This is a genomic window from Cupriavidus sp. FW216-B1 (assembly GCF_058789195.1).
Genome location: NZ_JBYTEL010000014.1, coordinates 1 through 111,892, shown reverse-complemented (window position 1 = coordinate 111,892; position 111,892 = coordinate 1). Strand labels below are relative to the sequence as shown.

Genomic DNA, 111,892 nt, shown 5'->3' with positions numbered 1-111,892 from the left:
CACGTCCAGTCTAAATGTACTGCTCGAAGGCGTGCCCGATGACGTGGACCTGGCGAAGGTCGAAGCCAAGATCCTCACCACGCGCGGCGTCAAGAGCTTCCATGATCTTCATATCTGGGCACTGACTAGCGGCAAAGCCAGTTTGACGGTTCATGTCGTCAACGATACCGCTGTCAATCCCGAGATGGAGGTTTTGCCTGAACTGAAGCAGATGCTGGCCAAGGAGTTCGATATCACCCATGTGACCATCCAGTTCGAGCTTTCGTCCTGCGAACTAGCGGATGTTGCACAGCACTTCAACGCGTCACCGGCATTGGTCGGATCAAAATCGCACGTTACAGGAGGAGACTAACGGTGCGTGTACTAGTTATAGAAGATGAGCCGCGAACCGCGGAGTATTTACAGAAGGGGCTGACAGAGTCGGGATTTGTCGTCGACATTGCGGATAACGGAAGCGATGGCATTCACATGGCGGAAGAGACGGAATACGACGCTATCATTCTCGACGTCATGCTGCCGGGTACGGACGGTTGGACAGTGATCAAGTCGATACGCTCGAAATCCGAGACGCCAGTGCTGTTTTTGACGGCATTGGATGATGTCGCGGATCGTGTCCGGGGGTTCGAACTCGGGGCGGATGATTATCTCGTCAAGCCATTCGCCTTTGCTGAGTTGCTCGCGCGCATCCGGCGCTGCCTCCGGCAAAGCACATCTAAGGAGTCCGAGCGGCTACGCATCGCGGATCTGGACGTCGACGTCCTTGGTCGTCGGGTCTTCCGAGGTGCGATCCGGATCGAGTTGACCAACCAGGAGTTTTCGTTGCTGCATCTGCTCATGCGGCGACGAGGCGAGGTGTTATCGCGGACCACCATCGCGTCCCAGGTCTGGGACGTGAACTTCGACACGGACACCAACGTCGTCGACGTTGCCATCCGGCGCCTACGCTCTAAGCTTGATGACCCGTTCGACCAGAAGCTGATCCACACGGTAAGGGGTATGGGGTATGTTCTCGACCCAGAACGCGGTCGATGAAGGGTTGCGCCGCAGGAAATCCGTGACACCGCTATCACTTACGAGCCGCCTCGGACTGTTCTTTGCACTAGTGCTGTCCATCGCACTGGCCAGCATGGGTGCATTTGCTTATTATTCGCTGGCCGCACAACTTGAGGCCAGGGACGGGGCGGTCGTAAAGGGAAAACTGGAGCAGGTCGAGCATTTTTTACGCGAGGTCGATGGGGTGCAAGGTGTCCCTGCAGCGCAGCACCGATTCGATGACCTGATACGTGGCTACACGGACCTCATCGTCCGTGTAGCCGCACAAGACGGCCGGATATTGTTTCGAACCGGTAATGATGCACTGCTTCAACTGGATTCTAGCGATGCCACGACCGCACAGAAGTCGTCGTTGATGATCCAGTCCGCTGATGCGGTGCTGGGTAAGGATGGGACGCAGGTGATTGTGGTAGTCGGAAAATCCGGCGATGACAGGAAGCAGGTTACGGCGAGATTCCGCACCACGCTCATACTTGGTACCACCGTTGGCGTAATATTGACGGCAATGGTGGGCGCCGCCATTACGCGCCGCGAGCTGGAGCCGGCTCACGCGCTGATCAAGCAGATTAACAGGATCAGTGTGGAGCGGCTCAGCTATCGGGTGGACACGCCACCGGCACCGACAGAGGTGCAGGATATTGCCATGGCGTTCAATGCCATGCTGCAGCGTCTTGAGGATGGATATCAGAAGCTGTCGCGATTCTCGGCGGACCTCGCGCATGATTTGCGTACACCGCTCAACAACCTTATCGGACATGCGGAGGTCGCGCTGTCACGCGAGCGTTCAGGCCCCGAGTATGTCGTCTTGGTTGAGGAAAGCCTGCTCGAGTATCAGCGGCTTGCCAGGATGATCGATGCAATGTTGTTCCTCGCGCGGGCCGACAGTGCCAAGGTGGCGCTCGAGTTAACGGTAATTCAATTGAATGCAGAGCTACGCAAGTTGTCAGCCTATTTCTCGGTACTCGCAGAGGAGCGAAGTGTCGAGATCAGGGTGAGTGGTGATGCAACCTTGGTCGCTGATGCGATTCTCTTCCAGCGCGCTATCAACAACGTGCTGTCGAATGCGGTGCGACATGCACGACCTGGTTCTCCAATCAATTTGATCGTGCGCCGCGAAGCTGAGTATTGCTGCATCGATGTAATCAACATCGGAAATTCGATTCCAGAGCCGGAACTATCGCTCATCTTTGATCGATTCTTCCGAGGAGACAGGGCAAGATCCAACTCATCGCAGTCCACGGGATTGGGACTTGCCATCGTCCGGTCCATCATGGAGCTTCATGGCGGAGATGCCCAAGTCGTAAGCGGCCCGGATGGAAAGACGCGTTTTACATTGCGCTTCCCCATCGACGGAGCTCAGGCATCGGCACGGTCGGCCGGTGGCCGGCTCAGCCAAGGCCGCTCAGTCGTTGGGTAGGGACCAGATTGAGCGCCATTACCTATCTGTAATCCCTGGGCAAGACTGTAGACGGAGTGCAGCTCGTACACTCGTTTTCATAGATCAACGACATTTCTATGAAGGAGATGATCATGAAGGCGAAGAGATCTGCCTTGCTGTTTGTGGCGATTATGTTGGGCGGGATGTCGGCGTTGTACGCAATGGAAGAGCACGGCTCGAAGGCTAGTGTGTCTGCTTCGGCCGAGCAAGCGGCGTCGAAGCGTCACGCCGCCTTGTTCGGTGATCAAGCCGATCCTTCCGGCGTGACTCGCATTGTCGACGTGAAGTCAGGGCTGCGGTACGTCAACGTTGACTCTGGCGAGACGGTCGCATTTCGGGCCGGAGAGCAGGTCTCCGCTTGGACCTTCGCACAGATGATCAAGGACACGAGCGTCGACCTTGGCTTGTTGTTGCCAGACCTGCCAGGTAGCGCTGGCGTGCGCGTCTACATTGATAGGAGCGACCTCTTCACAGGTGGTTGAGCGTCGTTGGGAAGATGAACTGCAAGTCCCGCCAAATGCGGGGCTTTCTCCATGTTGTATAAGTGCCATTTCCGCGACCTGGCGATGCACAGTAAAGCGTGGAATCGACGGGTTGGACAAAAAAAATTGTCTACTTTGCGGAGACAAGCTTCGAAATCTTTCGCTGTCGGGCCGGAGCGAAACGGCACCAGGAGCCAAGCAACTGACCGATTCTCCCCTCACAGGGTCGGTCTGTACTCAGTGTGTGGCCGTGCGTCAAATCCCGTGTGCACCGTCGGTGAACACGTCACGCGTGTCGAGGCGTGCACCATCGGAGTAGATGTTGCTGACTGCTGCACGTCCCCCGTCGGTGTACGGGTCGCGCGGGCGGTGGATCTGTCCTTCAGGCGTTGCAGCAATGGCCGAACCGGCGGCAGCAATCATGAGGGCAGTAGCGACCAGGGCAGTGTGGATCGTCTTCATGGAATCTCTCCGGAGTCAATATTCGTGAGTCTTTAATCGCTCACAGTTTTCATAGTCTAGCGATCGGATCTGATCCACTGGATTACTTGCGTATTACGATCTTGTCATAAAAAAATGCCTCCCGGTGGGAGGCAAAAACTCTCTTGAATTAACAAGAAAGTGTCGATCCTATTAAGGCGGTTCAGAACTTGTGGCGTACGCCTACGATAACGCCGGTTTGGTCCTTGCCAGGAACAACATTATTCGGGCTTCCCGTCGCCGAGTTGAAGCCGTTCATGCCAAGTTGGGAGTTTCCGCGGTTCAACGCGTAGCCAACGTTCATATATACATCGGTGCGCTTCGAGAACGCATAGTCTCCCGAGGCAACGAAGAGGAGCGGGTCTGCGCCCGAGTTGCGGCTGTCGGTGTAATAGGCCGCCCCCGTCAGCGTCAACGCCGGCGTCAGCCCGTAGCGCAGACCGGCCCAATACAGGTTCGAACCGTTCGTGGGAAGCGTGCCGACATTGCCGTTGTACCATCGATAGCCGATGAACGCCTTCGCCGGGCCAAACGCGTAGGAAGCACCAACGAGTGCGCGGCGATCTTTGCGATCTGCCGTTGCGACGGAAGTGCCTTGGAATTCGTCATACACCGCGCCAACCGCCAGCGCACCGGTTTCGTACATGAGCGACACGCCCATGTTGCGGTCAACTTTGTAGTTGCCCGGCACTTCACCACCGCCGGTGCGGCTGAAGCTGTAGAGACCGCTGACTGTCAGGCCGCTGAACGTGCCACGGTATTTGACAGCGTTATCCGCGCGGCCTGCCAAGACGTCATCCATCTTGTAGAGCGAGTAGCGCGGCGCGAAACCCATCGGATCGAGTTGCAGCGTGGTGTCATATAGAGGCGTGGTCTGGCGGCCAAGTGTCAGCGCGCCGTACTTGCTGCTCAGGCCAACGAAAGCGCCGCGATCGAACAGGCGCGTGCTGTTGTTCTGTGCGCCGGTATCGAACGAAATGCCGCTTTCCAGCTCGAAGATGGCCTTCAGGCCGCCGCCGAGATCTTCAACGCCACGCATGCCCCAGCGCGACGTCGACATGTTGCCGGAGCTCATGCGAACCTGGCTTGAACCACCAGACGAAGCAGACGGAACGTTGCTCAGATACTCGATGCCTGCGTCGGCGACACCGTACAGCGTCACGCTGGATTGGGCGAAGGCTGTTGTGGCAAACAGACCGAGCGTTGCGACGGTAATGCGACCAATCTTCATGGATTCTCCTCAGTAGGGCTCGAAAGAATTTTCGTAGGGCGAGTATAGAAATCCGCAGATGACGCTCAGATTGCATTGCAATTACACTGAGTCACTTCGTGGTCAAAAGGCGACATAAGGCGCGCACCATGGAAGGCCATCATTGAAAATACTTCAAGGAAATGGAAGCTTCGTTTTTTTACCTCGATACCAACATTGCGAATTGGTAATGGGAAACTCGTGAAAAGGGGGCGTTGCTCTAGCGATAGAGTCAAATGTTGCTGGAATACGCTGCATGCTCCGAACTAGTTGGATATTCGAGATGGGCATCCCTTACATCGCCAAGTTGACCCGTAGTCAAGACAGCGTTCACGAGCAGGCGCTGAGACTCCGGACGCGGAAGTTTGAACTGTTATCTGCAAACATCGCGAATGCGGACACACCGAATTACAAGGCGCGTGACATCGACTTCAGTGCCGAGTTGGAGCGGGTGATGGGAAGTGGACAGAATTTTTCCGGGATGACGATGACCTCGTCGCGGCATATTGAAGCCAGCAAACCGACGCTGCAGGAGGATCTCCTGTATCGGGTGCCGCTTCAGTCGAGCATAGACGGCAACACCGTGGAGATAGACGTCGAGCGCGTGGCGTTTGCGGAGAATACGCTTCGCATGCGGTTCTCCATTCAGAGGACTGCAGACGAGTACAAGGACATCCTCAAGCTCTACCAGAACATGCGGCCGTAGTGGTTGCTCGTACTATCGGCCAGTTGGCATAGGTCTGCTTGAAGCGCTGGAGGTGTCTTTGGGAGGGTCTTTGGGAGTCGGCTCGGGTGTACTGGCTGGTGATTGCTGCTTCGACGGGTGCTTGGCGGTGCGATGTCTGGGATTGGCTGCCCGAGCCAGCAGATACCTATATGGCGCACATCCGTATGCTCGCTGCTCGGTGGTGGCATCCCACGTTGGGTGCTGCCGGCAGAAATTGCTATCCGCGCCAGCAGGAACAGGCGACACGTAGATTAGCAGGGCGGAGTAGGCAACGGCGCAGATCATGTAAGGGGTTCCGGAACGCGTTGCGCGCAGACCGTGTCATCCACACGATAGTACGCCCAGATGGCCGCCAGATTACCGATGTATTACGGACCTGCAATGTGATGGTGAGAAGTTGGCCGGACGGAAGAAATGCGAGGCACACTGATTGCTAATAGTGCACGCAATAACTGCCATTTCAGACTAACTGGAGCCCGCGACAATGACCAAAAAGCTGCGATTGGATATCCCGATACTGCTTCCCGACGTTCCCGATTCCTCGGACCCCTGTGTCGAGCGGTTGCTAGCCGAGTTGCGAGCAAAGGAAGGCGTCGAAGCAGCGCACCTGAAGGTTGGAAACGTCGGTCACGGACCACAGATATGTGTCCACTACGATCCGGCCGTCATTTCCCTTTCCCGAATCCGTGAACTGATGACCAGTACCGGCGCGACGATCTCTTCGCGCTTCGGACATGCACTCTGGAAGGTAAAAGGCATTACGCATGCACGGCGCGCAAGGACCATCGCAAGCCAGTTACGTTCTTTGCCAGGTGTCATTGAGGCAGAAGTCAGTCCGGCCGGCCTAGCGCGCGTCGAGTTTGATAGCGAACAGACCTCGGCGGCAAGGGTTCAGGAGGCCTTAGGCCGGCGGGATTTGGTTCCGGTTGACAGTGGAGCACCGAAAGGCGGCGGCCATGCTGATCATGATCACGACGAAGGCGCTGAAGATCATGCGCATGGGAATGGGAAGGAGCATGTGGAGCACGGGCATGGCGGGATGTTTGGGCAGAACACTGAGCTGGTCTTCTCTGTCGTTTGCGGGGCCTTGCTCGGCACTGGATTCGCGATTGAGAAGCTGGCTGACAATGCGGCCGGCTGGATCCCGACCGTTCTCTTTGTCGGTGCATACTTCTTTGGTGGTTTCTATACCGTGCGGGAGGCCATTGAGAACCTTCGATTGAGAAAGTTCGAGATCGATACGCTGATGCTGGTTGCCGCTACCGGCGCGGCTTCCCTCGGGGCGTGGGCCGAGGGCGCACTACTTCTGTTCCTGTTCAGTCTCGGTCATGGACTCGAGCACTACGCGATGGGTCGGGCAAAGCGGGCCATCGAAGCGCTTGCCGCGCTCGCGCCTGCGACGGCCAGGGTGCGTCGCGACAGCGATGTGCGGGAGGTTCCAGTAGAGGAGTTGCGTGTCGGCGATGTGGTTGTTGTCCGGCCAAACGAACGTTTGCCGGTCGATGGGTTCTTGGTGAAAGGAACGTCCTCGGTCAATCAGGCGCCTGTAACTGGCGAGAGCATTCCGGTTGACAAGCAGCCGGTGGATGACGCCCGCACAGCAAGAAAGAAGCCAGACGCCGTCGAGGCCACCTCGCGCGTGTTCGCCGGAACCATCAATGGAGCCGGGGCCATTGAGGTAGAAGTGACACGCCTTTCCAGTGAGAGCGCATTGGCTAAAGTCGTCAAGATGGTCAATGAGGCCGAGGCGCAGAAATCGCCTAGTCAACGATTTACCGAGAAGTTCGAGCGGATTTTTGTCCCAGCGGTACTCGTGCTGGTGGCGTTGTTGCTGTTTGCGGGGATGGTCGTTGATGAGCCGTTCAGCGCCACCTTCTACCGCGCCATGGCGGTGTTGGTTGCTGCTAGCCCATGCGCGCTGGCCATCGCTACACCTAGCGCGGTCCTCTCAGGGGTGGCACGGGCGGCCCGTGGAGGGGTACTCATTAAGGGCGGTGCTCCGCTCGAGAATCTTGGTTCACTCAAGGCAATCGCATTCGATAAGACGGGAACGCTCACCGAAGGGCGTCCTCACATCACCGATGTTATTGCTGCTGACGGCATTTCCGAAAAGGAATTGCTGACGGTAGCGGTGGCCGTGGAGTCTCTTAGTGACCACCCTCTGGCCGCTGCGATAGCGCGCGATGGCCGCAAGCTCCTGAACGGCAGCGTCGTTCAAGAAGCATCGCATCTCCAGAGTCTGACCGGGCGCGGCGTAACTGCGACGTTGGACAACGAAACCGTGTGGATTGGCAAACCGGACATGTTTGGAGCCGAAGCCATTGCACCGCTGGGCGACGCGATGATGAAGGCTGCGCAGATGCTGCGCAGCAGCGGTCGCACGACCATGATCGTGAGGCACGGAGACCGGGATCTTGGCGCCATTGGTCTCATGGATACGCCTCGGGCTTCGGCACAGGCCGCTCTTCAGGCACTGCGCGATCTTGGTATTATGCGGATGATCATGATTTCGGGCGATCACCAGCGCGCTGCAGAAGCGGTTGCCAAGGAGGTGGGCATCGACGAAGCCTGGGGCGATCTGATGCCCGAGGACAAGGTCGAAGCGATTCAGAAATTGCGCGAGGAAGCCAAGGTGGCGATGGTGGGGGACGGCGTCAACGATGCCCCCGCCATGGCAAATGCTACCGTGGGCATTGCAATGGGCGCTGCAGGTTCGGACGTGGCACTCGAAACAGCCGATGTTGCACTGATGGCCGACGATCTCAAGCACCTGCCGTTTGTGGTCGGGCTCAGCCGTCACACGCGGGCCATCATCCTTCAGAACGTGTATATCAGTCTCGGCGTCGTGGCCTTCCTTCTGCCTGCGACGATTCTTGGTCTCGGTATTGGCACCGCCGTCGCGATGCACGAGGGTTCGACCCTCATTGTCGTGTTCAACGCGCTTCGGCTGCTCGCTTATCGCGAGAAGTCCAGATGATGACGTGCCGCGTCCTGGCAAAAAGATGCCGGACGCGCCGTCTCACAGTGCCTTTACTTCGCGGCCTTGCCGCAACTGCCGCAGAACTTCGCATTCTGCGAAAGAGCGGTGCCACATTGCGTGCACGGAGCGGGGACCAGCGAACTACCGCATTGCTGGCAGAAGCGTGCACCCTGGGCGCTCACGACACCACAGATTGGACAGGTAAGCCCGGCATAATTTTGCGGCGGGGCTGGCGGATTGTCGTACCGGTGGCCGGAATCACCATACCCGCTACCGTGATTGCCCCCGCCATGACCGCGCCGCATTCCCTTGCCGTGGTGGCCACTGCCGTGACCGCTAAAAAGCCGTTCTAGGAAACCCATCTTTTTCTCCTTAATGGATATGTGTCATCGCGTTCGCCGCGCCTTGGGTGGCTCTGGTTTCGCCGTCTCGTAGCGCATCGCGTTGCCAATGACTGTAGTGGATAGCCTGTAGTAGCTACAGGGTCAATGAATGGAAATGGGGGGCGGCGGTGAAAGTTGATTGCAATTCACTTTCTGTCGAAAACGTCATGATGTCGACGCTTGCTCGCCATCTTGGGGGGCGCACCTCTCTATCCGGTTAGCGAAGCGGCGCCGGCTTCTCCGTCAGAACTGAGGTCTGCTGGCGGCGGTCCCGAAGACACAGCTCTTCCCTGGGAGATCTGCCCGGTGCGTGGAAGATGGTCGCAGGCGCCATTGGGCACCTTGCCGGCGGCCGTGCCTCCTGACCCATGGCAGTAACGTTAGGCTCGGAGCCCGCAGGGGCCGTATAGCTCGCAACGAGATAAACAGGCCGCCGCTTGACCTCGTTGAACAGCCGCCCGACGTACTCCCCGAGTACCCCCAGAAAGACGAGCTGCAGGCCGCCGAGCATCAGTAAGACCGTCATCATCGATGGATAGCCGTGTACGGGATCACCATAGATGAGCGTCTTGCCAACGATGAAGGTGGCCATGCAAAAGGCAGGAATCGCCACAAGCAGGCCAATCGACGTGGCGAACTTCAGCGGTACGGTGGAAAAGGCAGTAATGCCATCCACGGCAAAGCGCAGCAGCTTGCGGTAGTTGAACTTGGTCGTTCCCGATGCCCGCGCGTCGCGGCGATACATGACAGCGGTCTGGCGGAATCCGATCCAGGAATAAAGCCCCTTCATGAACCTGTGCTGCTCTCGAAGCTGTCCCAGCGCGGCAACGGCACGTCGGCTCATGACGCGAAAGTCGCCGGTGTCGGCCGGGATTTCCGTATCGCTGAGCTTGCCCATCAATCGGTAGAACCAGTGCGCGGTGAACTTCTTGAGCAACGACTCGCCGTCACGAGAGGTACGCGTGGCATAAACCACGTCGAAACCCTCGCGCCATTTATCGATCAAGGCAGGAATCAACTCGGGCGGGTCTTGCAGGTCGGCATCGATAATCACCACAGCGTCGCCGCCCGCCATATCGAGGCCCGCAGTCAATGCAGCTTCTTTGCCGAAGTTGCGACTGAGCTCGACAATTCCGACGCGTGCTTCGTTGGCCTTCAGCTGGTGCGCCAGTTCTAGCGATCGGTCTCGGCTGCCATCGTCGACATAGATAATCTCGTAGTCAGATGCCAGTCTCTCCATGACGCGGAGAAGCCGAAAGTGAAACTGGGGCAAGACGGCTTCTTCATTGAAGAGCGGCACGACAACCGAAATCTTTTCGGTTGGCAGGGTGGAAGCATTCATCGCATCGCTCCATTCATGAACGTCCAGTTCGCATGGAGTACGTAGTTGACTAACATGACTAAAAGGGTCGAGACGATCTGGGCAATCAGATAGTGCAGGCCGACCGCCAGTCCTGCCAACATCAGAAGTGAGTTGAGCAGGAACGCCAGGGCCGAGACCAGGAAGAACCTGACGAAGGCGATACGCTCGGGGTGAACGTGTACGAACACCCAACGGCTGCTGATGAAGTAGTGGGTCAGCAGTCCAACGACGCTACCGGCTGCCGACGCCGGGAGCGCAGGCGCACCAGAGCTGACGAGCGCGATCAGCGTGACATAGTGCAACGCAGTAGCTGTCGCGCCAGCGCCAAGAAACCGCACGAATCGCGCTGTGATGTTCATGGCTTTTGCACCAGAACGTTGACCCCATGCTGGCTGAGCACGGTCGTATCCGTTCCGAGCAAAGTCTTCAGGCGCTCGAAGGTGTCCTTGCGCATGACGGCGAGCTTGTGTCCGGAGGCCTTCCATCGCTGTACAAACGCTGCTTCATCGGCGATCCACTTGTTTGGTTCGACAGAGAAGCCAAGATCCAGCTCGGATCTGGCGGCCACAATGATGGGCTCCCGCTCGGCATAGAACGCCAGGCCTCGGTCAATCTGCCCGACGTTGAACAGTTCCGTGTCGATGCGGGCCGCTGCCTTGACTTCCATGCCGATCGGCTTGATGGAGAGCGATTCAAATGCCCGGGACGCCAGCAATCCCGCCTGCAGGCCGGCAAGCGTGGTCAGGGACGCAACGGCGACCGCGCGAAGACTGCGGCCCCGAATTGCGATGCCAAAGGCCAGGAAGCCGCCAAGCACCAGGATCGCCATGGCGATGAAGCCCCATATTTGAAGCGATGCGGGGTCGCTCACGTCGCGCTTGAGCATCGCGCTCGAAAGTGTCGGGTGCCACAGCAGGAACGCGATGGCTACGCCGAGCACTGGCAAGGAAAGGAAGCTTGCGGCAAGGGTGGTGCGAGTCACGCCCATCGCGCGATGGGCAAGCAGTACGGCCGCCGGCGGAAAGGCCGGGAGGATATAGAGCGGCAGCTTAGAGCGGGAAATCGAGAAAAAGCCAATGACAACGATCACCCATATCGACAGAAATAGCTGGGAATCGAAGCTCCGCGTTGTCCGGGCCATCCCCGGCCGAGGTACGATGGCGCCGGGAATCAGAGCGATGAATGGCAGAACACCGGCGGCGCCCACTGCAAAGAAGAACCAGAAGGGCTTGTCTCGCTCGTGCACCGAGGATGAGAACCTTGCAAAATGTTCGTGGATGAAGAAGTAGTTCAGAAACTCCGGGTTGCGCATCGAGACCACGATGATCCACGGCACTGCTATCGCTACGGCGAGCAGACTCCAGCGCCAGAATTTCGTGTTCAGGAAGCCGAAGAGCTGTCCCGTAAGGAGCGCATATAGCAGTAACGTCATCGCAGGAAGCACGATGGCGATCAAGCCTTTGGCCAGGAACGCCAGTCCAACCAGCAGCCAGACGACAGGAAACAAACGCTGGTTCTGGGTCTGGTACGCCACAGTGAATACCAAGGCTGCGCTTCCGAGAAGCGCGCCTACGCCAATGTCCGTCGTTGTTAGGTTCGAGCCGAGAATCCAGAGTGGGGCGCCGATAAGTGCCAGCGCCGCGGCCAGGCCAATCAGGCTTCCGTAGAGCAATCGGGCTGCCCACCATGCGGCAGCTACCCCTAAGAGTCCCGCGAGCGCACTCCAGATCCGAGCAGTCCATTCTGACGGGCCGAAGATCATGTAGGCGCTGGCTGTGGCCCAGTACTGCAGAGGCGGTTTGTCGAAAAACTTGACGCCGTTCAGTCGCGGCGTAACCCAGTCGCCTGAGACGTACATTTCGCGCGGAACTTCGGCATATCGCCCCTCATCGGGCTCATACAACGGGCGCACAGCTAGCGTGAAAATCCAGAGGACCGCCAAGATCGCGATGGTCAAGGCCAAGAGAATCTTTCGCTTCAAGAGACTGTCCATCAAGGTTTTCGGCGACAGTTGCCACCAATGTTTCTCAAATACGGCCAGCCGCAGTGAAGGGCCAGGGCCTCGGAGGTATTGCGTTGCTTTCGTGACGTTGTGCGTGTGGCAGAACACGCGGCGCATTCTTGAGCTCCACGAGGAGCAGATGTGTTTCACTGGGAGCCGATTAGACGGCGGGCCGTCGGAGTGCGTTTGCCGAGCTTGGGGGCCCCTCGCTCCCCGGGAACGAACATCGGGATTCTAGGGGGCGTACCTGTCGGGGGGATTGCGAGATGATGACGGCGTGGCCACTAGTGAGTGTCCAGCGAGAGCAGCCGGAATGTTGTAGCGTCGCCCCCGCGGCCGGAAGGATGGCTAGTAACTGTTTTGCAATGTGTGCGCAATCTTCCTCATGGTAGACTTGTGCCGCTCACGCGTTGGCGTCGGACACGCCAACGCGCCGAAGTCGACAGACCGGTCGCAAAGTTAGGTGAGGGGCCGTCGCGGGCCGCAGTGCTGGGAGGATCCCTTCACGCAGTGGAATGCGTGGAAGACCTCGCGTCACGCGGTCAATATTAGCGTCCGCTTTGTTGATGATCTCAGCCTTTCAGGCATGGGATTTCCTCCATTTCACTACCAAATCCTCCGATTCCCATGCACTTGCGGAGGCAGGTGTCGGCACGTTAAGGGCAGCGGTAATGGCCCGGCTCGTGATTCGTGAGGGGTGGCGTCGCACCATGTATAAACTGGGCGTCGTTGCTACCAGTCTGAAGGCTCGACAGCGGGCGATGATCTGGCAAGACGAAGCAGCCGTCTAGCTCATGCGGAATTTCCTGCTGTTGATGCAAATTCAGTTCGAACGGTGGAACTTGACTCCATCGGAGATGGACGTGGTAACGCTTCTCATGAACAGACTTCTTCAAGCTATACACGATAACCATTCCGCAATGGATGGCAGATTGGTTCGATATCCTGATTCCGGCAGTTGAGGTGGTTCTGATAGGCGCGGTTGCACGGCTAGCGATGCGAATCGCAAGTCGGTCACTTCGCAAGCTGACTAACACGTACTCACTATCGGCCAAGGTTACCGCGCTTTCATTGCGTGTTGTCGCGACTATCGTCTATGTGGCGGTCACCCTCTGGGCCCTGGAGCGTTTGGGCGTATCTGGGGCCGTGCTATGGACGGCATTCACGGGCTTCGCGACCGTGGGTGCGGTCGCGTTCTTCGCTGCATGGAGCGTGCTGACGAACTTGTTCTGTGCGCTGCTTATCTACTTTACCCGGGCTTTCCGCATCGGGGAAACAGTTGAGCTGCTGGAGAATGGGGAAAAGCCGGGGATAAAAGGACGGGTAGTGAATATCAACCTAGTTTATACGACGTTGCTGGAAGCGACGTACGACGGCCAAGAGATCGTGCTACGGCTACCGAATAGCCTTGTCTTTCAGCATGTTCTTCGCCGATGGAAGTAGCGTCGGACGATCACTCCACTCTGCCCACTAGCGTTTGAGTTCCTCCTGCAATGTCCCTGCGCACCGCATCCCCAGCACTACTAGCGGCACTCCTCTTCGGTGCCAGTACACCCGTCGCCAAAGCCCTGACAGGAGCAATTTCACCGCTCCTACTTGCAGGCTTTTTGTACCTTGGTAGTGGCGTTGGCCTGGCGCTGGTGGTCGTAGCTCGACGGCTGTGGCGTTCGTCTAGTTCGCCGAGTGAAAAGATCGGCATACCCAAGGCTGATTGGGGCTGGCTATTGGGCACCATTCTGGCCGGTGGCATCGCCGGCCCAGCGCTTTTGATGACGGGGCTCGTTTCAACCGCTGCCGCCTCGGCGTCGCTCCTCCTGAACATGGAGGGGGTTTTGACGGCGTTGATTGCCTGGGTCGTGTTCAAGGAAAACGCTAACCGGCAGATCGTGCTCGGCATGATCGCCATTGTCGCGGGCAGCTTGATGCTCTCATGGCAGTCGGGAAGCCTGCAGTTGTTGATGGGCGCATTACTTCTCGTCGGGGCCTGCTTGTGCCGGGCGGTGGACAACAACCTGACGCGCAAGGTGTCGAGCAACGATGCGCACTTGCTGGCTTGCATCAAAGGTGGGCGCCGGACTTTGCAATACTGCGTTGGCCTTGGGGCAGGACGCGATGTTGCCCCCGCCCACTGTCCTAGCCGGTGCGATGTTGGTCGGATTCGCTGGCTATGGTATTAGTCTTGCGCTCTTCGTAGTGGGGTTGCGTGCTCTTGATTCCGCTCGAACTGGAGCATACTTTTCCGTTGCCCCATTGTTCGGGGTGCTGATCTCGTTCTTGATTTGGCCGGAGGCTCCAAGCGTAACGTTCGGGTCTGCCGCAGTCTTGATGGCACTCGGGATCTGGCTGCATTTGCGGGAGCGGCACGAACACGAGCACGTGCATGTGACGCTTGATCATAGCCATTCGCACCGGCATGACGAGCATCACCACCACACGCACGATTTTCCGTGGGACGGCAGAGATCCGCATCGGCATAGGCATTATCACAAGCCAATGGTGCATAAACATCTCCACTATCCTGACGTTCACCACCGGCATTCGCACTAGTGGATCGCGGACGACACTTCACATTCCGGCGGAATGTCTGCTCAGGGCTTGACCCTGCGCGCTATCCTTCTTCGCCCTGAAGGACGAGGCTTGCCGCGCCCAAGGGGCATCGTATTGTCGTTCCGTTGGGCTCACCCCGCTCAACCGCTTCGATACAGCAACTCACCGCAGTGATTGCAGAAGTGTCGTTGGTGGATTGCATATCCCGACTCGTCGCGCCACAAGCGAATACTTCGCGAGCCGCAGAATTTGCACGCAATGCCGGTGGGCGTTTTGCAGGTCGGGTTCGCTGCCAGGTATTCGGCTAGCGTGGGCGTGCTGGAAGACCGCATTAGTGCCAGAATCCCGACGACAAACCATGAACCGAAAATGCCAGCGATGAACCAGAACATTTCGCTCCGGCCCTTGCGGCGAGCCATTCGTCGAGCCATATATGCAGGCAGCCCGTTGATCAATATGAACATCGCGATGGCAGTGAGCATTAAACCTCCAAGGTATGCCGATTGGCGGTGAGGGGCATGATTCTAACGTCCGCTAGACACGCTTCAACCGCGGCCGTCCGCGAAGGCGTTTTCGATTAGGTGCATTTGGTGAGGACAGGACCCCGGTGCAGCAGGGGCATTGGAACGAGTTGCTCAGTTCGATGCGTGCGGCGGCATTCGAGGCAAGGTATGGCGTTCCGCAACTCCGGCATGTCTTGATGGCGAGCTCGTTGTTGCTGGCGAATGAACGCAGTAGGTGGAGCGCGCGTTCTGTTGGAAGCCTATCTTCTCTGAACATCCGGTTGCTGACATCCATCGCAGCTAGAAAGGCTGAGGGGATATTCAAATCGGATGCCAAGGCGCATCGGAAGAGCCAGACTTGGAACGTCGACTGGACTCGCCTGGAGCCAGAATCGAGGTACCAAATCGCGGAATCAGGTTGCTTCCCGGATGGCGAAGACTCGCCGTGCAGTAGGGTGTAGAGGTCCCGCGTGCGCTTGGGCGTAACGTTGAACAACGTGGCCACACTCATGGCTCGACACCCGAGCTTGATGAAGGCTTCGCAATACCCATCGACGGCCAATCTCGGAAGTTGAAAGTGACCCCATACGCCCGAATGCGGCATTCGATCCGCGCGAGTTGGGGACGTATCCATCAGGTAGTGTGCAACGAGTTCCGGCGTCAACGTTCCAGCAACAGCCTCGTACCAAAAGAGTCGGTTCTGGATACGCCACTGAAATAGAGGCACCCGTCTTTCCGAGATCGCGAGATCAATCTCATGTTGCGGCACCGAGCGAAGGTACGCCGCCAGGTCGTTGGAGATGCCTAGTAACGGAGCCGCGAGCGCTGACATGTTGAGCACGTCGTACATGGCGCCGACGTACGAGCGGTTTGCCTGTTCAAGAAGCATCGAATCGACGATGGACAGTTCAGGCATCTTCTTGCGCAGATCGACGAGTGTCTTGGTGGGCGTCCGGCCGTCGATGAAAGATCGCCAATCCTCAGGCGTGGATAGTGTGGGGGCGTAGGCGAGAAACGGACTATTGAAGATGAGCGCCGATATGGACAAGTCGTCTCGAAGCTGGGCAAGTTGCGACTGGTCTACCTCGAACGCCGATGCGAGCCCTGTATTGACCGTCATCGCGTTCAGCAGATACGACGAGAGACGAAAATTGGCAGAGAAGACCCGGTCCAAGACCCACGTGGGAACACTCTGTTGGGGGTTGTTGGGTGCGGCAGGTTTCAAGATCAATCTCCGAATGCTGTCTGCACGGCATCCGACAGCGCGCGCATGCTGTCGCGGATGGACGCGATGTGAGGCTGGTGTTCTCGGCTGAAGGTGCCAAGACCGGTCGCCGAGCGAACCTTCATGGTGGCCTCGTCGATGTCTGCTTTCAGCCCGGCCAGCCGAATTTCGATGCGCCCCTTTTCGGCAGCAGTTGTTTCGCGGTCAAGAAGCTCCGACGCTATCGAATTGAGCTGCTGCTTTTTCACGTTGAGCTGGTTCTCGGTTTCGGCGAGTTCACGCCTCGCGGTGTCGATCGCGTCAGATACGCTCTTGTACCCCGATGGAACCACCTCGACTTTGACCTCGCGTACCACTTCGCGTACTCGCATCTCGGCTATCGCCTTCTCGGCACCTTCCTTTTCCAGCCTCAGTCGATCGATAGAAACGCGTTGGGACTGGACCGTGTGACTTTGAGAGTCGAGCGCTGCCTGTGCCGCGGCGAGTGCTTCGCGGTGCTCGGACTCTTTGGTGTCGGCGCTGGTCGCCCGCTCGCGCAAATACTTGATCTCCAGTTCGAGTTCAGTTTTCTGTGCCAATCCGTTGGAGAGTTGTTCCTTCGCGCTCTCCAAGGCCGCCATCAACGTGTTGACCTCATCAGAGGCTGCGCGATACCTCTCGATGAACGGGAGGATCTCGTCGCGAGAGAAGGATTCGTGGCGCTTCTTCGCATTGACCAGTAGCTGGACCTCCTCCTCCGAGATGTCGGATCGTTTCAGGATCGTGAGTTCGCCCAGGTTCAGAAACTCGATCGCCTCGTTGCTGTTCACGAATCGCTGGTACACCTGGAGATATTGAATCGCGGTGTGTTTGCTGATCTGCAGGCTTCGGGAGGCGTAATCGTTCAGCAGGCGACTCGCCTGCGCCCGCGCTTTGGTCGGGTTATCGAGGCGTTTGTTTATGGCGATGTAGAGCGTCTGGTGGATGTCGGCCAGGTGAGACCCGATAATCATGTACTCGGTACGGATTCGATCTCGCGCCTGGGAAATCTGCTCGGCAGCATGAACGATGCGGCCGATTGATGCGGAGTCCACCTCGGAACCAAGCAGAAGCCGCGTGAGTTCGAGGATCGAGATTTCTCGGCGAGGCTCCGACTGTGCGAGGATATGGCTGTTGCTCATCGGGATGCGCGGGAAACCCCGTCCTTCAGGACGGGGATGGATAGCGCGGCGTGCTTAGCACGCCCTTCTCCCGTCTCTCCTTGTGAATAGCTATCTTTAGTTTGATAGTGGTAGCCGTCACCACGTTGAATGATCCGGCAATACTTGTGGCTGATGCCTTGGACTACCGCGCCGTCGGTCTGGATGTTGAACGATCCGCTGGCGCGCACTGCAACCCGCCCGGTATGAACACCAGCCTTCTTCCCGGAAGGGACGTTGGCGCAGACCCGGTCGCCCGTTTGAAACCCTTTGACTTGTTTCCTGCGCATCAGGTAACCGCGAGGGAACCCGTGCGCAGTGAGCCGAGTACGTTGATAGCTTCCGCGGCCCATGGCCTTGATCTGCAAGGTCGGCCGCCGCCAACCCGACACGTCGCAAACGTCACCGACGCACATTGCGTCAAGCGCGTGCGTTTTCGGCACGCCGAGGGTCACGCGGTTATATTTCGTCCGCCCGCCGGAGGCAAGTTCGACAGCCAAGCCCGTCGACTTCAGAGCGTTAGCTAACGCCCAACGCGTCGCATTGACGGCGGCAGCATCCTTCAGTGGACGCGATGCGGCCGCAAGTATGCGGGCCAGACGTTTCGGGTCGTCGACGTACTCGCGTACGTCATTTGCACCCTTGTCCTGGTTGCAGGGGCCGCAAGCCAGTCCAAGGTTACCGATGCGGTTCGTGCCGCCTTTTGCTCTCGCAGTCAAGTGCTCGATCTGAAGCGGGCGGTCCGTCGCGTCGCAATAGATGCATGTGCGCCCCCATTTTTTGAGCAGGTATTCGCGCACCTCGTAACCGGCGAGCGTACCCTGTTGGTACTCGACGCCAGAAATTTCCGGATTTTCCATTGCCTGCATGTCAAAGCGCACCAGCTCAGACGAGACGCCGTTGACGGGAGCCCAACGGCGGATGCGCTGAACCCATGCCATCGTCGTGTCCACGCGATGCTGGAGCGATGGCGCGAGCCAGCCAGCAGGGCGCGTACGATTCAGGAAGCGCGGAGCCCGATAACGCAGGTTCGCGCCGCGGCGACGCCGGCGCATGGAACGGCGAGCCGTCAGGGACTCGCTGATTTGACGGCCACGATGCACGAGTTCGAACAGGTTCAACACTGCCGCACCACGTCGGATCTCCCCGGATACGGAGCAAGCCAGCTCCGTATCGCGCACTAGCGCCCCCCCGGTCATCTTGCTGCCTGGGTCCAACTTGATACGCAGGGGCTGAAACTCGCAGTCATCGACCGTGCGGTCAACCAGACGGATAACGGCCGGCACAACGCGATGCACGCGCGCCCGGCGACGCTCAAGCAGTAATCGAGCGCGCTTCTCGGTGCATGGCATGAGCGGCTTGCCATGCTTGTCCAGAACAAAAACCGACATGATCGGCTCCTATGTATGTGCCCTTACGGGCCTTGTAACGCCTTCCTCATGGAAGGTCTCCCCTCGGGCAAGTTGTGCAGCAGATTGGGATGACTCCCGGCGATAGCCCGTTTCGTGCCTACCCGTGGCTTGTCTGCTGCCATCGCTTCCAGAGCGCCGAACTGAGGAAGCATTCGGCGGTGGGTCTGCGCACTTCTGCACAACGTAGCGGGCTGGTTACCGCTTGCCCTGGTCAATCTCGGGCTCTCAGGATTGCTCCCTCAAGCCCCTCCCTTCGGGGAGGGGTTATTGACGCTTCTTGTTCCTATGTGTTGATGGTGAACTTCGCTTTCCCGTCCAATCGTTTAAGGCTACAGCCGGCCTTGCAAAGTCAAGGGCAAAGAAAGGGCTGGCGAATCGGTGTCATCCGCACCGAATGCGTCAATAAGGGGGCGAAGTGCTACAGGGTGGCCTGCAGTCGGTGTGTAGATCCGTGTTTCGGAACCCTTCGAGTCCAATGTCAAGGGCAGCGGCAATGGGCGAGAACTCGGCGCGCTGGCACGCCTCCGAGGGAGATTAGTCCCGGTCGCGATCGTCATTAGTTGTGAAAGCTCGCTAGTTCGACCTAGTTTTTGAAGGTGGCCGTCAAATGATCACCTCAAGGACCTAGTTATCGACGCGAAGGGAGCGTGGCTACAGACCTCCCATAGGAGGGATGTCATGTATATACAAGTCGCGATGTTGCTGGGACCCGCTGCTGGGCCGCGGAGCAGCGGCACCGTTCTCAGCCGCCAGCACCGTCCATTTCCCAATATCATGATCTTGGGTTGATCCCGGAAAGAGGCACTATTTATGCCGTCTTTCAGCGGCAAATATGAGGACCGCGGGGGTGAGGGGATGGCGTTGCGCGCGCATTAGAAGTGGTGTAGATTCTGATCTGCGTGCTCACGCATCGACCTCGGCGAATGTTTTAGTCTCTCTTCTCGCCCATTCAATTTCCCGATCACATAGCGTTCTTGCGCAATGCTCCGGCATGCCGCAAGCGCGTTGTCGTGCCCGCTTCGAAGGATTCCTTGCTCATCGAGCATCGAATAATCGCCTGGCAGTTCAGCCAGGAAATCCAACTGCTTCGTTTTCTAGAGAGAAAGCCATGGAATCCTTCGCCAACAACGCGATCAAGCGTCCGTTCAAGCTGTTCATGTTCTGCATGGTGCTGTACCTGGCCGCGCAATCAATCGTCGTCGGCGCCTTTCTGGCCATCGTCGGCACATCGTGGCTGTATCACCGCTTCATCGCGTTCGCGAGCAAGACTCCGGCAGCGCCGAAGGTGTCCACGCCCGAGCCCGCCAAGCGGGACAAGCCGCCGCAGGCCGTCGTCGAGTCGGCCGAAAAGCAGTACGAGCACTCGGCCGTCGTGATGTCGATTCGCAGAACGGGAACGGACCGCCGTTCTTGATTCCTCGCCGCCCCCTTCCTGGGGGCGGCAGTCCCACCTGTCGCGGGTATTCGATGCCCGCCGACAAGGCGGGTAGATCGGGTCCCGTATCGGAGACCTTCATGGATCAAACTCCGTCGGGATGGCAGTTGGACTTCTTCGGTGAAGCTACCGCCATCCTTGTTTCCCCTCCCAAGGTTGATCCCCTCCCGGATCCTTCGCTATGGAGCGAGGCTGTCCGAGAGCAAATGATCGACGCACTCATCAGCCTGGCGTGCGATAGCCGCAGAGGCGACAACACGCCGGAGTCACTAGTTGACTGTGCGGAGATGCTTCGAGATCGTATCAAGCGAAAGCCGCTCGACCTCGGGGATTACTCGATGACGCTCGGTTGGATCTTCGGATACTGGGATGGTGCGTTGCCCTATGCCTACGTCTGCGCAGTGAGCGGCGTGGATCCCGAGATGATGCAAGACGTCATCCTGAACAATGCCCTGCTCAGCCAAGACCTCAATGAGGTTCGCCGGATGTGCTGTGGCTCACTCCTTTGAAACATCATGGCCCTTCTGAACGCGATAAAGCGTCTGGGCGCTCAATTGCTTGGGGGCGCACCGGAAGGCCAGAGGCCGACCGATTCTGCAGTCGGGCAGGGCGCCCCGAACGAAACCCAGATCACGATAGCTGATCTCCCGCATCTGTTTCGTGATGAGGGAGACAGCATCGTGCATTTCGTTGCAACCTTCGAGCATCGTGTGACGGAGACCCGATTCGGACAAAAGCTCTTGCCAGAAGTGGTGCCGCGCTGGAATAAGCACGCGGTCCTCCACGGCTGTACGGTGGAGCAGGCGATAGCCAAGACGCTCTCTCAGGTGCGCTCCTTGTCTTCCGGCGCGACGCCTCCTGCTCCGGCATCACCGGCAACGCGGGTGAGAGAACGAGTCGCCCGGGTCGCTCATGACGACGATGCGAGGCAGCCAGGGAAGCCACAGTTTTCCGAGGCTACTGCAGCGCAGCCCGTGCTTGGCAGCAGGTCATCGACCGTTGGCCGGCTTGCGTTTTGGGGCGAGATGAAATTCCCCAAACGTGGCGTTACCCCACCCAAGTTCTACACCTCGTTCGCGATCCGGGTCGACACCGGTGTCGCGGCCGAAGTGACGCTTCAAGGCGAGGGTCTCAAGGACGCCATCGCGGAAGCGAAATGCGTGATTGGCGACCACGTGAGGGTGACCCGGCTCGAAAAGGTAAAGGTGCCGGCGTTCCACGAACGTACCGGCAAGCCCTTGCTCGACAACGAAGGCAATCAGAAGCTATGGGACAAATGGCTCTGGCGCATCGACAAAATTCATTAACCAGGAATCAACATGGCATCTATCAACAAAGTCATTCTCGTTGGGAACCTCGGAGCGGATCCCGAAACCCGTTACATGCCCAGCGGCGACGCCGTGACGAACATTCGCCTGGCGACCACCGACCGCTACAAGGACAAGCAGAGCGGCGAGACGAAGGAAGCCACCGAGTGGCACCGCATCGCCTTCTTCGGCAAGCTGGCGGAGATCGCGGGCCAGTATCTGAAGAAAGGCTCGTCGGTATATATCGAGGGCCGCATCCGGACACGCAAGTGGACGGACCAGTCGGGTGCAGAGAAGTACAGCACCGAAATCATCGCAGACCAAATGCAGATGCTCGGCTCGCGCCAGGGTATGGGCGGAGGCGATGGTGATGACAACGGCGGCAGTCGTCAATCGGGCGTTGGCGGCTACGGCTCGCGCAGTGGCCAGGGCAGCGGCCAGGGCAGCGGCCAGGGCAGAGGCCAGGGTGGCGGTGGCCAGCAGGACGGCGGCGCAGCGCGCCGTCCGCAGCCGGCACCGTCGAATGGCTTCGAGGACATGGACGACGATATTCCGTTCTAGCCCGGAACAGACTTAGGTCTTAACGATTCACTTCTTGATCACTGCTGCGCCGGGTTTCCCGGCGCAGCAGTGCATTCTTCTCGGCCGCTCGGCCAATCTCTCCTTCGCCTCCCACGCCATGCTGAAACGACCTTCTGGCCATCGCCGGGATGTGGTTTGAGCAAGCGTTTCCTCGCCTGTCTCAGGCATCGACCAACCTCTCCAATCGGAGTGCAGCCCATGAAGAAACTGAGTGACATCTTGAAGACTTGGACGCCCGCTCAATGGGACGCCCTGTTGCAGCAATACTTGCCAGCAGCCGTCCTGACGGACAGCTTCTGGCTAGGCCGTCCTGGTCCGTGCCCCATGTGCGGAGGCCACGATCGCTTCACGTTCGACAATAAGAACGGCCGGGGCGATTGGGTGTGCCGTAAGTGCAATAACGGATCTCCGATGGCTGGAGACGGGATTCAGCTCGTGTGCAATGTGAATCGCCTGACGTTCCAAGAGCTGGCTTCCCAGCTTCTTGGCAATGCCATGCCAATGCCTGCCCAGGCGCGTCCGGTGCTGGCTTCTCGCCAGAGGAGTGGCATGACACCGGAGGCGAAGCGCAAGCGGATTGATCGCCAGTGGACCAAAGCGAAGCCGCTCGCGCAAGGTGATCATGCGATGAAGTATCTCGCATCGCGGGTGCCGGGGCTGAGGGCGCCTCGCCCGATCGCTCTGCGGTTGTCAACGCAGGAATACTGGCACGAAGGAACACTGATTGGCCAGTTCCCAACGATCGTCGCGCAGTTCACGCTGCCTGATGGTCGAATGGCCACGGTGCACCGCACTGCGTTGGACTCAGTCACTCCGGCGAAGGCGACCGTGATGACGGCCGACGGCGAGATCCTGGACGCTAAGCGAAATGATGTGTCTGCGCTTCCCCTGGCGGGCGGCGCCGTGCGTCTGATGCCTCCGCGTGACGGTGTGCTCGGGGTGGCAGAAGGCCTCGAGACTGCATATGCCGCGCACATGCTCTTCGGCGTGCCGACATGGTATTGCTTGAACCGAGTTCTGCTGAGCCAGTTCGTCGTGCCGGAAGGTCTCGGCATACACACCGTGCACATCTTCGCGGACTTCGATCAGATCGATCCGAAGACGGGAAAGTCGCCGGGCATGGCCGACGCACTTGCGCTCGAGAAACGCTTGCGCGTGGGGGGCCTGAAGGTGGTCATTCATCGTCCCAAGCTCCGTGGCACGGACTTCTGCGACGAGTGGAAGACCAGCCGGCAACTGAGCACGATGGCGCCGGCAACCATGCCCGCCTGATTTTCGACCGCCCGATAGGGCGATGTCTCAACCGCTGCCCCGTGGGTCCATCCCACGGGGGCGGACACCTGCGGCAGGTTTCTCGAAGGAGAAATGCAATGCTGAAGGGATTTGTTGTGTTCGTCGGTCACATGGAGATTCGTGCGATGCGCAGCACGCCGGCCGGCATGGTGCAGGCGTGCCAGTCGGAAGCCGACTCCTACCAGGTGTTTCAGCGCCATGCTGATCGGGAAGCCGAACTGCGTCGCACCGAAGCGAATTTCGATACCGCTTTTTCCTATGCCGTTCGCCGTGCGATTTTGCACTGAGTGGTCAACCCGTAACGACAAAGCCCGGCAGATGCCGGGCTTTTTTTTCGTTTCGGAGACGAGCGACCTAGGGTTGGCGGCGAGACCGCAGGCCGCGGTAGATGACAAGGGCTGCCTCCCACACACACCAGCCGATAAGGGTAGTAAAGACGAAGACGTTGATGTCGTGGTTGGTGGACAAATATTCGAACATCGGTAGCTCCAAGATTCTTGTTTTCGATCAGTCTAGCATGCCATAAAGCGCCAACTCGTCAAGCCGCGACTAGACGAATCTGGCCATCGCGTCATTGAGTGCGCCGAGGTCCAGGGCATCAATTGACAATGCTGGCGACAAGTCAGCAGCGGCTTCGTCGACGCCAGACGGGGCGAGCGGTGGCGCTTGCTGCGACCCCGCCAGGTCATGCGCCGGCACTGCCTGCGCGGGTGGTGGCGCGCTAACCTGAAAGGCATCGCGCTCGCCGGCGGGGCTCGGTTCGGGTCTGGCCGACTGGCTGATCAAACGGGCAGTTGGCAAGAGCGTGACGGGGCTTGCCCCAGCCATGACCTCGAGTCCGCGCTGTGCCAAGAGCCTGAACACGAACGTACGCTCGCGCGCGCTAGTAAACTGTCTGAGATACTTGATCAGATCGGGGCAAGCGTCCGCTGAAAGCGTGACGGTGATCTGCAATTTCTCCGTCATGTGTTCACCTTACGCCGCGGATCGTGCAGACTGCCGAGCCGCACCGATGGTGTAAAAGCCCCGGACGTTTGCGAAGCAGGGGGCATCCATCACGTGGATGGTGTTGCGAGGGAATGCCGCCCGGATAGTCGGGGCATACAGGGACGCGCCACCACCCGTCAGAATAATCGCGCGGATGTCTTCCGAGCGACCGACACGAGTTTGAACTTCCTTGATGGGTTGCTGGGTTACAGCCATCGCCTCCGCGAGGTAGTCGCGGATATCCAGATCCTCGCCATAGAAGAGCAGCGGCTTGGCGTCACGGATCGCCTTATCGATCCGCTCGATGCTGTCCATCGATTCGCCCTTGGCTGCAGAGATCAGGCTGGCCACCTGTTGATAGACGCGAGCTGCCCCACACGGAAAACCACCGCTTCGTGTGTCGTCCATCGCGTAGCCGCGTGCGACGACCCAGTCCGTGGTGAAGTATCCGACGTCGATGACCAGATAGGCATTGTCGGGATCGTACTTATTGCCACTTTGTTGGATGAACGTCACGAGCGTCCCGAGTGGCTGAGGAAGAGGAAGGACGCTGGCAATCTGGATGGCGCCCCAGCCGAAATCGTGCGTTCCGGTGAAGCGGTCCTTGAGGAAGGCTGCGTACTTCTGAGTATTGTGCACGGGCAGGCCGAGGACAAGGCGCTCGATCTGCGAGGCCTTCGCGTAGTTCAGAGAGCCGGCCAGGAGCGCAGCATAGTTTGCCGTGGTGACGAAGTCCTCCGACAGCGCGCGGCCCGTGTTGCCGTAGGCCGCAGTGAGCGAGACCTCCGGGCCTACCTCGTAGGTGGCGCCGTCGACCTCCACCTTCACGACGTTACGCGCCCGGAGCACAGAACCTCCGTGCGGGGTGAGTGAAGACGTGGCGGACAGAGGTGCGAGAGAGGGAAACATGCTCGTGGCGACGTCCGAACCCAGCGGAAAAGCGGACTTCGTATTACCGTACCCGACATCGACAGCGACTGTTGCGACTTTCATTTCTTGCTCCAAGACATTTGAAAAGAGAAAAAAGACATGGCGGGTATGGAACTGTCTCGCCGGCCGTCAGCGACCGGGAATGCCCCACGTAGATCGTCGTCGTGGCACATGGGCGGCCATCATGGGACCTAGTGCCACGAAATCCGCTGCGTTGGATCGTGACTAGCCCTCTATGGCCTGCCAAGTGCCACGACGCCCACTCAAGTGCCACATCGTTGAATCCAATCTACCGGGGAAATGGCGAAGTCAAGGCCGCAAAAGCTCGCGATTTCGCAGGCTCAAGCGTTGCCATCGTCGAACGTTGTGCTTTATCCTGTGCGTACCCATCGCGTCCCCGACGCATCGATCCCGCCGCCATTGCGCGGCACACTCAGGCAAGCGAGGCCCTCAAGTTGGGCCGGCGACCGCCAGATGTTCACGCCGGAAACTGAACCGGCTTTTTTTTCAATCAAATCAAGTGGACCGTGTCGGATAGTGAGGACACCGGACACCGCGATACCAAGCCGATAGCGGTCTGTTTGTGAAAATAGACCGAAGTGCGGACGAATCCGAAGCCGGACACCGGACAGGTGTACCGAGAAACTTCCGCAAGTAGACAACGCTCTTTCAGCCGGGTGGCTGGGCGCGGATCACGAAGCCCGACACACTGCGGCGGGGATGATCCGGCTTTGGGGCGGGGAGCTGACTGCGCACCGGAAAGGTGAACGCGGGCTTCTGAGCAATATCGACCCGGGAGGCGCTACCGGTACCAGAACGGCGCAACAGGAATCACCCACCGCGGACGGGCGCATGCGCGAGGACAAGAATCCTCGTGGATGCGCCCGGCATCGCAGATGCAGCCGGGTGGATGGCCGCAGGGGCGTGCCAGGCGAGAGCCTGCGCGCATAGCGGACAGTCACGACGCATTGCTTCCATGCTCAGGGCTGATCGGTTTGGCATCGCTAAAGGACAGGAAGGTAGGGGCATCCGGCAGGTGGCCGGTTAGCTGGGCGTGGTGGCTCGGTACACCAAGATGGCGGACACGGTTCGGGGCCGTGATTCGCCAGACGAAAGAGAAACTCGCTGTCACGGCCATCAAGTCGGGTAAGGTCAATTTGGCATCGGGCTTTGATGAGAGGATCCCCATGAGCAAATCAATCAACCTGCTCCCACTGCTGGAGCAGTACAGTCTTCCCGAGCGCTTCAAAGCCGAATTCGCGGTATTGGCCACTTCGCACCTGCATCAACCGCATAGCGGGACGCGCGTGAGCGGTCGATCCCTGTCGCAGATGTCTCAGCGGCAGCGGGTGCAGGCCCTGTTGGCGATGTTCGTGGAGCTTCGCACGGCGGGGCGCATGGCCGTGACATCGCCATACAGCATCCGCCAGAAGCACATCGCCTGGCTCGTGCAACACTGGGTACTTGAGCGAAGTCTCAATGTCGGCACGGTCGAGCTTCGTCTGACGCATTTGCGCGCGTTCATGAGCTGGATGGGGAAGCCGAAGGTGGTTGGCCGCATCGATGAGTACGTCAAGCGGCCGGAGGGTTACGTGCGGAGGTACGTAGCGCAGGAGGACCGTTCCTGGGAGGGCAACGGCGTGGATGCGATCACTAAAGTCGCGCAGATCGAGGTTAGCGATCCGCACGTTGCGCTGCAACTGAAGCTCGAGGCGGCGTTCGGTCTGCGCGCGAAGGAGAGCTGGCGATTGAAACCTGCGTTCGATGTTCTGCCGTCAGGGCAGCTGCACGTGCATGACGGCACGAAGGGGGGTAGGCCGCGACGGGTCGCGATCGAGTTCGACTGGCAGTACGAGGTTCTGGCGGCGGCGGCGAAGCTCGCGGCAGCAACGAATCCAGAGCGCGGCACGCTAATCCCTGCTCGCTACACCCAGGCAAGATGGCGGCGGCGCTTCTATACCGTGCTCGAGAAGCACGGGATTACGAAGAATGGTGATGGGGTGACCGCGCACGGGCTGCGGCATCAGTTCCTGCAGCAGATGTACCACCGTGAGGCCGGTCAGCCTGCGGCCGTGAAGGGGGCGGGCAAGGTGCGCGATGTCGCTGCGCACCGGGAAGCCATGCGCAAGGTGGTTGAAGCGGCGGGGCATAGCCGGGCGACGAAGGCGAACGCGTACCTGTCGACATACTCCACGCAGATGTCGTCGAAGCGGCCGGACCCGACTCTGGCAGAAGTGAAGGCCGCCATTGTCGCCCGTGATGGCAACAGGTCCGCGGCCGCCCGAGACCTAGGTATCTCCCGCACCAAGCTCTACAGGCTGCTCGGGCAAGGGGAAAGCTGATGGGACTGATCGTCATGCCGGATCCGGACCTGTACCTTACGCCCAGAGTGTCGACGAATGCTACTGGATCGTTCGCGTGGGGACGCAAACACGAAGAAGCGCTCTCGATGGTGGACCTCCAGGCGATCCTGAGCTATTGCTGGGACGAGGGGTATCGGCATGGACGGATTTGCGCGGTACGCAGCCGAGCGGAGGATGACATTGCATGTGCAAACTTCTTTCACCGATCGCTGTTGGACGGGCTGCCGCATGCTGTGTTCGAGCGCAGCTTTCGGCGAGGTGCCAATGATCAGATTGCATGTGTGGGAATCCACGTGGAAGACGAGGCGTCAGGCTGGTGGGACGGGCAATAAACAGATGTCTCGCGAATGCTGGCCGTTTCTGCCAACTTTTTGACGCCATCCCGGGGCATATGCGTGGATATAGTGGGTTAGTCGCCGATTCCCGGCGCAAACGGAGAAATAAATGAACAAAGCGGAACTGGTTGACGCGATTGCGCGAGGCGTGGATGGCTTGTCGAAGGCAAAGGCTGAAGAAGCGCTCAACGCGACGTTGAACGCCATCATGGGCGCGGTGGCAGGCGGTGACACCGTGAGTCTGGTCGGCTTCGGGTCTCTCGGCAGGGGTGATCGGCTGGCGCGCGTCGCCCGAAATCCCCGGACCGGCGAAGAGATCGCCGTGCCGGCGGCGAAGACCGTCAAGTTCAAGGTCGGACAGCGGTTCAAGGACGCTGTGAACGGGGTGCCTCAGTGACCTCGGCCGGGGACCCGTCGTATTGCACAGTAGCCGAGCTGCTATCGGGCGCTGCCGCCATCCCATCCGAGATAGACCGGATCGAGCTCGAGTATGAAGGGGTAAGGTGCCACGTGTACGGCGTGCTCCATGGCCTGACGGGTGGTACGAATCTCGAGTACAAGGGCCACGTGGAGCGGGCCATCGCGAGTGCGCCCGGCCTTATCTTCGGCGAGATGCGGTTTATCCAGATGTACTGTGGTATTGAGGTCGATATGGACGACTGGACCGAGATTCCGCTTGCGGACGCATTCCGCATGCAGCTGAAGGCCACAATCTCGCCGCTTCGACTTTGGCGCGTGCAACGCACCAGGCGGGCCGAGAGAAAGACGGTGACGGACCGCTTCGGAGCCGATGGCGTGCGCCGGTTGCAGGATATCGGCGGCTCGATGGCGTTTCACGCGCTGCACCCCACCGAGCGGCGCCAGATCGCCGGTTTCCTGTCACCAGGAGACTACCTGGTGGAGAACTGCTTGCGGCGTAGAGGGCTCGGGCGCACCGAGCCACCGGCATTCCCCGATGGGGACTGGCACTGGATGCAGATGGTCGAGCCGCAACTGAACATTCCACTGCGTAGCGTCTTCATGCTCGAGTTCGCCGTGGAGCGGGCGAGGGCGATCGGCGTGGAGGAAATCTCTATCTTCGTCGGCGAGATCCACAATTCTGACATGCAGTGGCTTGCGACGTGGGATGCTGGCACTGCCGAGGATACCGTGCGGGTCACAGTTGATGGGGTCCGGCGTCGTGCGCGTGCCTTGGCTCGCACGACCAGGCGGCCATCGCGAATCGGCTTCGTCTTGGCCTCGTTGGCGGGTACCATGCCTGCCTTGCTGGCCTATGCAGTCGTGGGCGCTTGGATTTTGCGTTGACGCCTGGCGCTGACGTCGGTGGCGGCTCCGCTCTCCTCGTGATCTACGTCGAAAGGTGGTGTCCAGACAGCACCTTTCGCGTTTTCTGGACGGAACATGTTCCTTCGTGGGCTGAAGCTGTAGACCTGCTCCGTTTGCCGAGCCGGAGCCTGCTAACGCGCGTATGCAAGCGCGAGAGACAGCAGCGTGCCCGCGCTCTGCACCAGATGCGAGGCCGACTGCGCCTTTGCAGCTTCGGCCGATGTCAGCCACGCCAGCGTGACGCGGCGTGCCGGCTTCTCGCCAGGATGAGGTGTCGGTGGGGGCAGGTCGATTGCTGTTCCGCGCTGCCCAGGTGGCAGGGACGGGAACGGGTCGACGCCGGTGAGATGAGCGAGCTCCGCGATACTGGCCTCGCTGTACGCAGGGGTTTCGTCGTTGCGCACGATGTAGGCGGCGGCGCCCTTGCCAGGCACGTAGATCGCCTTCCAGACAAAATCCGGGATTCGGATGCGGCCGCGAAGCATGCCGGCGTTGCGTATGAACGCCGGGCCGGTCACCACATAGGCGGCGCCGATTTGCCGCACCAGCTTGCGCGTAGAGGTTTCGATGTGACTCCAGGTTCGGCGGTTGCTCGTGGGGTTCTGGGGGATGACGTTGGCCAAGCTGAAACTCTCGGCTTGAGATGCCTTGTCGGCAAAATCGCCGCTTGGCGCCATGTGGCCGCGATCATAGCCGGCACCACGGCCGTAGTCGGCCAGTCGGGCACGTGCCTCAGCGGGGAGGGCGTCCTCTTCGAAGAAATCGCTGTCGCGCGGAACATCCCTCGCGGCGTTGACAGCATCGCGAGTGAGGAACTCGGCAGACCAGAGAGGCGTCCGGGTCAGTTCGGAGGTCAGTGTAGCGTAGGCCCGGTAGCAGAGCAGGTGGGCCTTGCCAGCCGGCTTCGCGATGACAGGCCGCCCGAGGCCGAACGAGCCGGCACAGGCAGACTGAGTCGGCTCTTTGGCGCTGGCGGTGGCTGCGGCCAGCGCGAGAAGGGCGGCGAGGAGAAATTTGCGTCGCATGGAGAGTCCTTCGAGGGAGGTGAATCCAGCTTGCCCGATGCCAGCCGATGTCAAGGGGTGGGCGCAGCAGCCCGGGCGGTGTCGTCGCGGTCGGGCTGCTCTAGATGGCAGATCGGAGAGTGGGGAAGACCTGCAATGGTGTCAATGCCGCCCACGCGGTTCCCCATCCCCAGGCTACTCCCGCGCCAGATCGAGATATCCCTCGGTGGTGCGGAGCACCTCGCGCTGTGTGGCCATCTGGAATGCCTGCAGCGCGTCCGCATGGTCTCGAAGCGCACGGCCGATCTGCCAGAATTCATTTAGCCAATGGCCGTCTTCGCCCATCGGCCCGGCATACATGCCGGTCTTGATTGCACCGCGGATGGCGAGAACGGTCTCCGGATCGGGATATTCGTGTTCGTTGGAGGGGTTGGCTTTGTGGCTCATCATGAAGAATCTTGCGTCTAAAGTATGGGGTCAAACAAAGCACATCCCGCTGTCACAATGGGCGAAGAGCACACCGTTACGCTCATCCAGGTCCGCTTGGTCGAGCGGAACGCAATCGTGGTGCAGAAAGGCATGCGGGTCCCGGCGGTGTAGGTCGCGCTCAAACTCGATCGCGGCGTGCCAGTCGGCGGGCTTGTTGTCGCGTATATCACGCCACTCTTGTGCCGTGTGGTTCGGGCACATGTAGCACGAGCTGCGCGGGGGATCCGGCCATCCCATCCGCCTCACCAGGGTGATGCAGTCACCGCGGTTCATGCCGCGCTCGATCAGTGGATAGCGCGTGTGCCATTTTTGGCCCCGGTGCTTCTGCATCCGTCCGATTTCATCGACACTGATTCCTAGCCACGTGTCGACCAGGTCAACGCCGTTCCGGTTGGCCCAGCGCTTGATGACCTCCCGCTTCCAATACGATGAGCACCAGTTGGACAGCTTACCCACTTCCCCGCCGCGCGTGGAGAATGCCGGCAGCAGCAGGGTATTGTTGTCTGCGCCCCCGTATAGGTCCCGCCCCTCGAACTGGTTCTTATAGATGCGATGCAGCGTCACGCCGACAGCGGACAGCGCCGGCACGATAATGGCATCCATATACGACCACGTCGTGGACTGCTCGCGTCCTGTGTCTACGATGGCGGCAAGATCCGGCTTGATCTCACCCATGGCGATCAGTGCGGCTATCGCGGCGGACTGGACGCCGCCGCCGGATGCCCAGAGTTGCGTGCGGATCATCGGTGGCTGCCTGTAGAAGAAAGGGCGGCAGTCAGGGTGGGGTTCAGCTCAAAGCCTGGCGCTGTCCTAAAGAGCTCAGCCGCGCCCCGGATGTACTGGTGGATCCATTCCGTAACCAGCCAGCGTCTACCAAGGCGCTCAGCCGCTAGCCCAGTGCGGATCGTTCCGCCAAACGGGTCCACGACCAGGTCACCCGGCTCCGTCAGAAAGCGGATGAAGAAGTCTGGGATAGCCGTGGGTTGCATGGCGCCATGTACTGGTAGCCCCAACGCCTTTGCCTGTTGGCGATAATGCCGGGTGTCTGCGCAGGCGTGGCCCCGTTCCAGGACGTTCCGGGCGAGGCGCCCAGCCGTTTCGGCCCTGAATGATCCCGGCCGAATGCGATATGCGCCATCTCCATAAATGGCCGTGCGGGACTCGCCGCCGGCGCGAACCAGACTACGATGGCGCGCAGTGTGCTCCTGCAGGATCCGGCGGTTATCTGAGCGAATGCGATGAGGGTCGTTGGTGAACCACAGAATGGGCTCGTAGCCGGTAGCGAGTTGCACCCGGTTGACGCAGGCCCACCAGGTGGGCGCCGGCGGCTTGCTGTAGTTCACCCATGGAATACGGTCCATCAGTGCCAGACCGAATCGATCGTGGAGGGCCAGAACGAGGCGTTCGACATACAGGGAGCGCGCGGGGCTACGGTCTTCGAAGATGTCGTTCGACACATTGAGGACGATGCTTCCGCCTGGGACCAGCCCGGCCGCGATGGGCTCGATGACACCGCAGATGAAGTCGACGAACTCAGCAGCTGGCGGATTACCATACGCCCGCGCGTGTCGCAGCGGATAGGGGATCGATGTGAAGCAGAGCGCGATCGGTTCGCCCAGGCTTGGAAACACGTCCTGCGACTTGCTCCAGATTGCGACGCCGAGATCTGTGCTGAATGCTAGCAGCTTCACACCGGACGTCGCGCGGTCAAGCTCCTTTCCTGCTGGCTCCGAAAGTCGCCAGAGTCCGCGTTGGTCGGGAATCCGTTCGATGATGCCGAGGCGCTTCAGGGTTTGCTGATGCCAGCGGACGGCGCGTTTGAACGGGCTGTGCAGCGCGCCTGAGGCGCCGATCGGTTGGCGGCGCAATGTCTCCGCCGGTTCAATATCGGCCGCCTTCGCCACCGTGCCATATAGCTCGGCGTTTGAAACAGGGCGGTCGGCCGCATCGGCAAAGGCCGCAGCCACGTGGGCGAACAAGTCCAGTTGAGCGGTCATCGGCTAGCCTCGCTCGCGCGAGGTATTGCCCGTCCGCATGCGGCAGACCCTGTATCGAACGGATTGGGGTATGCATCGTGCAGGACACCATCGAGGAGCCGCCCCGCAGCTTTCGTGCCGACCCGGTGCATCACCGTCACCGGGAAGCGGCCGTCGTCGCGTGCCCGCACGAAATCTTCGCCAGTCTTGAGCTGCAGGCCACACCTGTCCACGCAGATGCCATCACGGACCCAGCTCGATGCCTTGCTTACCCAATGCTCGAATGTCTCGAATGTGCGGAAGACAGCTTCGCCGGCGGTCAATGTTCGCGCGGCGGTATGCCATTCGCCCCAATGGGTGAAGAGGTACGGGACGCCGGCGGTTGCGCATTGATCGCGAAGGCTACGGAAAAAGGCGGGCAAGGTGTAGCGAGCGTCCGGTCCCAACTCGCCGCCGGCAATGATCCAGTCGATCGCGCTTGGCGCGTACACGTTGCCAGAGGCATGCAGCAGGTCGCCCGTCATGGTAGAGAACACGTCGATGGGGCCGAGTAGCGGTTCCAACGAGAGGAAGCGGAGCTTCGCAGGTGTCCGAAGAAGCTTCGGGATGTCGCGGTCCGCCTCGGCCTGGTTGACGACAGGCACACCGAGCCAGATGTCCGCCGGCGGATTACCGGCGATCCAAGTGGCAAGCCAGGGCACCAGCGGATTTTCCGCACAGTCTTTCCGAAGCACCAGTCTGTTGAACGCCTCCCCCAGTCGTTTCGAGACGTTGCCGATCCGCTTCGTCAGGACGAGCTTGTCGAGGTTAGGTGTCTCGCGCCAGAGCTCGAGCACGTCGATGAACCATTCGAGCGGTACCTCGCTATCGAATATGTCGGTCGGGCCCCCAAAGAACACGCGTTGCCGGCGGCCGTGGACAGATGCGAACGCGGCGTGAGCGGCGTTCCAGCGAAGCGGATTGCGCCGGTTGGCGAACGGTGTCCGGCGCCGTCGCACCCCCGGGCCCCAGTTCGGAGCGGTCCCACCGCCGAAGCGCGCGTTACGGCGCGCTGCGTAGCAGTCGTCGCGGCCAAGGCTGACATTCTGGCAGCCCTCCCAGGGCGAGAACGTATGGTCGCACCATTCGATGTTGGAGTTTTCGTTCACGATTTTGTCTTGGTTGGTTGTTCCAATGCGTGTGCTAGGTGCCGAGCGTATGTCGACACGGCGCGCCAGTAGGTCGCCATCGGCCCCTTGCGGCGGCGCCACGCGTCTTCAGCCTGGGTGTTGGCCTGGTCGCGAAGCTGGCGGAAGATCCGGGCAATCGCGCGGCGATCCTGCTCGGGTAGGTTCAGCAGGTCGGAGGCGGCCGGCAGGCTCAGAAGGGGGTTGATGTAGCCCATCATGCGCGCTCCGTGGGTGATTTCCCGCCGCCGGGTGTCACGTTCTTTCTCTGCCGCACCTCTTCGAGAGAGCGCCCGCAGAACGCGCATCGGCCGAGTCCCCAAGCTCCGCCATTCCAACGGTGTCGTTGGCCAACCCGCAAGCCCGTCTTGGGGCTGCGCCCGCCAAGCGCGCTGCGGGGGATGAGGTAGAGCAGGGTCATGCGTGCACCTGTCCGAGCGGGTGCATCGTGCGGATGTTGTTCGCAGATGCGGGATCGTGGGACCGGATATCGGCGATCGGCTGGCCAGCAGCGGCCGCGGGGACGAGGTCGACAGCGAGGTGCGCGGAGCAGGTGAGTCCGTCCACGAGCACGTGACTGGCCTGTGCGGTAAGCGTGCCGGTCCGGTCCGGACCGAAGTCCACCGGCAAGACCAGCTTCGCCAGTCGGGAAGCATCGGGTTCCGCTGGGGCCGCGCGGCAGACAACGGCATGACCCGCCGCGGGAGACGCGGGAGAAGTCTGGCGTTTATTCATGGGATCGGCGAAGTGAAAGTAGGTACAGGCCCAGCCTACCGATTCGCGATGGAAGTCAAGTTTCGCCGGTGAGTTCGGATTAGGCGGCGCGGCGGTGTGGGTCTTCCACGTCGAACTGCTCGGGGACGGTGAGGCCTGCAGCGATGGCGCTCGCACGGAGGCGAGCCGGATCGATGGAGTCGGTCTGCAGCGCGGTCAGCACGGCACCGGCGAAGGTGCGCAGGGCCCCAAGCTCATCGGCCAACTGCTCGGGCAGGTAGAGGAATAGGCCGCTGGCGAGTAGGGTGACCGCCGGTGTCTCCCGCGCGACCTGCACCAGGAGCGCTTCAGCGCGAGGACGGTCCACGCCCAGGCGGCGTTCGAGCAGCGCGACAGACGCAGCGCGATGGGCGTGGATCAATGCGAGCGCGGCATCGAACAGGGGATCGCGTTTCTCGGTCACAGGTCGAGCTCGGAGCGGCCATTGGCCGGAGGCAAGCGGAGGAGCCGCAGGTAATCGACGCGTGCATCCCACTCGATGTAGGGAGTGACCTCGTTCGCGTAGTGTCGGCGCTTCTCCTCCAACCGGGCATCGTAATTCGGATCCCCGGTCATACCGAGGACCTCGATCATCGTCTCGGGGTTGGTGTCGGTGAGCACGAAGTCGGGGTGCACCGCGGCGCGGCCGAGGTGCCGCACCGGTTTGCGGAAGGCACGCTGCATGGTGACCAGGTAGTCTGCCATGGCGATTTCGTGACTCGAATCGCAGGGAAGGAACTGCCGATTGGTGAGCATGGCCGCCGCGTCGACCACCGTGAGGTAGTTGGACTTCGATCGCTCGACCGCGAGGATTGCGACGCAGCGCCGATCCGGTTTGCCGATGCCGGCGAGGGGAAGAGCGTAGGATCGCTGGATGCGTTCGTATAGCCCGGGGGACGCGAAATATGCTTGCTTGCTTTGGCGCAGAATCAGCATGCCGCCGTACTGGGTCGGCTTGTGAGTTTCGATCTCTCCGATGACCAGGCCGCGCTGGTTGGCGTCACCCATGGGTTTGAGGCGTTCCCGGAACGCCTCGAGTTCTGCGAGGATCGCGGTCTTGCGAGACGGGTCCCACCGTTCCATGACGTGTAGCAAGGCGTCACCGGGCTTCCCGTTGATCCTGCACTCGGCAAGCTCGGTTGTCAGTTGCGACCAGCAAATATTCCAGCCGCGCCCGCCGTGGCCAGGCCAGACATTGAGGCCCGCCGCCTCCCACGCATATTCGAGGAACGCGAGCAGGCCGGCTGTGCGTCGTTGAGGCCGAGCCCCCGCCGAAGGTGTCTTGGCCGTCGACGACTTTGTCGGCGATCGTGTGCTCACTGACAAGGAGAGATCGAGCCGAACGTCATGATGCCCGTCGCGCTGGCGAAAAGCGTCGAGCTCGGTTCCCTTGCTCTCCGATCCTGCCGTCCGTTGATGGAACCGACAGAACGGGGAATGCAAATGAGCCTGTTCCGGCCAGCGGGCGAGCAGGAACGCGCCGCTGTAGCGTCGAATCACCAGCTTCGGCCGAGGGCTGTGCATGCTGCAACCACACTCCGCATAGCCCTGGATCGTCTTGGCTCGCTCCAGGACGCGGGCATACCTTGCCGGGTTTTCCTGAACGTCCTCGAGCGGGTATTCGGTGGCGCCGATGCGCACGGTGGTCATGGTTGAGTCCTCCTATACGCCGGCATCCCGGAACATGGTGTAGAGGTCGGTGCGGATCTCGGAAATGTCAAGCTCGCACTTTGCGCGGGTCATTGCGACGTAGAGCAGGCGCATTTCCTCGGGCACCATCGTCTTGTCGCCGTTGTCGTCCGTCTTGAACCTGAAGTCGCCGGCGAGCCTGACGCCATCCCATTCGAGGCCTTTGGCCCGGTGGACCGTTGAGACCACGTAGTCGGCCTCGGCCTCGGGAGACACGCGACTCAGGATCAGGCGCAGGTAATCCACTCCCTCGTTGTCGATCAGCTTGACCAGCGGCAGCAGGTCGCGGCCGGCGAACGACTCCGCATACTCCTGAACGTCTTCCCAGGTCTCGAAAAGTGCGAGGGTAGCTGGGAAGCCGATGCGTTCGCCACGCATCAATTGCTCGGCGCCGTTCGCGAATGCCTTGAGCTCCTCGATGTTCGCCCGGACCGCAACGCGTTCGCCGCGGCTGATGCCTTGCGCGAGGTGGGACAGTACCGTCGCGTTCTTGCGGCAGAGGACGGCGTTGACGCGGCGCTGGCTTGGTTCCGACTCGTGTAGCACACGTGAGGTGAGGTTGTCCTGGCCTCGCACCGGCGTCTCCTCGTCCATCAGGCGCAAGACCCGACTGGCCAATTGCGCAATGGCAGGCCCGAAGCGGAACGATTCCGTCAGTGCGCGCTCGGGCGCCTTGATGTGGTCCATGGCATTGACCGCGCCACGCCACTCGTAGATCTGTTGGTACGGGTCGCCAACATAGACAACTTGCGAACGCTGCCCACGCAAGACGGACAACATGAGTCCATCGGCATCCTGCGCTTCGTCGAACAGAATAAAGTCGGCGCCGATGGACGGGCGGCTGCGCTCCCAGAGCTTCAGGTACACATCATGAGAGATGGCCGAATGGGCCGCCGGATCGATACTTTCGGCCCACAGTCGGTTCACATAGGGCAGCAATTGCGTCTGTAGCGCGGCGGCCGCGGCCTCTGTAATGACCGGTTCAACAGGGATGTGCCATGCCTGCGGTTCGGCCTGGGCTGATCGGCAGAACCGTGCCACCCCGTCCTTGACTATGCGGGCCACCTTACTCGCCGATAGCTCCAGATCCTTGCCGATCGTCGTGGGCAGGCGCATTGCAGCCAGGCCATATCGCGTCGCAAGTTGAAACGGTGGTTCCACGGGGTTGCGAAGCTTCCGCGTGATCTCTTCCCGGGTTGCTCCGAAAGCCAGCGAGTGCACGGTGCGGCATCGCGTGTTCGACGGGAACTTCCGTGCGGCGTCCTGGGCAATCTCCTTGTTGAATGCGAGATACAGTCCGCGCGCCCGGCCACGTGCTTCGGCAGCCAAGCGCAGGGTGGAGGTCTTGCCCGCGCCGGCATAGGCCTTGACCTTCACGGGGGTGCCGGTCCTGACTGCCTCGACAACAGCATCTTGTTCGGCGGTGGGGCGCATCAAACCACCTCCAGCTCGATCTGTTCACCAATTGCGGCGCGAACCCGACGGCGGATTTCGGCAGTTTGCCTGGCGGCCTCGGCGCGGCGTCGCGCCTGCTCGCCGCTCAGCTCGTCGACCACCCACGCGAAGTAGGTGCATGTCGTCGGGCCGGTCCAGGTAGCCCACTTCGTCCGAATCTCGGCCTTGATTTCTTCGGGCTGTGCGAAAAATGCGGCCCGGGACTTGCGCCAGACCCGGGCGGAAAGGTCGCGCATGCGCTGCTCGTAGCGGTCGGACTGGCGCTGGCGTCGGGCGGCCTCCTCGCTCGGCGAATGCTGTTCCTGGGCTACCTGGTCCGGGAACAAGGGATAGCGATCGCGTTCTCGCTGCTGTTTGCGTGCAAAAGCGTTCCGCCTGCGCTCGTTGAAAATAAGCGGCTCGTAGCGTTCGGTTCGGGTGAATCTCATGATGGCGGCAATGTCGAGTGGTCTGAGACCACGATACCGGCTTCGCCAAGAAGTCAAGGCTGCCGGCGCGGAGATGGCCGGAAACCATTTTGAAGGGAAGGGCGGAGGTACGTTCTGTCGAAAGCTATATGATTTCGACCCTCTTTCGACGGGTTGGTGGCGCAGCCGATAGAACTGGTCTGTCTTGAGGAGGGGACATCCCCGCCCGGTGGCACCGTTTGTGATAGAGAGACGTCGCGTCGGCAGGCTGAGTTCTGGAGCAATAGAGTGCGCGCCTACCGGATCCAGTCAAAACGAAGCGCAGCGTCGGGACGGGACACGCCCGCCCGCGGCGGCGGCGGGTTGACCGTCAAGGCCGTGCTCGATGTCTTGATTGTTCACGTCGCATCGTTTTCGTTGCCGCGGGGCCTCGCATTTGCAGATCGCCCGGGCAGCGTTTGGGTGCCTGCTTGGTTTTCCAGGGTGCGGATGCGGCCGACCAAGGCAAGTAAGACTGCCGGTCGCACCGCCACTCGTCCGCCAGCTTGCTGACGCTGCAGGGCGACGCGCTCAATATGGTCAAGATCGATCTCAAGCTGCATTTTCAACTCCGGTGCTGAGGAGAGGTCACGATACTGAATCGAGTAGGAAGTCAAGATTTCCGATGGGAATTCGCTCGACACGCATTTCTCCGCGGAACTCGGTGTGCCGCACGGCGGGCAGCGGCAGAGGGCCGATCGCGCGCTTGTCGATGGCTGTGGCTTCGCGGTATTATCCTTTCCGCTTTCCCGCGCTATTGCGCATCGACTCCGCCGGCGTTCCGGCCATCTGCTTTTCCTACCCATTGGGGCTATGCTCCCGATGGGACATGGCTCCAATTTCTTGTGAGCCATCATGGAGCATTCCCACGCATCTGCCATTGCCGCTCTGGCCATGGTCACCAACCTCTTTGCTGCGCTGTTCTTCACCGTCACTACGGTGAACTTCGAACTTCTCTGCATTCAATTGGCAACCTGCGCAGCGATCGGCGGTCTGATCGTGATCGCTTGGCTCGCCATCGCGGTCTCTCGACCGCGCGTCGCGCCGGTGTCGCGCTGACTGTCTTGGTAGTTTCCGCGGCAAACCGACCGACCAGCCTTTTCTTGGTAGTAACCAATCCTCTTTCACCCCCACGGGAAACGTTCCCGTGGGGCGTTTCCCGCATTTGTCAGGAGACGTCATGTTCCACAAATTCATCTCTGTCGAGGTCGGTCCGGCACCCTTCGAGGAGAAATGCGCGCAAGTCGGAGACCCGGACTATAAGGTGCGCTCGCGCCGCGAGTCTGCTGCGTACATCCGGCAGTTGCTTCGCGTCTTCGGATCCCACGCACCGGCGGTCCTGTCGTTCATTCGTCGGGGCTTTGCTCACGACCTTGGCCGCTATCACGAAGTGGTGGCGTATATGAACCGCGAGGGCGAGCAGATATTCAGTGAGGATCGCTTGCCACCGATGTGGGATCACATCGCTCGCGCCGAGCTCATGTGGTGCGAGATCGCCGACAGCTATCGGCGACGCTACTGCGCCGGCGAGCTGGATCTTATGGCCATCCCTAGCTTCTTCCGCGGTCCGGTGCCGGCCTTTCCTGATCATCCCGTCGCATGGTGGATGGCAGTTGGTCTGGCCGCATTCCCAACGCGGGGCCGTTTGATCTTCCGCTAACGTACCCAGTTCTTCTTTCCCGGCGGGAGCCATCCCGCCGCGGGTGTCTCCCCGGATTTTATTGAGACACTCAACATGTATGACGATGTCCTGGCCTTGCCAGATGTGGCTGATTTGCAGTCGGTGGCGTACCCGTTTCTGCGTCGGGGGTGGGCATGAGTAAAGCCGCCAAGCGCCATCTGTATCAAGACGCGAGCGATCCACACAAGGAACTGCTCCGCATGTTCAACGTCGTCGGGCGCCGCCACGCCATGCACGAAGTGTTCTCCGATTTCGTCGAAATGTCGGCGTTGTCGATTAGCAATGCTGTCGACCGTCACCACTTCGACACCCGGGAGGAGCGGTATCTTGCGATTGTGAAGAAATACAGTCGTGACGAACTCACTCTCTTTTCCGAGATGCTTGGCGCACTGACGCTAGTGTTCGAGGAGCGGGTCCAGAAGCTGGTACCAGGCGGAGACGGCTTGGCGGACATCCTTGGTCAGACCTTCATGATGCTGGAACTGGGCAACAGCAGCACCGGGCAGTTTTTCACACCGTACTCGGTGTCTCGAGCGATGGCGTGCATGACGATCGGTGATGGGAGACCGCATATTGAACGTGACGGCTTCGTGACCGTCCTAGAGCCAGCGTGCGGTGCAGGTGGCATGGTCATCGCATGTGCTGACGCACTACACGACGCCGGGTGGAACTATCAGCATGCGATGCATGCGACATGCATCGATATCGATCCGCGGTGTGTACACATGACCTACCTGCAGATGGCACTGCTGCATATTCCGGGCATCGTCGTGCACGGAAACGGTTTGACTGGAGAGTCTTGGAGTAGCTGGTTCACACCTGCGCATGTTCTGAGCGGTTGGGGAAGAAAGCTGCGGCGACACCGCGACGATGGCGAAGACGTGAAGGATGTGGCGCCGGCACTGGATGTCGATGCAGAGCCCTGCCCGATGATCTCCGCTCCCTCGACCGTCATGAAGGTGTTCGTGCCGGACGATCAACTTGCGCTCTTCTGAGCGCTGGTGTTGAAAGCTGCTCGAAATCGGTCAGCTTTCAGCGCGCTATCGCGGGGCCGGCTGCACTACGATAGATCTCGGTAGCTTCCCCGCTACCGGGTCTCTCTCTCTCGATGATTCAGGCCCTCTAGCGAGGGCCATTTTTTTTGGAGAACCGATGGGCATGTGGTTCAAGAAAAACAAGCGTGTGGTGCACGTGTCGAGCTGCAGCGCCTTTCTAGGTGGCCCGGTTGCCGTCGGCGTGAGCTATGGCGGGAGGTGCCTTGGGTTGACCGACACCGTCGCTTTCGTGACGGGGTGCGCCGTAGGCCTGGCGGTCATGGTGCTGATGAACGTCATGGTCGTCCGGCAGTATCGAAAACGCGGCTACGAAGAGGCATAACGGGCATCAACTGCTGATGCCCTGGCCCGTCAACTCAACCTTTCGCGTGGAGACATCGGTGATGTACAGGATCTGGCTGGTTGAGGCGAACGGGGTCCGCACCCTTGTTCGCGGCGATGTTGCAGACATCGGATTGGCGCGTGCGCTGATCAAGGCGGGGAATCACGGCGCGGCAATCCGCCACATGCCGCACCACTACGAACTGTCCACCGACACGGTGGAAAGATACGGACGGGAGGTTCCTGAAGCGCCAATGCGCGCTCGGCCTGTGACCGCCGATACCGGCACAAAGGCCTGAAAAATGTCAGACGCCCGAAACCCCGCCGCAGATGCGGCCACCGCGCTGGCTCGCCGGTTTAATCTCTGCGGTCGAGGAAGTCTCGCGGTCATGGCAGCGTTCACCCGCGCCGACGTCGAATATTCTACGGCGCCTGCCGAGCTTCTGGCCACGCAGATGACGGACTGGTTGATCCACGAGCGCCTGTTGCCGCCCGCCGTTGCCGCGTTCGATTTTCGGGAGGCGGTTCGACTGCTCATGATCGATCAGCGGAAAGCCAGCGCGATCTAGCCGCCTGGCCTTGCCTTCCATGGCAGGGGCTTGCGATATAGCCGCATGATCAGCTTGGCACGTGGCGCGCGTTGGGTTAATCTACGCGCTCTTACCGCGTCTTAGACGCATCGACCCCGCACCTTCGGTGCCAGACTTTGCAGTACCACACCGCCAGCGTCGTTGAGCGGTGATGTCCTATCTTCATCCCATCGGGACCTGTTCCCGGTGCGGCAACGGGTTCCTCATTTTCTGGAGAACCCACCAAATGCAACAACCAACGGTAAAGCTCAGCAGGATCCGTCGCGGCAACAACCCAAGGAAGTTTTTCGATCCGGTGCAACTCGCGGAGAGAACTGCCTCCATTGCGGTTCATGGCGTCCTTCAGCCGGTTCTTGTGCGTCCCGTGGAAGGCGATCCCAACGCCGATTATGAACTCGTCGCAGGGGAGTATCGCTACCGCGGTGCCTGGGACGCTCACGGGCCTGAGTACGACATGCCGGTCACTATCAGGGTGCTGACCGACGAAGAGGCGGCAAATCTCGCTCTCATCGAGAACATCCAGCGTGCCGAGATGGCGCCTTCCGAGGAAGCCATCGCCGCTGCGACGGCTGTCGGAAAGCTCAAGGGCGACCGTGACGAAGCTGCTCGGATCTTGGGCTGGAGTCGCGCCACCCTGGACAAGCGCCTGGCCCTCATGAACTGCAGTACCGCAGTTCTGGAGGCACTGACTCCCAAGACGATCAATCTTGGGCACGCAGAGCTTCTGGCGACCTTGCCCAAGGACAAACAGGACCTGCTCTTGCCCGTGATCATCAGCGAAAAGAAGTCCGTCGCTGAGCTCAAAAAGACGATCGAGGCGGCTGCCTGCAACCTTGCCGCGGCGATATTCGACAAGGCCGATTGCGCGACGTGCTCCCACAATTCCTCGCTTCAATCGGAGATGTTCGCAGAGGCCATTGCAACCGGCAGTTGCACGAACCGCGGATGCTTCAACGAGAAGACGGAGAAACGACTTGATACTTTGGCCTATGGCCTCAAAGACGAGTATCCGGTGATCCGCATCATCCGTGCCGGCGACAACCACACCCGCGTCCAGTTGGTGGCGGACGGTCCGACGGGCGTTGGGGAGGCGCAGGCCAAGGCCTGCCATGCGTGCGAGAGCTTCGGCGTCGCTGTAAGCGGCCTGCCCGATAGCATCGGCAAGATATTCCGCGGCCAGTGCTTTGACCCTTCGTGCAACCAGAAGATGGTCGCCGCTCGGCTCAAGGCCGAGCGTGACGCGAAGTCGCCGGGGGGCAAATCCTCAGCGGGTGCCGGAACAACGCCAACGAGCAAGGGTGAGGGTAAGCCGGCCCACAAGGAGCCCGAAGCGACCAGGATCAGCGAGTCGGAGAGGGTGAAAGTCTATCGACACTCGCTCTGGCGTAAGGCCTTGCGGCGTGAGGTCGGTTCTAATCCCGAGGTAGCAAATCATTACCTGATCGCTGCTGCGATGACCGGTCTGGCCCGCAACATCACGGCTGACCACTTCGGGAAAATCTTCGAGAAGGTGCTGGATGAGAAGCCGGCGTCGGAATTGTCGAAGAACCTGGGTGCCGTAGCAGACGTTGCGCTGGATAAGCGCCAAATGCTCACCGTCGGCCTCGCGGTTGCGGCCATCGACGGCATGGAGACCGACAATCTCACGTGCCTGTGTAAGTTCCATCAGTTGGACCTCCGGCAGTACTGGAATCTGCAGAAATCAAAAGATTTCCTGGAGATGCTCACGAAGTCGGAAATGAAGGTGCTGGCAGATGAGCTGGGCATCCGAAAGGCGCTCGGTGACGGGTTTGCAAAGCTCTTCAACAAGTCCAAACCGGAAGTCATCGACGGCCTGCTGGCGGTCGAGGGTTTTGACTACCACGGCAAGATCCCCAAGGTCCTCTGCTTCTGATCCAACCGGGGCGCGTTCTGCACCCCGGCATTCCCTTTCTCATTTCCCCAAAAGGATTCACCTATGTTCCAAGAACTGGTTCCGCTCGTTCGCGCGTGCGACAAGTTGGTTCTCACGCTGACGATGGTTGGTGACGAGATGTCGGTCATCGTGGCACCTGTTGCAAAGAAGGCGCTAGACGGCGCACTTACCACGCCACTGGCGTTGAAGGCGACCCCAGCGGATCTCGACGAAGGCTTCGCAGCAGCCGTTCAGGCGGTGACCGAGTCGCACCGGTCGTTGGCTGAGCAAGCCGAGGCCACCAGCCTGATTCTCGATGCCGCCAAGGCCTCGCAGTCCTCCAAGGCGACCAAGTCGCTCTCAAGGCCCAAAGCATCCGCCAATGCTGACAAGTCGTCGGCGGCTGGTGACAGCGACGCCGGCGATGATGATTCGGATGCGGCCGAAGACCGTGACAGCGATGCTGCGGTGATGCCGGCCGGGGCCGAACCCCGCTCGTCAGGCACCGACCTGGCCAGTCTGCTGTAGGAGGTATGCCATGGCAATCGAAGTCAAGAAGCTCACGCGCGAGTTCGTCTACAACGGGGTGAAGCTGCCCGATCCCGGCGCGGATTTTAGTCCTGACCAGGTGCGCGACATGTACACGGCTCAGTACCCCGAGCTCAACACTGCCGCTGTCGAGGGCGTGGTCGTCGAAGGCGATGTCGGCCGTTACGAGTTCGTCCGCGCCGCCGGCGCAAAGGGGTGAGCATGCGTCACCGTGATCTGATGAAGGCATTGGCGGGTCCCGCCGATTCCATCATCAGCAATGAGCCGCCCGAAAGGGCGGTTTTTTCTTCCGACAAGGAGATGGAAGTATGCTGTTCGATCCTCGACCAGTTGATTCGGAATTCGCGACTCAAGGGGCAGGGTGGTCGTCACGCCGAACCTCTGTTCATGCCGAACGCCGCGCTGCCCATGCTGTTCTGACCCTGCCTTCGCTAGAAGGGTCAGTTCCATCTGCAGGAACCGTCTTATTTCCGGACGATGCTGACTACTCTGCGCTCGCGCGCCTGCATTTCGAGTCTGGCCCACTACGTGCGGCTGACGTCAAATGCGCGGGCAATGCAGGGGAAGCTCTTGCGCAGGCGCTCTTCGCATGGTTCAACCGACGCAAGCCGGCCTGCCGGCGAGTGACTTTCAACATCGATTTGTTCGATCGCAACAGCGCTAGCGACGCCCTTTCGTATCGGGATCAAGCGGACGATTTCACCGAAGCACTCTATCTCGCGATCGAGTTGCCGGAGGAGAACCATTTTGAGATCGGGAGGGAGCGATCTGAGGTCCTGCGCGCAGTGCACAAGGATCTCCTGCCGACCGCAATGTCAGCCATTGCAGAGGCTTCTGGGAAAACGCTCTATCTGCGCACGCCGGACGATCTCCTCGACATGTACGCACGTTGGTGGTGGGAGTATGACCCCACTGCCGACGATGAGACGGCGCGCGAGTACCTGGCATCCCACTATGGAGGAGATGATGGGGACACGATCGCTCGGCGCCTGCCGTCAGCGGTTAGAGCGAGCATGGCGCCGGATGAGGTGTTGCCACGCTGGCTTCGTCAGAAGCCGTCCAAGCGCTGGCGACCTCTGAGCGACGCGATGCTTCAATCCCTGGCTGCGACGTCCAAGGGCGAAGCGAAAAAGCTTTGCAATGCGATCGTCGCTCTCCGGGCGCAGATGCGCGGAACCCCGAAGGGCTGCTTGTTCGGTCCGGGCATCTGGGCGGATCCCGTCTATAGCGCCGCGACCATTGTCTACACCGGTGACGACGACTACGTGGGTGAGCTTCTGGACGACCACTTCGAGATGGCAGGTCAATCCGGAGAGGTCACCACCTACCAGGCCTATGTGCCTATCGCTACTACTGCGAAGGCGATCGATGCGCAGTACAGGCGTTGGTCGCAAGCGCTGGAGATCGTCGGAAAGCTGGACTGTTTGCTAACCCTGATATCTGATTAGGAGCGCTATCTTGAGCACCTTTGTTTCTGCATCACGAACCCACGAAGTGGCTCCGAAAGGAGCCATCGTGCTTTATGGGCCCCAGCAGGGGACCTTCACCTATGCGACGGCGCACGCCGTCAAGACGGATCCTGCAACGGGCCGGCCGATGCTGGATGTCGCGGTACCGCTCAACCGTCGTGCTTTGCTTCACGCCTTGAAGCAGGTTGCCGAAAACGCGTTGCCGAAGGGGGAGTTCCTGCCGCCGACAATTCTTTCCGTCAGCCAGGACGCTATCACCTGGTGGTGCGCGCCGGCGAACCGGCGGGTGTTCATGGATTGCGCGGAGTTGGGCAGGCGGACCGCGGTTGTCCCACATCCCGGGCTCGTTTTCCGCGCGGCGTCGAATGGCTTCTCCGTGTTCTCGGTGCTCGAGGAGACCCGGCCCAAACCGGAGACAGCGCTGTATGAGCCTCCGTATTTCAACACGTGGGACAACGGGAAGATCTGCATCGGAACTGCCCATGTACCGAAGCAGATCGATGTCGCGTCTGTCGAGGGATGGGAAGAGGCTTTTTTCAGATCAGCATTCACCCATCCCAACCACGGCCGCCAGCGCGTCACGTATGAGAACGGTGTCTATGCCTTCTGGCGGGACATGCTCGACGGCCGATTCCTGGCCTACCCGAAGGAAGTCCTCGTTTCAATGAACTGCACGCTGGGGCAACTGCTCACAGGTGCGACTGGAGATTGACATATGCATCCGATGGATCGCACCTTGCAGCAATCGCTGCCGACGGTAATGGCGCCGCGCTTTGGCAAGCTGGCACCACTGGAAACCAACGGTGAGCGGCTGATTGCCGCAACCAACGGCATGTTCCTGGAAGCACGTAGGCCGTGGATCCGGATTGTGCGGCGCATTGCGGAGTTTCGCGTGGCCACAGCGATCCCGTATGGCGCCGTCGCGGAGACGACAGACCTGCTTTGTGGGCGTATCCCGCCCGACCTGATAGGGGCATTCGCGAAGCTCGCTGCCCATTCAATGCGAATGAAGTGGGAGCATGGATCGTCTGGGACTGCGACAGCGCACAGTTTAGCCTGGCCCCGGTGAAGATACTGAGCCATGGTCCTGGGCACCTCGACTACGAACGGCCGAAGCTTGCTGTCACGGAATCGCTCGTGATGGACCTGCACTCGCACGGGCGTCTTCCGGCATTCTTCTCGGCCACGGACAATGCAGACGATCGGTTCGATGTGAAGTTCGCGCTCGTCGTCGGCAACTGCGGTGCAGCGACACCCTCGATGGTGCTGCGGCTGTGCGCCAAAGGCATTCTTGAGGACGTGGAACGGGTTCCGAGTGATTGGTATTGTGCGGTCCGCCGCGAGGAGTCACCAGTATGACGGTCACGCATACGATTCCGGAGGAGATGACGGTGCGCGCATGGAAGGTCGCCGTGGTCGGCGCGGGCGGGACGGGGAGTGCATTGCTGCCCAATCTCGCTCGGCTGCACCACGCGATGCTCGCGCTTGGCCATCCTGGGGGAATCGACTGCACGGTTTTCGATGATGATACGGTCAGCGAGACCAACATCGGTCGGCAAGCCTTCTATCCGTGCGATGTCGGGCAGTACAAGGCGACACTGCTGGTGAGCAGGCTCAACATGCTCATGGGAACGCGCTGGGAAGCGCAAACCTGTCGGGTCGATAGTCGCACCAGGTTCCAACACGATCTGGTGATCGGGTGCGTCGATACCCGTCGGGCGCGCAAAGCAATTCTCAGCGGCCTCGTGAACGGACGGAACGGCTATTTCCTCGACTGCGGGAATGAGACGGACCGCGGCCAGGTGCTGCTAGGGCAGGTTGGCAAGAAGATCGCCTTCCGGTTGCCGCACGTCGGCGATCTGTTTCCCGAACTGATCGACCCGGCCGGGGACAAAGCCGACACGGCACCATCCTGTTCGATGGCTGAGGCATTGGAGAAGCAATCGTTGGTGATCAATCAAGCGATCGCTGTTCAAGCCTACAACCTTCTTTGGACGCTCTTCCGCACGGGTACTCTCAGCTACTCTGGCGTGTTTGTGAACCTTCAGGCAGGTCGCACGAGTCCGCTCCCTATTGACCCTGCGGCATGGGCCCGATTTGGATATTTCCCGACAGGGCCTAAGAAGTCCAAAAAACAAGCCAAATCCGCATGAGCTTTCGGAAAGCGCCGTCCCCCATCAAGCGGGGGCGGCGCTATTTTTTGGGGAGGGGCAACCAGGTTCTTGGCACAGCTTGAAGCAGTGATATGTGCATTGCTAGAATGCGGGTACTTCTCGCGTCTACGACGCATCGACCACTGCGGCATCCCGCCGCGCAGCTTTTTTCACCCGTTGGGGCAATTCGCCCCGTCGGGTCGTTGCTCCAACTTTTCAATTTGGAGCATGGAATGCAGATTTCCTCTCTCATCGATCATACTGAATCAACCTACCGTCGCGTCAACGTGACAGGCGATTGGCTTCCGCAGGAGCTCGTCTTTGGGGCGTATTGGGATGGCAGCCGGTGGAACGGCTTTCCAGTCCCCATGTTCGCTCTCGAAGATGGGAAAGCGCTTTGTGCGGAGATGCCGGGTCTGACGTTTGTTGAGCACATGCAGGCGTTCTGCATCCAGGAGGGTGACGACGAAGTGTGGTGTCACTCGGTGCAGAGCATCGTCAATGGTCGTCCAATGGATTTGTATCTGATCGGCGATAGCTGGTGCTGGGAGCTTGCAGAGGAGTGCGAGATCTTGCCTGGTCAGGGCGGTCCGGACGTCGATGCGCTTGAACTGCGCCTCAGACCAGCAGCACTCATTTGGCTGCGGCGATCTGCGCGTGCTGCGGGTGTCCCGCTTGCGACGTTCGTGGAGTCCCTTGTCATGCGCCAGATCGAAGAGCGAATGGCGGGGCGAAGCTATCTGGATCTATCTGGGTTTGATGCGTTGCTTTGCATCGCAAAAAGCGCAGCTAGACACCCTCCCGGCAGCGGCATTGCGATCCTGCCAAAGGAATGGTTGCGGATCGTCGATGCGTTGCTCTTGGCGGGACAGGACGATACGCCGTTCCATCAACTGCATCAGCAGATCAAGAGGGAAATGTTCGTCGAGGTCTTGCTTGACCGCTTGGCTTGTGAACGCGGTCTAGTCTGACGTCGATTCTGTTTTCTTGAAAGGATCTGTGTCGAACTTCACACGATGGCTCCACAAATTGGACGCCGGATGCTAAGATTGCTGCATCTTCCGCGTCTTCGACGCATCGACCTCGCCGGTTTTTATCGGCACAGCTTTTCTCTCCCACCACGGGCCTTCCTGCCCGTGGGCATGTTGGCCCATTTTCATTTCGAGGCCATCATGTTCAAGCGTTTTTTCCTGATTTCCCTCTGCTTCTTTGTCTTTACCGGCTGCGCCGCTCAGCAGACGTCTCCGAATGTCTATCGCGGTAGTGAAGCGTTGCGCACTGGCTCCGCAGAGTCGGTCACTGTGCTCCGCGTTCGCAGCGTGACTATCACTGGCAATGACGGCTTCATGTCGGCAAGCTCCGGTCTTCCGGGGGCCGTCGGTGGGCTGATCGGGGCTGTGCTCGGCGCCGGCGCCATCGGTAGCGGCAACGGTCGCTATGTGGCCAGCGCCTTGTCCGGAACGGCCTCGGCCGCGATCGTGCAGGTGATCGCCGATCGCATGTCCCGTCGTGCGGGCGTGGAGGTCATTGTCCGCACGGACAGTGGTCGCCAGGTCGTCGTCACGCAAGATGCGGATCAGCAGTTCGTCCCTGGCGAGCAGTTGTTCCTCGTGTCTGGCAGCGGCGGCTATCGTCTCACGCGTTGATTGGGCCAGTCGGCCCCAATTCCCTTCACCTTTCCCCGCGCGGGTCCTCCGCGCGGGGGCTAGCGCCGGATGGAGTCCAACCATGGTTCTCGCCGTCGAGCGCTTGCCGATCTTAAGTCCCATCGAAACCGATACGCTGTCCATTGCCGACGTGTCCGACCAGATCAACGGCCGGCTGCGCGGCACCGAACTCGAGCCTGAGTACCTGGAGCCAGAGAACGGTCTGAATAACCCGAACGAGGCATATCTTGGCCCGATGAGCACCAGGGCATGGCCGACCGTCGGTACACGTGAGCGTCTGGCGGTGTCGGTGCACCGCGGCTGGTCGGAGGGCTGGCATGTCTACGTCGACTGGATCCATCACGTCGGCGAGGTGCGTAATTTCACCACCTGCGTCCAGAAGCTGCTGAGAGCCAAGACGCTCTCATCCAACCAGGCGTGGGAACTCGCTCGCGCAATCACAAAAATCCTCGATATCGCCTGATGCAAGGCCAACGCATGCAAGCCCAAGAGGGTTTGCCCAACCCCCGAGGGTTCGGCAAACGCTTTTGATCGCGTCCTAGACGCATCGAAATCCGGCTGGTCCGTATCAGCCACAACCCATCGCGGGACACTCGTCCCGTTGGGAAGGGGCGTCCCGATTCCCTCAGGACTTCCCATGAAACTTCCCAAATCCTTTATCCATCCGCTTCTTCCTACCAACCCTGCAGCCTGCCTGGCCCTGCGCAAGGATGCCTGTCGTATGCTGCGCCGTGTCGCCGGCGACCTGTCGTTGCGCCAGCGTGACTACACCATCCGAGCGCGCCGGCGGCCCCGCCATCAGGCGGAGGTCTTCACGCTCCATTCCGATTCGCTGTGCGTCCAGATCGAGCACTCCACCGCACGATCGACGGCGCTACTGTCGTTTCGCACCTGCCGCGGTCGCCAGGATCACGCTGGCGGTCGGGACAATGCCGTCAGCCTGGAAAGCATCACGTCGAAGGAGGGCTACTCGAGCTTGCTCGGGGCGCTCCGAGTCGTCGCCGGTCGTCGGAGTTGAGTGATGACGACCCTCATCAAAGTGGTTTTCAAGACAACCGGCGGTGAAGAAACAACCGCATTGGCGGCTCTGCTCAGGGACGGTGTTGTGGAGCTTCCGACGTCCCTGATGCAACGCATCCAGGTCGCCCTGGACGCTGGCGATGGCTACGCCCTTGCTGCACATCGGCGAGGCTATGCGTTCCCCTTGGCCCATCTGGACGGGGCACGATGCACCCTCGATGCTGAGCATGTGGCAAGCGAAAAGTGGTCGCGCCAGTTGGTGGATGCCTTTGTCCAGCCGAGCAAAGACCAGTTGCTTGCATCCGGCCGGTACTGTCACACACTATCGGCGGCGTGCACGGTTGGCCTGGTTGGGTACGTCGGTGGCCGCCCGGAATGGTCGATTACCAGTATCACGAACTGCGTGTGCCTTCTGATGGGTGCTGCGGTATTATTTGCCATCGGCGCCATCTATTCCAAAGGGGAAAAATGATGTTTGGGCCACTCGTATTAGTGCTTTCGTTGGGAATTGCAGGCTTTTCGCTGTGGGTTTTGCGCAACGCTGACCGCCAGCGTGCTTTGGAAGAGTGGGATCGTCTTTCCGTGACGAAGGGTCATAAATAAACAGCCACTTGGCCGCCCCTTCCTAAGGGAGAGCGGCTACGGTTGGATGCGTTGTTCTCATCGGTTCGCGTGTTCTTCCCGCCTACGTTCTGTGGATCAATGAACGCGGCCGGAACTATCACAAGGACTGACCATTCCTGATTCACCGCCGGCGTGCCTGCGCCGGCAGCATCCATGAACGCACCCCTCGGGGTGCGTTTTTTCGTTTCGACTTCCCATTCGGGCGCCGTCCCGATGGGGCGGCTCCCACCCAACAGGAGTTTCCCCATGAACATGATGGTCTACGGCGCTGGCCTGGCCAGCTACCCTGCCGGCGTGCATATGCACGTCGGCCTCTATCACTCGAACCTGCGCGCGGCGATCAACCTCACATGTGCGGACGATGGCATGCCCTACGGCTCGCTCACCGTGAACCTGCCGTCTGTGGACCTGGCTGATGACGAGATCCTGGTGACGGCCGACTGGAATCTGGCGCCGGACCTGAAACAGGCTTTCCTCAACACTGGCAAATTCGTCGAAACCGGCCGCTGGACGGAGGCCTGTCACGGCCGCGGTGCCCTGTGGCGCATCGCATGTCCGGATCTGCTGGCGTCGCTGTCTACCGCACGGTCGTTTGTGCCTCGGCGTCGCCAGCAACGTCAACCGGCCCACGCCTGATCTTTCTCCACCACCCATCCGGGGCACGTCCCCCGGTGGGGCGTGCTCCTATTTTGGAGCACCTGAATGTACCTCATCCATATCGGCGCTGAACGCGCCGACCCGTGCGCGACGCTCGCCGGCGTGCTCGAGTACCTCAACCGCGACCGCACACCGCGCGCGCCCATCAAACTTGACCAGGTCGCCGTGCGTCACATCGAGCGCGGCGATATCCCCGTGGTGCAGATCAACGGGGGACGGTTCGGTGTCCGGCCACCGGGCACCGCGAGATCGATTCTGAGCAAGATCATTGACGAGGTTGACCAGTTCATCATCCGCGTGAACGGCGGGATCCGCCGTCCTCACGAGATGAGCCGCGCATCATGGGGCGCCGTCGTCGCGGCCGGCCGTCTTGCCTACTTTCCCGAAGATGCAATCGACATGTCGCTGGGCGAGGCCGGCCCGCTGTTTCAGGCCGCCGATCTCTTCGAGGATCAGGCGCCGTTCGATATCAGTGCGTACGTGCAGGGCGAGTTTCGCAAGCGATTCGGCTATGGCACCAACGGGCCGGCATACTGCCGGAACCAAGCGCCAAATGCCAGACACGAGGTGCACGTCGCCTACGCGCTGTTGCGCGGTGACACCGTGCGAGAGTGCGTCATCAACATCTATCGCGATGACTCGTCCTTCAGCCGCTTCGGTTTGCAATGGATGCGAGCGCTTATCGATGTGCCCACCCTTCGAGGGGCGCTCCCCGAAGGCAAATTGAGGGAGCTCTGCAACGCGATGCACCGCGAGAAGTTGGCGATCACGGCAGCCAACGCCGGTCAGCTGGTCGGAATCATCCGGCGACTGCCGGACGACTGTACGTATGTCCACATCGACGATGCTCTGTTCGAGGCGAAGATCCTGCCACCACGCATGCCACCGCCGTTGCGCCTCCCGCAAGGCGAGTTTGCCAAGCCGGCGACCGGCCTGGCAGCACACATCCACCATACGACGACGCAGCACCGGTTCGAGGCCAGAATGTCGAAGGCGAGGGCGGAGCGTGAAGCGTTCAAGATCACGCAGCGTGAGTTCGACTATCAGGCGCGGGTAGCCGTCGTCGAGCGCGCAAGCGCTGGCTACGAATGGCCGAACCGGGTCGCACTGGCGGTTCTGCAGCGCAACGTCGCGGCCCTTCTCGAAATCCTCGATGGACCCAAGGACATGAACACCCTATCGAAGCGAGCGATTCGCGATGTGACGGGGGTTGACCTGCTGCATTGCGCGGCGACCATCCGCCGGCGCCGTATCTTCGCAATGTGCGACTTCTCCGAAGCGGAGCAGGCGCGGTGGGAAGATGAGGCGACCGCGGCCCGCGCGCAACGCCGCGCTGCGAGCGACTTCGACAGAGTTTGTGAGCGGGCCGAGGCTTCCCAGTGGCGGCTTGACGGCGGTCGGACCATGAACGGCCGAGAATACGTGGAGCTTTGCATCGCGGAGGGGTTCTCCGAGATCGTCGATCTTGCACGGGGAAGTGCCCGTGAATATCGATTCCACAACCCCGGCAAGCGCATCTCTCGCCGACTGCGTGCGAAGGACGGTACGCTGGCCTACGCTCGCGCACGGCTCGAGCAACTGGCGCAGACTGAATGCGTCGCAGCATGATCCTTGCCCCCCCAGCTCTACGGCTGGGGGTATTTCTTCGATACCCACACCGAAAACGCAAGCTTTCGCCGTGCATCAGCGCTCGCCAGGCGTTACGCTTCCTCTCTGAGATGTGTTTGCACTGAGCTGCCTCAATCCAAACACATTTTTACCCGCGTCCTCGACGCATCGACCTCGTGCCGGCACCCGTCGGCCATTTCTACATCCTCCCGCCAGGGTCTATCCCTGGTAGGGACGGCCTTCGTGGGCAAGCCATTCTCGTCCATGACCAACTTGTTCACCTAGTTCCCCCATCTCCCTTGTAGCTGGTCCTCCAGTGCTGCGGCATTGCGTCGCAGCACCTATCCGCAGACGTTCGCTCTGCGGCTGACATCCACACCAAGAGCTTTTCTTGCCCGCGACACCGGAGACGATCCGCGCCGCGCCTCTATTTTTCCCGAAGGAGAATCCTATGCATCTCGTTGAATCAATGGCTTACGTAAATGCCACCCCTTGGCACGGCCTCGGCCAACGCCTGGAGCCCAACCAACCGCTCGAAGTCTGGGCGGAGCATGCCGGTATGAACTGGCGCATCGAGGAGTCGAAGGTGCGCTTCCGTTCCGATATCGATGAACTCGATGCGCTGAAAGCGTTCGATCAGCAGAAGGTGCTGTATCGCTCCGATACGAAGGCGCCGCTGTCCGTGGTGTCCAAGCGCTACCAGGTGGTGCAGCCCGCCGAGATCCTGGAGTTCTACCGTGACCTCACTGAAGTGGGCGGTTATCAGCTCGAAACCGCGGGCGTGTTGAAGGAGGGGCGAAAACTCTGGGCGCTCGCGCGCACCGGCCAAAGTGCCGCACTCGCCGGCGGTGACGAGGTCAAGGGCTATCTGCTGCTCGCTACTGCGTGCGATGGGACGCTGGCCACGACTGCGCAATTCACGTCCGTTCGCGTGGTCTGCAACAACACCTTGCAGATTGCACTGGGCAACGGCCGCGGGGCGGTGAAGGTTCCTCACCGTAGCCAGTTCGACGCGCGCGCGGTGAAAAACCAGCTCGGCATTGCCACTTCCTCATGGGAGGCCTTCAAGGTTCGCATGGAAGCGCTGGCCGGCCGCAGGGTCAACAGTGCGGAAGTGGAGCGGTTCTTCCAGCGCGTCCTCAGCAATCCGACGCAGCAGTCGGCGGCCCACCGGCCGCCCGCGACCAACGATCGGGCCATGAAATCTGTTCTGGAGCTCTTCAACGGCGGTGGCAAGGGTTCGGCCATGCGCTCGGCGCAAGGCACCGCGTGGGGTTTGCTGAACAGCGTTACCGAGTACGTCGACCACCAACGCCGCGCTCGAACGCCAGGGCACCGGCTCGACGCCGCCTGGTTCGGCGTTGGCGCCTCACTGAAACAGTTGGCGTGGAACACCGCCATGGAGCTCGTGGACGCATGAACTAGTGCTCACCGTCAACTTCTTGGGCCTCTGAGCCCTTAAGTCTGATCGCCTCTCCGCCGTTTGCATAGGTGTGTTGAGGCGATCCGTATCTATCCCCGGCTAAGTCCGGGGTTTTTTTTTCCCGTTGCTATGACGACTAATCCCACTTTCATCGGCTGCCCAGCGTGGCTCTTTCATCAACTGCAGGTGCGCTTTCGCACGTCGCTGGAATACCGGAAGGCCAATGGGGATTTGGGGCATCTCGCCAGGCAGCGGGGAGCGGAGCGACTTATGTCCGATCGACCGATTGACCTGTATGGGTTTGCGAAGAACCGGTATTCCATGCTCTACTTGGCATGGCAGTCCGAGTTTCACTCCCATCCCGATGGGGCAATACCCCCAGCTTTCGACACTTGGATGGACTCCCGATTTCTTATCGGCCACCGAAGCTCAGAGATATTTCGTAATGGTGCCGCGGTCTTCGAGTTGCGCCACGGCTCGACCTACGAGATTCGCGATGCCGACGGCAAGCTGCGTGTATTCCGCTGCCAGCTCGATAACGGCTTCCCGCATATCTCCTTCATGGACCCGGACGCCGGGCAGGTATTCCCGTGGATCACGATGCCCGGCGTGTTCAGTCAAGCCGAGCTATTCTCTCTACGAGAGCTACCCTGAAAAAAAGCCCGACGTTCTGTCGGGCTTTTTTTATTCAAGCGCTCAAAGCTTGACCAGCTTCGGAGCGATTGCGGGGAGCGTGATAAGTCGCTCGACCGGTCACAGGGGCACCATCCATCCACGAAAGGCGATACCGAAATGCGAGTTTTCCGGGAGCAACCCGATATCGTGATATTGAGCTTCCGACCTTCTTCTATGTCTCGGTGGGTGCCGGTGTGGCCCCCGTGTACGCGACCGAAGGGACCCGGGAGATCGTTGCGCCTTCCAAGTCGGCCTCGAGCCCAAGGCGAATGGTGCCGCCATAGAAAATGCGCGCCATCGCACGTCCGTTTACCAGCAGCGATGTGCGAGCTTTGACGTCTCCCTCGACGACGCCATCGATAACGACGTGCTCTCCCTCGACGCTGCCGCGAACCACTGCGCCCCGAGCAATGTGAACAAGGCCACTCGAAGACGAAACGGCGCCATCGACGATACCCGCGCAGGTGATACCGTGGTCGCTCACGAGATCCCCGTGAATGCACATCCCGGCCTGGACCAGGCTGAAACTTGGTGTGTTGTTCATGAGGATATTCAGAATAGTCTGATGTCGGCCGGGTGCGTTCCGACCTTTTCCGGGGGCGAGGTGGGCTTGGCCGGACTGGACGGCGCGGGTGCCTTACCCTTTGTGGGCGTCATTGCAGACGGCTTGCCACCGGCGCCGACTTCGCTACCTGCCAGCGACGATGGGGACGCATGCGCTGTGTCGACCGACACCGCGGCCGGCTGGCTAGCTGCCGGCTCGGACCGCGCGGCTGGCCATTGCTCCGACGTAGCCAGCGCGGCTGCAGGTGTCTCCACTGCGGACGCACTCTGGGACGTCGCCGGCGCCGCGGCCGCGACAGATGCCGCGGTCGGCTTGGTGGCCATGGCGACCAAGCGACCACCGAGGAGGGCGATCCCGGCGCCGACTGCGAGAATCGCGGCCACGCGAACGGATTGCTCGAGTCTGCCCCTGGGGGGGCGCTCCTGATCGGCTTGGCGAGTGCCGTCGGGAACTGACCAAAGGCCTGCCGGTCCCTCAGCCGTGACATCGATCGTGATGGCAGGTCGCGCGTATTGCTGGTGCATTCGTTCAATATCGGTGAGGGTCATTCGGTCTTTTCCGTGGATCCGGGAATGGGCGAAGCCGGAAGGCGAGAGCCATCCGGCGCGTACTTGTCGTTATCGGGCATGCACAGGCGGTGAATTTGGGAGATCCGTCGAGCGGCCGCATTGAGAATTTGCTCACGCTCGCTGCCGGACACGGATCTGGCCGCGCTGCAAAAAAGAGAAACAGAGAACAATCTGTCGTATTGTCGAACCAATCGGAGAAGGCGCCCGGCGAGCGGATGTGTGATTTGCACCTGGATCTCGCGCGACGCGACGGCGAACTGGATTTGATTGCGTGCCTCCCAATCGGCGAGGCTTGCTTCGAACCAATCCTCTGCCTCCCGGAACGCGATGTCCAGTGCTTTCACCTTTCCGCCGCGGCCGACGCTGAACTTGGCCGAACAGAAGTAGAAGTTCGCGTCGAGGAAATCGCGCGCGAACGTCGAATAGTACGTCGCAATGGCACCAGTCGCGGTGTCGGGAACGATTCTCGCAATCCGATCATCGCTATTGAATCGTTCGATGGTTCGAAGGCCACCATCCTTTGGTGAACCGGCGCTCGCGCCCTGGCCTGATTCTCCTTCATCGACGTCGCGATTCCTCTCGGATTCCGATCTAACCGCTATTGGGTCTTCAAGCATGTTCAGGTTTCCGCGTTCTCTCTCGCGAGCAATTGTCGGACAAGAACGGACAGCATTTGCTAGCGAAAGCTATACGAAATTCGTGAGCTTTCGGCGATCCGCAGTGCGGATCGTGTGACAGAATTCACTCACACCCTGCGTCACCGACGCATCGACTCTGACTCCTGGCGAGTCCATCCCTTTGTACAAAGTCGTGCCTTGCGCATGCTCCGACCAGCTGGCTACTGGTGTGGAATTTTCTCTTGCTAAGTGTTTTCGCCAAGCATTTCCCATCGTCAGCTTGTAAAACGCGTCTGCGTCTGTGCCTCTTATGAGCGCACGCGGGACACCGTTCGAGCCTGGGACCATGTGGCGTCTCTCTCAAGGCCCCTCCTAGGCAGAACGGCCGTCGTTGGCTGATCCGTGAACCTGCGGCCGAACCTGTGGGTTCGCAAATGGGTTGTTGTGCAGCGTGAACATGCTGCACGGGGCGACTTTACGTCCCAAGCATGAGCAGTGCGCATTCGCGCGCCGCTCCCTGTAAGCCATGCCCCCGGAAGGGGCGTGGCTGCAGGTTTCTCGAACAAAGCTCGCTACCGGCATTTCCGGAGCGAGCTTTTTTTGTTTGTGAGAAACCTCGATTCGGGAGATGCCATGCAGGAACACGCCGAAATCTCCGCTGCGATCGCAGCAACGCTGATCCGCCGCCGGCCCGACTATGTCGAGATGCCCGTGGCGTGGCGAGATCTATGTGAGGCGGCACACGTCGCCAGTCTTCCGGAAGCCGCTCGCGCGGCGTTCCTTTCTCAAGTAACGACCCAGCGCGGGGCCGATGTAGCCCTGCGCCTTCGGGAGCAGGCTGCGTCGATCCGTGCGAACGTCATTCGATACCTCGACAGGAGAGCAGCATGCAAGCCCCTATCACCTACAACGACTTCGGCAGTGCCAGAAGCATCCTAGACGAGCGGCCCGCGCGGCCGCCGATCATCGGCAAGATCCGCCCTGGCATCAAGGTCCTGACACGCAAGGCCCGCGAAAACGCCAAGGCAGTTGCAATCCATGATGCGCTGCTCGCTCAGGGCAAGTCATTCGAGGCGATCGGGATCGAGATCGAACGGGTGACTTCGATCAAGAACCCCTTGGTCCCGAAGAACACGCCGTACTTCACGTGCCGTGGCTCGGATTTCTCCAACCCTGACGTCGCCGACGAGATCCTCAAGCTGTACGGCGAGGATAAAGGCGACGGGCGGCGGCTCTGGCGCTTTCCCGTCATCTTCGCGTTCGACGACTGGCTCCAGAACATGCCGAACCAGTTGGTCGCGTGGGGCGCGGCGGGTCGGAAGTACTTTTCCGAATACGGCTCCGATGGCGTTCGCTACTGCAAGACGTATGCGCCCGCGCAGAAGAGCGAGCGAGCCAGCCGCGCGAAGCGAAACTGGGGCGGGCGTCAGATCATCTTGCGGCAGGACAACGAGATCCAGGACGGCCGCTGCGATCCGCACGAGTGCCCGCAGTATCAGGCAGGTGCGTGCAGCCTTTCAGCGTCCTTCTTTTTTGCGGTCCTGAAGATCAAGGGCCTCGGCCTGATCGAGCTGCCCACGACCTCCATTTACGTGCTCCAGAAAGCCTACGCTGCCATGCAGACGGTCTCGCTCGCGCGCGGCCGTCTCGTCGGTGTGACGTTCTGGGTCTCGAAGATGGAAGTCGAGGTGAGCCGCATCGGCGAAGACGGCCAGCCCATGCGTCAAAAGCAGTGGTTGATCACGCTCGATGCCGATATCGATCTCGGCGCGTTGCTTGACGGCACCGACCGGCCCCAGATCTCGCACGTGGAGAAAGCGGACGAAGCTGTTGCCATGCTGGAAGCCACGGGTCCCGATCGAGCGGTCGAGACAACCATCGCTGACTCGCCCGCTGACCTGCACGACCGAGTCTCGGTGCACACCGACGTTGGGGCAGGCGAAGCCGACCACGTCGATGACCTCGAAAGTCAGTTCGATGATCTTCTCACGCGTGTTGGGTTGAATAACCCGGAAGGGCGCGAGCAGATGAAGCGCTTCGCCAACGCAAGCTTTGGCCACGGTTGGCCGAGGCGACCGAACGACATTCGCCGACTCCTCGACGACATGCGCGTTGCGCTGGCCAATCCGCTCGCTTTCCGCGAGCAGGTTGCCGCAGTCTCTCGCGAACTCGCTCATTGACCGCCGGCCACGTGCCGGAATTCGTGAAAGGAAGCCTTCGGGCTTCCTTTTTCTTTTCTCTCTCCGGCTCGCCCGGTATCCATGATGGAGGCTTTCATGAAGTTTCAGGAACGCGATCAGCTTCGCGTCGGACACTTCTCCGACTTGCATTACTCGCCCGGCAACCTGGTTGAAGCCGATCGTTGCTTTGGCTTTGCTGTCGACGACGCGATCGCTGCGGGCTGCGATGCCTATGTGATCTCGGGGGACTCGACGGACCACCGGCTCGATGCGCACTCGCCGGCGTTCTCCGGCCTGGCGCGTCGTGTGCACCGGCTGGCTTGCGCTGCGCCCGTGCTCATGCTGCAAGGCACCTTCAGCCACGAGCCGCCGGGCACGCTGGATGTGTTTCGCTTCGTTGGGGGAGAGGCCTGCCCTGTGTACGTGGCGGACCGCATCCACCAGGTCGCGCTAAGCCGGGGCGAGTTCATCGCCTCTCACGGTTCCGTGTTCACGATCGAAGAGCTCGAGGAGATCGCGGAAACCCATGGCGATCCCAAGGTGGTTTTCACCTGCGTGCCGACCGTGAACAAGGCGACACTTGCGGCCGCCGTAGGCGTGTCCAATGCAGCCACGGCTGTTGGTGATCATCTGGCGGCCTATCTCGCGGCGGCTGGGGCAATCAACCGGCTGCTACGTGAGCAGGGTATTCGTACCATTGGCGTGTCCCACGGCACGGTCAACGGCTGCCAGACAGAGCACGGTGTGCCGATGGCGGGGTTCGATCATGAGTTCACGATCGGCTCGCTGTTTGACGCCGATTGCGACGCGTTCATGCTTGGCCACATCCACCGCGCCCAGCAATGGGAGCGCGAGGGTAGGGTGGTGGCGTATCCCGGCTCCATCGGGCGCTTCCATTACGGTGAGATCGGAGCGAAGGGCTATCTGCGCTGGAATATCGAGCTGGGTCAAGTCACCGCCACGCAGATGGAGACGCCCGCGCGCGAGACAGTCTGCGTGGACTTCGACGGCCCGCCGGACATGGCTCGACTTGCCGAAGTTGCCGCCGGCGCTGCAGATAAGTTCGTTCGCATTCGCTGGTCGATCAACGAGGAGCACCGGCAGCTGGTCGACCGTGATGCCATTCAGGCCCTGTTCCGCAACAGCGCCGAGGTGAAAATCGAAGCGCGTATCTTGCCTGCGGTGCGTAGCCGCGCGGAAGGCATCAGCCGGGCCGCCAGTCTGCCTGAGAAGCTCGGGCGCTGGGGCGAGCTTGCCGGTGTCGATACTGGTCCGTTGGTCGATCGGCTGTCGCAGTTGCAGAACCTGGATGCACAGTCCATTGCCGACGGTGTGCTGGCCAACCTGGCCGATCTCGACATTCCACAACCGGTGCCGTCAGCAGCTGCGATGCAGTCGGCCCTGCCTGCCTCTGTTCCACCGGTCGCACCGGTGCAGAAGTCGGCTGCGTTGGATTGGCTGAACGATGACCTGTTCGCGGCCGAAGCCGCCTAACCCTAGAACGTGCGAAAGCCATGTTCCGACAGCCTTCGGGTTGTCGAAAATTGGTTTTACCCCGCGTCCCCGACGCATCGATCCGCAGTATCCATTTCTTTTCTTCTACCCTGACGGGTGCTTCCCGTCCGGGGTGCACTCTGTCGTTCTCAGGAGTGCATCATGATTCTGTATCACGCTGGCCCCGCGTGGGCTCGTACGTTTGAAGTCGAGATGCCCCAATCGGATCTCGCAAACCGCCTTTGTTCCGACCACGGCTTCTTGCGTGGCATGCTGTTTCAGCCGTTCGGCATGCACCGCGGTGCGGTGATCGCCACGCGCGAGCACATGCTGGTCATGGCGCTCGGCACTGACACGGGCGCGACCTGGTTCTCCGTGGCGCCCGCCAAAGAGATCCAGGATTTGCTTTGGTCGTTCTCGAACGGCTACGCCAGCCAGTGGAGTGCCCGGGAACTGAAGGCGCTCTCGGGCTGCGAAGACTGGCAGGCCCTGCAGTTGGCAGTCCGCGGGCAGTTTGTCGCGGCGGTCCGATCGGTTGAGCGGGCAATCGCCGGCAAGCCGGAGCACGATCCCGAGCCGATCAGCGAGATGCCGGACGACGATGTTTTCGAACTCCCGTCGGACTACCTGCAGGCCATGCCGATGGAGGATGCACCATGCGTCCACTGAAACTCACGCTCACAGGGTTCCGTGGCGTGCGGGACGGCATGCATCGCGACAGCGTCACCATCGATCTGACGGGCTTGCCCACGGGACTGATTGCCCTCGTCGGCCCTTGCGGCGCCGGCAAGACCACGATCATGGACAACGTGCAACCGTATGCGCTCATGCCGAGCCACGCGACCAAGATGACCCCGGACGGCTTCTCGTACTGGGACCATCTCTGTGCCCCGCGCGCGGAGAAGGATCTCGAATGGGAGCACGGTGGCAAGGTCTATCGGTCCGCATTCACTTTCCGCAATGCGGGCAAGAGCCGCAAGGCAGAGTACTACTTGTTCGAGATGGGTCGTGATGGCGCCTGGGAGCCTGCCGAACTGCCTGATGGTACGATCTCTGACGGCAAGGCGGAGACCTATGGCCGATGCGTGGAACCGATTCTTGGGTCTCCCGAAGTGTTCTTCACCAGCGTGTTCTCCGCACAGAACCGGCGGCCGCTTGCCAGCTATCAGGCGGGCGAGATCAAGAAGCTGCTCGCAGAGCTGCTCGGGATCGATCACCTGCGCGAGGTGTCCTCGAAGGCGAATGACGTGGCCAGGCTGTTGGGCCGCGCACTCGATGCCATGCAACGCGACGTGCTGATCCTCACCGGCAAGCGCGACGCGACGCAGGCGATGGCCAAGGAGATCGGTGAGATCGACGAGGCATTGACGGGCAAGCGCCGCGCGCGAACTGGGGCGCTTGAGGATGGAGCGAAGCTTCAACAAGAGCGTGCCACGCTCGCAGCGAAGCATGCCGCATCTGCTGCGACTGAGGCGCGGCTGCGCGAGCTGAAGCAACGTGAAGGCGAGCTGGTGGCGCAAGCTACCCGGTTGGTCGGTGATGAGAAGCTTGCGAAAGCCCGTGCCGATGCGCGCCTGAAGGAACTGGACAAGGCGACTGCTTCTGCGAACGCTACGCTCGATCAGTCGGCGGTGATTCTTGCCGCGGACGGGGAGCGTGATACCTTGCAGATGGCTATCGGCCAGAAGCAGGCGGCGTGGGAAGCCGGCCAGGTCGAGCTTGCAAAGCTGGAGGCCGTCCAGGTTCGCCGCGCCACACTCACGGCGGAGCTTCATGGCCTTGAGCAGCGTGGGTCGGTTGCCGCACAGCTCGCCAAGTCGTTGAAATCGCAGGCTGACGTGATCGAGACGGTTCCCTGTCACGACCATGCCATGCATGCGACGTGCCCGTTGCTTGCGCAAGCGCGCGACGCCCGGCTCAAACTCGGCGAGCAGACCGTGCAAGTGAGCGGCCTGCGGACTAGCTACCGGGAGAAGCAGGAGGCTCTCAAGGCAACGGACGCTACGGTTGTCGGTCTTCCGGCGGCCCGTGCAGCCCAAGCCACGCTGCAACAGAGCATTGCCCGTGATCAGCAGCAGATCCAACGGCTGACGGCCCTGGCCGCGAGGAAGCCATTGCTCGCGGCAGCGAACGACACCCTTGCCAATGCGAAGCGCGACATGGTGGCACTAGGCACCGAGGGTTCGGAGCGCCTAGCCCGCTATCAGCGCGATGTTGCGGACGTTGAGGTGCAGGTCACGGCGGTTCGCCGCGAGCTATCGGCGTTGGCGACAGAGGATGTCACTGGCATGCTTGCTGATCTCGACCGGCGCATCACTGCCGGCCGGGAGACTACTGTGGCGCTCGACGGTGCGATCGAAGCACTAATCCGCCGGCAGAGCACGTTGGCTGCGGACCGTGGTCGCATCGAGGCGGAGCTGGCCGGGCTGGCGGCATTGGAGGGTAGGGCTTCGGCCTTGTCCGACGAGATCGCGCAGTGGAAGCTGCTCGCCAAGGGCTTGGGCAACGATGGCGTGATCGCGTTGTCGATCGACGATGCTGGACCCGCGATCGCAAAGATCGTTAATGACCTGCTGCTTGCCTGCTACGGGCAGCGATTCACTATCGCGATCCAGACGCAGACCGAGCTGGCCAACGGGGAGAAGCGCGAAGGCTTTGAGATTCTCGTGTTCGATGCAGATAGCGGCACGGATAAGAACTTCGCGTTCATGTCCGGCGGTGAAAAGATCTGGGTCAACGAGTGTTTGACTCGCGGTATTGCGCTCTACCGGGCGCAGGATTCGGGGCAGTTGTTTCACACCGTGTTCACCGACGAGTCGGATGGTGCGCTTGACCCCGAGCGCAAACGGGCTTTCATGCGTATGAAGCGCGAAGTGCTCCGCCGCGGCGGGTATCAGCGTGAGTTCTTCATTTCGCACACCCCAGATTCAATCGACGAAGCCGATGCAGTAATTGACGTTGGAGCCCTGTCGGCCCGAGTGAGCCCTCCCGAACTGGCGTCTTGACTAACCCGATGGGGCATGCCCCATCGGGGCTGCTCCGTCTTCCTTCTTCGTGCCATGAAACTTCCTCTTATCCTGGTGCTCTTGCTACTCGTCCTGCTTGGAGCGGCGGAGCTTTACCCTTCGCCGAAACCGCAACCGAACAAGGTGCCTAAAGCGGCCCAGACGCGGCTGATCGTCGAATACCGCGCCAGCGCGCTGCCGAATACGGGCACGCTATAGCGCCCTCATCCTTAACCGTACGGCGCTCCCTAGGGAGCGCCGTTTTTCTTGCTATTCCGATGACCTGTCACCTAGTACAAACCGGCCCTGCACCGCGGTGCCGACGGCCTCTCCTCGCGGCGGTAACGTTGCCGGTTCTCGTGGCTGCGGCCGGGATGGATGACCTCGACGAAGCCCTGCGATTGCTCATGGGCGTTGCCGACATCGCTGCTGGCGACGTGGCCGGGGTTTTCTTCTCCGGCGAGCCGGATGGGCAGTGGCTTTCTTCGAGCCTAGCCAGCCGGATCGGCTGGCTCGTGCAGTGGCTCCTGGCTGAGGCTCGGGCGGCGAGCAGGTAACGTTCTCAAAGCCTGTCCGTCAGTGGCGTACGTCCTTTCGTTACTTCATCTCTTCAATTCCCCCGAGGGCGGTGTGGCCCACGGGGGCTGGCCGCCCATTCATTTTCAGGAAGCCAGCATGAGCCAGAACATTGAATTGTTTTCACAGGGCGCGTTCGAGCCTGTGGAGAAAAAGATCGCGCGCGCTGTAGGTGTCGTAGTTGATCTGTTCCGCGAGGGGCCCCGATGTTCCTCGCCTTCATCGGTGGCAACGAAAGCAGCGTCGTTGCGGCAAGCAGCCTTCACCTAATGCAGCTTTACGCCCATCTACAGTAGCGCCATCGTGCACAGCAGGAGCCAGGGCAACAGGGTAAGGGTCATCTCCTTTCCGCCCAAGGAATCAGGCAGTCCACTCGCACTGAACGAGCAGGTTAGGCCCGCCGGGAAGATCGCCATGTCGTTGATGTCTTGAGCGCGAGTCTTCTCAGCCGCAGTGTGGGTATAGGTCAGCAGCGTTGAGCTTCCAATGTGGAGGAAGTTCCAGCCGGTGCCGAGCAAGACCAGCGCCGTGGCGAAGAGCCGGAACCCGTGCCCGCCTTTGCATTGACAACAGCGCCGACTCGGCGGGCCAGCGGAGGCCTTCGCGCTAGAATCGTCTAAGAATCGTTGTAATTCGTCTAAACGAATTTATATTATCCGATTAATATGCAGAATGATTTTTTAATGCACGATCCGTGTCAAGCAGCTGAAAGTCAGGGCGTCTGCGAGAGCTAGGCATTGCGCCCTTTGAGCAAGAAGGACACCATGCCCGGAAATAGCAGGCACAACCGACATATCCCGAAGTCATGCGCCCATGCCGACGAGGCGGGAAAGGCCCAACGCGCCACTCGTTCTGGGACCTCCTGCGCCGCGGCCGGAGACGCAACATGACGCTGATCCTAGCTGCCGCGCTGGCGTTCGCGATTGCTGCCGTGACCGCTCCTGTGGGGGTGTCCGGCGCGGTGTTTCTGATGCCAGTGCAGCTCAGCGTGTTGCATACTCCGAGTCCGTCTGTCACGCCAACGAACCTGCTCTATAACCTGATGGCCCTTCCCGGCGGGCTGCTGCGCTACAAGCGGCGCGGCAAGATCCAGTGGTCCCTGACCCGCCTGCTGATCGTAGGCACGATCCCCGGCGCGATCGCGGGGGCCATCATCCGGGTCACCTGGCTGTCCGGGCCGCAGGCCTTCCTGCTGGTGGTCGCCGCCGTGCTGATTCCGCTGGGCGTCTGGCTGCTGTTCGGTAGAAGCACCCGTCAGCGCGACGGCACCGAGGTCCACGGCCACCACCGCACCCTGATCATCGCCCTGGCCTTGGCCGTGGGCGTCATCGGGGGAATCTACGGCATCGGCGGCGGATCGCTGTTGGCCCCGATCCTCGTCGGCATGGGCTTCGCCATCGGTCACGTCGCGTCCGCGGCGCTGGCTTCCACGTTCGTTACGTCGGTGGCTGGCCTGGTCACCTATGTCGTGCTCGGCTTGAAGTATGGGAGCGGCATTGCCCCGGACTGGGCGCTGGGCATCGCCCTGGGCATCGGTGGCTTCGCGGGCACCTACGCCGGCGCCGCCTTGCAGCCCTGGCTGCCGGAAAAGCTGCTGCGCCGCGTCCTCGGCGGAATCGGCATTCTTGTCGGCGCCCACTACGTCTGGCCTGTTCTCGCCTGATTCCGCAACCGGGCGCTGGACATCCCGGATGTCCAGATAACGATATGCGCACTCGATCTGCACGGCGAACTATTCTTGCAATCCAGATTCCATGAATCGGGTGAATGATCGCTAGTGAAGGAAGGTACATGGTACAGCTAGGACCAGGACAGGCCATCTACGAGAATCTAGCGGAGATCGCGCAGGCGATCGACCACGTTCATCGCATCGAGCTGCGGGAACTCCTCGCCCAGGGCGAGCACAGTGTCGAAGCCCTGGCCGAAGCCTGCAAGCTCACCTTCGGCAACACGTCGCGCCATCTCCAGATTTTGCAGTGGGCGCAACTGGTGACCGCCGAGCGCCAGGGTAAGCACATGCTTTACAGCCTTGCGGGACCGGAAGTGGTCGTCTGCCTGCTCAAGTCGCTGGGCTGCGTGGGCGAGCGCAACCGCGCTGAGGTGCGCCAGATCATGTCGGACTACTTCTCGGCGCGCGATGCGCTGGCGCCCGTGACCAGGGACGAACTGGTCGAGCGGCTGCGCGACGGACGGGTGACGCTGCTCGACGTCCGCCCGGAGCATGAATTCAGCCTGGGCCACCAGCCGGGCGCGTTGAACATCCCGCTGGAAGAACTGGAAACCCGGCTCGCCCGTCTGCCAAAGAGGTGGCAGATCGTCGCGTACTGCCGCGGGCCGTACTGCGTGCTGTTGTTCGAGGCGGTGGCCTTGCTGCGCGCGAAGGGGTATCGCGTGCGACGCCTGGAAGACGGCTTTCCGCAATGGCAGGCGGCAGGTCTGGAAGTGGAGACCGCCGAAGCCTGACAACGTCCCAAACCACACAGAACATCGTTCGCAACCATGAAGCCATCGACCTACACCGCCTCGCACTGGGGCATCTATGAAATACAACGCGACGCGCAGGGGGTGCCTTCCCTGGCGCCTTGGGCGCGGGACACCGACCCCTCGCCGATCGGCCTGCACGCGCTCGCGGCCAACAATGCGCCGCAGCGCATCCTGCGCCCGGCCATCCGAGCCGGCTGGCTGGATCGCCAGGGCGCCAGCCGCGAGGGGCGCGGCAAGGAGCCCTTCGTCGAGGTGCCTTGGGACGAGGCGCTGGACCTGCTTTCTGGCGAGCTGCGGCGCGTGATCGACACTCACGGCAATGCCGCCATCTACGGCGGCTCCTACGGCTGGGGCAGCGCCGGCCGCTTCCACGGCGCTGCGGCCCATCTTCATCGTTTTCTCAACGTGCAGGGCGGCTACGTGCGCAGCGTGGATTCGTACAGCCTCGGCGCGGGCAGCGTGGTGACGCCCCACGTCGTGGCATCCGTCGATGCCGTGCTGGCCGACAGCGACGACTGGGAGACGCTGGCGCAGCACACGCGGCTGCTGGTCTGCTTCGGCGGACTGCCGGCCAAGACGGCGCAAACCGACTTCGGCGGCGCGGGCCGCCACCGCCTGCGCGACGGACTGCGCCGCCTGGCCGCCAGCGGCGTGCGCATCGTCAACGTCGGACCGAGCCGCGAGGACATCGAGCCCGGCATCCCGGCCCAGTGGCTGCCGATCCGGCCCAACACCGACACGGCGCTGATGCTCGCGCTGGCCCACGGCGTGCTGGCCGAGGGCCGGCATGACCGCGCCTTTCTCGCGAGCCACAGCGTCGGCTGGGAGCGCTTCGAGGCCTATCTTCTGGGACACGCCGATGGCGTCGCCAAGGACGCCGCCTGGGCCGCCGGCATCACCGGGGCGCCGCGCGAGCAGATCGCGGAGTTGGCCGGCGCGCTGGGCCGCGAACGCACGCTGTTGACGGCGATGTGGTCCTTGCAGCGCGCCCACCATGGCGAGCAGCCGTTCTGGGCGCTGGTGGCCCTGGCCGCGGTGCTGGGGCAGATCGGCCTGCCCGGCGGCGGTTTCGCGTTCGGCTACGGCGCGGCGAACTCGGTCGGCCATCGCAGCGCGCGCTTTGCCGGCCCCACCTTCCCGCAGGGGCGCAATGCGGTGGATGCTTTCATTCCCGTGGCGCGCATTGCCGACATGCTGGCCCAGCCGGGCGGGAGTTTTGACTACAACGGCCGCACGCACCGCTATCCGGACATCCGGTTGGTCTACTGGGCCGGGGGCAACCCCTTCCACCACCACCAGGACCTGAACCGGCTTGCGGCGCTTTGGCGAGGGCCGGAGACCGTCGTCGCGCACGAGCAGTTCTGGAACGCGCACGCCAAGATGGCGGACATCGTGTTGCCGGCCACGACCTCTCTGGAACGTGACGACATCGGGTTCTCGGGGCGCGAGGCACACCTCGTGGCGATGCGGCAGGTGCTCGCTCCGGCGGGCGAGGCGCGCGACGACTTCGAGATTTTCCGGGGATTGGCGCAGCGGCTCGGCGTCTTGGCCGAGTACGCCGAGGGCCGCGATGCCGGCCAATGGCTGCGGGCGCTGTATGAGGAGGCGCTGCCGCGTGCCCATGCGGTCGGTGTGGAACTGCCCGCGTTCGACGTGTTCTGGGAGCAAGGGATCGTCGATTTCGAGGGGACGGCGCCACCCAGGAGCTTTCTGCAGCGTTTTCGTGAAGACCCTGCTGCGCATCCGCTGAAGACCCCTTCCGGGAAGATCGAGATCTGGTCCGAGGCCATTGCCTCGTTCGGCTACGACGACTGCCCTGGCCACCCGAGCTGGTTGGAGCCGGCCGAATGGCTCGGCGCCACCGATGCGCAGCAGTTGCACCTGGTGTCGGACCAGCCGGCGACGAAGTTGCACAGCCAGCTCGACCATTCGGCGCTCAGCCGGGGGGCGCGCGTCGACGAGCGTGAACCGCTGACGATCCACCCGGAGGATGCGCGTGAGCGGGGCATCCAGGACGGCCAGGCCGTGCGTGTCTGGAACACCCGGGGCGCGTGTGTGGCGGCGGCCCGACTGAGCGATGGTGTGCTGCGCGGGGTCGTCAGGCTTGCCACCGGCGCCTGGTTCGATCCGTCCGCGGAGGTGCCCGGACTCGACAAGCACGGCAATCCCAATGCGGTGACAAGTGACCTGCCGGCTTCGCGCTTGTCGCAGGGCTGCGCAGCGCAGACCTGTCTGGTGCAAGTCGAGCCATGGAGCGGGCCGCTTCCGGCTGTCTCTGCGTTCGAGTTGCCGCGCTTCGTCGCGCGCGGTGGCTAAGAACTCATTTCAAAATGAAGATTCGTCCCGCTGGAGGGTACGCCAGCAAATGAGGCAGCAGGCCAGCTTGAGTAAGCCTTCATGAATGTCCGCACGACGCTCGAAGCGGGTGCGCAGACGCCGGAATGCGTGCAACCAAGCGTTGAGTTCGCTCTACCACCCAGCGAACCTTACCCAGGCCGCTGCCGTGAGGTTCGCCGCGCCGGGCGATGGAGGTGGGGATGCCGGCAGCGTGAAGCGGCCTTCGATATTTGTCGTGGTCGTACGCGCGATCAGCGTAGATGCGCCCAGGCTTGCGCAAAGGCCGGCCTCGGCATCCTCGGATAGCCGGAATCGCTTCGATCAGAGGCAGAAGTTGGGTGATGTCGTTACGGTTTGCGCCGGTCAGGATGACCGCGATCGGCGTGCCGTTCGCATCGGTGGCGACGCGGTGCTTGGAACCTGGTCGCGCGCGATCGGTGGGGTTCGGTCCTGTTTTTGGCCCGCCTCAATCGCTCGAACTGAAGAGGAATCGATGACGACACGTGAGAAATCGATGCGGTCGACCGCGCGTAGCTTCGCCAGCAGGACTTCGTGCAACCGATCCCATACGCCGGCGCTTTGCCAATCGCGTAGCCGACGCCAGCAACTGACCCCGGAGCCGCAACCTATCTCGGCGGGTAGTTCGTTCCACCGAATGCCGCTCCTCAACACAAACAGGATGCCGGTCAGTGCTCCCCGATTTGACGCCGGCATGCGACCCGGATATCGGAATCGTCGCCGCTTGGCCGCGGGAAGAAGCGGTTCGATCAGTGCCCACAGTTCATCGTCAATGATTGGCTTGCCCATCCCCTCTGTCCTGTTGTCACAACGGATGAGGTTAACAGGATCGCCCTGAAGTACCCAGCAGCTCTTTTTGAAACAGGTTCTTAGGCGGTGTTGCTAGCGCCTGCGGGCGGAAGTGGACTCGAACTCGACCGGCCCCTGCACGCGGCCGCGAGCCCATCGCGGGCAATCATCGGCGCCGGCGAAGTGGAGGGATCGAGCATGTGTGTGCTGCTCTGGTGTGTGTGATTGCCGAGAGGTGAGGGCCAAAGTGATTCGCCTGCATGGCACCTCAGCTCGAGCCAGACACATTCAACGCTTATTCTGTTGGCAATGTGGCGGCAATTCGATCGGCCGTGCGGGTGCTGGCCAGCCCGAGCAGTTCGCTTACCTCGACGCGATCGCGCCCTGCAAGCAACTGCCGGCGACAGAAGGTATTGCGGAGGATTCGCGGACTCATGTCGTCTGCCTCAAAGTCGATGGCCACCAGTGCCGAACGGACGATCCGGCCTAGACCCATGTCCGCAATTGGCTTGCCGAGGTTCGTGAGCGAAAAAAGTAGGTCACTGGCAATTGGCAGCGTAGCCCGGCGGGCCGACCAGGCTGTAAGGACGGGCAGGGCAAACGGGGGGACCTGAACCGTCCTTGCGTCTCGCGCTCCATGGCCACGGACGTGCAAGTACGGCGGGCTTGCCGCGGTCTGGAGGTCCACTTGGGTGGCGCTGCGGCCCTCGGCCGCTGTGATGCCGGTGCCAAGAAACAATCCAACGATTGCTCGTGCCCGCAGATGGGCAAGATCGTCGTTAGGAGAGGGCTGTATCCAAGCCTGGAGGGATTCGTCTGCTTCCTGAGGCAAGTAGATGGGGGAGGGGTCTTCATCAGGCCATTGCGCCTGCCGTACGAGCTCCTCCGCCGGATTGCCGTCACGCACAGCAATGGATACTAGATGTCGACACAGCCGGTCCAGCAGTTTCAGATAGCGCATCCGTGTCGCAGCGCTGTATGTGGCTCCGGCCTTCGTTTGCCAGAGGGAGTGGATATGGTCGGCGCCGAAACTGGCCACGGTCACGCCGCAGTCGTGCAGATGTCGCTGAAAGTGCTCAAACATCGCTCGATGCTGAACCACGGACCGGGCCGAGAAGGGACGGCGGTCAGCACCAACGGCTTCGTGCGTTTGCCATTCACCGAACGCAGCGGTCGGTGCGGTGAGCCAAAGAGACCGTTCAGTCATCGGGATGCGCGGGAAACCCCGTCCTTCAGGACGGGGATGGATAGCGCGGCGTGCGCAGCACGCCCTTCTCCCGCTTCTCCTTTGTAGAGGCTATCTTTGGATCGAAAATGGTAGCCATATCCATCGGCTCGCTGCACCAGCGAGCAATGGCGATGGCTGATACCCTGTACGACACCGTTCGGCGTTTGGATGTTGAATGAACCTGATGCCCGTACTGCAACGCGGCCCGCATAGGTGCCGGCCTTCTTTCCGCTTGGCACGACAGCGTGCACCCGGTCGCCCGTCTGGAATCCCTTAACCTGCTTCCGGCGCATCAAGTAACCGCGCGGGAACCCCGAGGCAGTCAGCCGCGTGCGCTGATAGCTGCCACGCCCCGTCGCTTTCACTTCAAGAGTGGGTCGCTGCCAGCCGGTGATAGCGTTGACGTCGCCGACGCACGCCGCATCCAGTGCATGGGTCTTTGGAATGGTGTGCGCGGCCCGGTTGAACTTGGTTCGGCCTCCCGAGGCGAGTTCAAGTGGCAGGCCCGTGGCCCGCAAAGCGTTCGCCAATGCCCAGCGCGTCGCGTTGATGGCAGCGGCGTCCTTCAGCGGACGAGCTGCGGTTGTGAGGATGCGCGCGAGACGCGTCGGGTCCTTGACGAACTCTCGGACGTCGCGTGAGCCCTTCTTCTGGTTACAGCATTCGCAAGCCAACCCGAGATTGCCGACGCGGTTTGTCCCGCCCCTTGCCCTCGATGTCAAGTGCTCGACTTGAAGGGGGACGCCCTCGGCATCGCAGTAGATGCAGGCGCGGCCCCACCTTTCGAGCAGGTATTCGCGCACCTCGTAACCGGCGAGCGTACCCTGTTGGTACTCGACGCCAGAAATTTCCGGATTTTCCATTGCCTGCATGTCAAAGCGCACCAGCTCAGACGAGACGCCATTGACGGGAGCCCAACGGCGGATGCGCTGGACCCATGCCATCGTCGTGTCCACGCGATGCTGGAGCGATGGCGCGAGCCAGCCTGCCGGGCGCGTACGATTCAGGAAGCGCGGCGCCCGATAGCGCAGGTTCGCGCCGCGGCGACGCCGGCGCATGGAACGGCGAGCCGTCAGCCCTTCGCTGATCTGGCCGCCACGATGCACGAGTTCGAACAGGCTCAACACTGCCGCACCACGTTGGATCTCCCCGGATACGGAGCAAGCCAGCTCCGTATCGCGCACTAGCGCCCCCCCGGTCATCTTGCTGCCTGGGTCCAACTTGATACGCAGGGGCTGAAACTCGCAGTCATCGACCGTGCGGTCAACCAGACGGATAACGGCCGGCACAACGCGATGCACGCGCGCCCGGCGACGCTCAAGCAGTAATCGAGCGCGCTTCTCGGTGCATGGCATGAGCGGCTTGCCATGCTTGTCCAGAACAAAAACCGACATGATCGGCTCCTATGTATGTGCCCTTACGGGCCTTGTAACGCCTTCCTCACGGAAGGTCTCCCCTCGGGCAAGTTGTGCAGCAGCTTGGGATGACTCCCGGCGATAGCCCGTTTCGTGCCTGCCCGTGGCTTGTCTGCTGCCATCGCTTCCAGAGCGCCGAACTGAGGAAGCATTCGGCGGTGGGTCTGCGCACTTCTGCACAACGTAGCGGCCTGGTTACCGCTTGCCCTGGTCAATCTCGGGCTCTCGGGATTGCTCCCTCAAGCCCCTCCCTTCAGGGAGGGGTTATTGACTGGCACGTACCTCATCAAATAGAGTTATATACTGAATTTATCATCCCACATACCCATGCGCCGCTTCGCGGCGAAATAGCGACAGATAACTCGAGGTCAAGCGGGCTAGAGGTGGCGAAGACAGACCCAACGGCCGACAACTGTGATTCCACCACCCCGCGTCGGCTCCTCAACATCGGCTTCGGCTGTCAGGCCGCGGGGACCAGCGAAGATTCGGCGGATGGTTGCCGATTTATCCGGGACTCCGCGCAGATGCGAGTAGCTGAGCCGAACTCGGTCGCCAACAACGAACCTCCCGGCCCGCCGGTAGCAGGGTGTACCGTTGGGCAGCACCCCGATCCGCTCCGATGGCTCGAGGGCGATATACCTCAGGAACTTGCCGAGCTGGGAGCGTTGCTCGCCGATGCCGCCGCGGGTTTCAATGAGGCCCGCGGGCTGTTGCGCGCAGTTGCGGTTGGTGACTGCCGCTCGCATCACGCGGCGATATTGCTCGCCGCCCGCCAGGAAGACTTCCCCAAAGCGGGCCGGCCAGGTCGCGCCGGCCATCACGACGTGGAGGTCCTCCAGCAAGCGCGACCATGCGTCATTCTGAGGTCATAGGGTGCAATGTGGGCGTCCGCGTCGATAAAGCCATGCAGCGCAGACAAGATAATGACGTGCAACTGCGAGTCCGGGCGGCGGTGGGCCCGGAAAGTCTCGTACATCACGCCGCGATACAACTCGATCGCGGGAGCGGCCTGATCGAGCTTTGTCGCGGAACAAGCCAGCAACAGCAACGGGGGAGGGGAGGCCGGCACGTCCGGCTCGAGGAGGGGTAGTCGTCCTTTTCGTGCAAAATCTGGCGGCTTCGTTCGATTTGTCCTTTTAGATCAACAGTTTGGAGATTCATGAATTTCGTGAGCGCTCTCCTTTTTGTGCAAAACCTGGCGGTTTTTCTGGTCGACCCCGAGTCGTGTATCAATAGGACTTGCTGGCCTTCAAGGAGTGCGGTCAGCTTGGGCAGCCGGTTAGCCTTGTGCTGCGGTTTAGGTCGTAAATGCCTGCCCGAACTGCCGCGCGCGCTTGACGTCGTCGGTGTGCAAGTAGATCGACGTGGTTGAGATTGACGCGTGGCGCAGGTTATCGCGCACCGCGCTCAGCTCGACGCCCTTGGCGAGTGCATGGGTGGCGTGGGTGTGTCGCATCCAGTGGGGAGTCGCACGGCGGAGTTTTTCGGCCAGGTCCGGATGGTCGTCCCCAATGACGTGGACTGCGAGCCTGAAGAACCGGCGCATGATTTCCCATAGGCGCAGCGCTGTGATGCCGCCATCTGCGCCGTCCAGGCTACCGATCACAGGCGTGGCCGGCTCCCAGCGTGCACGGCTGACAAGAAGTCCGCGCGCCTGCAGGTAGCGATCCAGCGCGACACGCGCCAGCGGTGTCAGGGTGACCCTTCCCGGCTTGCCGCCCTTGCCCACCACATGCAGCCAGTGGTCCCCGGCGGCATCGATTTCAATGTTGCCCAACGTGGCGCTAGTCAACTCGCTGATCCGCAGGCCGGTCGCGTAGCCGAAATCCAGCAGGAAGCGCAGCCGCTGTGCCGCCAAAGGCTGCCAGCCGTAAGACCATTCAAGTCCGTTGGCGATAGCACGGGTCAGCAGCAACTCCCCTTCCGTGAAGGCGTGGGTGGTCTCCTCCGCCATGGCGCGTTGACTGCCGCGCACCTTAATGCCCGCAAAGGGATTTGCGACGACATAGCGCTGCTCGATCAGCCAGCGGAACATGGCGTTGAGGACAGCGAGCGCATGGGCGACTGAGCGTGGCGACAGGTTATCGACGAACGGCCGCCAGTCCGGGGATGTGCGCGAGCGCGGTGGACCAACCCATCGCTCGCGTGGCGTCGGTTTGCGCAGGAATGTCCGATAATCCGTGGCATCCTTGGTCGTGAGCGATGACAACGCCTTGCCACGCGCGGCAATGGCCCACAGGATCAGGCGCTCAGCTTCCTTGCGGTAAGCACGCAGGGTGGCCGGCGATTCGTGTAGCGCGAGCCAGGCCTGGATAGCCTCATAGTCGTTTTCCACGCCCAGAATGCAGCTCGACGCGAGTGCCCGAAAAGCCCCGGCCGAGCCGTCGACATCGTGAGGCAACCGCAACTGTTCCCAGGGCGTCACAATCGACGTTCGCTCCGCGGCGATCAGGGCGCGAGCGCGTTCAGTCAGCGCCGGGTGCGCGGCAAAGAAGGCTTCGATTTTGCGGGCGCTGGCAGGCCCAAGTCCCGGAATGGCCGTCCACCACTGTCGCCGGCGCGGGATCCGCACGGTGAGATCGGACAAGGTCTCGATTCCCGTGGCGTGTAAGGCATCGACTGCACGTGCCGGCAGCCAGCGCGCGATTTCGTCGCTAATCTGTGGCGTGGGGAGCTGCAGCATGCGCAGTTGCTCGAGCGCCTGCGTAGCTGCCTTCGCATGCCGTTGACGTTGATCGGCCGGGCATTCGAACACGCTCGCCAAGTCCAGACGATGGCGTTGGCGAGCGTACTGGACGAGCTGCCGACGGATTTGCCCGATGAGCCCGCGTGCGGACCTACCGGGCTCAAGGCACTCGGCAAGGAAATGCGCGACCGCCTGGCGAGAACTCGCGCCTTCGTACCAGGCGCGCAGCGCGGCCAGCGCAGCGGTCTCGGGGAAGCCATCTGGGCTGGGCAGGTGTCGGGGCATTTCAGTGAGAGCGTGTTTTGTACCAACTTGATAGCACAAGGATAATAACTCTTATCTCTATAGATCTATGGGACCACGAGGAATCGGGTGCGGCGGGCCCGCTATCCCGGGCGCAAACCGCTGGACGATTGGGCCATGCAGGGCTTCCCAGGCGGCTGTGTGCCAAAACGATGCACGAGCGAGCTGATCGCCAAGATTTTTGCAACAACGCTGGTGGCTCAATGGGGCGAAATGTCTAAGTCAACATTTGTGATTGCAGCGAAGGCATCGAGCGGTCGGGAAACCTCGACGACCGGAGATAAACTAGAGCGCCACAGATTCCAGCGAATCTCTGATCGTCAAGGCGTCTCGGCGGGCGCCCTCCGATCGATAGATGGAGTATGAAATGCCAATATCTTCCTGGACCAGGCTAGCCGCGTCGCTCGTGACCGTAGCGTTCTCTGTCACTGCGGCTGAGACCACGCAGTCTGACCAGCATCCCGAATCTTCAGTCGTCAAAGAAGACAAGCCTACCCAGAAGTACGAGGGGCGGAAGCGGGAGCGGCGAAAGGAGCGGGAGGAAGCAAGATCTCACGATGAGCGAGAGCGGCCGGCCGGTGCATCAGAACCAAAGGCTAAATGACTGTCGCCTACCGGCCGCTTGGTGTCGCGGTGCCGCTGTGGCGCAACCCGTTACGGCGGACCAAGTCCGTTGTTGAGGTTGCTGGACGGAACCTCCTTTGAAGACGGGAAACGCTCAATTGCCAGCGCACAATCCTGGATATTGACGTAGACGCGATCGCCGGGAACGATCTGGAGCGAGTCTGGCACCGGAACTATCGCATACCGCGGTGGGGTAGCCCCCGCGTGGGGATGTTTGCGTGCGGTCTGTCGGAAGTCAACCTGAATCTCCGCGAACCGGTGGTCGCGATTGCCGCCGTCTGGCATGTTCCGGCGGCAGTCGATGCCGGCGAACGCCAACTCTGCAGCCGATCCAACCTTTAGAACTTCGCCGATGCGCCAGCCTTGTCCGAACGCGTACCTCTCGTCAAAGAAGGAACATCCGCTAGCGAGTGCAAACCACGCCAGCAATACTGGCTGCAAAATTCTCCATAGCTGATGCTCTCGTAGCATAGCGCGCGGCAGCACCCGCTTATCAGCCGTTTGCCACATCCTTGCCTGCCTCTTTCCACCAATCGCCGCCTAGCGCTTGGATCAGCGCCACCGTATCCGCGTAGCGGTTCGCGCGCGCCTGCACCAGCGTGATTGACGCCTGCCGGTACGTCTGTTCGGCCAGCAGTACGGCTGGGTAGCCGATCTGTCCGGCCTTCCACTGCTGCTGCGCGATGTCAAAGCTTCGGTACGCGGCGCGCTCGGCATCGTATGCCATCCGCAGGCCTCTGGCATCGGCTTCGATCGCATGCAGCGAGTCCGCCACGTTCTGGTACGCCGTCAGTACGGTGCTGCGGTACTGAGCGGAGGCCTGCTTGTAGGCCTGCTCCGCGGCGCGCTGCTGATGCAGCAGCATGCCGCCCTTGAAGATCGGCTGCATCAGGCCCGCCGAAATCCCCCAGAAACCAGTGCCGGACGTAAAGAGATCGCTCAGCGATTGCGACGAACTGCCCAAGCTCGCGGTCAGCGTGATGTTGGGCAGGCGGGCCGCTGTGGCCACGCCGATCTGCGCGCTGGCCACATGCATCTGTGCCTCGGCCGCGCGAATGTCAGGGCGTTGGCCGACCAGCCGCGACGGCAGGCTCAGCGGCAGCGTCCCGGGCAGCGTGAGCGATTCGAACTCGAACTGCTGGGGAACGGCATCGCTCGGTAGTCGCCCTGTCAGCACCGCCAGCAGGTTGCGTTGCTGGGCGAGCTGCTTCTCAAGCGGCGGCAATGTAGCTTCGGCCTGGGCCAGCGTGGCCTCCTGCGCGGCCACTTCGGCGGCACCAACCTGGCCCGTGCGCTGTTGCTTGCGCACCGCCTCGAGCTGACGAGTGGACAGCGCGATGACGTCGTGCGTGGCGCGGATCTGGGAACGCAGCGACGCTTCCTGGATCGCCGCGTTCACGACATTCGACGTCAGCGTCAGATACGCCGCCTGCCACTGGAACCGCGCAACATCGGCCTGCGCCACGCCTGCCTCTACCTGCCTGCGCGTACCGCCAAACACATCGGGCACGTACGAGACACTGAGCTGCGCGGTGTGCAGCGTGAAGAGATCACTGTTATCGGAGAGTGGACTCGCAACGATCGTCGCGATCTTCTGGCGCGACGGCGTGTACTCCGCGTCGACGCTGGGGAAGAACGCGCCGCGCTGCGCCGCCAGGTTCTCGCGCGTCACGCGCAGCGCTGCCTCCATGGCCTGCAGATCCGGATTGGCTTGCAGCGCGGCTTCCACCAGCGAGTTCAGCTCGCTGGAGCCAAACATCGTCCACCATTGCGCCGGAACCTCCTGCCCCGGAGCGAACTGCTGCGCCTGCCCGCCGTCGGTGGCCGCCGACGCGGTCTCGGCCGGCATGGCGGTTGAGGTATAGCGGCCGGTGTCCGGCGCGAGTGGCCTCTGGAAGTCCGGGCCGACCGCGCACCCGGCGGTGCCGAACGCCAGTAGAGCAGCCAGGTAAACTGAAGTGATTCTTGCCATTACAGTTTCCCTTTACTGGCAGGGACATATCCGACGGGTTCTTCTGCCCGCGCCCGCTGCGCTGCGCGCGCTTCGATCAAGTAGTACAGCGCCGGCAACAGCACCAGTGTCAGCACAGTCGCCGTGATCAGTCCGCCCACCACCACCGTGGCCAGCGGGCGTTGCACATCGCTGCCGAGGCCGTGCGCAAGCGCGGCCGGAATCAGGCCGAGTGCCGCCACGGTTGCCGTCATCAGCACCGGCCGCATCCGTTCACCCGCGCCGCGGATGACGGCATCTTTCAGGCTCAACCCGGGCATATCGCGCCAGCGGTTCAGGTTGGCGATCATGATGATCGCGTTCAGTACCGCCACGCCGAATAGCGCGATAAAGCCCACGGCCGACGACACGTTGAGCGTCATGCCGCGCAGATGCAGCGCAACCAGACCGCCGAGCGTCGCCAGCGGCACCGCCATCAGGATTAGCGCGGGCTGGCGCAGGTTCTTGAATTCGCCGAACAGCAGCACAAACATCAGGGTCAGCACCATCGGCAGAATCACGGCAAGTCGTGCCTGCGCGCGCTGCTGATTTTCGAACTGACCGCCCCAGGCCACTCGGATATGGGTGCGGTCATACGGAACCTGCGTGTCGATGCGCTCCCTGGCGTCATCAAGGAACGAGGCGAGATCCCGTCCGCGCAAATTCAGACGCACGGTCAGGTGGCGCTTACTCATTTCGCGCGTGATGGTGGTTTCGCCTTCGGCAAGGCGGATGTGTGCCACCTGCGCCAGCGCCACGTGTGCGCCGCTTGCGGCAGTCAACGTCAAGTTGCCGATCGCTTCCGGATTGTTGCGCGCGCTGGTAACGAAGCGCGCCACCACGTCATAGCTGCGGTCCTCCACAAACACTTGCGTCACCGGGCTCCCGCCGATACCGCTCTGGATCAGTGCCATCACGTCGGCGATATTGATGCCGAGCCGCGCCGCGGCAGCCCGATCGACGTCGATGCGAACCTGCGGCAACGGCGGTTCCTGGTCGATGATCACGTCCTGTGCGCCTGGTACCTCCTTCAATACGCGGGTAATCGCGTCAGCAACCTGCCGGGTCTCGACGAAGTCATTGCCGTACACCTTCACGACGAGGTCGCTGTGCGCGCCGGCGAGCTTGTCCAGCACGCCGTCGATCATTGGCTGCGAGAAGCCGACCTGCGTGCCAGGCAATTCTTGGAGTCGTCGCGCCATGGCCTCGATGAGTTGCTGCTTGTCGCGGCCGGTGGTCCATGTGCTGTAGGGATGCAAGGTCACGGCCGTCTCGATGTGTGAGGGCGTGAATGGGTCCGTGCCCTCGTCGTTGCGGCCGACCTGTGTAACCACATGATCTACCTCGGCAAACTCCATGGTCGCTGCACGCAGGTTGTTCGCCATCTGGCCGGCCTTGTCGAGCGAGATTCCCGGCGGCAGCGTCACCTGCAGCCAGATTGAGCCTTCATCGAGATACGGCAGGAAATCGCGACCGATGGTCGCGCCCAAGACCATTACGCCTACCAGCGTGGCCGCGGCAATGCCAAGCGCCATCCGCGAACGCCCTACCAGGCGGTCAAGCACGGCCTCGTAGCGGGGTGCGAGCCAGGCCAGCACGGGGTTGTGAAAGACCTTGCGCGGCTTGCGATAGGCCCAGTAGGCCAATCCCGGTATCAGGAGCAGCGCCACCAGCAGTGCGCCGAACAGCGCAAAGCCTACGGCGAACGCCATCGGCGAGAACAGCTTGTACTCGATACGCTGGAAGGCGAACAGTGGCAGGTAAGCCGTGATGATCACGACCATGCCGAAGAAGATCGGACGTGCCACCTGCAACACCGAATGCATAATGTCACGGCCGTGCAGCTCGCTCTCCGCGTCTTCCTCGCGTCGGCGCAGGATGTTCTCCATCACCACGATCGCGCCGTCCACAATGATGCCGAAGTCGATCGCGCCAAGCGAGAGCAGATTGGCCGGAATTTTGAAGTGGTGCATCAAGATGAACGCCATCAGCAGCGACAGGGGAATTGTCACGGCCACGATGATCGCCGCACGCGGGCTGCCCAGGAACAGCAGCAGCACCAGCGACACCAGCAACATGCCTTCCAGCAGCGTCTTGCCCACCGTGTGCACCGTGGCATCGACGAGATTGCTGCGGTCGATATACGCCACCACCTTGACGTCCTTCGGCAGGATGTTCTCGTTCAGGTCGCGCACGGCCTCATGAACGCCTTCCATCACGACCGATGGATTTTCGTTCTTGAGCAGCAGCGTGATGCCCTGGATCGTGTCCGGGTTTTTGTCCATGCCCAGGATGCCGTGCCGTTCCGGATTGCCCAGCACAACGCGGCCGAGATCCTTGACCAGCACAGGCACCCCGTTCTTCTGCGTGACGACGATGTTGCCGAGGTCGTCCAGATTGCGGATCAGACCCACGCCGCGGACCACCATGCCCTGTTCGCCACGGTTGAGGATGCTCCCGCCGGCATTGGCGTTGTTCTGCGAGATCGCCTGCGTGATCTGGTTCAGCGAGATGTTGTACTTCGACAGCATCACCGGATCGAACTCGAGCATGAACTGCGTGGTCAGGCCGCCGAAGTTGGCTACATCCACCACGCCTGCTACCTGCTTCAGCCGGGGAATGACCTTCCAGAACTGGAGTTCCGACAGCTCGCGCAGATCGCGCGTCTTCGAGACCAGCGTATAGCGGTAGATCTCACCGATCGGTGAAGTCAGCGGATCGAGCGACGGCTGTGCGCCGTAGGGCAGCGACACGCCGCTGATGCGCTCCTGCAAGCGCTGGCGCGACCAGTAGTCTTCCGCGCCGTCCTTGAACACCACTGTGATCAGGGACAGGCCGAAGGTGCTCTTGGAGCGCATCACGTGCATGCCGGGCACGCCCATGATCTCGCGTTCGAGCGGGATCGTGATCTGCTGCTCCACCTCCTCGGCGGCCAGGCCGTTGACCTGCGTGACCACCTGCGACGTGGTATCGGCAATGTCCGGATACGCTTCCAGTGGCAGTTGCTTCCACGCATACAAGCCGTACAGCGCGACCATCGCGAACACCAGCACGACGATACCGCGCCGGTTGAAACAGAGGGTGACAAGACGCTCAATCATTCAGCAGCACCCCTTCCTTCACCACCACGCGATCACCCGCGGCCAGGCCAGACTTCACCTCCATGCGGCCGCCGACCTGCGCGCCAAGCTTGATCACGCGCGGCTCGAACTGCCATGGCGCCACTTCGACAAACGCGCGCGTGTAGAACCCGCTCTGGACGATGGCCGACATCGGCACCACGATGCCTTCGTGCGACTGCGCCAGGAACGTGGCCTGCGCGAACATGCCGGGCTTGAGCCTGGCGTCAGGGTTGTCGAACACCATGCGCACCTTGGTCGTGCGGGTATCGGCGTCGAGGATATCGCCTACGTAGCGCACCTTGCCTGGCTGCAGCTCGCCGTAGGCATCGAACCTGACAGTGGCCGACTGGCCGACGTACACGTGGCCAAGGTCCTTTTCCTGCGCATTCGCCGTCACGAAGACATGGGAAAGATCCGCCACGGTCATCAGTGATGCGGTGGCATCGTTCCAGTAACCGCCGGTGGCGGCGTTCAGTTCGACGACGCGGCCACTGATCGGCGAACGCACGGTCAGGATATGGCCGCCACCGGACACCTGCGCCGTGGCACCACCCTTGGCGCCGAGCTGGGCCAGGCGCGCGTTGGCCCGCTCGGATTCGCTCGCAGCCTGATCGTAGTCGCTCTGGGCCTGTTCAAAATCGCGCTTCGCGGCGATCTCCGATTTGTCGAGTTCGCGCTGGCGGTCCAGATTGCGCCGCGCCATCGTCAGCGCGGCGCGCGCCTTGGCGGCGTCGCTGTTCGCCTGCGCCAGGTCGGCCGAATCGATCGAAAACAGCACGTCACCGGCCTTCACCGAGTCGCCAAGCTGCTTGTTCAACGTGACGATACGTCCCGCCAGCGGCGGCAGTACCTTGACCAGCTTGGCCGGGTCCGCCTCGACGATGGCCGGCAGGTCGAATGGCGCTGCCACAGTTTCGCGGGTGACGGCAGCCACCACTAGAGTGCGGCGCAGCGGCGAGTCGGCGGGCACGACCAGGCGCTCACCTTCATGGCGCACGGCAACGGGAGGTTCAGCGCGCTTCTGTTCTTCCTTGACGCGTTGCGCCCAGATGCCTGCACCACCGAGACCCAGTACGATCAGTGCGGCAAGCCAGTAGGCAGCGCGCCCGGGAAGGGCTGGCCTGTTTTTCATTATTTACTCCGAAGCCGATGTGTAGAAAGATATGAAACCAACACATGCGGGAATTTTCCGCCATGGTACGCATGCCACTGGCGAGGTATCCTGAATTCTTCTTCAGGGAGAGCGGCACGCCCTTGCGGCCAACAGGTGCACTGCTAGAATCTGTCCCGACCTTGAAAGGCAGGCCCATGAGGATCCTATTAGTGGAAGACGACCAGAAGGCAGCACGCCTGCTGGCCCGCGGTCTGCAGGAAGAAGGCTACGTCGTCGAGATTGCGCATTCGGCCGAAGCTGCTGGCGCCTGCGACAGCGCGGCCTTCAACCTGGTGATCCTCGACTGGATGCTGCCGGGCAAGAGCGGCGTGGCGTATTGCCAGGAACTGCGCGAGCAGGGCGTGCGGACACCAATCCTGATGCTAACTGCGCGCGACGCGCTCACCGACCGCATCGCCGGCCTGGACACCGGCGCCGACGACTACCTGACCAAGCCCTTTGTATTCGAAGAGTTGCTCGCGCACGTGCGCGCATTGCTGCGCCGCATGAAACTGGCACAACCGGCGCTATTGTCGCAGGACGACCTTGTCATCGATCCACAGCGGCGGATTGTCACGCGCGCTGGCGTGCGGCTCGTGCTGACACCCAAGGAGTACGCAATCCTGGTGCTACTGATCGAACGCGCGGGCGCAGTCGTGAGCCGTGCCCAGCTCGCGGAGCACATCTGGCATGCGGACCTGATCGCTATCGATAACCTGATTGACGTACACATGAAGAATCTACGCCGTAAGCTCGACCCACCCGACATGCCGATGCTGATCCAGACGGTGCGGGGCCAGGGATTTCGGCTTGTGCCGGCGGGAGCCCCCTGACGTGCTGAACTTCCGGCAGCGGCTGGTCCTGACGCATTGGGCCGTCATCGTCGTGATCGTTGCTTGCGCGGCTTTCGCCGGGTGGTGGCAGCTTTCCCGTCTGGTACACGGACAACTCGATGCTGCGCTGCTGGCTCTGGCAGAAACCGAGGCCGGAATGCAGGCCGAAAGCAACCAAGGGGTGGTCCGGTTGCATGAGCGCCCGCGAGGGGAGACACCGCCATCGCTGATGCGCCTGGATCGTCTGGTGCAAATCGTCAACGTAAGGGGCGAGGTACTGGCGCGCAGCACCAACCTCGGCGATGCCAGCCTGCCCGTGCCACCCATCTTGCTAACAGAACTCGCATCAGGGGGACATGAGATATTCCAGACGCTGCCAAGCTTCGGTGAAGAGCCGATGCGTATGGTGTCTTTTCCCTCGGTGGCGAATGGCAAGCCCATCATTATCCAGGTGGCGGGCTCGCTGGATGACGTTCACAACGTGCTCGAATCGTCAGCAATCCTGTTCGGCATCATGGCGGCAGCACTACTGGCCGCCGTCGGAGCGGCCGGTGTTGTGCTGACGCGGCGCACGTTCAGCGGTATCAACGACGTTGTGAAGAAGGCCCGGCTTATTAGCGACACAAACCTAGGCGAGCGTCTGCCTCATCCGGGCACGACAGACGAGATCGGGCAGCTTGTCAACACACTGAACGCGATGCTTGATCGCCTGGAACACGCGTTCGACCAGCAACGGCGCTTCACCGCCGATGCGTCGCACGAGTTGCGCTCGCCGTTGTCACGGTTACGTACCGAGATCGAAGTGGCGCTGCGGCGCCGGCGCGAAAGCCAGGAGTACGTAGACACTCTACGTTCCTGCCTGGACGAAGTCGGTCGCCTGACACGTCTGATTGAGGAATTGCTGATGCTCGCGCGCTTCGACGCGGGCCAGGATCGCCCGACTGGCGAGGCGCTGGCGCTAGACGCGTTGATTGCGGAGACGCTGCTGCGTGCAGGCCCGGCCGCTCGCGAGCGGCAGGTCCATTTTGTGGTGCACATCGATGCAGCGGCCAGCACTAAGGTGGCACATGCATCGGTCAGCCTGGCCCTGGCCAACCTGGTGGACAACGCGCTGAAGTTCGCTCCGCCAGGCAGCAAGATCACGGTCGGCTGCACTGCCGACGCACAGGGCGCCCTGCTAGAGGTCGTTGACGAAGGGCCCGGCATTCCGCAAGACGAATTGCCGTACCTGTTCGACCGGTTTTTCCGTGGCGCAGGCGCGCGGGCATCGGAAAGCGAGGGGGTTGGCCTTGGCTTGGCCCTGTCGCAGTCCATCATTCACGCGCAGGGCGGGCATATCGAGGCGGCCAACGCACCTAGCGGCGGCGCGGTCTTCACGGTCAGGATCCCACTCGCGCATCAGGAGATCAAATCTTGATGAACCTGACGGAGAACTCAGTGTACTCGGCGGAACCAGCTTGGTAAGCTCCGTCCGTCACAGCGAACTTGGGGAGACCCTCAAATAGACAGTTGTTCTAGTGGATCTTCGAAGCAAAGTTAAGCAAGCCACCCGTATCCCTTTTGCCGCTGGCTTGCCGTCGAACCATCGCACATGCTGGGCAGATTCGCCTGCCGCGGGTGCCCGTGGACGGGGCCGCCGCGCGGTCGTGACCTTGCTGTTTCCGAAGTAGCGTGCCTCGCGACTAACCGCTCCTAACGGCCGTTCAGGATGGCAATGCGGCCTTCTCGGGTATCGGCCTGAGTGGCAAATACTGGCTGTGGATTCGGCCGGTCTCGGCCTACCGGATGACAGCAGTCTTGGCCTGACGGCTCTGACCGACCATTCTGCGACATTGAGGGCTGTAGTCATGAATGTCCGCTGCCGATGTGTATTCGGCCGATGGGCAAGTAACACTATGTAGGATGACTAAGGGATGTGACTCGCACCCGCAACGGTTCCTGCTGTTCGCTCGCACATGGGAGTTCATCCAGCTCGCTTGCGGCATAAGCAATAGACGAACTCCTGAGAACTGCCCCATGGCGTCAGATGGTGCTCGGACTTATGTTCCATAAGCTCGAAAGCATCGCCGAATTGGCTGTGCAGAGATTCTGCGGTGTAGCGTTGGACTGGCAATCCACTGCACTGTGTCGGGCCATTCGCACCAAAGGACCCGACAATCGCCCAGCCACCTTCCTTTAGCGCATGCATGACCTGCTCTACATACCTCGCACGTTGCGATGGCTCGGTGAGAAAATGGAATACAGCTCGGTCATGCCAGACGTCGAATTGGTTGACGGGCAGATCCATTTCCAGCACATCGCCTTCCAGCCAATGCACGCGGGATGCGCGCGAGCCCAATCGCTCTCGACAGACCGCGAGTGCTTTCTCAGAAATGTCATTGACGGCGATGCTGGCGTAGCCGCTGTCGAGCAAATCATCAACCAAAGTTGATTCACCGCCGCCGATGTCGAGGATGCTCGAAGTGGGAGAACTGCTCGCGGCCTGGATGTAGGCGAGGGACGTCTGAAGGTGTGGCGCATACCAACTAACCTGGTCTGCCGTTTTGTGCTGATAGACGTCTTCCCAATGCGATCTATTGGTCATGGTGTCCTCTTCGAAATGCTTGTCGTGTGGCGACGTCCTTGCTCAGACTGACTGCGTGCCCTGCCAGTTTTGCTCCTTGCGTCGCTGCGCCGAGAGCCAAAACAGTGCAAGCGCCGCCGCACCGAGCCATGGCAACAGTAGCAGATTCATCGTCTGCCAGCCGAATAACTTCAGTAGTCCACCCGCGCCAAACGAACACGAGAGTCCCACGGCAAAAATCGTCATGTCGTTGGTAGCCTGCGCCCGGCTCTTCTCGGTAACCGAATAGGTTTCAGTCAGCAGGCTCGTGCCACCGATGAACAGGAAATTCCATCCGACACCCAGCAATACGAGCGCGCTTGCGAACGACGCGAATCCCGTGCCGGACGAGGTGGCCAACACATGCGTCGCCAGCAGGCACACACCGCACAGCATGACGCGAATGGCACCAAACCGGCCGATTAACGTCCCGGTGAAAAAGGATGGCAGGAACATTCCTAGCACGTGAAACTGGATGACGGTTGCGGCGTCTGCGATGGCGTGATGGTGATGGACCATGGCGAGCGGTGTCGCCGTCATGGCCAGGATCATGACACCGTAGCCAGTCGTTGCACCAAACAGTGCCACCAAATAGGAAGGCTGGCACACAATGCGCAACCACGGACGTCCGCTGTCGGCCCCGGTCGCTCGCGTGGCCGCTTCGCGGGGAATGTGCAAGAAGCTCAGTACGCCAATGGCCAAGGTGGAAACAAGGGATAGCAGCAGGAATGAGCCGGCATACATCGCCGGCAGCATCGCACTACCGAATCTGGCGAGGGCCGGGCCCAGCAAGGCTGCGATCACGCCGCCTGCCATTACCAGCGAGATCGCCCGAGGGCGGAAGGCCTCGGTCGCTACCTCGCTCGCCGCGAAACGATAGAACTGCGCAAAGGCTTGGTAGACCCCGACCAAAAACGTGCCGAACGCCAACATTGCAAGCGATCCCGACATCACGCCATAGGCGGCCGCCATGCCGCCAGCCAAGCCGCTCGTAGCGCCTGCGACGAAGCCGGTGCGGCGCCCGGCCCGTGCCATCCATGCCGATGCCGGAAACATCATGGTGGCCGTACCGAGGAACATCGTCGCGATTGGCAGCGTCGCCAACGCAGGGACTGACGTCATCTGGCTACCCGCCAGCGCGCCGACAGTCATGACGAGGACCGACGCGGTCTGGAATAGGGCTTGCGCAATGGCCAGCAGGAAGACTTGTTGCCGCATAGAGCAGAAAATCCGGATCGGAATGCTGAGGCTGGCAGTATGCAGAGCATACGTTTATTATTCAAACGAATAAATTTACGAGGGAATCTCAAATTTTCTAATGGACCGCATCCCGATCGATATCCGTCACCTGCAGACGCTGGTTGCGCTGCGCGACAGCGGCAGTGTGTCGAAAGCGGCAACATGGCTGCGGCTTACGCAGGGTGCGTTATCGCATCACATCAAGAATCTGGAGGACTTTTACGGCGTGCCGCTGTTTGTGCGCAAGTCCACACCGGTGACCTTCACGCCCGCTGGACGGCGACTGCTGGAAACCGCGGACAAGGTCATTCCAATCTTGCACCAGACGACCCGCGATCTCGTCCGGCTGGCCAAGGGCACTACCGGCACGATGCGCATTGCCATTGAGTGCCATACCTGCTTTGACTGGCTGATGCCGGCAGTAGACGCTTTTCGCGCACGCTGGCCCGAAGTCGAGGTGGACCTGGTATCCGGCTATCAGTCTGACCCCGTCGGACTGCTGCATCGTGGCGATGCGGATCTGGCGATCGTATCGTGCAACGATGCCGAGGCAGGCGTCGACTATCGTCCGCTGTTCCGCTACCGGATGGTGGGACTGGTGGCCAACGATCATCCCCTGGCGGCCAAGGAATTCCTGGAGGCCGAGGATTTCAGGCACGAGACGCTGATTACATACCCTGTGGAAGAAGATGCACTGGACGTGGTGCATCAACTGCTGCGCCCTGCAGGGATTACGCCGACACGCCGCACCACCGAACTGACGGTCGCCATCCTGATGCTTGTGGCCACCCGACGCGGTATCGCTGTCTTGCCGCGATGGGCCGTACAGAACTACCTGCAGCGGCAGTACGTCACGGCTAAACCGCTGACCCGTGACGGACTGATGTCGGAAATCTGGGCGGCAACGTTACCGGCGGACGACAGCCGTCCTTACATTGCGGAATTTGTATCGCTGATTCGCGAGACAGGCGCGGCCGCATTGCCAGATATCGAACTGACGGGCTGATAACCCGTCGAGCTAGAGGACCTGCTTACCGCTCTATTTTGCGCGGCGCATCTTCACGCGTTCAACAATTTCGCGTGCGAGCGCTTCGATGTCTGGCTGCGAAAGGCCCTTGGCTGCGACGACAAACCTGTCTGGCCACGCGTGAAAATGCCTGCCCTGCGAGCGTGCGTAGGACGGGTCATAGTGGCGGGAAGTCAGTTGGGCGAATAGTTCCGGCAGCTTGCCCGCGCGAATCAGATCGTGCCAGACGGCGACGGTCGCCTTTCCGTGCAGTGGGGTGAGTCGTCCGACTTGTTCGGCAAGCCAGTCGGGCCGTTCGCCCAAATAGGCGTAGTCCTTTAGCAGGAACGCAATGCGAGCCGGTAGAGGCGCGTCAATTTCCAAACAAGAGCTCTCACGCATACGGGTAACCAACGGCACCGGGAGGTTGATCTGCCCGATACGCGGACTTTCACCTTCCACGTAGAGCGGACGGGACGTGTCGACACGTTCAAGAGCGTCAGCCAGCATGGTTTCGAAACCGGTCTGTGAAGGCTGCCGGATATCGGGAAGTGCCCCCAGAAGCGAACCCTTATGACGTGCCAGTGCCTCAAGGTCCAGTACCTGTTCGCCTAGCGCTGCGAGTGCCTGCAGCACACGTGTCTTGCCGCTGCCGGTGGCCCCGCAAATCACGACGAGCGGCAATGTAGGCGCTTGCAAGTCGATCGTGTCGATGACATGCCGGCGCCAGGCCTTGTAGCCGCCGGCAAGTTGCTGGGCGTCCCAGCCCACCATCCGCAGCCAGGTCGTCATGGAGCCGCTGCGCAACCCTCCGCGCCAGCAATACACCAGAGGACGCCAGCCCTCGGGACGATCGGCGAAGTGCGTGTGCAAATGCCGCGCCAAGTTCGCTGCCACCATGGCGCCGCCTACGCGCCTGGCTTCGAATGCGCCCACCTGCTTGTAGAGCGTGCCGACAATGTGTCGCTCCTCATTGTCGAGTACCGGGCAGTTGATCGCACCAGGGATATGGTCGAGCTCAAATTCCGCCGGCGAGCGTGCATCGATCAATGTATCGAACGTCCGGCGTTCGGGAATCCGTGCGACGGCTTTCATACGATTATCGTCAGGCCCGTAGGTCCGGCGCGCATCTGGCCCACGACGGCTGCTTCGGCAAAACTGTGTTCGCGAAAGACGGACAAGACCTTGTCCACCGCGGTCGGCGCGCAACTGACGAGCAGCCCGCCGCTCGTTTGTGGGTCGGTGAGCACCGCCTGGGCAATGCCGGGCAAGTCCGAAGGCAATTCGACTTCCGCGCCGTAGCCCTCCCAATTGCGGCGGGAGGCGCCGGTGATGCAGCCCTGTTCTACCAATGTCTGCACGCCAGGTAGCAACGGCAGGTTGGACCAGTCCAGCACTGCTCGCAATCCTGCCCCACGGGCGAGCTCGAGCGTGTGACCGGCAATGCCGAACCCGGTCACATCGGTCATCGCATGGACCCCGTCTATTTCCGCCAATGCGATGCCGGGCGTGTTCAGGCGCGTTGTTGTGTCGATCAGCCGTGCGTACCCATCCTGGTCCAGGTTGCCCTTCTTCAATGCCGCAGACATGACGCCGACACCCAGCGGCTTGCCGAGGATCAGGACATCGTCCGCACGTGCATCGCGATTGCGTCGGATACGGGAGGGGTGCGCCAACCCGATTGCCACCAGCCCGTAGATCGGCTCCACCGAATCGATGGTATGACCACCGGCGATCGGGATACCGGCGGCGCGGCAAATGGCCTGGCCGCCTTCAATAACCTTGCCGATGACTTCGAGCGGTAATTGGTTGATCGGCATGGCGACAAGCGCCAGCGCCATGATCGGACGACCGCCCATGGCATAGACATCGCTGATCGCGTTCGTGGCGGCGATCCGGCCGAAGTCGAATGGGTCATCGACGATCGGCATGAAGAAATCCGTGGTGGCAATGAGCGCTTGATCCGCATTCAGTTGGTACACCGCCGCGTCGTCGGCGGTCTCGATGCCAACCAGCAATTCCTTGGGTACAGGTAACGCGGCGCTGCCGCGCAGAATTTCGGAGAGTACGCCGGGGGCAATCTTGCAGCCGCAACCGCCGCCGTGTGAAAAGCTGGTCAGGCGCACGGAAGGCGTCTTAAGCGCGTCGGAATTGTTAATGGTCATTAGAAAACGATCCCCGGCGAGGCCGGAAAAAGCCGTACTTTACAGGAACCACTTTGGTTGCCCCCGCGATTGCTACACCTCCACGATTGTCGGCCTTGACCCTGTAGTGGCTACAGGTTTTATCGTCCTGGCATGCTATCGATGGCAAAGGCGAACCGCCCGTATTGTCGGAAGAGTGGCCGGTCGACGAAGCGCAAGACATCAAGCGGATGCTTCTGGCACGGTTGCCCTTGATTGCGCAGACAAAAGAGAGGGAGATTTTCTAGCTCTATCCGAGGGTATGCCTTCGCAAAGCCGTAGGAAGAGGTGTGGGATCACAACGGAGATTTGCGATGACAGGCCTCGACCACTGGTTGAGTGATGCACGAAAAGTGACGCTAAATGCATCTAAAGGACTTGATGCTCGCGGCATCAAGGATCGCATTGCTGCGGAGCCGACACAAGCCGCGCTGGTCGCGCGGCACGACGTTTGGCGTGCGCTTTGCTGTAGCGCCACCGCGGCGCTCATAGCATTTATCGCGCTAAACCAGGTCGGGTTGCGCGTGCTGGACAAACCGGGGCCCACCTGGGTCGCGACACCGTCGGCTGCGTCACCCTTTGCCCTCCTGATCGGGAAGTGATGAATTCTCGCACTCGACGGCTTTCCGTCTCAACGCTGATTGGAGCGCTTCTCGGTGTCGCCATTGCGGCGACATGGCTCTATATCTCGCACCGACACGACGCCGGGCACACCGACCTACATGAAATCCTGCATGAGGCGGTGCCGCTCGACGCCAATGAACGCGAGATTCTGCAGCTCAAGGAGGATGCTTTCGCACAGCGCAGGCGCGACATCGAGACGCGCTTGCGTGCGGCCAACGGCAAGCTAGCCGATGCCATTGCAAGGAACCCGAGCTGGACTCCTGAAGTGGAAGCGGCCACACAGGACGTGGAGCGTGCCGCTGGGGATTTGCAGCGGGCGACGCTTGTCCACGTCTTTGAGATGCGGGCCGGACTCAAGCCAGAGCACCGGCCCGCCTACGACCGGGCTCTGGTCGATGCGCTTCGCCGCGGGTCCCAGTGAGTCCAGCAGATGTCGACGGCATCCTTGTCGGACAGGCCGCGTCTGGCAACCAGCGTGCCTTTGGCGAGCTTGTCGAACGACATGGCGTGGCGCTGGCCCAGGCCGCCCGCAGCTTCGGTATTCCCGAGACGGATGTCGATGACGTTGTTCAGGACACATTCCTGGCGGCATGGCGCGCCTTGGACGATTACGACAGCGAGCGTCCGTTCCGCACCTGGCTGTTTCGAATCGGGCTGAACAAGATGCGCGACCTCTATCGTTTCCGGCGCGTCAGGCAGTTCCTCTTCGGTGCCGAGGATATCGGCGCGATCGAAGCCACTGGGGGAATGTCGGACGGTGAGCCTGGGCCGGAACGTCGGCTAGCGGCGCGTCGGGATCTTGCTCGCGTTGTGGAAATCCTGGGAAAGCTGGACGCCGCGTCGCGCGAAGCCATTGTCCTGACTTCCATCGTGGGCATGTCGCAACCGGAGGCCGCCGCCGTGCTTGGATTGAGTCCAAAGGCAGTGGAAAGTCGCATCGCTCGTGCCCGAATAAAGCTCTCGGCCCTGCTTGAGCGCGACGCAGGAAAATAGTTCGCCGGTTTGCGAGGGAATCTCCGGTCGCGCCGCGTATTGATAAAAGTAGCAGAGCTTACGACTCATCCAGATGACCCAGGTAACCTTGTTCACGCCGGCCAAAGTGCGCTACATCGGCGCCGTCTTGTGGCTCTTGGCTTCGCCGCGAGGGACCGCGGCGGAAGCTCCGCCTTATACCGTCCTGTTGCAGCAATCAATGGCAAGCGCCCCGGCGATGATGGCGCAGGCCGCCACCGTTCGCGCTGCCGATGCCGATGCCAATCAAGCACGCGCCTGGCTTAACCCACGGATCGATACGGTCCTGGAAAACCTCGGCGCACCGTCAAGCGACGGCACGAACCAGCGTCAGAACACCTACTCGATTACCCAGCCATTTGAGGTTGGTGGCAAGCGGGGCGCACGTATCGAAGCTGGGGACCGCAACTATGCCGCAGCGCAAGCGCGTGAGCGCCTGGCCCAAGTTGCTTACGCGGCGGAATTGGCGGTTGCCTACGCGGCTGCGGAGGCCATGGCCGGCCGGATGGCGCTGGCCACCGAAAACCTGGCACGTGCGAACGAGGAGTTCACCGCTGCGCGCGCGCTTGTGCAGGCCGGAAAGGAAGCAGCGCTGCGCAGCGCGCAAGCGCAGGCCAGTGTGGCGGCCGCTCAGGCGGCGCAGGCCGCCGCCGACAACGACGCCACGCAGGCGCTGGCGCGGCTGTCGGCCATGACTGGAGCTGCCGAACCGTACACCTCGGTGTCCAGTTCCCTGCTATTGACACAAGGCACCGTGCCGACCGCGGCACTCCCTGGACAGGAGGCCCCGACCGTCGCTGCGGCAGAGGCCGAGCGCAATGCGCTGGATGCGCAGGTCGGCGTGGAAAGAAAGCGCTGGATTCCGGATGTGGGTGTGAGTGCCGGCGTGCGTCGCTATGGATGGACGAATGCGAGTGGCTATGTCGTCGGGGTGACGGCATCGATTCCCCTGTTCGATCAAAACCGCAATGGCATCAATGCAGCCGTGGAACGCGTTGCGGCCGCGCAGGCCAGGCTCGACAACGTGCGACTGGAAGCCGCAGCGGCGCGACGATCCGCCATCTCGCAGGTCAGCGCAACGGATCGCCAGATCACCGCGGCCGAGGAGGGTGAAAGGGCGGCAGCGGAGGCCTATCGAATGGGCCGCATTGGTTATGACGCTGGCAAAACACCGCTGATGGAATTGCTTTCCGTCCGGCGCGCCTTGCTGGAGGCAAGGCAACTCACAATTGACGCGCGCCTGGCGCGCGTGCGCGCACTGGCGGCGCTTGCCCAGGCGGACGGTCGCCTGGCATTCGAGGACACCAAATGATGAAGAACAAGCGTCAGTCTGCAAACTGGCCGGTAATTGCAGGCGTGGCTGCGGTCGCAGCGTTGATGGGGTTCGGCGCCGCACGCGTGCTGCTGCCGGGGCATGGGCCCGGTCCCGACAAGGCTTCCGATGCGCAAGCCGCATCAGAAGCGGCGGCAGCCAAACCGGCAAGTCCGCGAGAGGTTCGGATTCCGATCCCCTATCTGGCGGCGGCAAACATCGTCGTGGAGCCGGTCGCCAGTGTGGCGGTGGGCTCGGAGATTCTGGCGCCCGCCTGGGTCGCGGCGGTACCGGGAGGCGAGGCTGTGATTGTGTCCCGCGCGGCAGGCACGGTGCTGCGGGTCCAACGTCGCCTTGGCGAGGGCGTGCGCGCCGGTGATGTGCTGGCCACCGTCGAAAGTCCGGAGGCTGCCGCGATGGCTTCGGAACGCCGGGTGGCACAGGCTAAGGCGGATCTCTCCCGCCGGACCTATGAGCGTGAAGCCAGTCTGTTTCATCAAGGCGTGACGCCGCGCCAGGAAATGGAATCCGCCAAAGCGGCACTGGAGGTCGCGCAGGCCGAGGCGCAGCGTGCCACAACGGTGGCCGAGGCTGCGCACCTGACAAGCGATGGCCGGGCGGTCGCGGTGGTCAGCCCCATCGCCGGCAAGATTACTGCCCAATCGGTGACGCTGGGCGCGTATGTTGCGCAGCAGACCGAGCTGTTCCGCGTGGCTGGTCTGGGCGCCGTGCAGGTCGAGGCCGCCGTCACTGCAGGGGATCTGGACCGTATTTCACCGGGTGGCCAAGCCGCGATCCTGCTTTCCAACGGATCGCCATTGGCGGCAAAGATCCAGGCCGTCACGCCAACCGTGTCGGGCAGTGCACGCGCGGCCACGGTCGTCGTGATTCCGGAGCAGCCTTCGGACCGCCTGGTGGTAGGCGAAGGTGTCCAGGTTCGCTTGCGCGCCAAGGCAAGCAACAATGGCGAGTTGTCCGTTCCCGACGATGCTGTACAGAACATTGATGGCGCCGATGCGCTATTCGTGCGCACGGAAAATGGATTCCGTGCGCAGCCCGTTCTGGTCGGTACGCGTAGTGGCGGCATGGCGCAGATTCTTTCCGGTGTGCGCGCCGGGGAGCAGGTGGCAACGCGCAATGCCTTCCTGGTGAAGGCGGAGATGAACAAGTCGAGCGGGGAAGACGAATGATTGGCAGCATCCTCAGCGGATCGGTTCGCTACCGATGGCTTGTCCTGTTCCTGACGATCGTCATCGCCGTGATCGGTGCCTGGCAGCTCAAACTGCTGCCGATCGATGTGACCCCCGATATCACGAACAAGCAGGTGCAGATCAACACGGTAGTGCCAACGCTGAGCCCCGTCGAGGTTGAGAAACGCGTGACCTATCCGATCGAGACCGCTATTGCGGGGTTGAACGGCGTCGAAAGCACACGGTCAATGTCCCGCAACGGGTTTAGCCAGGTCACTGTCATCTTCAAGGAAAGCGCGAACCTCTACTTCATGCGCCAGCAGGTATCGGAGCGACTGGTGCAGGCACGCCCCGGCCTGCCTGTAGGCGCCGAGCCGCAGATGGGTCCGGTTTCGACGGGTCTGGGCGAGGTATTCCACTACAGCGTGGAGTATCAATACCCTGACGGCCAGGGCGCACCGATCAATGACGGGGAGCCGGGCTGGCAAAGCGATGGAAATTTCTTGACCGAGCGCGGGGAACGGCTTGAAGACCGCGTGTCGAAGCTCGCATACCTGCGCACCGTGCAGGACTGGATCATTCGGCCGCAGTTGCGGACAACCGCTGGTGTGGCCGACGTGGATTCTTTGGGTGGCTATGTGAAGCAGTTCGTGGTGGAGCCTGACGCCGCAAAAATGGCCGCATATGGCATCTCATACGGCGATCTCGCCCAGGCGTTGGAGGACGCCAATCTTTCGGTGGGTGCGAACTTCATCCAGCGATCGGGTGAATCGTACCTGGTGCGTGCCGATGCGCGCATCAAGTCGGCGGACGAGATCTCGCGCGCCGTGATCGCCCATCGCCAGAACGTGCCGATCACAGTTGGGCAGGTGGCGTCCGTCAAAATTGGCGGAGAACTCCGCTCCGGTGCGGCCAGCCGCAATGGTCGGGAAACAGTGATAGGCAGCGCACTGATGCTGGTCGGCGCGAACAGCCGTACGGTGGCGCAGGATGTTGGCGACAAGCTGGAAAAAATCTCGAAGACGCTGCCACCTGGCGTAGTCATCGTTCCCACGCTTAACCGATCGCAATTGGTGACCGCCACGATCGAGACCGTCGCAAAGAATCTGGCGGAAGGCGCGTTGCTCGTGGTCTTGATCCTGTTCCTGTTGCTGGGCAACTGGCGTGCTGCCGTTATTGCTGCACTGGTGATCCCATTGTCGATGCTGGTCAGTGCTATCGGTATGAATCAGCTCGGCATCTCCGGCAACCTGATGAGCCTGGGCGCACTGGACTTCGGCTTGATTATCGATGGCGCCGTGATCGTGGTCGAGAACACGCTGCGACGCCTGGCGCAACGCCAGCATGAGGAGGGGCGACTGCTAACGCTAAGGGAGCGTTTGAACGAAGTCTTGCTGTCGTCACGGGAAATGCTCCGACCGACGATCTACGGGCAACTCGTGATTTTCCTGGTGTTCCTGCCATGCCTGACATTCCAGGGGGTGGAAGGAAAGATGTTCTCGCCGATGGTGTTGACGCTGATGCTGGCGCTGGCGTCCGCATTCGTGCTGTCACTGACGTTTGTGCCTGCCATGCTGGCCGTGCTGCTGTGCAAGGAAGTTTCCGAAAAGGAAGTGAGGGTGATCGTCGCCACCAAGCGGTGGTACCGCCCCTGGCTGGAGCGGGCGGTGGTGCGACCGATTCCGTTCGTCGGCGCTGGCTTGCTGGTGCTGGCACTGGCGGCGGTTGCGTTCGCCTTCGTCGGTCGCGAGTTCATGCCAACGCTTGACGAGCAGAACCTTAACCTGTCCTCCGTTCGCATTCCATCGACATCGATCGATCAGTCTGTGGCGATCGATCTGCCACTGGAGCGCGCCGTACTCTCGCTGCCTGAAGTCAAGACCGTGTACTCCAAGGCGGGTACCGCCAGCCTGGCAGCCGACCCCATGCCGCCCAACGCATCCGACAACTACATCATCCTCAAGCCGAAGAATGAATGGCCGGATGGGGTGACGACCAAGGAACAGGTGATCGAACGTATTCGGGAGAAGACGGCACCGATGGTGGGCAACAATTACGACGTCACCCAGCCCATTGAGATGCGCTTCAATGAACTGATCGGTGGCGTGCGCAGCGATGTCGCCGTGAAAATCTATGGCGAGAATCTCGACGACCTCGCTGCCACCGGTCAGCGCATCGCCGCCGTCTTGCGCAAGACACCGGGAGTCTCGGACGTACGCGTACCGCTGACCAGCGGGTTTCCCACCTTCGACATCGTCTTCGATCGCGCCGCCATTGCACGCTATGGGCTGACGGTGAAGGAAGTGGCCGATACCGTATCGGCAGCGATGGCGGGCAGGCCAGCAGGCCAGATATTTGATGGCGATCGGCGCTACGACATTGTCATCCGCCTGCCAGGCAACCAGCGGGAGAACCTCGATGTGCTTGGAGCGCTTCCCGTGATGCTGCCGGCTGTCACGGACCAAGCGCACGCTTCCGTACCGTTGCGGCAGCTTGTCGAGTTTCGATTTACGCAGGGCCTGAACGAAGTGAGCCGCGACAACGGAAAGCGTCGCGTGTATGTGGAAGCCAATGTGGCGGGGCGTGACCTTGGCAGCTTTGTCGATGACGCGGCTGCGCGGATCGCGCGCGACGTCAAGTTGCCGCCTGGCATGTACATCGAATGGGGTGGCCAGTTCCAGAACCTGCAAGCCGCAACCAAGCGACTAGCCATGATCGTGCCCGCGTGCTTCTTGCTGATTGCCGTGGCACTGTATATGGCGATTGGCAGCGCGATGTTGACCGCGACCGTTCTGACCGCCGTGCCGCTGGCATTGGCTGGAGGCGTGTTCGCGTTAATGCTGCGCGGTATCCCATTCTCCATTTCCGCAGCGGTGGGTTTCATCGCTGTATCCGGCGTCGCCGTCCTGAACGGTCTCGTCCTGATCTCTGCCATTCGCAAACGGCTGGAAGATCAGGCGACGCCCGACGCGGCCGTGATCGACGGCGCGATGGAGCGGGTACGACCGGTGCTCATGACTGCATTGGTGGCATCGCTGGGCTTTGTGCCCATGGCTATCGCGACGGGAACGGGTGCGGAGGTGCAGAAGCCACTGGCAACGGTCGTGATCGGTGGCTTGATCACGGCCACCGTGCTTACGCTCTTCGTCTTGCCCGCGATCTGCGGCATGGTACTGCGCCGACAGGGAGTGGCGAGTGCGGGGCGCGACGAACTAGCCGAAGCTTAGGAGGTTGCATGCTGGATGTATTGCGGAACCGAACCTATCGGCACCTGTTCGGTGCGCAGGTGATCGCGCTGATTGGCACCGGACTTGCGACGGTCGCGCTGGGTCTGCTCGCCTATGACCTGGCCGGTGCGAACGCGGGTAGCGTTCTGGGAACCGCGCTGGCGATCAAGATGGTTGCCTATGTGGGTATTGCCCCGGTAGTGGGTGCGTTCGCCAACCGGCTTCCGCGTCGCGCATTCCTCGTTGCGATGGACCTCGTGCGGGCGCTGGTGGCGATTTCTCTGCCGTTCGTGACGCAGATCTGGCAGATCTACGTCCTGATTTCTCTGTTGCAGTCTGCCTCGGCGGCATTCACGCCCACCTTTCAGGCGACCATCCCGGACGTCCTTCCTGAAGAGACTGCCTATACGAATGCCTTATCCCTGTCCCGCCTGGCGTATGACATGGAAAGTCTGGTGAGTCCGATGCTGGCCGCCGCGTTGCTCTCGGTCATCAGCTTCCACTGGCTGTTTGGCGGCACCGTCGTGGGGTTTTTGGTGTCGGCCTTGCTCGTCGTTTCTGTGCGGTTGCCGCAATCCAAGGCGATAGAACGCACGGGGAGTGTGTATACGAAGACATTCCGGGGCATGTCGATCTACCTTCGGACGCCTCGCTTGCGTGGGCTCCTGGCCTTGAACCTGGCCGCGGCCGCCGCCAGCGCGATGGTCATCGTGAACACTGTCGTCTATGTGCAAAGCAAGCTGCAGCGTCCGGCATCGGATGTCCCGTTCGCTCTGGCGGCATTTGGCTGCGGATCTATGCTTGTGGCCTTGCTGTTGCCGAGGATGCTGGCGGATCGACCTGATCGTCCAACCATGCTTGGCGGCGCCATACTCATGTCAGCCGGTCTTGCATTCGGCATCGCGCTGACCACGTTCGGACGATTCATCGAATGGCCAATGTTTCTGCTGACATGGTTTGCCATCGGCATTGGGTACTCGATGACGTTGACGCCGAGCGGTCGTCTGCTGAAGCGATCGGCTACTTCAGCCGATCGACCTGCAGTGTTCGCTGCGCAATTCTCCCTCTCGCATGCATGCTGGCTGATTGCCTATCCGCTCGCAGGGCAGATCGGGGCAAGATACGGGATGCGTGCTGCGTTTGTGGTGCTTGCGTGCGTTTCGGTTGTCGGATTTCTCGCCGCCTGGCGCGTGTGGCCTGCCGAAGACCGCGAAGCACTGGATCACGAACATCCAGAGGGCGCGCGCTTTGACGAACACCTGAGAGAGGGAGAGGCCACGGGGCCACGTCGTCATCGTCACGCATTTACCATTGACGACTATCATCCCGAATGGCCGGGCCGTTGAGGCCAACTCCCATACACGTTGCGACCAAGAAGAAGTGCAAACACTACGCGAGCGCCTGGAAGCCCACCAGGTGGTCATCTATTTTGTGACCGTCGTCATGGCGGCTGTCATGGCATCCGCCATCACCGGTCTGGAGAGCTTGGACGCAGCGATCAATCCCGCGCTGGCCTTCATGCTGTTCGTAACCTTCTTGCAGGTCCCGCTGGCTGATCTCGGGCGCGCATTCACACGCTTGCGGTTTCTCGGAGCGCTGTTGACGGCCAACTTCCTGGCAATTCCCTTGCTGGCCGCTGCCCTGCTGCAATGCCTGCCGGCGGGCCCCCTGATCCGGTTCGGCTTTCTGTTGGTCTTGCTGACTCCATGTATTGACTATGTGGTGACGTTTTCTCAGATCGGCCGCGCCGACTCTCGCTTGCTGCTGGCCGCAACGCCGGTGTTACTCATCTTCCAGATGTTGCTGCTGCCGGTGTACTTGAGCGTCTTTCTTGGATCCCATGCCCAAGCGTTGATCGATATTGGCCCATTTGTGCACGCTTTTGTCTGGCTGATCGCCGTACCTCTTGTACTTGCCGGCGTCATGCAGATAACAGCCAGATATACGCAAGCGGGGCAGCGGATAGCCGATGGGCTTGGCCTTTGTCCAGTTCCGGCCACCGCTCTGGTCCTGTTCATTGTCGTGGGTGCAGTTGTGCCACAACTCCACGCTGCTATCGGCGCGGCAGCTCGAGTTCTCCCACTCTATATCGTGTTCGCTTGCGTTGCGCCGCTGCTCGGATGGCTAGTCAGCGGCTGGTTTGGCTTGGAAGCATCTGCGAGACGCGCGGTGGCGTTCAGTACCAGCACGCGCAACTCGTTGGTCGTGTTGCCGCTCGGTCTCGCGGTACCGGGCGCGATTCCGATACTGCCAGCCATTATTGCGACCCAGACCCTGGTCGAACTCCTGAGCGAGCTCGTCTACATGCGTGTCATGCCGAAACTCTGCGGGCAGGAGAATAAGGTGTGAGACTACGATGTACGCAATCCGTCTGGTTCGATGCGAGGGGCAGGGCCGTGTGATGACCTTGCTCCCCCCAAACTGTCGTAGTGAGCGGTCTAGTCGTCGACATAGCAGATCGTCGGTCCCTTGCCACGACGTCGAGGCCGTTATCTCGCAGTGCCTCAGAATTCGGTGCAATTCAACAAACTGACGTCTTAGTGCAACAGCGCCTGTCCAATTCCGACAAGCGCGCACACGGCAACGATGACAAGCGGAGGGATCTTCCAGCGTACTAGCAGCAAGAAGCAGATCGTCGCAATCGCGAAATCCAGTTGAGACAATATGGCACTGGTCCAAACTGGTGAATAAAGGGCCGCCGCGAGCAGACCGACCACCGCTGCATTGACGCCGCTCAGCAATGCAACCATCGAGGGGCGCGCCCGAATTGCCTGCCAATACGGTAGCGCTGCAATGACGAGTAGTAGTCCTGGCAAAAAGATCCCTAGCGTTGCCAATACCGCACCCTCCCAATGATTGGGCCCCATCGTCAGCATCCAGCCAAGGAAGGCGGCGAACGTAAAGAGAGGCCCGGGAACGGCTTGAGCAGCGCCATACCCGGCAAGAAAGTCATTCGGAGAAACCCAGCCGGTCGCGACCGTTTGCTGTTGCAGCAGCGGCAGGACTACATGGCCACCTCCGAACACCAGTGCACCGGAACGATAGAACGCATCAAAGACTTGAACCGCGCCACCTTCCTTTCCGGCTAGCGCTGGCAACCCGATCAGAAGGATGCAAAATAGGACCATCGCCACTGCGCCTGTGGCACGCGAGATGCGGAACTCTCTGCCGTGCGCCTGCGGGCGGAGTGCCTCGCCTATCCCGTTGGGTTGGCACAGCAAAAGCCCGAGTATTGCTCCCAGCACGATGACGAGAAGTTGGGCATAGACAGTCGTCAAGAGACTAAGCATCGCGAGCGACACGAGCGCGATAGCGGCGCGCCGGTAGTCTGGGCATAGCCGTCTCGCCATATCCCACACAGCTTGTGCTACGACAGCAACAGCGACTAGCTTTAGACCATGTATCAGACCGGTACCCACCGGGCCGCCAAGGCTCGGCGCCATGACTGCAAAGGCGAGCAGCAACAGGATGGAGGGCAGGGTGAATCCACACCAGGCAGCAACGCCGCCGAGCCACCCGGCCCGGAGTAGCCCAATGGAGAAACCAACCTGGCTGCTTGCCGGCCCTGGCAGAAACTGGCAAAGACCGACCAGATCCGAGAAGGCCGCGTCATCAAGCCAGCGGCGGCGTTCAACGAACTCGCGCCGGAAGTATCCAATGTGTGCAATTGGGCCGCCGAATGATGTCAGCCCCAGCTTAAGAAAGACGGCAAGCACTTCACCGGCCGCACCAGGGGATACGCTGGTTGTTGTCACTTTCGATTCCATGGGAGGGGACTTTGATGTGAGTGGGCATCCGCCCATATTCCAGTTCGTTGTCCTCGAACAGCTCGCCGATTCAACAGCTATCGCGATGGTTCACGTCGGGTGCGGTGCGCATGTCACCATGCAATAGGAAAAGCGTCAAGATCGAGGCGATTCCAAGGGACGACGATATCCAGAGCGCTGTTGAGCCCAGAGAATCAAGCAGCATGCCCGCGATTGCTTGGGCAACGCGAGCAGGGACCATCAGTATGCCCTGACGATGGCCGTATCCGCCCGGTCCAAAGATGACCAGCGGCAGCGTGCCCTTGGCAATGGTGAGAATGCCGTTTCCCGCACCGTGCAGGACGCCAAACAAGACTGCCGCAGGTGCGCCTATTAGGCCAAATGCCAGCGCGCCAGTGGGGTGCAGCGTGGCGGCGATACGCGCGGACAGCAGGGGGTGAACCTTGCGCAGCAGACCGAACTCAAGCATCCGGGCGCCGACTTGCGCCGGGCCGAGCAGCGCTCCGACCATCACGGCCGTGGCCAGCGACGCGCCCCCCGCCTGCAGCAGGCGGGGCAGGTGAGCTGTCATGGCCGTGCTGATGAACCATGTCGCCGCGAAAACGAAAGCCAGTGCATAAGATGCCCTTCGTTGCGAATGCTCATCGGCTGGGTGCGTCAGATCGGCTCCCGTGAGCGACGTAGCCTTGCTGGATGCAGTTGCCTTGGCAGCCACCTGTGGCATGCTCAGGTTCAGGGCCAGCCCTAGTGTGAGATGCAGCGCCGCCCAGGACAGGCAGGCGCCACGCCACCCGATGTGCGCCTCCATGAAGGTGGAGAGGGGCCAGCCGACCGTGCTGGCAAAACCGGCGATCAAGGTGATCCCGGTGATCGCGCCACGCGAACGGTTGCCGTACAGCGCGACCAGCGTGGCGAACGCGGCTTCGTAGAGCCCCGCGCCCATGCCGATGCCGAGAATCACCCAGGCCGCGAAGAGGCCCACGGCTCCCTGCGCCAGGCCAAGCCCGGCGAGTCCGATGGCGAACACCAGGCTCGTGGCCACGAGCACCGATCGGCCGCCGGTCCGGTCGAGGCCGCCGGTCCGGTCGATCAGCCGGCCAGCCGTGGGGCCCAGCAATGCCGACACCACCAGGGCAACGCTGAATGCGGCAAAGATCGTTGGCGTCGACACGCCGAGATCCTTTGCCATCGGTGTTGCCAGCATGGCCGGCAGATAGTACGTCGAACCCCACGCCACCGTCTGGGCGACTCCCAGCCTGGCGATCACGCTGTTGCTTGGCTCCATGGCCGGTCCGTTCCCTGTTATTCCACTTCGCCGCTATCGGTGTCGCTGGTCTGCGCGTCGTTCTCGTGATGCATGGCTGCCGCCGCGAGCGTCGTCGCGTGGGCGGGCGCGGCTTCCTTGCGCTCGCTGTAGCGGTCGGTCAGGTAGTCGCTGCGGTCGCGCACCAGCAGGGTGAACTTGTAGAGTTCTTCCATGACGTCGACGACGCGATCGTAGTAGGACGACGGCTTCATGCGGCCGTTGGCATCGAACTCCTGATATGCCTTGGCCACTGACGACTGGTTCGGAATGGTGACCATGCGCATCCAGCGCCCCAGCACGCGCAGCGCGTTGACGGCGTTGAACGACTGCGAGCCGCCGCACACCTGCATCACAGCCAGCGTGCGACCCTGCGTCGGGCGAATGCCGCCCATCTCCAGCGGCAGCCAGTCGATCTGGTTCTTGAAGACGGCTGTCAGCGTGCCGTGACGCTCGGGGCTGCACCAGACCTGGCCTTCCGACCACTCGGAGAGCTTGCGCAACTCGACCACCTTCGGATAATCCGCAGGGACGCTGTCCGCCATCGGCAGGTCGCGCGGATCGAACACGCGGGTCTCCGCGCCGAAGTGCTGCAGAATCCGTTCGGCTTCCTGCGCCAGCAACCGGCTGTAGGAGATCTCGCGCAGTGAGCCGTACAGCAGCAGGATGCGTGGCGGGTGGGTGCTGACGCGAGCGGGCTCGAGCTTGTAGAGGTCGGGCGTATCGAGCACCACGGGGACGATGTTGGGCAGATCCGTGGTCACGGGATCCTCCGGCCTTGCGCGTCGATCACGGCCTCGCCGTCTTCCTTGGTGAACGCGCCTTGCTGCGGCGCCGGCAGGATATCCAGGACGACTTCCGACGGCCTGCACAACCGCACGCCCAACTTGGTGACGACGAAGGGGCGGTTGATCAGGATCGGGTGGGTCAGCATTGCGTCCAGCAACTGGTCATCGGTCAGTGCTGGATCGCCCAGGCCAAGCTCGGCGTAGGGCGTGTCCTTCTCCCGAATCGCTTCCCGCACGGTGAGCCTGGCGTCGCGGATCATTGCCTGCAAGGTCTGCCGGTCGGGTGGCGTGTTCAGGTACTCGACAACGGTCGGCTCGATCCCCGCATTGCGAATTATGGCCAGCGTGTTGCGCGACGTGCCGCAAGCGGGGTTGTGATAGATGGTGACGGTCATGGGGGTGCCTCAGTGCGATTCGTACCAGTGCTGCGAACGGTTGACCACGCCAACGACGAACAGCATCACGGGGACTTCGATCAGCACGCCGACGACGGTGGCCAATGCCGCGCCGGACTGAAAGCCGAACAGGCTGATGGCGGTGGCCACGGCCAGTTCGAAGAAGTTGCTCGCGCCAATGAGCGCCGAGGGCCCGGCCACGCAGTGGGCGACGCCGAGCTTGCGGTTGAGCAGGTAGGCCAGGCCGGAGTTCAGCAGGACCTGGATCAGGATCGGCACGGCCAAGAGCAGGATGATCAGCGGCTGCTGCACGATGGCGTTGCCCTGGAAGCCGAACAGCAGCACGAGCGTTGCAAGCAATGCGGTGATCGAGTAGGGGCCGAGGGCATCGACGACGCGTTTGTAGGTGGCTTCGCCGCGTGCCAGCAATGCCCTGCGGATACCCTGCGCGATCAGCACGGGCACGATGATGTAGAGCGCGACTGACGTGATGAGCGTGTCCCATGGAACGGTGATCGACGACAGGCCCAGCAGCAGCGCGACGACCGGCGCAAAGGCCACGATCATGATGGCGTCGTTGAGCGCCACCTGCGACAGCGTGAAATACGGATCGCCTTTGCAGAGCTGCGACCAGACGAAGACCATCGCCGTACAAGGCGCCGCCGCCAGCAGGATCAGGCCGGCGATATAGCTATCGAGTTGATCTGCTGGCAGCCACCCCGCGAACAGATGGCGCACGAAGATCCAGCCCAGCAGCGCCATCGAGAACGGTTTGACCAGCCAGTTCACGAAGAGCGTGACGCCGATGCCGCGCCAGTGTCCCGCGACTTGGCCCATGGAGCCGAAATCGATCTTGATCAGCATCGGAATGATCATGACCCAGATCAGCACGCCGACGGGCAGGTTCACCTGCGCGAATTCCATCGCACCAATGGCATGAAAGACCGGTGGCAGCCATTGGCCGAGCAGGATGCCGGCCACGATGCACAGCGTCACCCAGACAGTCAGATAGCGCTCGAAGAAGCCAATGGCGCTGGGCTGTGCCGCTGCGGCGGACTGTTGCGCCGTGCTCACTGCCCGGCCTCCAAAGGCTGTTCGCCGATGGCGCGCATCTCCTTCTGAATGGCATTGCGGTCCAGGATGTGCGGCGGCAGGTTCACGAACTGGCTCACGCGATTCAGGATCTGACGGAAGACCTGGTCGAACACCTTGCGCTTCTCATCGTCGGATCCCTGGATGGCGGCCGGGTCCATGAAGCCCCAGTGTGCCGTGATGGGCGTGCCTGGCCAGATCGGGCAGACCTCGCCTGCGGCCTGGTCGCAGACCGTAATGACGAAGTCCATGTTGGGCGCTCCGGGCAGGGCGAACTCGTCCCAGCTCTTGCTGCGCAGGCCTGAGGTGTCGTAGCCAATCGACTGGCAGCGCTCGATGGCGAAGGGGTTCACCGTACCGGACGGATGGCTGCCGGCGCTGTAGGCGTGGAAGCGTCTCTTGCCGAGTACATTGAACAACGCCTCGGCCATCACGCTGCGGGCGGAGTTACCAGTGCACAGCACCAGCACATTGAAAGTCTTGTCGGACATGATCGTAGGGGCGAACGAGTGCCTCCTCGTGCGAGGATTCGTAGAGGAGGCGTCTTAGGGAAAGTTCAGCAGCAGCCGGAGTCCGGCGTGCAGCGGGCGGTCTTGGCAGGTTGCGTCGGCGCGGCGTTCAATTGGACAGGCACGCAGCACGCAGCGGCTTCAGCGCGACGATCGCGCGATTCGCCATAGGTTGGCGCGTTGCCAAGCGTGTGGAACGATTCCCAGGCGATACCCGTCGGATCCACAGACCAATGCTTGTTCGAGGTCGCGTAGCAGCAGTTCGTCGCGGACTGGGACTGCATCGGCAAGTCGGCGTTGGCCAGTCGAGCCTGAATCTCGGCAAGCTCCCCATCCGTCTCCGCCTGGATGCCCAGATGGTCGACGCCCAGCTTCTCCGTGCGATTGGAGATGGCGAAGTTCACGCGCGGATCGTCCAGCGACCACTTGGCATAATCGTCCCGGACGACGGTCGGCTCTGCAGCGAAGAGGGCCGAGTAGTAGCGGATGCTGGCCGACAGGTCGGCCACGCTGACGTGGACGTGGACGTGGACGTGGAAGCGCTTCATGATCACGACTCCGTGGTGACGGAACAGCGGGAAACCGGCGAGCACGGATTGCCGCCGCAGCAGTTCTCCGTGAGATAGCCCAGCAGGTCATTCATGGTCTGGAAGCGGGCCATGTAGATAATCGACCGGCCTTCCTGGCAGCTGGCCAGCAGGCCGGCGCGATGCAGTTCCTTGAGGTGGAACGACAGTGAGGACGCCGGCATCTCCATCAGTTCGGCAATGCGGCCAGCCGGCAGGCCTTCGAGGCCGGCCTGCACGAGCAGGCGGAAGACGGCCAGGCGGACGGCGTGGGCCAGCGCGGCAAGCGCTTCGAGGGCGTTATCTGTTTCCATGATTCGAATATAGTCGAAATATGGAATTTGCGCAACGGGCCCTGGAAAATTTATATCCGACACCGTTCGTGGTCGGGTCGAACGACTGGAGTCAGAAGCTAATCGGCCATTGGACCAAGGGGGAAAGACCGGCAGCTAATGGCCGGCAAGCGCCTGATCGACACGGAGCTCCGCTACGCTTCGCCAACGGGCAGGAGCCGCCTGCCGCCTATTGCGGCGTGGCGGTACCGAAACCAAGTTTCGCTGACCAATATCGGGCTAATTGTCATGCGCCACTCTCACGCTGCTGGGGCACCGCCTCCAGTAGCGAATCCTGGTACAGATGGATTGGGAAACTCAAGATACCTCGGAAGTTCACGTGTGCGAAGTGTGCTGGCCCCATGCGACGCAGCCAGTCATCGTCGACGCGTTGCCCCTTGCGGCGCCAGGTGTTGACCGCGGCTTGCATGCGCTGGGTATTCCAGGCAATCACCAGATTTGTCAGCAGCGTCAGTGATCCGGAAATTGCGATCATTTCATCTTGCCGGCGCCCGCGATCATGCGCCACCTTACCGGAATAGATGGCTCGCTGGAGTTGATGGACCGACTCACCTCGGTTGAGCAGTGTGCGCAGCTCCCGCCGAAACACGGCATTGCTGAAGAAGTCGCACAAGAATAGCGTGCGCAGCATCTTGCCCAAATGATCGCCGGCCCGATGGATGGGGTCGCCGTGGGCAGCGCTGCCGAACCGCTGCAGCGCGACGACGGCACTAACCCGGCCCGAATAGATCGAAGCCACCAGGCGGAGAAGCCCATCCCAGCCATCACGAATCGCCTTGAGCGAGATCTCGTGAGACACGGCGGCCGACAGTCCATCAGCCACCTTCAGGCCGCGTGATAAATACAGCTTGCGCTCTGACAGGTTGCGCAGCCAGGGGCATAGGTCAAAGCCCAGCAGCTTGGCCACTGTCATTCCCACATTTGTATATCCGTGGGTGTCGACCGCGAGCCTGAGCAACCCGCCGTCGGCGCGGGTTTCGTTATGGCGTATGACGCCTTCGATCGCCACTCCGGTCTGGCGCTCGTTGAGCACCATGGGCTGACTGTAGGCTATGCCGTGCTGTCCAATACGTGTGTATAGATTCCGACGGCATGGGTGCGCCGACGAGGATCGGCACGCACATAGAACAGGTGCGGGGAGGTATCCAGGCTCATTGAATCGCTTGACGCCTGTCGACCTGTTCCCCACAGCTCAGTGATCGGGTGCGCGCGCTGGAATTCCACCACACGTTCATTTGCTCTACGCAGCCGCCCAGGCATCTCAAGCGCGCGCATTGCCGTTGAGACATGGGCCGCGTCGAGTTGCGGAATCATGGCCGCGATACCCTTGGCATCCAGTTCGGTGCCGTGGGCAATCAGCGCGGCATAGAGCGAAATCAGCTCGTGCGCGTCCCTGGCCTTGCGCGCCAGCAGCACTTCACTGAAATTGGTAAGGGCATCCATCTCAAGAATCATGTCGGCAAACTGTGCGTTTCCAATGTCCTTGAATAGCAGATCTCGGGGATGTGTAGGTCTGCCGTCGGTCTCCGTTGCTTCGAGCGGCGACAGATGTAGAACACCATTTGTGTCGATCATGAAATGACCGGCCTCACGAGCCTCATCCAATGCCGCGAGGCCTGCCTTCAGATGATCCGTGAGACGGTTGAGGGAGATGTCAGCCTGGGTCGGCAAGTCGAGCGAAGACAAATATCGGTCCCGCTCGGATTCCCACTGTGTCGGCGGGATCAGCAGTTGATCGCGCTCCCGAAACGACAGGCTGTGGCTGATCCACACCGTGCCGCGGCGCAGGCCTTTGCGCAAGCCCGTAATCGCGCAGGCTTCCATTGCGCGCAACGCGCGCTTGCGGTCTTTGCCGTCGACCAGGTCGCGCCAACTCGCGCTCACCGGCACATTGCAATCGGGCGGCAGTTCCATTGCGCCTTGGTCGTGCAGGCTGCTGATGAGCTCAAGCTGCCTGATGGCCGGATTGTTGCTCGTGCTGGCAATCTCCAATTCCAGCAGCGGCGCCAAGAGGTTGCGGATACGGTGGTGGTCATCCGTAAGCGCTTCGCGCACGCCGGCAGCATGGCTCGCCGGGGGCTTGGGCGGCAAGTCTACTAGCAGGTTGCCGATGTCTGCCAGTCGCTCCTCGGCCGTGCGACTGGTATCGTCAACCAGTCCCTTGATCTCAACCAGTTGCTGCCGGTATTCGACCGCCGAACGGGCTTGTTTCGTTGTGGTCTTGTTATAAGCCTGCCGGACAAAATCGGACACGCGTCGCCCGGTCTGGTAGAGCATCGCGTCCGTCAGTTCAAGCAGAGTGAAGCGTAGAAAGAAGACCAGCTCGATCGTGCGCGTGGGTGTCTTCAGTTCGCGGACTTTTGCGGGACGGCGAGCCTGGATACGCTGACCATAGGCACGTTGTTTCTCGATCGGAATAGCATCGAACGCCCAGGTATGCGCTCCGAGATCCTTCAGGAAGCGGATCTTGGCCAGCGTCTCGCTCATGGTCGATGGGCTGTGTCGCGCCGGCGGGGTCTTAAGCCACTCCAGTGCGTACACTCCCGATGTCGCATGCGGGGCGAACACGGCAGATTCGGCTCGTGCTAACTGCGCCATTGGGACGACCCTCTCAATCGTGGCCAGCAAGTCACGCTCGATGCCAGCCCAGATTGAACGCGCTAGGCCCTGCAGCGCCCGCATTGACGGGATCAGAATCCGTCGCTCGTACAGCCAGAAATGGGCGTGCTGAAGCAACTCGTCAAGCGACAGGGATTCGGCGGCATCCTGTCGCATCCAGGCGGCGAGGCCACTCCACTGATCCTCATCGAGTCGCGTCAGCCCCAGATATCCACATGCCCAGACTTGATGCTCGTGGAGCGTCTTGTAGCGGTGATAGATCGTGCGCAGCGAAGCAATGGTTGGGGTCGCCACACCGAGCTTCTCGCCGACGTGGCGCAGCAACTGTCGGGGAATTGTGTTGAGCTGGTCGAGGGTGTGGCCACTTGCACGCAGAAAGACCAGTTGGATGGCGGCGCCGGCGCGCCCGTCAGGTCAAAATTTCTGGTTGATCGCAGCGAGGTCACTGGCGGTCAGCGCAAAATAGTGCTCGACGTCAAACTCCGACAAGCGTGTGGGCAAGCTGCTCTTTCCCACATAGCGAAATTCCAAGCCCGGCATCTTCCGCCCCCATGCAGGTGACGCGATCCGAAATCGCGGGCGAACATGGTACTCCCAAAGTCACCCGAGGGCAGCAGACAATTGTCGCGAGCGACCGGGGCACCTTATAAACAAAGGCCTTGCGCGGAAACCGCCAGATTTTGCACAGAAAGTACGATTACCCCGAGGAGGGAGGGCTGCGGAACTCGCATGGGCGGGCACTGGAGATGGAAGGTGAGCTTCCAATCTACAGACCTCGCCCGCGAGTCAAGGGCGCAGGGCGGCCGCCCGGCGCCAGTCAGTCCTTGTTTGCCTATTTTTTCCCGCGGGCCCGAGTCGGGGCGGTGGCATCGGCCGTTTCCTCGCTTCGGCCCGATTCGCCGACCGCGGGATCTTTCCGTGGTTTGACTGCTTCACGGAGCGCTTTCAGCTCTGCTTGGGCTGCAGCCGCGCTACCCACAGCGGAGGTCAGTTGTTCCCGAGTGGCCTGGTGCGCCGTGTGCGCGGCCACCAAATCCGAATGGGCCTGCTCTTCCCGCTTTTCAACGGTGGCCAGCCTGGCCTCAGCCTGGGTCTGCGCCGCAACCGCGGCCGCGCGCTGGGCCTCCGCGACCGCAGCCGCCTGCAGCGCGTCCGCAACGGCAGTCGCGGCCGTCTTGTCCGCCTCCACGCGCGCGGTTTGTTCGGCTGCCAGCAAGGCGCGAACCTCCAAGATCTCGGCTTCGAGACGAGGCACTGCCTCAACGCGAAGTTCGGCCTGCACGAGGTGCCGTCGGACGGATGCGAGCTCATTCCGCTCCCGCTCAAGCTCTTGGTTCAGCCGCGCCATCTCCGCCAACTGCTCCTCGCCCTTGCCAGCGAGGACATCGCGCTCTTTGGCCACCTGCAACAGTTGCTCAGCCAGGGCGTCGCGCTCGGCTTCCAAGGCCTCGCCGTTGGCGCTGAAGACCGCCAACTCCTTCATGAGGGTCGGCAGGGATTCATGTAAAAAACCGCAGAAACAGGCTTAAGTCCCTGTCACAGTTGGGTTTTTATCATTCCTCTGTGTCATTTTTTCTGCCCCTTCAACAGGGTCTTTCGCGGACGCATCAGGACTGGGCACCGTAGCGCTGAAACGCTCCAGCATGCTGCCGGTGGTGCGCAGTTCCAGCAGCAAGGTGTACCAGCTGGTGCCAGCCCGGGCCAGGGCGTCGTCGGAATCCCAGCGGCCGATGCACTGAAATCCCAAGCGCTCGAACAGCAGCTGGATCTCTTCGGCGGTGTAGCCCTGGAACAGCCGACCACTGGTATCGCGCTGCTCCACCAGGTTGTCTCCACGGGTCAGTGGCAGGGACAGCAGCAGGCGGCCGTGCGGGTTGAGCAGCGCACGGATGGCCAGCGCAGCATCGAACAGTTGGTGGTCTGGAACGTGCATCAGGACTGCGCTGCAGAGGATCCCATCGAACTTGCCATCAAAGGGCATGCCCAGCTCGGGCAGCGCTGCGCTAGCAAGCCGGTTTTCAAGCTCGGGGTGGGCGACCTTGGCCGCCGCGCGCAGACCGTCCGTGGGCTCCACGCCGTAGGCTTCGTAGCCGCTCTGGTAATGCCCCCGTTTTCCACAGTCGGCAGAAGTAGAAACTAAGCGGCCATGGCCAGCCGCTGCTTCGGGGTAAAGC

The 111,892-nt window shown here is 61.5% G+C and carries 111 protein-coding genes and 3 pseudogenes (1 of these 114 cut by a window edge); 63 read left to right on the top strand and 51 right to left on the bottom strand.

The window, feature by feature from the left end:
• From AC3WXD_RS24740 to AC3WXD_RS24725, 4 genes are all read left to right on the top strand, one after another.
• Positions 1–352 carry the final stretch of a cation diffusion facilitator family transporter gene (locus tag AC3WXD_RS24740; protein WP_059414501.1) on the top strand. It extends 599 nt beyond the left edge of the window, so the window shows 352 of its 951 coding nt (coding positions 600–951); its start codon lies beyond the left edge, outside the window; its stop codon occupies positions 350–352.
• Positions 353–354: 2 nt separating this feature from the next.
• On the top strand, positions 355–1,032 hold the full coding sequence (gene czcR / locus AC3WXD_RS24735) for a heavy metal homeostasis two-component system response regulator CzcR (RefSeq protein ID WP_059414499.1): 678 nt from the start codon (positions 355–357) through the stop codon (positions 1,030–1,032).
• Positions 1,004–2,470, top strand: a complete 1,467-nt coding sequence (locus AC3WXD_RS24730; RefSeq protein WP_059414497.1) for a sensor histidine kinase — start codon at positions 1,004–1,006, stop codon at positions 2,468–2,470. Before czcR ends, AC3WXD_RS24730 begins: the two co-directional genes overlap by 29 nt.
• A 98-nt stretch (positions 2,471–2,568) precedes the next feature.
• Positions 2,569–2,973, top strand: coding sequence for a CzcE family metal-binding protein (locus AC3WXD_RS24725; protein ID WP_269432187.1), 405 nt, complete (start codon positions 2,569–2,571; stop codon positions 2,971–2,973).
• 255 nt (positions 2,974–3,228) lie between these two features.
• Here the strand turns inward: AC3WXD_RS24725 and AC3WXD_RS24720 are convergent, their stop codons facing one another.
• Together AC3WXD_RS24720 and AC3WXD_RS24715 are read right to left on the bottom strand one after the other, a co-directional pair.
• Positions 3,229–3,435 (bottom strand): hypothetical protein, encoded by a 207-nt coding sequence (locus tag AC3WXD_RS24720; RefSeq protein WP_082080013.1) that lies wholly within the window; start codon positions 3,433–3,435, stop codon positions 3,229–3,231.
• A gap of 181 nt (positions 3,436–3,616) precedes the next feature.
• A complete protein-coding gene (locus AC3WXD_RS24715) occupies positions 3,617–4,684 on the bottom strand; it encodes a porin (protein ID WP_059414496.1) in 1,068 nt (355 codons plus the stop codon).
• A gap of 301 nt (positions 4,685–4,985) precedes the next feature.
• Here AC3WXD_RS24715 and flgB point away from each other — a divergent pair, with 301 nt between their 5' ends.
• Positions 4,986–5,408: a flagellar basal body rod protein FlgB gene (gene flgB / locus AC3WXD_RS24710; protein WP_059414647.1), complete on the top strand. Its 423-nt coding sequence runs from the start codon at positions 4,986–4,988 to the stop codon at positions 5,406–5,408.
• Between the two features lie 505 nt (positions 5,409–5,913).
• Positions 5,914–8,406: a heavy metal translocating P-type ATPase gene (locus tag AC3WXD_RS24705; RefSeq protein ID WP_059414494.1), complete on the top strand. Its 2,493-nt coding sequence runs from the start codon at positions 5,914–5,916 to the stop codon at positions 8,404–8,406.
• 53 nt (positions 8,407–8,459) lie between these two features.
• Here the strand turns inward: AC3WXD_RS24705 and AC3WXD_RS24700 are convergent, their stop codons facing one another.
• The 4 genes from AC3WXD_RS24700 to AC3WXD_RS24685 all read right to left on the bottom strand — a co-directional run bounded on the left by AC3WXD_RS24700 (position 8,460) and on the right by AC3WXD_RS24685 (position 12,148).
• Positions 8,460–8,714, bottom strand: a complete 255-nt coding sequence (locus tag AC3WXD_RS24700) for a double zinc ribbon domain-containing protein (RefSeq protein WP_231586622.1) — start codon at positions 8,712–8,714, stop codon at positions 8,460–8,462.
• 295 nt (positions 8,715–9,009) lie between these two features.
• A complete protein-coding gene (locus AC3WXD_RS24695; RefSeq protein WP_059414492.1) occupies positions 9,010–10,134 on the bottom strand; it encodes a glycosyltransferase family 2 protein in 1,125 nt (374 codons plus the stop codon).
• The gene (locus AC3WXD_RS24690) at positions 10,131–10,514 is read right to left on the bottom strand and encodes a GtrA family protein (protein ID WP_059414490.1); all 384 of its coding nucleotides are present in this window, start codon (positions 10,512–10,514) and stop codon (positions 10,131–10,133) included. Before AC3WXD_RS24690 ends, AC3WXD_RS24695 begins: the two co-directional genes overlap by 4 nt.
• Positions 10,511–12,148 carry a glycosyltransferase family 39 protein gene (locus tag AC3WXD_RS24685; protein ID WP_197090441.1) on the bottom strand — a complete coding sequence of 546 codons (1,638 nt, stop codon included), beginning with the start codon at positions 12,146–12,148 and terminating at the stop codon, positions 10,511–10,513. Before AC3WXD_RS24685 ends, AC3WXD_RS24690 begins: the two co-directional genes overlap by 4 nt.
• 933 nt (positions 12,149–13,081) lie before the next feature.
• Between AC3WXD_RS24685 and AC3WXD_RS24680 the strand changes: the two genes are divergently transcribed.
• Positions 13,082–13,600, top strand: coding sequence for a mechanosensitive ion channel domain-containing protein (locus AC3WXD_RS24680; protein WP_454727994.1), 519 nt, complete (start codon positions 13,082–13,084; stop codon positions 13,598–13,600).
• Between the two features lie 50 nt (positions 13,601–13,650).
• Positions 13,651–14,704: pseudogene (locus AC3WXD_RS24675) on the top strand (DMT family transporter).
• Between the two features lie 140 nt (positions 14,705–14,844).
• Here the strand turns inward: AC3WXD_RS24675 and AC3WXD_RS24670 are convergent.
• The 4 genes from AC3WXD_RS24670 to iscB (AC3WXD_RS24655) are packed head-to-tail and all read right to left on the bottom strand — an operon-like array spanning position 14,845 to position 19,001.
• The gene (locus AC3WXD_RS24670; RefSeq protein WP_156174001.1) at positions 14,845–15,186 is read right to left on the bottom strand and encodes a hypothetical protein; all 342 of its coding nucleotides are present in this window, start codon (positions 15,184–15,186) and stop codon (positions 14,845–14,847) included.
• 52 nt (positions 15,187–15,238) lie between these two features.
• Positions 15,239–16,432 carry a FlhC family transcriptional regulator gene (locus AC3WXD_RS24665; protein WP_082080008.1) on the bottom strand — a complete coding sequence of 398 codons (1,194 nt, stop codon included), beginning with the start codon at positions 16,430–16,432 and terminating at the stop codon, positions 15,239–15,241.
• A 2-nt stretch (positions 16,433–16,434) separates the two neighbouring features.
• A complete protein-coding gene (locus AC3WXD_RS24660) occupies positions 16,435–17,592 on the bottom strand; it encodes a hypothetical protein (RefSeq protein WP_059414487.1) in 1,158 nt (385 codons plus the stop codon).
• Complete coding sequence (gene iscB / locus AC3WXD_RS24655) at positions 17,589–19,001, bottom strand: RNA-guided endonuclease IscB (RefSeq protein WP_082080005.1); 1,413 nt, start codon at positions 18,999–19,001, stop codon at positions 17,589–17,591. Before iscB (AC3WXD_RS24655) ends, AC3WXD_RS24660 begins: the two co-directional genes overlap by 4 nt.
• Before the next feature lie 1,129 nt (positions 19,002–20,130).
• On the opposite strand from iscB (AC3WXD_RS24655), the gene AC3WXD_RS24650 reads away from it, so the two are divergent.
• From AC3WXD_RS24650 to AC3WXD_RS24625, 6 genes are all read left to right on the top strand, one after another.
• Positions 20,131–20,436: a hypothetical protein gene (locus AC3WXD_RS24650; protein ID WP_059414485.1), complete on the top strand. Its 306-nt coding sequence runs from the start codon at positions 20,131–20,133 to the stop codon at positions 20,434–20,436.
• A gap of 101 nt (positions 20,437–20,537) precedes the next feature.
• Entirely contained in the window at positions 20,538–20,966 is a 429-nt protein-coding gene (locus tag AC3WXD_RS24645) for a hypothetical protein (protein ID WP_059414483.1), read from the top strand.
• A gap of 6 nt (positions 20,967–20,972) precedes the next feature.
• A complete protein-coding gene (locus AC3WXD_RS24640; RefSeq protein WP_063923076.1) occupies positions 20,973–21,764 on the top strand; it encodes a hypothetical protein in 792 nt (263 codons plus the stop codon).
• A 12-nt stretch (positions 21,765–21,776) separates the two neighbouring features.
• The gene (locus AC3WXD_RS24635; protein WP_059414479.1) at positions 21,777–22,325 is read left to right on the top strand and encodes a single-stranded DNA-binding protein; all 549 of its coding nucleotides are present in this window, start codon (positions 21,777–21,779) and stop codon (positions 22,323–22,325) included.
• A gap of 219 nt (positions 22,326–22,544) precedes the next feature.
• Complete coding sequence (locus AC3WXD_RS24630; protein ID WP_059414477.1) at positions 22,545–23,618, top strand: primase-helicase zinc-binding domain-containing protein; 1,074 nt, start codon at positions 22,545–22,547, stop codon at positions 23,616–23,618.
• A 98-nt stretch (positions 23,619–23,716) separates the two neighbouring features.
• The gene (locus tag AC3WXD_RS24625) at positions 23,717–23,926 is read left to right on the top strand and encodes a hypothetical protein (RefSeq protein WP_059414475.1); all 210 of its coding nucleotides are present in this window, start codon (positions 23,717–23,719) and stop codon (positions 23,924–23,926) included.
• A gap of 262 nt (positions 23,927–24,188) precedes the next feature.
• Here AC3WXD_RS24625 and AC3WXD_RS24620 read toward each other — a convergent pair whose 3' ends face one another.
• Together AC3WXD_RS24620 and AC3WXD_RS24615 are read right to left on the bottom strand one after the other, a co-directional pair.
• Positions 24,189–24,605, bottom strand: a complete 417-nt coding sequence (locus AC3WXD_RS24620) for a hypothetical protein (protein WP_059414473.1) — start codon at positions 24,603–24,605, stop codon at positions 24,189–24,191.
• 9 nt (positions 24,606–24,614) lie between these two features.
• Positions 24,615–25,619 (bottom strand): PRTRC system protein D, encoded by a 1,005-nt coding sequence (locus tag AC3WXD_RS24615; protein ID WP_059414470.1) that lies wholly within the window; start codon positions 25,617–25,619, stop codon positions 24,615–24,617.
• A gap of 1,124 nt (positions 25,620–26,743) precedes the next feature.
• Between AC3WXD_RS24615 and AC3WXD_RS24610 the strand changes: the two genes are divergently transcribed.
• From AC3WXD_RS24610 to AC3WXD_RS24595, 4 genes are all read left to right on the top strand, one after another.
• Positions 26,744–27,898 carry an integrase domain-containing protein gene (locus AC3WXD_RS24610; RefSeq protein WP_059414468.1) on the top strand — a complete coding sequence of 385 codons (1,155 nt, stop codon included), beginning with the start codon at positions 26,744–26,746 and terminating at the stop codon, positions 27,896–27,898.
• On the top strand, positions 27,898–28,251 hold the full coding sequence (locus AC3WXD_RS24605) for a hypothetical protein (RefSeq protein WP_156174000.1): 354 nt from the start codon (positions 27,898–27,900) through the stop codon (positions 28,249–28,251). The genes AC3WXD_RS24610 and AC3WXD_RS24605 overlap by 1 nt, the downstream gene beginning before the upstream one ends.
• Before the next feature lie 112 nt (positions 28,252–28,363).
• Positions 28,364–28,651 carry an HU family DNA-binding protein gene (locus AC3WXD_RS24600; RefSeq protein ID WP_059414466.1) on the top strand — a complete coding sequence of 96 codons (288 nt, stop codon included), beginning with the start codon at positions 28,364–28,366 and terminating at the stop codon, positions 28,649–28,651.
• A gap of 113 nt (positions 28,652–28,764) precedes the next feature.
• Positions 28,765–29,559: a hypothetical protein gene (locus tag AC3WXD_RS24595; protein WP_231586616.1), complete on the top strand. Its 795-nt coding sequence runs from the start codon at positions 28,765–28,767 to the stop codon at positions 29,557–29,559.
• Between the two features lie 152 nt (positions 29,560–29,711).
• Here AC3WXD_RS24595 and AC3WXD_RS24590 read toward each other — a convergent pair whose 3' ends face one another.
• From AC3WXD_RS24590 to AC3WXD_RS24535, 12 genes are all read right to left on the bottom strand, one after another.
• Complete coding sequence (locus AC3WXD_RS24590; RefSeq protein WP_059414464.1) at positions 29,712–30,605, bottom strand: DNA/RNA non-specific endonuclease; 894 nt, start codon at positions 30,603–30,605, stop codon at positions 29,712–29,714.
• Positions 30,606–30,779: 174 nt separating this feature from the next.
• Positions 30,780–31,034 (bottom strand): hypothetical protein, encoded by a 255-nt coding sequence (locus AC3WXD_RS24585; protein ID WP_059414463.1) that lies wholly within the window; start codon positions 31,032–31,034, stop codon positions 30,780–30,782.
• A gap of 27 nt (positions 31,035–31,061) precedes the next feature.
• Entirely contained in the window at positions 31,062–31,817 is a 756-nt protein-coding gene (locus AC3WXD_RS24580; RefSeq protein WP_059414461.1) for a hypothetical protein, read from the bottom strand.
• Positions 31,814–33,070, bottom strand: coding sequence for a site-specific DNA-methyltransferase (locus AC3WXD_RS24575; protein WP_059414459.1), 1,257 nt, complete (start codon positions 33,068–33,070; stop codon positions 31,814–31,816). Before AC3WXD_RS24575 ends, AC3WXD_RS24580 begins: the two co-directional genes overlap by 4 nt.
• Positions 33,067–34,197 (bottom strand): DUF5131 family protein, encoded by a 1,131-nt coding sequence (locus tag AC3WXD_RS24570; RefSeq protein WP_059414457.1) that lies wholly within the window; start codon positions 34,195–34,197, stop codon positions 33,067–33,069. Before AC3WXD_RS24570 ends, AC3WXD_RS24575 begins: the two co-directional genes overlap by 4 nt.
• Positions 34,194–34,436 (bottom strand): hypothetical protein, encoded by a 243-nt coding sequence (locus AC3WXD_RS24565; protein ID WP_231586615.1) that lies wholly within the window; start codon positions 34,434–34,436, stop codon positions 34,194–34,196. Before AC3WXD_RS24565 ends, AC3WXD_RS24570 begins: the two co-directional genes overlap by 4 nt.
• A gap of 196 nt (positions 34,437–34,632) precedes the next feature.
• On the bottom strand, positions 34,633–34,950 hold the full coding sequence (locus AC3WXD_RS24560; protein ID WP_156173999.1) for a hypothetical protein: 318 nt from the start codon (positions 34,948–34,950) through the stop codon (positions 34,633–34,635).
• 79 nt (positions 34,951–35,029) lie between these two features.
• Positions 35,030–35,392 carry a hypothetical protein gene (locus AC3WXD_RS24555; RefSeq protein WP_059414453.1) on the bottom strand — a complete coding sequence of 121 codons (363 nt, stop codon included), beginning with the start codon at positions 35,390–35,392 and terminating at the stop codon, positions 35,030–35,032.
• Entirely contained in the window at positions 35,389–36,618 is a 1,230-nt protein-coding gene (locus tag AC3WXD_RS24550; RefSeq protein ID WP_059414451.1) for a DUF1173 family protein, read from the bottom strand. The genes AC3WXD_RS24555 and AC3WXD_RS24550 overlap by 4 nt, the downstream gene beginning before the upstream one ends.
• A gap of 12 nt (positions 36,619–36,630) precedes the next feature.
• The gene (locus AC3WXD_RS24545; protein ID WP_059414450.1) at positions 36,631–38,091 is read right to left on the bottom strand and encodes a 3'-5' exonuclease; all 1,461 of its coding nucleotides are present in this window, start codon (positions 38,089–38,091) and stop codon (positions 36,631–36,633) included.
• Complete coding sequence (locus tag AC3WXD_RS24540) at positions 38,091–38,540, bottom strand: hypothetical protein (RefSeq protein ID WP_059414448.1); 450 nt, start codon at positions 38,538–38,540, stop codon at positions 38,091–38,093. The genes AC3WXD_RS24545 and AC3WXD_RS24540 overlap by 1 nt, the downstream gene beginning before the upstream one ends.
• 377 nt (positions 38,541–38,917) lie before the next feature.
• Complete coding sequence (locus AC3WXD_RS24535; RefSeq protein ID WP_156173998.1) at positions 38,918–39,202, bottom strand: hypothetical protein; 285 nt, start codon at positions 39,200–39,202, stop codon at positions 38,918–38,920.
• Between the two features lie 211 nt (positions 39,203–39,413).
• Between AC3WXD_RS24535 and AC3WXD_RS24530 the strand changes: the two genes are divergently transcribed.
• From AC3WXD_RS24530 to AC3WXD_RS24415, 24 genes are all read left to right on the top strand, one after another.
• Positions 39,414–39,617 (top strand): hypothetical protein, encoded by a 204-nt coding sequence (locus AC3WXD_RS24530; protein WP_059414446.1) that lies wholly within the window; start codon positions 39,414–39,416, stop codon positions 39,615–39,617.
• A gap of 121 nt (positions 39,618–39,738) precedes the next feature.
• Positions 39,739–40,218, top strand: a complete 480-nt coding sequence (locus AC3WXD_RS24525) for a hypothetical protein (RefSeq protein ID WP_059414444.1) — start codon at positions 39,739–39,741, stop codon at positions 40,216–40,218.
• 155 nt (positions 40,219–40,373) lie between these two features.
• On the top strand, positions 40,374–41,234 hold the full coding sequence (locus AC3WXD_RS24520) for an N-6 DNA methylase (protein WP_059414442.1): 861 nt from the start codon (positions 40,374–40,376) through the stop codon (positions 41,232–41,234).
• A 163-nt stretch (positions 41,235–41,397) separates the two neighbouring features.
• Positions 41,398–41,616 carry a hypothetical protein gene (locus AC3WXD_RS24515; protein ID WP_156173997.1) on the top strand — a complete coding sequence of 73 codons (219 nt, stop codon included), beginning with the start codon at positions 41,398–41,400 and terminating at the stop codon, positions 41,614–41,616.
• 61 nt (positions 41,617–41,677) lie between these two features.
• Positions 41,678–41,914 (top strand): hypothetical protein, encoded by a 237-nt coding sequence (locus AC3WXD_RS24510; protein WP_059414438.1) that lies wholly within the window; start codon positions 41,678–41,680, stop codon positions 41,912–41,914.
• Positions 41,915–42,004: 90 nt separating this feature from the next.
• Positions 42,005–42,184: a hypothetical protein gene (locus tag AC3WXD_RS24505; RefSeq protein ID WP_059414436.1), complete on the top strand. Its 180-nt coding sequence runs from the start codon at positions 42,005–42,007 to the stop codon at positions 42,182–42,184.
• Positions 42,185–42,431: 247 nt separating this feature from the next.
• Positions 42,432–44,099 (top strand): PRTRC system ParB family protein, encoded by a 1,668-nt coding sequence (locus tag AC3WXD_RS24500; protein ID WP_059414433.1) that lies wholly within the window; start codon positions 42,432–42,434, stop codon positions 44,097–44,099.
• Positions 44,100–44,162: 63 nt separating this feature from the next.
• Complete coding sequence (locus AC3WXD_RS24495; protein ID WP_059414431.1) at positions 44,163–44,627, top strand: PRTRC system protein E; 465 nt, start codon at positions 44,163–44,165, stop codon at positions 44,625–44,627.
• Between the two features lie 10 nt (positions 44,628–44,637).
• Positions 44,638–44,847, top strand: coding sequence for a PRTRC system protein C (locus AC3WXD_RS24490; RefSeq protein ID WP_059414430.1), 210 nt, complete (start codon positions 44,638–44,640; stop codon positions 44,845–44,847).
• 2 nt (positions 44,848–44,849) lie between these two features.
• Positions 44,850–45,068: a hypothetical protein gene (locus tag AC3WXD_RS24485; RefSeq protein WP_059414428.1), complete on the top strand. Its 219-nt coding sequence runs from the start codon at positions 44,850–44,852 to the stop codon at positions 45,066–45,068.
• The gene (locus AC3WXD_RS24480; RefSeq protein WP_231586621.1) at positions 45,065–46,096 is read left to right on the top strand and encodes a PRTRC system protein F; all 1,032 of its coding nucleotides are present in this window, start codon (positions 45,065–45,067) and stop codon (positions 46,094–46,096) included. Before AC3WXD_RS24485 ends, AC3WXD_RS24480 begins: the two co-directional genes overlap by 4 nt.
• Before the next feature lie 10 nt (positions 46,097–46,106).
• Positions 46,107–46,829, top strand: coding sequence for a PRTRC system protein B (locus AC3WXD_RS24475; protein ID WP_059414424.1), 723 nt, complete (start codon positions 46,107–46,109; stop codon positions 46,827–46,829).
• Between the two features lie 3 nt (positions 46,830–46,832).
• A complete protein-coding gene (locus AC3WXD_RS24470; protein ID WP_370552868.1) occupies positions 46,833–47,186 on the top strand; it encodes a DUF2016 domain-containing protein in 354 nt (117 codons plus the stop codon).
• Positions 47,129–47,476 carry a PRTRC system protein A gene (locus tag AC3WXD_RS24465; protein ID WP_370552867.1) on the top strand — a complete coding sequence of 116 codons (348 nt, stop codon included), beginning with the start codon at positions 47,129–47,131 and terminating at the stop codon, positions 47,474–47,476. Before AC3WXD_RS24470 ends, AC3WXD_RS24465 begins: the two co-directional genes overlap by 58 nt.
• Positions 47,473–48,270 (top strand): PRTRC system ThiF family protein, encoded by a 798-nt coding sequence (locus AC3WXD_RS24460; protein WP_059414422.1) that lies wholly within the window; start codon positions 47,473–47,475, stop codon positions 48,268–48,270. The genes AC3WXD_RS24465 and AC3WXD_RS24460 overlap by 4 nt, the downstream gene beginning before the upstream one ends.
• 233 nt (positions 48,271–48,503) lie before the next feature.
• Positions 48,504–49,241, top strand: a complete 738-nt coding sequence (locus tag AC3WXD_RS24455; RefSeq protein WP_059414420.1) for a hypothetical protein — start codon at positions 48,504–48,506, stop codon at positions 49,239–49,241.
• Positions 49,242–49,286: 45 nt separating this feature from the next.
• Positions 49,287–49,916: an outer membrane lipoprotein gene (locus tag AC3WXD_RS24450; protein WP_231586614.1), complete on the top strand. Its 630-nt coding sequence runs from the start codon at positions 49,287–49,289 to the stop codon at positions 49,914–49,916.
• Positions 49,917–49,998: 82 nt separating this feature from the next.
• Complete coding sequence (locus AC3WXD_RS24445; RefSeq protein ID WP_059414418.1) at positions 49,999–50,400, top strand: hypothetical protein; 402 nt, start codon at positions 49,999–50,001, stop codon at positions 50,398–50,400.
• Between the two features lie 174 nt (positions 50,401–50,574).
• Complete coding sequence (locus AC3WXD_RS24440; protein ID WP_059414416.1) at positions 50,575–50,955, top strand: hypothetical protein; 381 nt, start codon at positions 50,575–50,577, stop codon at positions 50,953–50,955.
• A gap of 3 nt (positions 50,956–50,958) precedes the next feature.
• Positions 50,959–51,429, top strand: coding sequence for a hypothetical protein (locus AC3WXD_RS24435; protein WP_059414414.1), 471 nt, complete (start codon positions 50,959–50,961; stop codon positions 51,427–51,429).
• A 398-nt stretch (positions 51,430–51,827) separates the two neighbouring features.
• Positions 51,828–52,217: a hypothetical protein gene (locus AC3WXD_RS24430; RefSeq protein ID WP_059414412.1), complete on the top strand. Its 390-nt coding sequence runs from the start codon at positions 51,828–51,830 to the stop codon at positions 52,215–52,217.
• Positions 52,218–52,283: 66 nt separating this feature from the next.
• The gene (locus AC3WXD_RS24425; RefSeq protein ID WP_059414410.1) at positions 52,284–53,846 is read left to right on the top strand and encodes a ubiquitin family protein; all 1,563 of its coding nucleotides are present in this window, start codon (positions 52,284–52,286) and stop codon (positions 53,844–53,846) included.
• Positions 53,847–54,297: 451 nt separating this feature from the next.
• Positions 54,298–55,266 carry a DUF932 domain-containing protein gene (locus AC3WXD_RS24420; RefSeq protein WP_059414408.1) on the top strand — a complete coding sequence of 323 codons (969 nt, stop codon included), beginning with the start codon at positions 54,298–54,300 and terminating at the stop codon, positions 55,264–55,266.
• A gap of 273 nt (positions 55,267–55,539) precedes the next feature.
• Positions 55,540–55,923, top strand: a complete 384-nt coding sequence (locus tag AC3WXD_RS24415) for a hypothetical protein (protein ID WP_059414406.1) — start codon at positions 55,540–55,542, stop codon at positions 55,921–55,923.
• A 193-nt stretch (positions 55,924–56,116) separates the two neighbouring features.
• Here AC3WXD_RS24415 and AC3WXD_RS24410 read toward each other — a convergent pair whose 3' ends face one another.
• The 3 genes from AC3WXD_RS24410 to AC3WXD_RS24400 are packed head-to-tail and all read right to left on the bottom strand — an operon-like array spanning position 56,117 to position 57,695.
• A complete protein-coding gene (locus AC3WXD_RS24410; protein WP_059414404.1) occupies positions 56,117–56,488 on the bottom strand; it encodes a bactofilin family protein in 372 nt (123 codons plus the stop codon).
• An 8-nt stretch (positions 56,489–56,496) separates the two neighbouring features.
• Positions 56,497–57,057 (bottom strand): NADH-quinone oxidoreductase subunit E, encoded by a 561-nt coding sequence (locus AC3WXD_RS24405; protein WP_156173995.1) that lies wholly within the window; start codon positions 57,055–57,057, stop codon positions 56,497–56,499.
• Complete coding sequence (locus tag AC3WXD_RS24400; protein WP_231586613.1) at positions 57,054–57,695, bottom strand: hypothetical protein; 642 nt, start codon at positions 57,693–57,695, stop codon at positions 57,054–57,056. The genes AC3WXD_RS24405 and AC3WXD_RS24400 overlap by 4 nt, the downstream gene beginning before the upstream one ends.
• Before the next feature lie 633 nt (positions 57,696–58,328).
• Here AC3WXD_RS24400 and AC3WXD_RS24395 point away from each other — a divergent pair.
• The 10 genes from AC3WXD_RS24395 to AC3WXD_RS24350 all read left to right on the top strand — a co-directional run bounded on the left by AC3WXD_RS24395 (position 58,329) and on the right by AC3WXD_RS24350 (position 69,750).
• Positions 58,329–58,634: a DUF7696 family protein gene (locus AC3WXD_RS24395; RefSeq protein ID WP_082079998.1), complete on the top strand. Its 306-nt coding sequence runs from the start codon at positions 58,329–58,331 to the stop codon at positions 58,632–58,634.
• The gene (locus AC3WXD_RS24390; protein ID WP_059414402.1) at positions 58,583–59,875 is read left to right on the top strand and encodes a recombination directionality factor; all 1,293 of its coding nucleotides are present in this window, start codon (positions 58,583–58,585) and stop codon (positions 59,873–59,875) included. Before AC3WXD_RS24395 ends, AC3WXD_RS24390 begins: the two co-directional genes overlap by 52 nt.
• A 96-nt stretch (positions 59,876–59,971) precedes the next feature.
• Positions 59,972–61,369, top strand: coding sequence for a metallophosphoesterase family protein (locus AC3WXD_RS24385; RefSeq protein ID WP_059414630.1), 1,398 nt, complete (start codon positions 59,972–59,974; stop codon positions 61,367–61,369).
• Between the two features lie 162 nt (positions 61,370–61,531).
• Positions 61,532–62,038, top strand: coding sequence for a hypothetical protein (locus AC3WXD_RS24380; protein ID WP_059414399.1), 507 nt, complete (start codon positions 61,532–61,534; stop codon positions 62,036–62,038).
• Positions 62,026–64,374, top strand: a complete 2,349-nt coding sequence (locus AC3WXD_RS24375; RefSeq protein ID WP_059414397.1) for a sbcc family protein — start codon at positions 62,026–62,028, stop codon at positions 64,372–64,374. Before AC3WXD_RS24380 ends, AC3WXD_RS24375 begins: the two co-directional genes overlap by 13 nt.
• A gap of 374 nt (positions 64,375–64,748) precedes the next feature.
• Positions 64,749–64,931 carry a hypothetical protein gene (locus AC3WXD_RS24370; protein WP_156173994.1) on the top strand — a complete coding sequence of 61 codons (183 nt, stop codon included), beginning with the start codon at positions 64,749–64,751 and terminating at the stop codon, positions 64,929–64,931.
• Between the two features lie 118 nt (positions 64,932–65,049).
• Positions 65,050–65,220: a hypothetical protein gene (locus AC3WXD_RS24365; RefSeq protein ID WP_156173993.1), complete on the top strand. Its 171-nt coding sequence runs from the start codon at positions 65,050–65,052 to the stop codon at positions 65,218–65,220.
• A 616-nt stretch (positions 65,221–65,836) separates the two neighbouring features.
• Entirely contained in the window at positions 65,837–66,613 is a 777-nt protein-coding gene (locus tag AC3WXD_RS24360; protein ID WP_059414391.1) for a sulfite exporter TauE/SafE family protein, read from the top strand.
• A gap of 128 nt (positions 66,614–66,741) precedes the next feature.
• Positions 66,742–67,413 carry an ArsR/SmtB family transcription factor gene (locus AC3WXD_RS24355; RefSeq protein WP_059414628.1) on the top strand — a complete coding sequence of 224 codons (672 nt, stop codon included), beginning with the start codon at positions 66,742–66,744 and terminating at the stop codon, positions 67,411–67,413.
• Positions 67,414–67,449: 36 nt separating this feature from the next.
• Positions 67,450–69,750: a molybdopterin-dependent oxidoreductase gene (locus AC3WXD_RS24350; RefSeq protein ID WP_059414390.1), complete on the top strand. Its 2,301-nt coding sequence runs from the start codon at positions 67,450–67,452 to the stop codon at positions 69,748–69,750.
• Positions 69,751–69,759: 9 nt separating this feature from the next.
• Here AC3WXD_RS24350 and AC3WXD_RS24345 read toward each other — a convergent pair.
• The 9 genes and pseudogenes from AC3WXD_RS24345 to zneB form a co-directional block, all read right to left on the bottom strand.
• Positions 69,760–70,578 (bottom strand): annotated as a pseudogene (locus AC3WXD_RS24345) (IS5 family transposase).
• Positions 70,579–70,873: 295 nt separating this feature from the next.
• The gene (locus AC3WXD_RS24340) at positions 70,874–71,662 is read right to left on the bottom strand and encodes a tyrosine-type recombinase/integrase (RefSeq protein WP_231586612.1); all 789 of its coding nucleotides are present in this window, start codon (positions 71,660–71,662) and stop codon (positions 70,874–70,876) included.
• A 119-nt stretch (positions 71,663–71,781) separates the two neighbouring features.
• Positions 71,782–73,200, bottom strand: a complete 1,419-nt coding sequence (iscB, locus tag AC3WXD_RS24335; RefSeq protein WP_492324869.1) for an RNA-guided endonuclease IscB — start codon at positions 73,198–73,200, stop codon at positions 71,782–71,784.
• Positions 73,201–73,598: 398 nt separating this feature from the next.
• Entirely contained in the window at positions 73,599–74,063 is a 465-nt protein-coding gene (locus AC3WXD_RS24330) for a hypothetical protein (RefSeq protein WP_059414386.1), read from the bottom strand.
• Positions 74,039–74,290 (bottom strand): peroxide stress protein YaaA, encoded by a 252-nt coding sequence (gene yaaA / locus AC3WXD_RS24325; RefSeq protein ID WP_370552864.1) that lies wholly within the window; start codon positions 74,288–74,290, stop codon positions 74,039–74,041. The genes AC3WXD_RS24330 and yaaA overlap by 25 nt, the downstream gene beginning before the upstream one ends.
• A gap of 228 nt (positions 74,291–74,518) precedes the next feature.
• Positions 74,519–76,192: a site-specific integrase gene (locus AC3WXD_RS24320; protein ID WP_059414381.1), complete on the bottom strand. Its 1,674-nt coding sequence runs from the start codon at positions 76,190–76,192 to the stop codon at positions 74,519–74,521.
• A gap of 1,135 nt (positions 76,193–77,327) precedes the next feature.
• On the bottom strand, positions 77,328–78,806 hold the full coding sequence (locus AC3WXD_RS24315; RefSeq protein ID WP_059414379.1) for an efflux transporter outer membrane subunit: 1,479 nt from the start codon (positions 78,804–78,806) through the stop codon (positions 77,328–77,330).
• Entirely contained in the window at positions 78,806–81,925 is a 3,120-nt protein-coding gene (locus AC3WXD_RS24310) for an efflux RND transporter permease subunit (protein ID WP_059414377.1), read from the bottom strand. Before AC3WXD_RS24310 ends, AC3WXD_RS24315 begins: the two co-directional genes overlap by 1 nt.
• On the bottom strand, positions 81,918–83,078 hold the full coding sequence (gene zneB / locus AC3WXD_RS24305; RefSeq protein ID WP_059414375.1) for a zinc efflux RND transporter periplasmic adaptor subunit ZneB: 1,161 nt from the start codon (positions 83,076–83,078) through the stop codon (positions 81,918–81,920). Before zneB ends, AC3WXD_RS24310 begins: the two co-directional genes overlap by 8 nt.
• 176 nt (positions 83,079–83,254) lie before the next feature.
• Between zneB and AC3WXD_RS24300 the strand changes: the two genes are divergently transcribed.
• Together AC3WXD_RS24300 and AC3WXD_RS24295 are read left to right on the top strand one after the other, a co-directional pair.
• Positions 83,255–83,932 (top strand): response regulator transcription factor, encoded by a 678-nt coding sequence (locus AC3WXD_RS24300; protein WP_059414373.1) that lies wholly within the window; start codon positions 83,255–83,257, stop codon positions 83,930–83,932.
• Position 83,933: 1 nt separating this feature from the next.
• Complete coding sequence (locus AC3WXD_RS24295; protein ID WP_059414626.1) at positions 83,934–85,349, top strand: sensor histidine kinase; 1,416 nt, start codon at positions 83,934–83,936, stop codon at positions 85,347–85,349.
• A 546-nt stretch (positions 85,350–85,895) separates the two neighbouring features.
• Here the strand turns inward: AC3WXD_RS24295 and AC3WXD_RS24290 are convergent.
• Both AC3WXD_RS24290 and AC3WXD_RS24285 read right to left on the bottom strand, forming a co-directional pair.
• Positions 85,896–86,516 (bottom strand): class I SAM-dependent methyltransferase, encoded by a 621-nt coding sequence (locus AC3WXD_RS24290; protein WP_082079993.1) that lies wholly within the window; start codon positions 86,514–86,516, stop codon positions 85,896–85,898.
• A 42-nt stretch (positions 86,517–86,558) separates the two neighbouring features.
• Positions 86,559–87,752, bottom strand: a complete 1,194-nt coding sequence (locus AC3WXD_RS24285) for an MFS transporter (RefSeq protein ID WP_059414369.1) — start codon at positions 87,750–87,752, stop codon at positions 86,559–86,561.
• A 100-nt stretch (positions 87,753–87,852) separates the two neighbouring features.
• Between AC3WXD_RS24285 and AC3WXD_RS24280 the strand changes: the two genes are divergently transcribed.
• A complete protein-coding gene (locus AC3WXD_RS24280; protein WP_059414367.1) occupies positions 87,853–88,779 on the top strand; it encodes a LysR family transcriptional regulator in 927 nt (308 codons plus the stop codon).
• A 33-nt stretch (positions 88,780–88,812) separates the two neighbouring features.
• Here AC3WXD_RS24280 and mnmH read toward each other — a convergent pair whose 3' ends face one another.
• Both mnmH and selD read right to left on the bottom strand, forming a co-directional pair.
• Positions 88,813–89,874 (bottom strand): tRNA 2-selenouridine(34) synthase MnmH, encoded by a 1,062-nt coding sequence (gene mnmH, locus AC3WXD_RS24275; RefSeq protein ID WP_059414364.1) that lies wholly within the window; start codon positions 89,872–89,874, stop codon positions 88,813–88,815.
• On the bottom strand, positions 89,871–90,944 hold the full coding sequence (gene selD, locus AC3WXD_RS24270) for a selenide, water dikinase SelD (RefSeq protein WP_059414363.1): 1,074 nt from the start codon (positions 90,942–90,944) through the stop codon (positions 89,871–89,873). The genes mnmH and selD overlap by 4 nt, the downstream gene beginning before the upstream one ends.
• Before the next feature lie 332 nt (positions 90,945–91,276).
• Here selD and AC3WXD_RS24265 point away from each other — a divergent pair, with 332 nt between their 5' ends.
• The 8 genes from AC3WXD_RS24265 (at position 91,277) to AC3WXD_RS24230 (ending at position 100,675) form a co-directional block, all read left to right on the top strand.
• Entirely contained in the window at positions 91,277–91,564 is a 288-nt protein-coding gene (locus AC3WXD_RS24265) for a CnrY/NccY family anti-sigma factor (RefSeq protein WP_082079991.1), read from the top strand.
• Entirely contained in the window at positions 91,561–92,007 is a 447-nt protein-coding gene (locus tag AC3WXD_RS24260; protein ID WP_059414361.1) for a periplasmic heavy metal sensor, read from the top strand. Before AC3WXD_RS24265 ends, AC3WXD_RS24260 begins: the two co-directional genes overlap by 4 nt.
• A complete protein-coding gene (locus tag AC3WXD_RS24255) occupies positions 92,004–92,579 on the top strand; it encodes an RNA polymerase sigma factor (protein WP_059414359.1) in 576 nt (191 codons plus the stop codon). Before AC3WXD_RS24260 ends, AC3WXD_RS24255 begins: the two co-directional genes overlap by 4 nt.
• 73 nt (positions 92,580–92,652) lie before the next feature.
• A complete protein-coding gene (locus AC3WXD_RS24250) occupies positions 92,653–93,909 on the top strand; it encodes a TolC family protein (protein ID WP_059414357.1) in 1,257 nt (418 codons plus the stop codon).
• Positions 93,906–95,099, top strand: a complete 1,194-nt coding sequence (locus tag AC3WXD_RS24245; protein WP_082079988.1) for an efflux RND transporter periplasmic adaptor subunit — start codon at positions 93,906–93,908, stop codon at positions 95,097–95,099. The genes AC3WXD_RS24250 and AC3WXD_RS24245 overlap by 4 nt, the downstream gene beginning before the upstream one ends.
• Complete coding sequence (locus tag AC3WXD_RS24240) at positions 95,096–98,326, top strand: CusA/CzcA family heavy metal efflux RND transporter (protein WP_059414355.1); 3,231 nt, start codon at positions 95,096–95,098, stop codon at positions 98,324–98,326. Before AC3WXD_RS24245 ends, AC3WXD_RS24240 begins: the two co-directional genes overlap by 4 nt.
• An 8-nt stretch (positions 98,327–98,334) precedes the next feature.
• Complete coding sequence (locus AC3WXD_RS24235) at positions 98,335–99,672, top strand: MFS transporter (RefSeq protein ID WP_059414353.1); 1,338 nt, start codon at positions 98,335–98,337, stop codon at positions 99,670–99,672.
• 34 nt (positions 99,673–99,706) lie between these two features.
• The gene (locus AC3WXD_RS24230) at positions 99,707–100,675 is read left to right on the top strand and encodes an arsenic resistance protein (protein ID WP_059414352.1); all 969 of its coding nucleotides are present in this window, start codon (positions 99,707–99,709) and stop codon (positions 100,673–100,675) included.
• Positions 100,676–100,863: 188 nt separating this feature from the next.
• Here the strand turns inward: AC3WXD_RS24230 and chrA are convergent, their stop codons facing one another.
• The 11 genes and pseudogenes from chrA to AC3WXD_RS24175 all read right to left on the bottom strand — a co-directional run.
• Positions 100,864–102,093, bottom strand: coding sequence for a chromate efflux transporter (gene chrA / locus AC3WXD_RS24225; RefSeq protein WP_059414350.1), 1,230 nt, complete (start codon positions 102,091–102,093; stop codon positions 100,864–100,866).
• A 70-nt stretch (positions 102,094–102,163) separates the two neighbouring features.
• Positions 102,164–103,378, bottom strand: coding sequence for an MFS transporter (locus AC3WXD_RS24220; protein ID WP_059414348.1), 1,215 nt, complete (start codon positions 103,376–103,378; stop codon positions 102,164–102,166).
• Between the two features lie 17 nt (positions 103,379–103,395).
• A complete protein-coding gene (arsH, locus tag AC3WXD_RS24215) occupies positions 103,396–104,160 on the bottom strand; it encodes an arsenical resistance protein ArsH (protein WP_059414346.1) in 765 nt (254 codons plus the stop codon).
• Complete coding sequence (arsC, locus tag AC3WXD_RS24210) at positions 104,157–104,579, bottom strand: arsenate reductase (glutaredoxin) (protein ID WP_059414344.1); 423 nt, start codon at positions 104,577–104,579, stop codon at positions 104,157–104,159. Before arsC ends, arsH begins: the two co-directional genes overlap by 4 nt.
• Before the next feature lie 9 nt (positions 104,580–104,588).
• Positions 104,589–105,653, bottom strand: a complete 1,065-nt coding sequence (gene arsB, locus AC3WXD_RS24205) for an ACR3 family arsenite efflux transporter (RefSeq protein WP_059414342.1) — start codon at positions 105,651–105,653, stop codon at positions 104,589–104,591.
• A complete protein-coding gene (locus tag AC3WXD_RS24200; protein ID WP_059414340.1) occupies positions 105,650–106,162 on the bottom strand; it encodes an arsenate reductase ArsC in 513 nt (170 codons plus the stop codon). Before AC3WXD_RS24200 ends, arsB begins: the two co-directional genes overlap by 4 nt.
• A gap of 65 nt (positions 106,163–106,227) precedes the next feature.
• The gene (locus tag AC3WXD_RS24195) at positions 106,228–106,728 is read right to left on the bottom strand and encodes an ArsI/CadI family heavy metal resistance metalloenzyme (RefSeq protein ID WP_059414338.1); all 501 of its coding nucleotides are present in this window, start codon (positions 106,726–106,728) and stop codon (positions 106,228–106,230) included.
• Between the two features lie 2 nt (positions 106,729–106,730).
• Positions 106,731–107,060 carry an ArsR/SmtB family transcription factor gene (locus AC3WXD_RS24190; RefSeq protein WP_059414336.1) on the bottom strand — a complete coding sequence of 110 codons (330 nt, stop codon included), beginning with the start codon at positions 107,058–107,060 and terminating at the stop codon, positions 106,731–106,733.
• A 265-nt stretch (positions 107,061–107,325) separates the two neighbouring features.
• Positions 107,326–110,258: pseudogene (locus AC3WXD_RS24185) on the bottom strand (Tn3 family transposase).
• Positions 110,259–110,550: 292 nt separating this feature from the next.
• The gene (locus tag AC3WXD_RS24180; RefSeq protein ID WP_492324868.1) at positions 110,551–111,201 is read right to left on the bottom strand and encodes a DNA-binding protein; all 651 of its coding nucleotides are present in this window, start codon (positions 111,199–111,201) and stop codon (positions 110,551–110,553) included.
• Between the two features lie 42 nt (positions 111,202–111,243).
• Positions 111,244–111,892, bottom strand: a 649-nt coding sequence (locus AC3WXD_RS24175; RefSeq protein WP_492324867.1) for a class I SAM-dependent methyltransferase, incomplete at its 5' end; no start/stop codon positions are given.

What these genes read in the sequence shown, in the direction of transcription:
- AC3WXD_RS24490 (WP_059414430.1), top strand. Translation starts at nt 44,638, where the DNA reads ATGGCAATCGAAGTCAAGAAGCTCACGCGCGAGTTCGTCTACAACGGG.
- AC3WXD_RS24580 (WP_059414461.1), bottom strand. Translation starts at nt 31,817, where the DNA reads ATGATCCGCACGCAACTCTGGGCATCCGGCGGCGGCGTCCAGTCCGCC.
- AC3WXD_RS24315 (WP_059414379.1), bottom strand. Translation starts at nt 78,806, where the DNA reads ATGGCAAGAATCACTTCAGTTTACCTGGCTGCTCTACTGGCGTTCGGC.
- AC3WXD_RS24360 (WP_059414391.1), top strand. Translation starts at nt 65,837, where the DNA reads ATGACGCTGATCCTAGCTGCCGCGCTGGCGTTCGCGATTGCTGCCGTG.
- AC3WXD_RS24625 (WP_059414475.1), top strand. Translation starts at nt 23,717, where the DNA reads ATGCTGAAGGGATTTGTTGTGTTCGTCGGTCACATGGAGATTCGTGCG.
- AC3WXD_RS24485 (WP_059414428.1), top strand. Translation starts at nt 44,850, where the DNA reads ATGCGTCACCGTGATCTGATGAAGGCATTGGCGGGTCCCGCCGATTCC.
- AC3WXD_RS24575 (WP_059414459.1), bottom strand. Translation starts at nt 33,070, where the DNA reads ATGACCGCTCAACTGGACTTGTTCGCCCACGTGGCTGCGGCCTTTGCC.
- AC3WXD_RS24250 (WP_059414357.1), top strand. Translation starts at nt 92,653, where the DNA reads ATGACCCAGGTAACCTTGTTCACGCCGGCCAAAGTGCGCTACATCGGC.
- AC3WXD_RS24605 (WP_156174000.1), top strand. Translation starts at nt 27,898, where the DNA reads ATGGGACTGATCGTCATGCCGGATCCGGACCTGTACCTTACGCCCAGA.
- AC3WXD_RS24630 (WP_059414477.1), top strand. Translation starts at nt 22,545, where the DNA reads ATGAAGAAACTGAGTGACATCTTGAAGACTTGGACGCCCGCTCAATGG.
- AC3WXD_RS24310 (WP_059414377.1), bottom strand. Translation starts at nt 81,925, where the DNA reads ATGATTGAGCGTCTTGTCACCCTCTGTTTCAACCGGCGCGGTATCGTC.
- AC3WXD_RS24430 (WP_059414412.1), top strand. Translation starts at nt 51,828, where the DNA reads ATGAACATGATGGTCTACGGCGCTGGCCTGGCCAGCTACCCTGCCGGC.
- AC3WXD_RS24440 (WP_059414416.1), top strand. Translation starts at nt 50,575, where the DNA reads ATGAAACTTCCCAAATCCTTTATCCATCCGCTTCTTCCTACCAACCCT.
- AC3WXD_RS24645 (WP_059414483.1), top strand. Translation starts at nt 20,538, where the DNA reads ATGGATCAAACTCCGTCGGGATGGCAGTTGGACTTCTTCGGTGAAGCT.
- chrA (WP_059414350.1), bottom strand. Translation starts at nt 102,093, where the DNA reads ATGGAATCGAAAGTGACAACAACCAGCGTATCCCCTGGTGCGGCCGGT.
- flgB (WP_059414647.1), top strand. Translation starts at nt 4,986, where the DNA reads ATGGGCATCCCTTACATCGCCAAGTTGACCCGTAGTCAAGACAGCGTT.
- AC3WXD_RS24220 (WP_059414348.1), bottom strand. Translation starts at nt 103,378, where the DNA reads ATGGAGCCAAGCAACAGCGTGATCGCCAGGCTGGGAGTCGCCCAGACG.
- AC3WXD_RS24700 (WP_231586622.1), bottom strand. Translation starts at nt 8,714, where the DNA reads ATGCGGCGCGGTCATGGCGGGGGCAATCACGGTAGCGGGTATGGTGAT.
- AC3WXD_RS24680 (WP_454727994.1), top strand. Translation starts at nt 13,082, where the DNA reads ATGGCAGATTGGTTCGATATCCTGATTCCGGCAGTTGAGGTGGTTCTG.
- AC3WXD_RS24455 (WP_059414420.1), top strand. Translation starts at nt 48,504, where the DNA reads ATGCAGATTTCCTCTCTCATCGATCATACTGAATCAACCTACCGTCGC.
- AC3WXD_RS24420 (WP_059414408.1), top strand. Translation starts at nt 54,298, where the DNA reads ATGCATCTCGTTGAATCAATGGCTTACGTAAATGCCACCCCTTGGCAC.
- AC3WXD_RS24350 (WP_059414390.1), top strand. Translation starts at nt 67,450, where the DNA reads ATGAAGCCATCGACCTACACCGCCTCGCACTGGGGCATCTATGAAATA.
- AC3WXD_RS24245 (WP_082079988.1), top strand. Translation starts at nt 93,906, where the DNA reads ATGATGAAGAACAAGCGTCAGTCTGCAAACTGGCCGGTAATTGCAGGC.
- AC3WXD_RS24725 (WP_269432187.1), top strand. Translation starts at nt 2,569, where the DNA reads ATGAAGGAGATGATCATGAAGGCGAAGAGATCTGCCTTGCTGTTTGTG.
- AC3WXD_RS24375 (WP_059414397.1), top strand. Translation starts at nt 62,026, where the DNA reads ATGCGTCCACTGAAACTCACGCTCACAGGGTTCCGTGGCGTGCGGGAC.
- AC3WXD_RS24400 (WP_231586613.1), bottom strand. Translation starts at nt 57,695, where the DNA reads ATGCTTGAAGACCCAATAGCGGTTAGATCGGAATCCGAGAGGAATCGC.
- AC3WXD_RS24510 (WP_059414438.1), top strand. Translation starts at nt 41,678, where the DNA reads ATGTACAGGATCTGGCTGGTTGAGGCGAACGGGGTCCGCACCCTTGTT.
- AC3WXD_RS24670 (WP_156174001.1), bottom strand. Translation starts at nt 15,186, where the DNA reads ATGCTCACTGCCATCGCGATGTTCATATTGATCAACGGGCTGCCTGCA.
- AC3WXD_RS24530 (WP_059414446.1), top strand. Translation starts at nt 39,414, where the DNA reads ATGGAGCATTCCCACGCATCTGCCATTGCCGCTCTGGCCATGGTCACC.
- AC3WXD_RS24385 (WP_059414630.1), top strand. Translation starts at nt 59,972, where the DNA reads ATGAAGTTTCAGGAACGCGATCAGCTTCGCGTCGGACACTTCTCCGAC.
- AC3WXD_RS24560 (WP_156173999.1), bottom strand. Translation starts at nt 34,950, where the DNA reads ATGAATAAACGCCAGACTTCTCCCGCGTCTCCCGCGGCGGGTCATGCC.
- AC3WXD_RS24445 (WP_059414418.1), top strand. Translation starts at nt 49,999, where the DNA reads ATGGTTCTCGCCGTCGAGCGCTTGCCGATCTTAAGTCCCATCGAAACC.
- AC3WXD_RS24545 (WP_059414450.1), bottom strand. Translation starts at nt 38,091, where the DNA reads ATGCGCCCCACCGCCGAACAAGATGCTGTTGTCGAGGCAGTCAGGACC.
- AC3WXD_RS24695 (WP_059414492.1), bottom strand. Translation starts at nt 10,134, where the DNA reads ATGAATGCTTCCACCCTGCCAACCGAAAAGATTTCGGTTGTCGTGCCG.
- AC3WXD_RS24365 (WP_156173993.1), top strand. Translation starts at nt 65,050, where the DNA reads ATGAGCCAGAACATTGAATTGTTTTCACAGGGCGCGTTCGAGCCTGTG.
- AC3WXD_RS24525 (WP_059414444.1), top strand. Translation starts at nt 39,739, where the DNA reads ATGTTCCACAAATTCATCTCTGTCGAGGTCGGTCCGGCACCCTTCGAG.
- AC3WXD_RS24410 (WP_059414404.1), bottom strand. Translation starts at nt 56,488, where the DNA reads ATGAACAACACACCAAGTTTCAGCCTGGTCCAGGCCGGGATGTGCATT.
- AC3WXD_RS24565 (WP_231586615.1), bottom strand. Translation starts at nt 34,436, where the DNA reads ATGATGGGCTACATCAACCCCCTTCTGAGCCTGCCGGCCGCCTCCGAC.
- iscB (WP_082080005.1), bottom strand. Translation starts at nt 19,001, where the DNA reads ATGTCGGTTTTTGTTCTGGACAAGCATGGCAAGCCGCTCATGCCATGC.
- AC3WXD_RS24550 (WP_059414451.1), bottom strand. Translation starts at nt 36,618, where the DNA reads ATGACCACCGTGCGCATCGGCGCCACCGAATACCCGCTCGAGGACGTT.
- AC3WXD_RS24505 (WP_059414436.1), top strand. Translation starts at nt 42,005, where the DNA reads ATGGCAGCGTTCACCCGCGCCGACGTCGAATATTCTACGGCGCCTGCC.
- AC3WXD_RS24685 (WP_197090441.1), bottom strand. Translation starts at nt 12,148, where the DNA reads ATGGACAGTCTCTTGAAGCGAAAGATTCTCTTGGCCTTGACCATCGCG.
- AC3WXD_RS24635 (WP_059414479.1), top strand. Translation starts at nt 21,777, where the DNA reads ATGGCATCTATCAACAAAGTCATTCTCGTTGGGAACCTCGGAGCGGAT.
- AC3WXD_RS24585 (WP_059414463.1), bottom strand. Translation starts at nt 31,034, where the DNA reads ATGATGAGCCACAAAGCCAACCCCTCCAACGAACACGAATATCCCGAT.
- AC3WXD_RS24370 (WP_156173994.1), top strand. Translation starts at nt 64,749, where the DNA reads ATGGATGACCTCGACGAAGCCCTGCGATTGCTCATGGGCGTTGCCGAC.
- AC3WXD_RS24610 (WP_059414468.1), top strand. Translation starts at nt 26,744, where the DNA reads ATGAGCAAATCAATCAACCTGCTCCCACTGCTGGAGCAGTACAGTCTT.
- AC3WXD_RS24240 (WP_059414355.1), top strand. Translation starts at nt 95,096, where the DNA reads ATGATTGGCAGCATCCTCAGCGGATCGGTTCGCTACCGATGGCTTGTC.
- AC3WXD_RS24355 (WP_059414628.1), top strand. Translation starts at nt 66,742, where the DNA reads ATGGTACAGCTAGGACCAGGACAGGCCATCTACGAGAATCTAGCGGAG.
- AC3WXD_RS24405 (WP_156173995.1), bottom strand. Translation starts at nt 57,057, where the DNA reads ATGACCCTCACCGATATTGAACGAATGCACCAGCAATACGCGCGACCT.
- AC3WXD_RS24650 (WP_059414485.1), top strand. Translation starts at nt 20,131, where the DNA reads ATGGAATCCTTCGCCAACAACGCGATCAAGCGTCCGTTCAAGCTGTTC.
- AC3WXD_RS24300 (WP_059414373.1), top strand. Translation starts at nt 83,255, where the DNA reads ATGAGGATCCTATTAGTGGAAGACGACCAGAAGGCAGCACGCCTGCTG.
- AC3WXD_RS24720 (WP_082080013.1), bottom strand. Translation starts at nt 3,435, where the DNA reads ATGAAGACGATCCACACTGCCCTGGTCGCTACTGCCCTCATGATTGCT.
- AC3WXD_RS24235 (WP_059414353.1), top strand. Translation starts at nt 98,335, where the DNA reads ATGCTGGATGTATTGCGGAACCGAACCTATCGGCACCTGTTCGGTGCG.
- AC3WXD_RS24600 (WP_059414466.1), top strand. Translation starts at nt 28,364, where the DNA reads ATGAACAAAGCGGAACTGGTTGACGCGATTGCGCGAGGCGTGGATGGC.
- AC3WXD_RS24515 (WP_156173997.1), top strand. Translation starts at nt 41,398, where the DNA reads ATGTGGTTCAAGAAAAACAAGCGTGTGGTGCACGTGTCGAGCTGCAGC.
- AC3WXD_RS24705 (WP_059414494.1), top strand. Translation starts at nt 5,914, where the DNA reads ATGACCAAAAAGCTGCGATTGGATATCCCGATACTGCTTCCCGACGTT.
- AC3WXD_RS24470 (WP_370552868.1), top strand. Translation starts at nt 46,833, where the DNA reads ATGCATCCGATGGATCGCACCTTGCAGCAATCGCTGCCGACGGTAATG.
- zneB (WP_059414375.1), bottom strand. Translation starts at nt 83,078, where the DNA reads ATGAAAAACAGGCCAGCCCTTCCCGGGCGCGCTGCCTACTGGCTTGCC.
- AC3WXD_RS24195 (WP_059414338.1), bottom strand. Translation starts at nt 106,728, where the DNA reads ATGAAGCGCTTCCACGTCCACGTCCACGTCCACGTCAGCGTGGCCGAC.
- AC3WXD_RS24690 (WP_059414490.1), bottom strand. Translation starts at nt 10,514, where the DNA reads ATGAACATCACAGCGCGATTCGTGCGGTTTCTTGGCGCTGGCGCGACA.
- AC3WXD_RS24180 (WP_492324868.1), bottom strand. Translation starts at nt 111,201, where the DNA reads ATGAAGGAGTTGGCGGTCTTCAGCGCCAACGGCGAGGCCTTGGAAGCC.
- AC3WXD_RS24290 (WP_082079993.1), bottom strand. Translation starts at nt 86,516, where the DNA reads ATGACCAATAGATCGCATTGGGAAGACGTCTATCAGCACAAAACGGCA.
- arsC (WP_059414344.1), bottom strand. Translation starts at nt 104,579, where the DNA reads ATGACCGTCACCATCTATCACAACCCCGCTTGCGGCACGTCGCGCAAC.
- AC3WXD_RS24380 (WP_059414399.1), top strand. Translation starts at nt 61,532, where the DNA reads ATGATTCTGTATCACGCTGGCCCCGCGTGGGCTCGTACGTTTGAAGTC.
- AC3WXD_RS24265 (WP_082079991.1), top strand. Translation starts at nt 91,277, where the DNA reads ATGACAGGCCTCGACCACTGGTTGAGTGATGCACGAAAAGTGACGCTA.
- AC3WXD_RS24715 (WP_059414496.1), bottom strand. Translation starts at nt 4,684, where the DNA reads ATGAAGATTGGTCGCATTACCGTCGCAACGCTCGGTCTGTTTGCCACA.
- AC3WXD_RS24590 (WP_059414464.1), bottom strand. Translation starts at nt 30,605, where the DNA reads ATGCGACGCAAATTTCTCCTCGCCGCCCTTCTCGCGCTGGCCGCAGCC.
- AC3WXD_RS24660 (WP_059414487.1), bottom strand. Translation starts at nt 17,592, where the DNA reads ATGAGCAACAGCCATATCCTCGCACAGTCGGAGCCTCGCCGAGAAATC.
- AC3WXD_RS24540 (WP_059414448.1), bottom strand. Translation starts at nt 38,540, where the DNA reads ATGAGATTCACCCGAACCGAACGCTACGAGCCGCTTATTTTCAACGAG.
- AC3WXD_RS24200 (WP_059414340.1), bottom strand. Translation starts at nt 106,162, where the DNA reads ATGTCCGACAAGACTTTCAATGTGCTGGTGCTGTGCACTGGTAACTCC.
- AC3WXD_RS24450 (WP_231586614.1), top strand. Translation starts at nt 49,287, where the DNA reads ATGGCTCCACAAATTGGACGCCGGATGCTAAGATTGCTGCATCTTCCG.
- AC3WXD_RS24415 (WP_059414406.1), top strand. Translation starts at nt 55,540, where the DNA reads ATGTCCGATCGACCGATTGACCTGTATGGGTTTGCGAAGAACCGGTAT.
- AC3WXD_RS24495 (WP_059414431.1), top strand. Translation starts at nt 44,163, where the DNA reads ATGTTCCAAGAACTGGTTCCGCTCGTTCGCGCGTGCGACAAGTTGGTT.
- AC3WXD_RS24500 (WP_059414433.1), top strand. Translation starts at nt 42,432, where the DNA reads ATGCAACAACCAACGGTAAAGCTCAGCAGGATCCGTCGCGGCAACAAC.
- AC3WXD_RS24280 (WP_059414367.1), top strand. Translation starts at nt 87,853, where the DNA reads ATGGACCGCATCCCGATCGATATCCGTCACCTGCAGACGCTGGTTGCG.
- iscB (WP_492324869.1), bottom strand. Translation starts at nt 73,200, where the DNA reads ATGTCGGTTTTTGTTCTGGACAAGCATGGCAAGCCGCTCATGCCATGC.
- AC3WXD_RS24730 (WP_059414497.1), top strand. Translation starts at nt 1,004, where the DNA reads ATGTTCTCGACCCAGAACGCGGTCGATGAAGGGTTGCGCCGCAGGAAA.
- AC3WXD_RS24425 (WP_059414410.1), top strand. Translation starts at nt 52,284, where the DNA reads ATGTACCTCATCCATATCGGCGCTGAACGCGCCGACCCGTGCGCGACG.
- AC3WXD_RS24190 (WP_059414336.1), bottom strand. Translation starts at nt 107,060, where the DNA reads ATGGAAACAGATAACGCCCTCGAAGCGCTTGCCGCGCTGGCCCACGCC.
- AC3WXD_RS24615 (WP_059414470.1), bottom strand. Translation starts at nt 25,619, where the DNA reads ATGAAAGTCGCAACAGTCGCTGTCGATGTCGGGTACGGTAATACGAAG.
- AC3WXD_RS24340 (WP_231586612.1), bottom strand. Translation starts at nt 71,662, where the DNA reads ATGTTTGAGCACTTTCAGCGACATCTGCACGACTGCGGCGTGACCGTG.
- AC3WXD_RS24460 (WP_059414422.1), top strand. Translation starts at nt 47,473, where the DNA reads ATGACGGTCACGCATACGATTCCGGAGGAGATGACGGTGCGCGCATGG.
- selD (WP_059414363.1), bottom strand. Translation starts at nt 90,944, where the DNA reads ATGACCATTAACAATTCCGACGCGCTTAAGACGCCTTCCGTGCGCCTG.
- AC3WXD_RS24390 (WP_059414402.1), top strand. Translation starts at nt 58,583, where the DNA reads ATGCAAGCCCCTATCACCTACAACGACTTCGGCAGTGCCAGAAGCATC.
- AC3WXD_RS24435 (WP_059414414.1), top strand. Translation starts at nt 50,959, where the DNA reads ATGACGACCCTCATCAAAGTGGTTTTCAAGACAACCGGCGGTGAAGAA.
- AC3WXD_RS24640 (WP_063923076.1), top strand. Translation starts at nt 20,973, where the DNA reads ATGGCCCTTCTGAACGCGATAAAGCGTCTGGGCGCTCAATTGCTTGGG.
- AC3WXD_RS24520 (WP_059414442.1), top strand. Translation starts at nt 40,374, where the DNA reads ATGAGTAAAGCCGCCAAGCGCCATCTGTATCAAGACGCGAGCGATCCA.
- AC3WXD_RS24320 (WP_059414381.1), bottom strand. Translation starts at nt 76,192, where the DNA reads ATGCCCCGACACCTGCCCAGCCCAGATGGCTTCCCCGAGACCGCTGCG.
- AC3WXD_RS24285 (WP_059414369.1), bottom strand. Translation starts at nt 87,752, where the DNA reads ATGCGGCAACAAGTCTTCCTGCTGGCCATTGCGCAAGCCCTATTCCAG.
- mnmH (WP_059414364.1), bottom strand. Translation starts at nt 89,874, where the DNA reads ATGAAAGCCGTCGCACGGATTCCCGAACGCCGGACGTTCGATACATTG.
- AC3WXD_RS24620 (WP_059414473.1), bottom strand. Translation starts at nt 24,605, where the DNA reads ATGACGGAGAAATTGCAGATCACCGTCACGCTTTCAGCGGACGCTTGC.
- AC3WXD_RS24395 (WP_082079998.1), top strand. Translation starts at nt 58,329, where the DNA reads ATGCAGGAACACGCCGAAATCTCCGCTGCGATCGCAGCAACGCTGATC.